Raw genomic sequence first — 115,343 nt, 5'->3', positions numbered from 1 at the left:
ACGGCCATGGACAACGGCAAGGTGGTAGCATCCGGCGGCCGGGTGCTTGGGGTGACATCCCTGGGCGATACGGTTGCAGACGCCATTAATACTGCATATGAAGCCTGTGCTAAAATTGATTTCAAGGACTGCTTCAAAAGAAAGGATATTGGGGCCAAGGCATTGAAACGCATGGCCATCCCGCCCCAGGTGGGTGTAATCATGGGCTCTGACTCTGATTTTTCGGTGATGAAAAGCGCCCTGGTCATGCTCAAAAGATTCGACATCCCCTACTATGTCACCGTGGCCTCGGCCCACAGGACCCCCGAAAAGGCAGTTCAGCTGGCGGCCCAGGCCCGGGAACAGGGGGTCAAGGTACTCATTTGCGGGGCAGGACATGCGGCACATTTAGCCGGTGTCATTGCCGCCCACACCACCCTGCCCGTTTTGGGTGTTCCCATTGATTCCAGTGCCCTTCAAGGCATGGATGCGCTTTTAGCAACGGTGCAGATGCCTCCCGGCATTCCGGTCTCCACCATGGCCATCGGCAAATCCGGGGCCCAGAACGCCGGCATCACAGCGGCCCAGATCATCGGGGTGGCTGATCAGTTGGTGGCTGAGAAACTGGCTGCATTTAAAAAGGAAATGGCAGACAAGGTGGCACGGAAGGCGGCTTCTTTTGCGTGATGTCGTTGTTGCCCGACGTGAAGCTCCATTTTAGTCCTGATTTTAAAAAAATCAAAACATGACCCAAAACAAAATCATCCGGGTGGATAAAACCAATCCGGATTTGGACATCATCATCCAGGCCGCCGGCATTCTTAAAACCGGCGGCCTGGTGATTTTTCCGGCGTCCTGTCTTTACGGGGTGGCTGCCAACGCCCTGTGCGCCGATGCCGTTGAAAAAGTATTCCAACTCAAACAACGCCCCCGCAACAACCCTATTCTGGTATTGATAAAAAACAGGGATCAGCTTAACGGACTTGTTACAAGAATTCCGGGCAAGGCCCGGGTCCTCATGGACAGGTTCTGGCCCGGCGGCGTGACCCTGGTATTTGATGCGGCAGGCAATGTTACCCCCCAGCTTACTGCAGGACGCCATAAACTCGGCATCCGCCTGCCCGGACACCCGGTGGCCCGGGCCCTGGTCAACAGTGTTGATTTCCCTGTCACCGGCACCAGCGCCAATCTGTCCGGCTGTCCCGGGTGTACCCGAATAGATATGTTGTGCCCTGAAATTGTTGAAAAAGCCGACTTGATCCTGGACGCAGGGCCGGTTCAAGGCGGTGCCGGTTCAACTGTTGTTGACGTAAGCGTAACACCACCCAAAATTTTGCGCCAGGGTGCGACCCCCGCAGCAGACATTTATGACTGCCTAAAAGAGTGATCCTTTGATTTGAAGTTGATCACATTCATTACCGACAGCCATATTTAAACGTATGGTATCTCATAATACCGCCATGAACTGTTAGCGTATAGAAACAAGCTCACCAATGATTGAACCGATAATCACTTTAGACTGGATGCGAACCGGGAGGCGCCTTTCATCCCTGGTAATCCAGAAACGCAACCTAGGCTTGTCGCTTTTTTCAAACACCCCGCCAAAATGGATAACCTCAGGCTCAATCACATAGGTATCATAGGTGGTGTTAAAACATGTTATGGTCTCTTGTCCCACAACCGTTGCTCTGCCCATAAAACATTTTTTCCCGTCAGTGATGGGAAATTTGATCTCCTTTTTGTCGCCTAAATCCATGCCGCGTATTTTATAAAATGCCGCAAGCGGGTCAAATGTGCCGGGAGGAATCGTTATCGGCTCTCTTGGGGCATTAAAATTTGAATATCTGGCTACACCTTGTTCCCAATCAAACTGCACGAGGATATCGCGTTGTTCGCTCCCTGTCTCTTTTTTGCTGTAACGAACTGAACGGTTGAGATCAAGGTTCGTATATGAATCAAATTGATCTCGAATTTGATAGAAGACATCCACCAGTGGAGAGGTTTCCACCTTCAATGAAAAGTGCCGGCAAGGTTGTTCGCCGACCTTTGTCACGGGCTGAACATTAAAGGAGGCAACGCCTGCCTCAATCGTCTCCCAGCGGATCTGATATACAAGCTGCTCTCCCGGGGAGAAGGGCAGTTGATTTTCTGACGCTTCTTTATCCGAGGCCTTTACCGATGACCCGCATAAAAAAGATAAAAACAGCAGCATTAAAAAAAAGAATCCGGTAATAACAAAATTGGGCAATGCCCGCTTCCACTTTAATTTGATCTTATTCATTCAATAAACCCGATTACCTGGCGGGGCCTGACACCGTCGGAAGGGGCGACAACCCCCTGTTTTTCCATAAGATCAATAATCCGCGCTGCCCGGTTGTAACCGATCCGTAACGCCCGCTGCACCCCGGATATGGAGGCCTGACGGGTGGACATGACAAGGTCGAGGGCCTGCTGATACTTTTCATCATACTCATCATCGTCAAACGCCATTGTATGCTGGGGCTCTTCTTTTTCCATGGTAACATCCATAATATATTGGGGTGTTCCCTGGGCCTTGACAAAGGATGTGATGGCGCTTAATTCCCGTTCGGACAAATATGTACCATGGACCCGCTTGAGCCGGGCCGTGCCCGGGGGGACAAAAAGCATGTCTCCCCTGCCCAGAAGCGTTTCCGCCCCATTGGCATCAATGATGGTCCTGGAGTCAGTCTTGGATGAGACCTGAAAGGAAATCCGGGTGGGGAAGTTGGCCTTGATAATACCGGTGAGAACATCCACGGAAGGCCGCTGGGTGGCCAGAATCAGGTGGATGCCTGCAGCCCTTGCCATCTGGGCAATGCGGGTCAAAGAAAATTCAATATCCTTGCTGGCGGTCATCATCAGATCGGCCAGTTCGTCAATGATTACGACAATATAGGGAAAGGGGGTAAATTCCTCGTCCATATCCGACAAATCCATCTGTGACAAATCAGTGGTCCGGACTTTTTTATTGTACTGCTCTATGTTTCGCACATGCAGCAGGGCCAGTTTCTCATACCGCTGCTCCATTTCCCTGACTACCCACTGAAGGGCAATATTGGCCTTTTTCATGTCTGTGATCACAGGGGTAATCAGATGAGGAATGTCGTTGAACAATGAAAGTTCAATACGCTTGGGATCAATCATAATGAATTTAACCTGGTCAGGGCTTGATTTATACAGAATGCTGCAGATCATCGCGTTGAGCGCGACGCTTTTACCGGTTCCTGTGGCCCCGGCAATAAGCAGATGAGGCATTCTTTCAAGTCCGACCACCACGGGTTTTCCGATGATATCCTTACCCAGGCAGATGGGCGCAGGGGATTTGGTTTCAGAAAAGGCTGAAGCGCCCACAACATCCCTGAAAGGCACAACACACATGGCGGGATTAGGAATCTCAATGCCAATGACATCCTTGCCCGGAATAGGGGCCACAATACGGATACTCAAGGCGCTTAAGGCCAGGGCCAGATCATCGGCCAGGCTGACGATCTTGCTGATCTTGATACCCGGGGCGGGCTTGTACTCAAAGGTGGTGATTACAGGACCCGGCAGTACTTCCATGATTTCGCCCTTGATGCCGAAGTATCCCAATTTTTGCTCCAGCAATTCAGCATCCCGTCTGATGGCCTCATGGTCCACCACGGTCTCCTCGCCCCCCTTTTCAAGAAAATCCAGGGAAGGCAGTCGGTACGCGCCATCACCACTGTTCTGAAGATTTTCCCGGCAGAAAGGCTTGTCTGCGGGCTTGGCTGAATCCAGCCGGACAGGATTCGTAATTTTTACCTCGTTTTCCGGTGTCTCCACGGGTTTTGACTGGCCCTCTCTGGCTTTTTTCAGGGTATCAAGAACCTGTGTCACCAAAAACCCGGGGGAGGCTGGTGTCTGCACGGTGTTTTTTTCGGGTTCCTTCAGGTCAGGCTCCGGCCGGGGGGTATCCCTTATTTCAGGAATGGGTAAAGGGAAGGCGCAGGGTTCGAACTCAAGGGTCAAACCCGAAATATCATCATCTTGACAGGCAGTCGGTTTTTCTTCATCCGTTTTTAAGGGTATTGACTCTAAAGAAGCCGGCACATCGACAACAGAATCACCGGGAGGTATTTTGAGCGACTCATGGGCTTTAAGCAGTTCATCATATCTGTTTCTAAGCCTGACATACCGGTCTGCCAGATTCAGATTGGCCAGCAGCAGTTTGACATATGGATTGGGCTTATTCTGTCCGTCAAAGGTCTTGTTCGCTTTTTCCATTTCAGCGATCATCACCGTTGCAATACGTTCGGCATCACCCTGCCCAATCTCCCCACCAATCTTAAATTGATACTCTCCGCATTCGGTTCTCAAACACAAAAGATTGTTATCTAAGCTATAATTCTTATTTTCCACGCTAAATAATACTTTCCTGGAATAGTACTTATGAACAACGGCCGACACGGTCATAATCGGTCAGCCCACATCAAATCCGTCAAAAATCCAAACCGTTGCCGTTAATCTTTCATTAAAAGATACCGAGCACAGCCGCATATTTTATATCATAACCTAGGCCGGGATTCCAGGCAGTTGAAATATTTCCGTTTTCGCTTTGACACAAATGCCCGCCGTAACGGGATTTAAGTCTTCCCATATCAATTATGTGTAAGGGAGGATAAGGAATCGGAAAAAAAGCTATTGCCGGTTTCCTGCCATTAACCCGCGGTTGGCAGGTAAACACCTGTTCCTTTAGGCAAATCCTTGAAATCCGGAATCCTGTTGCCTTGGACCGGACCCCGGCCCGGAATATGGTAAACGGTTCCGGGATCTTTAAACTTTGCACCGGCTATCCCATAGGCCGTTTTATCTTTTGTTATGATAAAAGGGCCTTTATACCCCACCACCAGACGGGTACCTGACGGCAGGTCATCCCAGTTCGAAATTGCACATCCCCTCAAAATCCGATCCGAGGGAAGAAAATAAATGGTAGAGGCCGCATGGTAAGCCTCTCCAGCATGGCACCTGGCGGTCATCGGTCCGGAAATGATTTTTATGATGTCTTTAGCCTCTTGCCGAACTTGTGCCGTCTGCTGGTTGAGCAATACCTTTGTGCCCACGGGCAAACGGTCCCAGCCCAAACTTGAGGCAACCCTGTCACCCGCCAGGGTGTTTCCGCCAGGCAGCACATAGACCGTGCTGGAGGCATTATAATCCTCACCGGCAATGGCCCAGGCAGAATTTTGTTTAGAAATAACATCGGATTTCAAAACTTGAAACGCCGTATTGCCTTTATGAACAACAGCCTTGGAAGTCGAATAAAACACCTGGGCCAGCATGGGATCCGGTGTAAGACGACCAGCCCTGACATCAGGATCAAAAGGCCAGGTTGGCCCGAGTCCTGCCCGGGTTCTGTCAAAATTTTTCGCACATCGCTTGCGCCCTCTGTGATTGTTGGAAAACCATGGATTAGGTCTGCCGTATGCAATCTGACTGTGGGTCAGAATATCTTTATCCTGAAGTCCATAGGCCCGTTTAAGTATCAACAGCAGCATCTCCGCAGACGTGTATTGACTGGTAGTCAAGGGGGCATCGTGGTAGCCGACAAATTCGATGCCCACTGAGATATCGCTGACATCAGATCTCCCGTCCCACATGGACAGGCCGGCATGGTCAGCCCGGTATTTTTTATCCAGAATCCGGTAAACCCTCCCGTTCCTGGCAATAACATAATTGGCATGCCCGCCGGGTGTGGTCCGGCCGTTTTTAAACCGCTTGCCTCTGGAAACCACTCTTAAAGTACTTTCCAGTTCCAGCTCGGAAGTATGCACGATGATCAGCCGGGTCCTGGTGCGCACCTTTTTTTTAAATCTCGGATTGATCCGTGAACGGTAATCTATAATGCGGCTCTGAAAACGGACAAGGCCTGGATGGGAATAGGAGGCTTGTGCAACCTGACACGAGGGCATTGTCAACAGTATCATAACCAACACCAGGACAATAACCGATACCAGGGCAGAACCCTTTGAAAAATAAAAATTGTCAGAAAGTTCGATATTCATGGGTCCAAATATATCAATACAGGTCCGAGATTGCAAAGGTACTTCATATAAAGAATCCAAAAAAGGAAAATTTTATATCCACCGGTATTAAGGAATGAGCACAAAATAAGGAGATCATTTTAAAAAAAGAAGGGTTTTGACTTTTTATCTAAAATAGCCAAAACCCTTCCTGGAAGCTGGTACCGGAGGTCGGACTTGAACCGACAAGGCCCGAAGGCCGGAGGATTTTGAGTCCTCTGCGTCTACCAATTCCACCACTCCGGCGTAGAGCCCTTTTTTTAATGGAATTGTGTCTGCTTGTCAATCCCCAAATTCACTGCCTTAATTTAATATATTTTTCCGATGCCGATTTTTAAATTTTTGTCAGGGTGTTTTTGATTCCAGGCTCTACAAAAAGAGTAACCTGGGGACGGCAGGCACGATATATGCTGACTTGAGTTCTGTTCATGTGAACAGGTTACCGGATTAGGCAAAAAAAATCAGCTGGGCACAATTTCAGGCACAGTGACCGCATCCAAAATAAAAAGGCTCCCAACTGAAACGCTGAAAGCCTTGATATGCTTGGTACCTGGGACGAGAATTGAACTCGTACAGTGCTAAGCACCGAGGGATTTTAAGTCCCTTGCGTCTACCAGTTCCGCCACCCAGGCATTTAATGATGTGAAAAATATATTATTGCGCATGGATTTGCAAGTCTAAATCCATAGTTCTTCCTTGACACGTCATCATTCTGTATGTTTTATGGAATTTGCTGTCGCGTTAAAAAGCCGATGGAAGCGAACAAAGGAGTTTTTATGCCGGAATTGTAACTTGAAAAACAAATATTTTTTCAAAAATGTGTTGAGTTTTATGCCCATTTGTGTCCGGGCGTACATTTGGGCTCCAGGCTGCCATGCCCGGTATGGATTTTCTTTCAGAGGCAAGGGCACTGGTAAATTTACATTAAGGCGGATTTTTTGATGTGGAAGGCCATTAATTCTATCTTTTTTGACCGGCGGGATTACAAACTCATTGAGATTGTAACCTCGGTGTATAACGAACCCAAAACGCTCGGGTACACAGGCAAACTGCTATATCCTTATTTTCACCCTTTAGGGATAAAAGAACTTGCAGAATCCAGAGGCCTTCGCGCTGCATATTCCATTGTCAACCTCATGGAATCCATTGAAAGCGGTGATATCACACGACGCCTTAAAGCCTTGGCAGGCCTTAAGGACGATCTTGTGGACACCGTTGGCGGTCCCATGCCCAAAAATACGTCCAGGGTATTGCTGCAGATTATGAAAGACCTGGTTCGGGCAAAGGGAGAACCTGAACATCAGCTTAAACTGGCCCACGATTTCAGAATTGCCGCATTTGGCAAACCCAGGGCTATCCGACATCTGCTTGACCACTACCATCTGCTTGAAATGCCCGAAGAGTGGAATCAGATCACCTTTGATGACCATGTCCATGATGCAAACACCTCGGGCAGAAAAAGTGCCACACACCTGATCATGGATGCCTGGATCAAAGGCATTCGAAGCCTGCGTGTGATATACTATCACTATATTGAACCCAAATGCGCATTGGAGCTGATTGAAGCGGCCAGGATCATGGAAATTGATTTGAGAATCGGTATTGAATTCTGGCCCCTTCACCGGGACAGATATATCTCTCTTATCTGGGTCTCCCGGGGGCTGCCTAACCTTGAATCCTTTTTGAGCTTTCTTGCCCGACCATCAGTGATTCAGTTCATGGAACAAGGGAAAGCCCTTGAAAAGTTCCAGGAAAAATATCTCTATCGCTTGTTGGACGAATTTAATGCGTCAGGACGTATGGAATTGTGCCGGGATCTTGATATCACCATGACGCCTGTTGTGGCTGAAGAATTTCTCGATTTTGTCGGACCTGGTCAGCCAAGCTTTCAATACCTTGGCGAATTCATCCACTCAAAAGTCATTAAGGCCATTCAAATAGAGATTTCCCGATTAAAAGAGAGAGAAACCACTCCGCAGGCCGAAACGCACCTTGACCGTCTGTCCAAAACAATGAATGATTTCATGGTCAGTGACATTCTTGAACAATACCTTGATGGCGCAAACTTTTTCAGCGGGCTTTACGATTATGTTAAAGAAAAAGGAGATTCTGCCCCCCCAAGGCTTTGTGTAAGCTTTTGCACACTTTTGGACCAAGTTGAAGAACTTCTTGACGATTTCCGAATTACCCTCAATCTTGACAGGCTTGGGCCTGAAGATGTGCTTGAACTTTTATATGAAAGCTACGGCAGGATCAATAGAATTGAAATTATCAATCTAAAAAAATACAATCCCCTGGACAATGAAGTCATGCTGCGCGTCAATGAACTGAAAGAAGCGGTCAATCAGGGGAGTATATTAAAATTAAAGCGCATTATTTCAAAAATTATTGCAGATGTCCAAAAACATGATCTCCATCAGAAGCAAGACCGGCTGAACAACCTGTCTATGATCCTCAACGACATTAACGAATTCAAGCATATGTTTGATGTCCGTCCCATCAAGTTAAGAATCGGGTCCGACTCTACAGGTAAGCCGGGGCATTACGGCATGGGGTTTGCGGTTCTTGATACCCTGCCCTTCAGGGTTCGGAAAAAAATCAGAAAAGAAAACGGCGGCAGACTGCGCCTTCCTGTTAATGTCAAAACCAACCTGTGCACCACCACATCCCCTCCTGAATCTCTTTCCGATACTATTGCCTGGATACCTGGTATACACAGGCTATTTTCCACGATAAAAAGGTCGTGGATACCCGAATTTTACCTGCTTGACGCCGGTTCCAAAGGTAATCTGGTGACCCTTGGACGATCAGCTTTGATGGGACAAAAAAATAATTTTGTTACAACATCCGATCAAAAATCAAAATCAAAAAAATCTTTTAAATACCTGAACACCCCGCTTAAAAATTTTTTCAAGGTCATTGTAGGATTTATTCCGGCCCAGCTTTGCTTCATGCTGACCAAAGAGTGGTGGCTTCTGGCCTATTTTGGTGCCTTGATGTGGTTCGGAATAACGGGCATAAGAAATGTGATACAGTCGGTACTCGGCGGAGGTGGTATTAGAAGGGCATCACGTTTAAAATGGAACGACTACGTCAGTTGGGACAGGCTTGCGGATTCCCTTCTATTTACAGGGTTCTCAGTCCCCCTTCTGGATTATCTTGTTAAAACACTCCTTTTGGACAAAACATTGGGCATTACGATAAATAGCGGCCCTGTGATGCTTTATAGCGTCATGGGTCTTGCCAACGGTATATATCTTTCCAGCCATAATTTTTTCAGGGGACTGCCCAAAGGAGCCGTGACCGGCAATTTTTTCAGGAGCATCCTTTCCATTCCGGTTGCCGTCGTGCTCAGTGCACTAACAGGAACTATTTTAGGGTCTTTCAATATTCCAAATGTTAACGGGATTCTTCAAAAATGGGCGGCTATCATTTCAAAAGGAGCATCTGATGTTGTGGCCGGATTTATTGAAGCTGCGGCAGACCGCTCTGTCTACACACGACTTAGGAAACAAAATATCCGGAAAAAAATTTCTGAACTTTTTCATATTTACTCCCAACTCATCATGCTGTTTCCTGAAACGGAAGAATTGAATATTTTAGAAAATTCAAGCATACTTTTGGATAACAAAAACTCGGAAGTCCGGGATCTGGCAACACTGATCATCATTAATGCCCTGGATCTGTTTTATTTCTGGATGTACCTGCCCAGGGCCCAGTCCTCATTAATACATGTGGTTTCAGACATGACGCCGGAAGAAAAGGCAATATTTTTCCAGGCCCAGAACATGCTGCGTCATGAGCATCATATCAGCAGATTGTTTGTGGACGGAATTCTAGGCAAAAATTTTTCCAGGCCTCTCACCTTTTATCTGACCTTATACCGGACCTATCTTGACAGCATTAAAAAGGTAAAGGCCTCTATCCTGCATGAAAAATCAGACGACAAACCATATTCATAAACAGACTTATTTTTATATGTTTTCCTGCTATAGCCTGAATTTTGCTTGATAATAACACCGAAGTTATCATATAATATTCATTTCATAATAATGGCTTATTTATTTTAAGGATAGTTCAATGGCAAAAATGTTTTACACCGGGAATAGGGAATCCAAGCTTCTTTCCAAAATTGAATCTTCAAAGGAGCGGGAAAGAATTAAAACCATCAGCGCTATCCGGGATAACATTGATTCATTCAGCAATAAAGTTTCCATGAAACTTATTGAAACCGGGCTCATTGAAACCGTAAGCAAATCCAGTGTGGAAAACCAGATTGTGCGTTGCTTGGACAACCTGTGCCGGGCCGAGGATTTTGATATTGACTATGCGGTGGCCCCATTCAGATCCCTGGTTTCAAACCCCAATATTGCCAGCCTTTATTTGACTGCATTTGTGGTTGAAAACTTGATCAACCATAAAGATGTCATTGATATATACGGCAGCGACGATGATATTTACTTTTGCATTCAAAAGGAATTAACGGCTCTGATGGAGGGTAGCAGCGGACGCTGATCAACCTGTCTACCGTCTCATTTCAAATTAATAAATGTCGCTTTTCCGGAATCATATCCGGAAAAGCGACCTGTTCTTTATTATTTCCTAATCCAGGCACCAGCCTCGTTCTGGTAATAGTGGCCTTCTGTGCCGTTCGAAAACAGGGTGGCTGCCCTTCTTTTCTGAACAAGCTGGATCGAGACATTCTGCTGTTTTGCAATCTGGATGTAAATGGTTTTGCGATCCTGGTTTTCGGCTGCCACCACGTCTTGTTTTTCTTTTTGGGCGGTGACAAATTCAAGATAACCGGTATTTGTTTCGCCAACAATGCCTCTATTTTTTAAATCGACAATCTGTGGGAGCCGTTGTGTCATGCGTTCTTTAATACTATCGGCAAACGCCATAGTGCCGAAGACAAAAGAGAGGGCAATGGTCATGGCAAGCAAAAATTTAATGGATTTCATTATTCAGTTCCTCCTGTTTTAGGCTGATTATTTTCAAGCTTTTCCTGGGCCGCATCAATATCACCGAAGAAATCATCCAAGGCCTTGTCAACCTTGACATTTACATCAATCGTAATATGGATGGGTTTAATTTCAACCGGTTTGACTTCAATTTCGTGACTGGTGCTGCAGCCGACCAATGCCGGAAAAATAATACTGACAACCACCAACCCACATCGTTTTAGCATGACAACCTCACTTTTTAAGGGTTCATAATCCGCTTCAAGTTACTGCCAAATTGAATAACCTGGTTAAATGGCAGGCTTAAATTAACATCGAGTTTGATTCCCTGAAAATTTGATCCAGGGCTTTGTCCATTACGGCGAACAAAGGAATTCAGGTTTCGATCATATTCAAAGGGTAAAACAGATAGAGGCTTTCCATCAAGCTCCATGTTTACGGCAAGTGTATCCTCATGGGTATTCAGTTTAAGCGTCACCCACTTGTACTCAAAATTTTTTAACGCTTCCCCTGCAAGATCAAGTTGAGAGAATTCAGGCGTATTCTTTGGAACTCCGGCAAGCATCCTGTCAAGATTTGTGATAAAAATCCGGCCTCCCTCCCCGGGTGTAGAAAAAAGAAAGCCGTTATCAAAACCGATTTCATTTTTTTTCATAACCACCGGAATACGCCCGCTTAAGGTACCACCCCCTTCTGCATCAAAGGCGCCAAGCTGATGAAATAGGTCTTCCATCTCAAGCCGGTCACAATATAAGGTTAAATGGATGGCGTTATCCTCTGACGGCAGTCTGAACGCTTCTGTTGAGACAATCCCATTGCACCAGTTAAATTTAAAATTTTCAATATTAATGGATTTTCCATCTTCAAGGCTGAATCTTATTTTTCCATTATTACCGTTAAAGCGGCCGGCATTAAATGTGTCAATATTTATATACTGGCCTGGAAGGGTTTCAGGGACCATAAGGTCATTAAAATGCATGCCGGCAGATATCCCGGAGACCGAAAAACCGGGTTCAAGAAAGTTTAATGTGCCGTTGGAGACCTGTATATCGGCAGATGAATTAATATTTTGATTTATATAGGAAAAATCTGCCTTGGCAGATATGTCAAATTTAAGATCACCCATCTGAGATATACCGGGAATAAAGGGAATCAGTGTATTTTCGGTAACGGAGAATTTATCAGTGGCAATTTGACATTTGGCAAAAGGACTCATAGCAGAATCAAGGCCGGCTGTGGCGGAAAAATCAATGGTCAGGCCCGAAAATCCGAGACGGGTCACCTTTCCTGTAATATCCATGCCAAAATCTGATGCCTGGACGACCTTTGCAGAAACAGCAGGGGCGATCTTATCATGCAGGACAATTTTTTTTGCCCCTGCCCGACCAAAAGTTTTTATATTTCTAAAAGGATAGGTCATGGGCAGTTCAAAATAAACACCTTGGGCCCGGATGCCTTTATCTTTGATGTTTTGTCGAAAGTCTATTTTGTCAATTAGGGCATCAAGCTTTACATGCTTTAAAGAGTCAGGTCGCCAGAAATTACCATCAAATTCGGTTTTTACCTGTACCCCGGAAATATTGAGAACATCCTTGTGTTTGGCTTTATTCTTTCTAAAGGACTTAATGCCTGTCCCCGAAAAAGTCAACTGACCGGCCTGGTGTTCAAAATCGCCTGAAACAAAGAGCCTGAAGTGGGGATCAAAAAGTTGAATTTGATCTGTAAAATCAATCGGATAAAAAGATAATGCCATGGATTTAGGTGTAAGGCCCCAGGTCTTGGTGACTTCATTTTGAAACGTCAAAGAGAATTGATCAATTGTACCGGATGCCATTTGGGAAAAAATTTCAAATCTGAACGGACCCAAATCAATTCCAGGACTTATGATCTGCACGGGCCCGTCTGCCTTGAGAGCCATTACTCTTTTATCATGAGACAAAACACCTGAAATTTTAGGAAAATTAAAGTTTAAACGAGGCGCCGCTTCAAGCCCAAGGTTATTGAGTTCAAAATGAAAGTTTGAAAAATCTTTTGTTTCAATTGAAAAATCCACAGGCCCGTGAAATTTGCTCAAGATCCGATCCCCATCCGGGACCATGGCCAAAAGCATCTCAGGATAAAGATGTTCTGCGAAAATTTTCATTTGCACGGGGCCGTGTAAAAATTTAGCTGTGGCCCAAAGCGTGATCTTTTGATTCATGGGAAGGATGGACATTTTCATCTCCCCAAGAAGCGTCTTGCGATCCAGTTGAATATCTGCCGTCACTGGTATGCAAAACCGATCTTTTCCAACCTTAATAATGAGGGTACTGTTTTTTAAAACAATGTCTTCGGGCAGATATGCAAAATATGATTCAAAGGCGCTGATATCAAAAACAGGGCGGCCTGTATTATCCACGTCCTTATCCCGGGGAAATGAAAATCCGTTGACCCGGATTCTATTTTTTTCATCCAGATGAAGCGTCACATTAAGCCCGGATATAACGATTTTTTGAACACGGATAATATTTTTTGTATCAATGTGGTAGGAAAACCGTATGGTATCCAGGTGCAAATCCTCACCAAAAGAGATATCACTGATCTGGGTATCATTGACCCCCAAACGGGATATTGTGAAATCAAGGGGCTGGTTCCCCGCCAAAGGGCCAAGGGCTGAATGGATAATATGCTTTGAAATAGTTGGCAAAAAAATAATAATAGACTGGACACACAACACAAGTAGCAGGCATGTCGGCAATAAAATTTTTAAAGTCTTTTTAAATGACATTTTTAATGTCTACACGCAGCAAAAGATCACCCGGGGGCATACCTGGTATGGTTTTGCCCATCCCCTTAAGCCGCAACAATGATCCGCGCCTGACACCTGCAGGCACCACCACCCGGTAAACGGATTTTTTAAAACCCCAGGGGATGGTGACAAGCTTTTTAGTCCCTGTGAGCGCTTCAAGGGAGGTCAGTACAATGGCACCGTAAAGATCTGTTCCGCCTGACGGGTCTGCACCAGGGGTGACAACATGAAGCCTTGGGCTGCGTTTTTTCCGGGTGAATCTGTCAACACTTTTGCTGAATCCGATCTTGGGCAGTTTGGTGTTCAGAGTAATAAGGGCCATACCCGAAAGAAAACCGCCGATGTGGGCCCACCAGGCAACGCCGGCACCGGCACCCTGCCCTGTGGCGTTAATGAATTGAATAAAAAACCAGATCCCCAGAAAAACAAATGCAGGGATGCTGACGAACAAAGGGAAAATAAACACAGGGATCAGGGTGAGGATTTTATTTCGCGGATGAAGAAGAAAATAGGCCCCCATAACCCCTGCAATCGCACCGCTTGCACCAATGGTCGGCACAGCAGATGAATGGTTGAGCAAAAAATGGAAAAACGCGGCAAGGAGTCCGCAAAGCAGATAAAAGGCAATAAACCGAAACGGACCTATCTCCTGCTCAATGTTGTTACCGAAAATATACAGAAACCACATATTCCCGACAAAATGCCAGAAACCGCCGTGCAAAAACATATAGGTAAAAGGTGATGACAGTTTGTTCATTAGGGAAAAATAAGCTGCCATCTGTGCCATGGTGTATTTTGCAGGGACAAAACCGAATGTATAGGCAACTGCCTGATCATTAATTCCTGTGATCATCTGCCAGACAAAAACCAGACTGGAAATGAAAATAATGGTACAGGTCGCCACTGCACAGGATGCTGTTTCCTGTTCGTCTCTTAACGGGATCATGAAGACACCACCCTGAGCTGAAAATTTTTGGACAATCTGGTTTTAAGTTTTTTTAAAAGATCCATCACCGCATCTTCAGGCGTATATTCTTTAAGGGTTCTTCCTTTGGCAAGATGCTTGAACAGACCTGAATTTTTCTCATCCAGGTCAAGGGACAACTGCACATATTCAAGAAGGGCAAAGTAAATGCCGACCATCTGATGTGCTTGGCTCCTGGCGATCAGGGTCTTGCCCCTAAGCGTCAAGCTTTGTTCAAGAGCCTGTGTGACCTGTTTTACACTATCGAAAGATGTCGGAAAATCAAACCTTGCATCAATCATTTGGTCCACCGGCCATGAGTCTTCTTCAGTCTCAAGGAAATCCAGATACAGTACCGCTGTCAAAATAACTTTAACATCGTAATAAATATCAGGATCATGGCCGGCCCTTGGGCCTGCGACATTAAGTACCCGGATGCCTTGGTCGATAATAAAATCGTAAAGAATCAATGCCGCCTCAAAAATGTCCTGTTCCAGCAGATTTATTCTGCAGACCCATTTGCATATTTTCTGTGCCAACGCATAAGTCAGGGCTGAACCGCCGGTTAAAGAGCCCCTGGCAATGATAACCGTGCCGTCGGAATCAAGTATATTTTGTCGGGTTCTGGCAGGGTAATCCCTGGTCGCCATCTCTTTTAGATTGTAAAAATCGGGCAACGGTCCGGATTCCGTTCTCCTGCCTTTGGCAATCCATCCGCCATGGGGAATATTGAATTTTATGGCGACATCCAAAGCCGCACGGTCCGCCCCTGTCTGTCCGCCTGACACAATTTTATTTAAAAGGCCCATGGCATCCTTGTGTTGCATGCTTTTCGTAAATTATGAATGTCTTATCATACCAATAAAAGCTATCGGAATAAAAGGAACTATAATAGATTGGAGTCCGTGTCTGCTAAAGAGAGGTTTCTACGGCACACTCAAATGAGCCCGACCTGAAATCCATGCTGAATTCATCAAGAAGCGCACGTATCCGGACAATATCGCTTTTCGCTTTTTTTATCATGGCAAGATGCTGGTTTTTTTCCTCCTGTTTAAGGCAGAAAATTGCATCCATATCCTTATTCAAGGTTTCATACATGGTAAAACGGTGAATAATTTTGTCTTTAAAATCCCGTGTTGCTGCGTCTATTAATGGGAAAAAATAATCCTGTTTCAAGCTGCGGTGGTAGGCTTTTAGCTGCCGCTGCATGATGGTAAGTGTTTTTTTCTTAATTTTTCCGGCAGCCTTGTCAAGTCCGGGTGTAAAGGAGAATCGAACATGTTTGTCCAGTAACGCGGATACAAATAAAACCAATGAATGAAGACTGAAATCGGTCACGATATTGGCCTGTACCGCCCTGGTATATTCAGGCGAAAAAATATGGTCCGGCAAATGCACCCCTAAAATTTTTTTTATGCTTTCAAGGTCAGCCGCCTTGGAATATTCTTCATCTTCTTTAATCATCTCAAGGGAAATGCGCTCGTTCTCGCGGTCCACCGGGGCACCGGTGACATAGTCAATGCGGTAGGAATCCAGAAGAGATTTAAAATAGGACTCTATACGTTCCTCCTGAATACGCACCAGTTGTTTAAGTTCCGGGGTTACCTGTTCAAGGATAAAAAGATCAAGCTCTCGCTTGAAGTCCTGGAACATCATGTACAGAATCTGTTTAAAACCGGTTTCCTTCAACGCTGTCTTGTAGGACTGGGGATCAATTTGGGCCTGCCGGATAAATTCTGTTACAAGTTTATTGATATTTTCACTGTCTTTGAGGAATGCATTTTTTAAGTTGGATTCAATTTCCCTGCGAAGCGCTGATACTGCGCCCATAACGGAGTTATCCACAATAACCCTTAAACGCCTGGCATTGCCTTCAAGATCGGCAAGACGCTTTCTGGCTTTTTCCTGATCTAAAAGCCCGGCAGAAAAGAGATCAAAAAGAATTTTTATTTTTTCGTCAAGAACATGGGTTACAATTTTAAGTCGCTCGATGTGATTGGCATAGAACAGATTGAACCGGGAGGTTTCAAACAGCAGATTAAATCCGGCAAGAAATCGGGTATACTCTTTGGTACAAAAAGCGATCATCTCCTTGTCCTCCTGCCAGAGCGCAAGGCGCTTCTTGTTTTTGGATGAAAGTCTGTTGCCAAGGGCATCAAAAAGCGTATACAGAGCTGAAAAAGAAAAAATCCTGACATCCGGAACCAAAAGCTTAAGTTCCTGGATTGTTTTATCCAGTGTTGTTTTCAGATTGCTTAAATTCTCATGTTCACTTAAATCACAGTTGAAAATGAAAAGAATGTTTTCCATCAGCCCAAGACGTTTTATCCTTTTTAAAAATAACATGTCAGACTGACGAAGCCCCGTACGTGACGAGATGCAGTAAACAATCAGATTGGCAGCCTCAAGATAGGAAAATATGTTTTCGAGGACGGCAGGGTCAGTGGAATCGGCACCCTGGCAATCGGCAATTTCAACGTTCGAATGAATGGTTTTCCCATACACTTCCAGGCACACGTCTTTAACATAAAAAGCCTTGGCCGGGTCCGCCGTGAACGGTTTGTGACCGTCAAAAGATTTGGCGTCAAAACTGATCATCTGTTCATCAGAACCTATGACGTCCAGACAATGTTTATATCCGTCAAGCGCATTGCGGATTAGCAATGCTTCAGGACGAACTCCTTGGGATGTAATCGGGAATGCAGATACAATGGTGTCAAAAATACGGCGCAACTGCTGCCGGTCTTGGGTCCGCCGGATATCAAAAGGCGGGGAATCGTCCTTGTCGGGAAACATTTCCAGACAGCTTTCAATTTCACTATTGATCTCATCCCATGATTTAAGATGGATAATTGCCCTGTTTTTTTTGCCCTTCCTGATACGGGTAGTAATGGATGTGACCACCCCTGCCCCGCGCTGAACCAACTCTCTGCCCGACATCGCGTTGATAAAGGTGCTTTTGCCTGATTTGATCACCCCGACCACGGCCACACGCAAAATATCTTCACTGATGTATGAAGGAATTTTACTGCAAAGTTGTCTGCTCTCAACAAGGCTTTTGTCGCAATTGTTTGAAACGGCAGCCAGACTGTCGATCACCGAGAGGGTATCAGAAACTAAATTTTCTATGGATTCTTGGGGGTGTAAAGTCATTGGCCGGCAAATCAGATCAGCATCATGGTTTTTTCATATTTCAGATCCGGTTTGGTATCAAACATGATTTCCCTGGACATATCACAGGTGAGCCAGGCTGAATCGGCAAGTTCATTGTCTAACTGCATGGGGCCCCACCCGGCGCAGCCCAGAAGTATGATAAAGGTGTCAGGTCCCTGCCCCATGGCAATGGCTTCCAGAATGTCCCGGGAATTGCTCAAAGCCAGCCAGTCTGTAATTTTAAGGGTTTCACTCCACTGAAACGGTCCGCAATGAAGTACAAATACGCCCGAAGGCTGGACGGGTCCCCCAAGAAAAATATCTATTTTATCAATACTCTCATTGCAGGGAATGCCTAAATCCTCAAAAAGCTCCCGGCCGGTAAGTAACGGGTGAACTTTATTGAGAATAAAGCCAAGGGCACCGGATTCATTGTGCTCACAAATACAGGTGACCGTCTGTGCAAAATTGGGATCCGGAAGGCCGGGAATGGCCATGATGAATTTTCCTTTCATATTTTCCGCAATCTGGTCGTTCATCAACTCCTCTCCATGCTGATCTCCAGCATGTTATGTACTTATTATCAATCTTAATATTACAAACAAACTTAATATTACAAACAAGGCGTTAATTTCAAATATTTTTATTTGATTTGCAATAATTTATTTATCATTCGGTCTTTTCTCACGACCATATACATCATCATACCTGACAATATCATCTTCCCCCAGGTATGGACCTGACTGCACCTCTATCAATTCCAGAGGAATCTTACCCGGATTTTCAAGCCGGTGCATGGTGCCAAGGGGAATGTAGACAGATTGGTCTTCCTTTAAAAGGATCTCTTCGGTATCTTTGGTGACAATCGCCGTCCCGGAGACAACGGTCCAGTGTTCAGCCCGATGATAGTGTTTCTGCAACGACAGTTTTGCACCGGGCTTTACGGTTATGCGTTTTACCTGGTATCTGTCCGCCATATCAATGGTTTCATAATCACCCCAGGGCCGGTAGACTTTAGCATGGGAAACCGCTTCCACTCTGTTTTGCGCTTTTAACTGGGTAACGATTTTTTTTACATCCTGAACCTGATCCCTGGGGGCCACCAGAACAGCGTCCTTGGTGTCCACAATCACAAATTTTTCAAGGCCTACGGCTGCCACAAGACGGTTGTCAGAATGGATGTACGTATCCGTGACATTATGTACCAGCACATCTCCGCTGGTCACATTATTGCAATCATCTTTGTCACCGGTCTGCCACAATGCGTCAAAGGATCCAAGGTCATTCCAGCCGGCATCAAGGGTAATGACAACGCCTTTTGCTGTTTTTTCCATAACTGCGTAGTCAATGGAATCCTCTGTAATAGATTCAAATGCCGTTTTGTCCACCCTGAAAAAATCCAAATCCATGTTTCCGTTTTCAATGGCTTTACGGCATTTTTCAAGCATATCCGGGGCAAATACCTCAAGTTCGGAAATAACGGCAGATGCCTTGAACATGAACATGCCTGAATTCCAGCAGAAATCGCCTGATTCAAGATAGGAGACAGCTGTATCATAATCCGGTTTTTCTACAAACCTGTCAATCATGAAGGCCGGATCTGAATTGTCAAGCCCGTTTCCTTTCTTGATATACCCATAGCCTGTTTCGGGCGATGAGGGAACTATGCCAAAGGTAACCAGTTTACCCTGCCGGGCCAGTTGCGCACCCGATTGAATGATTTCATGAAAGATTTCAATATTTTTAATTTCATGATCTGCAGGCAGAACCAGCATCACCGGCTCATCCTGAGGCTCAGGCTTAAGATTGTCATCAAGGATCAGAGCGGCCAGGGCAATGGCCGGGGCAGTATTTCTGGCAGCCGGTTCAAGAATAATCTTAAAATCATTGATATCAATCCGGCGGATCTGCTCTGCGGTCATGAATCTGTGGTTTTCATTGCATATAATTACCGGGTCGCCAAGATCGCTAAGGCCTGATAACCGCAAAAGGGTGTTCTGAAGCATGGTATGCGCGTTGTACAGACTAATGAGCTGTTTGGGGTACAAAGATCTGGACATGGGCCACAGCCTGGTTCCGGAACCGCCGGCCAATATAACAGGATAAATCATTATTTCTCCATTATTTCTGCGCAAGATAAAAGGTTAAGGTTAAGGTTTTTTCAACCGGATAAAATTCAGTATGCTTAAGATTGAAGCCGGTTCTATCAAGCCACCCTGAAATCTGCTGCTGGGTAAACCCCAGCCAGACCCCGCCAATGATATCTTTAATCTGTTCCTGGTCGTGTTTTAAAAAATCCACCAGAAGAAACAAGCCCCCGGGATTAAGGACCCGGTACACCTCGCGAATTGCTTTTTCAGGTTCAGACACATGGTACAATACCATGCTCATCAGCGCCGCATCGACCTCCTGTTCACGCATGGGAAGATGTTCCAACTCCCCTATACGAAGCTCTAAATTCTGGCCTTCCGGCAGCCGAAGCCTTGCCTGTTCAAGCATCTCGGGAGAGGCATCCACACCGATAAGGGTCTTTCCTCCCCTGCCAAGGAGGCCGGCAAGCATCTCACCGGTTCCGCAACCAAGATCGGCAATAGTCGACGCATCCTGAAGATAGCATTCAAGCAAGGGGTTTGGATTAAAATTGCCAAGAACCTTTTTTTTTAACCGGTCCCACCGCGGGGCAGCAGTTCTGAAAAAACCTCTGGATCTGTTTTTTCTCAAAATAATACATTGCTGTGTACGGGCAATATCTTCCTGCAATCCAGGCTCGTTTTCAAGCTGTTTGCAGGCAAGAACAACAAGTTCCCGGGTATATCCGGTTTTGTTCGTCGTATAATAAATGAAGCTGCCGTCCTTGCGTGAGACCAGAAGCCCTGCGTCAAGCAGAATTTTTAAATGCCGCGACACTCCGGACTGCACCATGTTGACCACGGAGACAATTTCATTCACGTTAAGTTCAAAATGCTCAAGGATAAACAAAAGCCGCAGCCGGGTAGGATCAGATAATGCTTTAAACTGTTTAAGTATTTCCATAAAATAAAATCAATAGGTAACCCAATTTAAAATCAAATACTGAGTGGGAAAAATATCTAAGTTTCATGACAGAGGCCCTTATGTAATTTTGATGAAACAAAAATAATGGGCAGCAATCGACGCATGCTGCCCAAAACAAAGGATGAAGTGACGCCTACCTTACGGTGATGACCGGGCAATCCGCCTCTAATATCACCGTTTGAGCTGTGGAACCAAACAATAGCTTGCCTACATTTGAACGGCTTTTCACGCCAATTATAATTTCATCCACCTTTTTTTCATTTGCAAACGCAACAATATCCTCTCCTGCCTCCATACCACGAATCAGAAGATGTTTTTCACAGGCTATTCCCTGCGCCGTGAAAAAAACCTGTGCCTGGTCCAGGTTGTTTTCAGCTTCCAGTATTTTTTTCTGGTCCTTTTCAGTCCCTTCCAACATTGAGGTAACAACCAGTACCGTGGCATTAAAGGCCTTTGCATGTTCAGCCCCAAGCTTGAGCAGATCCTGACCGATATTGATACCTTTATATCCAATGAGAATTTTCATATAGTCCTTCTTTTTTCATCATTTGCTTTTTATCAACCCGAATTTTATGAACAAACAAAAATAATTGAAAAAAGTAATAAACTAAAATACTGGAACAAGCCCTGTTTAACAAGACTAAAATGTTAATCCTTACGGATAAAGGAACCGATAATCAGCAGGATGGCACCCGAACCAATCAGAACCCCTGCAAGATGAATCTCATAAAAAAATGAGTATAATGCATTATAAACCGTATCATTGGAAATCCAATCAAGGATTTTATCGGTAATTCCTTCAAAAAAGGTGGAAATGGTCATGGTAGAAAGAAAAACGGCTGCGTCCATAAATTTGGAAATCAGGGCAAACAATCCAAGTACAACACCGGCAATGATTGAGAAAATTCCCAGCTTTGAGGTCATGATTATTCCTTGATTAATTTCGTTTTAATATTTTCAGGCCAGGCGTATTCTAACGTTTATTACTGTCATCTTTATACAATTCATTGTATATGCAGGCTGTGTTTCAGGTCAAACTATTTTCAGACCATCTTTATACTTAGGTATCTTCCATGATAAAATTTGCATCGGACTTCAAACTATGACACAAACCTCCACATTTAAAAAAATCGGTCTTGCCTCGTTTATCATGATGGCATCCGTATTTGCCAGCAGAATCATCGGTCTTGCGCGTGAAACGGCCATTGCCTGGATGGGGGGTGCAAGCGCAGACGTTGACGCGTATCAGGTGGCGTTTGTAATTCCTGAAATTTTAAACCATGTGGTGGCTTCAGGTTTTTTATCCATCACGTTTATCCCCATCTTTACCCGTTATCTTGTTGAAAATCAGGAACAGGAAGGATACCGGGTTTTTTCCGTTATTCTGAACTGCTTTGGTGCAGGTCTTTTTATTTTTATCTGCCTTTCCATGGTTTTTGCTCCGGAGCTGATTGCGCTCCTTGCCCCCGGGCTTAAAAACGGCCCGGCCTTTGACCTTGCCGTACGCATGACCCGGATCATTATCCCGGCCCAGTTTTTCTTTTTTGCCGGGGGGCTGTTCAATGCCGTACAATACTCAAAGGAACAGTTTCTTTTCCCGGCCTTAGCGCCATTGATTTACAATACCGGCATTATTGTGGGCGGCATACTTTTGTATCCGGCTCTGGGGATGGAAAGCTTTGCCTGGGGGGTTCTTGCCGGTGCGTTCTTCGGCAGTTTCCTGCTCCAGCTGTTTGGGGCGAAACAGGTGGGACTGATCTATATGCCAAATTTTAATTTCAAGCATCCTGATGTGATCAAATATGTATTGTTAACTTTACCCCTGATGCTTGGTCTGACCATGACTTTTTCCACGGAAATCCTGATGAAGTTCTTTGGCTCGTTTTTAAGCGAGGGGAGCATTTCAGCCATGAATTACGCCCTTCGCATCATGTTTATACTGGTGGGGCTTTTCGGCAATGCCGTTGGCGTGGCCTCCTATCCGTTCATGGCAAAAATTGCTGCCAAAAAAGATTTTTCCGGCTTAAACACCATTATTAACCAGACCCTTAAATATATTTTTATTGTGATGCCCTTTTCAGTGGTCTTTATGATTCTAAATAAAGAAGTTGTAGCCATTTTATTCCAGCGCGGAGCTTTTGACGCCCATGATGCGGCCCTGACATCCGGGGTGCTGCCGTATTTCATGGCAGGGGCATTTGCATTTTCAGCCCAGACCATTGTTTCCCGGGGGTTCTTTGCCGTTCAAAACACATTGTTCCCTGCTATTTTCTCTTCTGTATGCGTGGCGTTAAGCTTACCGCTGCTCTATTTTGCAATGACAGCCATGGGGATCAAAGGCGTGGCTTTGGGCCTGTCTTTGTCCGTAATCATTACCACAGGGGCTTTATTCGAAGTGTGGAGCAGAAAAACAAAAAACGCCGGACGATCGGATGTCTACATCTCCTTTGGTGTCATGTTACTGGTCAGTATCCTGGTCTGGCTGGTTTTAAAGGCTATATATGTTGGAATTATTCATCTGATTCCAATCACTGGTTTTTTTACCCATATATTCATTTGTATTATTGTCGGCATATTCTTTCTGATCCTTCTGGCAGGCATGGGGAAATTTTTTAAAATCAGAGAGGTCAGCACGCTCTATGCCAAGGTGCTGACAAAGACCGGTTTGCTTAGGAAGGTTTCCTAAGTAAAAACGTAACAATGCGGTGATGATCATGCCGGTCATTAATTTTGGAAATATAGGTTGGCATATAATAACGCCTTCAATATAATACCCTATGCGAACTTCCGGAGAGATGCGACAATCTCCGGAATAAGGAATAAACAAAGGAGGTCCCAAACATTATGAATCAGAATGAACGTATCTGCCATGAAAAAACGCCCAAAGGTATTCAAACGGCCCTTGACAGCCTGGCGATGCGCAAGCCCGGGTTATCCTCACTTGTCTCTTCATTTGGTCCGGTGCTGGTGGCAAAAGCAGAATTGACGGAACGTCTGTCTGAAAATGAGATAAACAAAACAGGTCTGCGCGAATTTGACTGGATCCGGTTTCATAGAGGGGTTCATTTGTTTGCCATTACAGGTCTTATGGACTTCCGCAAGGAGTTTAAACAGGCAGCCCAGATGATTCTGCCGCCCATGGCAGAGGCATTTGCAGGCATCCGGCCGGACATTGAAGCGATTAACAGCAACATTGAGGACAACAGCTTTGATGCAGACGACTGCGTCCAGGCGTTTGTGAAGAACGACACCCGAATCATAAACGCATTTGCTGCCCGCGCAGGTACCAGGCCTGACATATTCAGATTTACCCTGGCCCAGATTGCCGAACCGTTCAAACAGATTCAGGCCAGAGCCTTCTCCCCTATGATAGAGGAGCATGAGTGGCCGCATGGACATTGCCCGATGTGCGGATCATTCCCGGCTGTTGCCGGGCTCATCGGTGAAGGGGGCGAACGGCGCTGGCTGCAGTGTTCTGTGTGCGCCCATGAATGGCGGTTCAGGCGCCACACCTGCCCACGATGCGAGAATAATGACCAGAACCTTTTTGAATATTTTTCCGACCAGGACAGCCCGGCCAAGGATGCCGAAGGAGTGAGCGTCTGCAAGTTATGCAACACCTATCTGTTGACCATAGACCTGGGTCAAACTATTGATCCGGTGAACATGGATGTTGCGGCCATGGGTATGATCGGACTGGAGATCCAGGCCCGGGAAAAGGGGTATTCCCCACAGGCTGAAATGCTCTGGAATTTAACAATGAACGAGACTGATGTCACTGGGGAATAAAGTTGTTATGTGGCAGTTAAAAAAACTTCAGGAGGAATAATGACTCAACACGATCCGAATATACTGTACGTTGATGCAGACAATAAAATGAGTGCTGCAAGTGAGCAACCACGACCGAAAAATGCGTCAGCTTTCTTACAGATTCCATCAGCGTTGGAAGAAGAAGTGAATACTTATGTTAACAATTTAGCAAAAGAAAAGAATATAGAATGGGAAAATGAGCAGGACGGAGAAAAATCTGTTTTTCAATCACAAGGATGCTTTCTCGTTATATCTTTAGAAAAAATTGAAGCTGTAATGAAAGCAATCAATAACTGTTTTTCTCTGAATGAAGGTGATTTGGATGAAATCAAAAAAAATCTACGACAAGCCATGAACATTATAAATGGCATGTAATCTAAACTTGATGAAAGTTCGTCTATGACATTGACGCCATATTCTCTGGATACTGTTCAAACCCAAGGCGATTGTAGCGGTGGGCGCATCCACCAATCCCTTCAAGAACGGAGAGGCATAATGAAAACCAAGGTGAAAAGGGGTGCAATATTATTATTTTCCCTTTCCATCTTACTCGTCCCGGATCTTTATGCAGGCTCAGGGAATGGACCAAGGCTGAACAACGGCAAAAAATGGCGGGTCTCCTATTACGAAGGCGGACCTTATTCCGAATATACCGATACCATGAGAACCCTTGTTCAGGGTTTGATCAAAATAGGCTGGATAACAGCTAAAAACCTCCCCGATTTCCGACAAGAAATGCCCAAGCCTTATATCGACTGGCTCACAAAACACGATAGCCCCTACTTGTCGTTTAAACCGGAAGATTGTTATTCGGCAGACTGGGATGATCAAAAAAGAGTTGTGGTGCGAAGAGATTTAATGAAAAAACTAAAACGCGGCGACATTGATATTGTTCTTGCAATGGGCACCTGGGCCGGTTTGGATATGGCCAACAACGAGCATTCTGTTCCGGTGATGGTTTTATCCACATCCGAACCGATAAGTGCCGGCATCATCAACAGTGCAAAGGATTCCGGATTTGATCATGTGACCGCCAGGGTTGATCCCAATCGCTATGCAAGACAACTGCGGATGTTCCACAGAATCGTCGGATTTGACACCCTGGGCATTGCCCTTGAAGACACCGAAGATGGCCATAGTTATTCTGCCATCAATGAAGCACGGCAGATTGCCAAGGAAAGGGGCTTTGAGTTGATTACCTGCAATGTTCTCGATTCGATACCGGACAAAGGGGAATCTGATCGTTCCTGTTTTAACTGTTTCCATGAACTCTCGAAAAAAGCCGATGCCGTATATTTAACGGCGTTGCTATGTGCAGACACAAGGACCAAAGAACTCGCAGATATTTTTAAGAAGGCCCGTATCCCTTCGTTTTCAATGATCGGGTCAAAATGGGTGAAAGGCGGAATTTTAATGAGTATTTCCAGCGATTCAGGTTATGCCCGACTCGGCGGGTATAATGCCGATAAATTCGGCAAAATTTTAAACGGCACAAAACCAAGAAATTTAAACCAGATATTTGAGGATCCCCTGGAAATCGCAATCAACATGGCCACCGCAAAAGCCATCGGCTTTCCCATGCCGCAAAGCATGCTAAAAATAGCCGCCGAAGTTTATGAGGAATAAGCATTGAAGCGGCGAGTAGGATATATCATTACCGCAAGCATCTGCTTTTTCTATTGGACACTCGATAGTATCTGGGCATACATGTCTTTTGAATATAATTTAAAAGATTTAATTTTCAGAAAACCGAGTTCCTACGTGGACACCTTTTTGTTGAAACTGCCTCCCTATCAGGTTGTCTCCCGGCTCATGGTTGTGTTTTTATTTGTCATTCTCGGTGTTATTATCATCGAATTTATCAAGAAGCGGCAGGAGGATCAAAATAAACACCGAGAGGCCCACGACACCTTCCTGACGGTGCTCAACAGCATTGATGCGGCGATTTACGTCACAGATATAAAGACCTATGAAGTTTTATTCATGAACAAATATCTGGTGGACAAATTCGGAGAAAATTTTTCAGGAGAGACGTGTTACAAGGTATTTAAAAACGCAAATGAGGTGTGTGAGCACTGCCCGAATGAAAAACTGGTGGACAAAGACGGCAATTTAAAGGGCCTGGTCGTCGGGGAGTTTCAGCACCCTGTAACAAATGCATGGTATCTACATTATGACAGGGCAATTAAATGGATCGACGGTCGTATGGTTCATTTGCAGATTGCCACCGATATAACCCAGCTTAAAAAGCTTGAGGAAAATCAAAAAAAGGCGGACGAATATCTGCGTCAGGCCCAGAAAATGGAATCCATCGGAAATCTGGCCGGAGGTATTGCACACGACTTCAATAATCTTCTATTTCCGATCATTGGTATGTCAGAGCTGCTCCTGGAGGATCTCCCTGAAGAGAGCCTTGAGTACAAAAATATCGAGGTGATTCTGGAGGCTGGAAAAAGAGGCCGGGATCTTGTCCAGCAAATCCTGTCCTTCAGCCGCCGATCCGAAAAGAAAAAAAACCCTGTCCGCCTGCAACAAATTTTAAAGGAAGCTTTAAAATTAAGCCGCTCCACAATTCCGTCTTCCATACAAATCAATCACGATATTCAGGAAGATTGCGGCTGGGTGATGGCGGACTCCATACAACTTCACCAAATTGTGATCAACCTGATTACCAATGCATACCATGCCGTGGATCAGTCTGACGGCAAAATCAATGTCCAGTTAAAGGAACTATGCGTCACCACAAACGATCTATCTCCAAAACTCAATTCAGATGATAAATATGTGATGCTCAGAATTTCAGACAATGGCTGTGGTATTGAAGAGTCAATTAAAAATAAAATTTTCGATCCATATTTCACCACCAAAGACAAGCACAAAGGAACAGGTCTTGGTCTTGCTCTTGTTTACGGAATTGTTCAGGATCACGGGGGAGATATCTTGGTGGACAGTAAAGTAGGGGAAGGGACTGTTTTTTCAATATATCTGCCATTACTTGAGCAGCTGCCCGAAACCGAGGCAGAGGAGCGTACAATTTCATTTCAAACCGGATTGGAGCATATTCTTCTTGTTGACGATGAAAAACCGGTAGCCCAGATAGAAAAACAGATGCTCAATCGTCTGGGGTATAAGGTTACTATGCATACCAGCAGCCAGGAAGCGCTGGAATGCTTTCGTGCAAATCCGGAAGCATTTGACCTATTGTTGACTGATGTGACAATGCCGGGTATCTCTGGTGACAGGTTGGCACAGGAGGTCCTGACAATAAGGCCTGATATTCCGGTTCTTCTGTGTACGGGCTTCAGTGAAAATATTGACAAGCGGAAGGCAGAGCAACTAGGGATCAAAGGTTTTTTAATGAAACCGGTTGGCAAATCTGATATGGCCCGGACGGTGCGGCAGATTCTCGACAACCGCAGCAAGGGATGAATGTCCGGGATTTCGAACAATGTACCCTTCTATACAATTAGAGATTAAACGCCCCGTGTAGAAAATTACAACAGTCAATTTAAAAAGGAAAGTCATCACCCGTATCCTTCTCCATCTTTTTTTCCTTGGGTTTCCGCGCTGTTTTGTGCTCTATATTGCCGTCCACATAGATGGCCCTGAAGGGTTTTGTGGGACAGGCATGCTCGCATCCGCCGCATCCCACGCAGATATTCTCGTCCACTTCGGGGATAACCAGCTTACGGCCGGCGGCATTCAGGTAGGGTACCATGTGTACCGCTTTGGTGGGACAATGTTCCGAGCAGGCCCCGCAATTGGTGTTGTCCGTATAGACCACACAATTTTCTTTGATAAATTTTGCCACGCCGACCTGGGTCAGCCGCTTTTTTTCTACCGTCAGAGGCAGGATCGCCCCGCTGGGGCAGATATTCGAACAGACGGTACAGTCATAGTTGCAATGCCCGGCGTCAAAATCCATCTGCGGCTGCATCATCCCGGACAAGCCAAAGGAAAAGACTGAAGGCACAAGCACCCGGGAGGGACAGGCAGAGACACACAAATGACAGGCCGTGCAGATGGCGTTGTATCTGGCAATGCTGACCGAACCGGGAGGGGAAAGCGGGCTGGTTTTCTTTTCGGGGATGGTGGTGGGCCTGGCCTGTACCGGAAGCATTTCGGGTGCGGCATGGCCACGAGCCGCCGCCAAGCCAAAACTGCCGGCTGCCAGGGCAAGAACAAAGTTTCTGCGGGACCGGACCGACTCTTTCCTGTGGCGGATCTTTTGGCCCGATTGAGTATTAATCTGAAACCTTGGCTGAAAATCATACTGATACACCATGGCCTGGTCCGGACAGACAGAAAGGCAGTTAAAACAGGAAACACAGCGGTCGGTATCCACGGTTTTTGTTTTGACATCAATGCATCCGGCCTTGCAAAGATGCTCACACCGGCCGCAGGACCGGCAGGCTTCCTTATCAATACGGATTTTAACCAGGGAAAATTTTGAGATCAGCCCCAGCAGGGTTCCCACCGGACATAGCGTATTGCAATAAAGGCGGCCGTGCCGGGCACTCATCCATCCCACCGTACCCAGTGTAACCAGGGCAACGCCAAGGGAAACCGGGGCATAGACCGGCCACTGAACACGGTAAAAGGCATGAACGCCTATGGCCTCTGCCATAGGCGTCCCCAAATTGTTCAGGGTAATGACAAGAGGGCGAAAGAGATTAGAGAAAAATCTACCGAAACTGCTGAAAGGATCAAGCAGGTTAAGCAGCAGACCGGTTCCCGAAAAAAAGAACAAAAGGGTCGCAATCAGGACCGTATACCGCAGGAGGTTGCGGGGCGCAGAATATGTGTATCTGCCGGACCGCTTTTTTTCACCCCGGCTCTTTTCTCTGTTTGAAAAAAAACGGGAGATCAGATCCTGAAATATTCCCAGAGGGCAGATTGCTGAGCAGTAGACCCTGCCAAACATAAATGCGGTTATCAGCACAACGATAAACCCTGCAGCCCCGACTGCCGGCTGGTTCAAAAATTTAAGCGCAGAGGGCACAAATTGAAAAAACAACAGGTGGTCTGAAAAAGTTTTTGCCCCAATCTCCCATATATCCAGAAAGAGAAAAGCCGTCGGCACAAAAAAAACCATGGCAATACAGATCCGCAGAGGTTTGAGACGGCAAATGTTCATTTAAATCTTGATCCGATTAATGGACAGGTTTTCAAGGCGCATCTGCCCAAGGTTCATATCTGAAGCGATCCGGATATGGCGGATATCGCCAGGGTCTGTCCCAAAGAGCTTGGCCCCGGCCGCATCGGCCGCCACCGGATCTGTTGAGACGACCTGGGCCTTCATGGGGACCACATCGCTGAGGGACACACCCCTGGGGCCATTGCGCTTCATGACGGTATAGGCATCCACCACCGTGAGATCAGGTTTGCGGAAAGAGGAAAAATCTGCGATACATTGGTGAAGGTCGTTGCGATGCCAGTACCACCGATCCCAGACCACCCCCATAAGGTTCTTCATGCCGATGGTAACCATGGCGGAACTGTGGTGTTTGAGTACCGGCACATTGATGAATACATCCGCCTTCAGGAGTGCCTCGTGGACTTTGGCCGTCTTGAGCCGCCGGCCTTGGGGAACGGAAACGCTTTTGTAGTAGCCCTCGCTGTCTGCGGACACCATTTTCCCGCCAGCCGCCTCTACGGCGGCTTCAATGCCGCTGTTGGCATAACAGCGCCGCCAATTGTCGCAGGTATGGTCAAACACAGAAACGCCCCGGGCCCCTGCTGAAAGGCAGTGTTCTATAATACGCCCCACAAGGGCGGGATGGGTGTTGCCGCCCCGTTCAGGGGGGAGGTCCCAGCCGATATTCGGCTTGACCACAACCCGGCTGCCCCTGGGCACAAAGGTCTGCATACCGCCCAAAGAGGCAATGGCGAGATCAAACATCTGGTCCGGCTCCCCGCCCCGGACCGCCACCAGGTCGTAGGCAACCCTCTTTGGGGCTGCAAAAAGTTTTCCCACCTCCGGGAAGGCAAGGGTGGATCCTGCGGCGATACCGCAGCCGATGGTTTTTTTCAAAAAATCCCGTCGATCCATGTCATTTTTCCTTACAATTTGGTTCTATTCTATGGGCCGGCCTTGGAATTTCAAAGCCGGAGGTTGTGATAGGTCCGCTGCCCTGCCCTTTTTCCAGACAGGTGACAACCACAATGTACGAAGAAACCTTACGGATTAGAATGGTTTCGCCGTCCCGGCTGGACGACGAAAAAAAATTTTTCCCTTTCACAGCGTCACCGCCACAATACTGATGTCGGATAAGTCCTACTTGCCCATGCCGTGTTCATTCCAGCTACATGTCAATTTCTTCCAAGTTCCCAACACCTGCCGACCGCAATGGTTTACCAGGCATTGATATTGATATATTCCCTTTGCCTGCGCCCTTGCTTCAATGGCTGGGTGTGGCGCTAGTTTACAGGCACGATTTCAAGCCAGTATCCGTCGGGATCATTGATAAAATAGATACCCATATCCTTATTTTCATAGCAGATACACCCCATTTTCTCGTGCAGGTCGTGGGCCGCGTTAAAATCATCTGTTTTGAATGCAATGTGAAATTCTTCATCGCCGAGATCGTAGGGCGCATTCCTGTCCTTAAGCCAGGTCAATTCCAGTTTGTTGCCGGACTGATTATCCGTTAAAAATACAATAATATAGGAACCGTCTGTGGCCGTTTTTCTTCTCAATTCCGTAAGGCCGAGTGCTTTTTCATAAAACGCCAGACTTCCTTCCAGATTCAGTACATTGATACTAAAATGATCAATTGTAAATCCCATATTTATTTTTTTGCTCCCATTTAAAAATTTTTAAACTCCACGCTGAAAAAGTTTGGTGAACGCGTATAATTTTACAGCGATTAAAAAATGGTATCATACGCCCACCATAGGATGGTCTTTGCATAGGGTCAAGAAAAAAGAACATGTTATCACCAAGTATTGGATTGATTTTGTAAAAAAAATCAAAAAAATCAGGGATTCCCCGATTGATTTGTCCTGCCTGCCGTTGATATTATATCTCACATATGTGCGACAGAGGATGAAAACACAAGAAAACGATAAATTTCATCTGAACCACCAAACCCTTAAAGATTGACCCGGGGAGGAAGGTGAATGATTGAAACAACTAAAAAGTTCCTTTTTGGAGGCAATCGGTTTTTTTTGGTTTATATTTTTTCACACGGCCGTATTCAGTTTTTACTTTCGCATTTTCCCTAGACAAAACGGGTAAAATGTATTATTAATAAAATTATGAAAATAGGTCGCGCATATAAGTACCGTATCTACCTCTGTAAATTTTTTTCAAGGCTGTGCAGCCTATCCTACGTTTAAGAGCAAAAACAGTATAGCTTTATATCAAAAAATGTATCGGAGCCAATAGGACAATTGAACACACAAGACAAACTTTTCGCCCTGCGCAGAAAAATGGATGAGGCTGGAGTGAGTGCCGTGATCATTCCAAATGCAGATCCCCATCAAAGCGAATACCTGGCCGGGCACTGGCAGACCCTGAAATGGCTGACCGGATTTTCCGGTTCTGCGGGTACGGCTGTGGTGACAAAAACAAAGGCCGGGATGTGGACGGATTTCCGCTACTGGATCCAGGCCGCAACCCAACTGAATGGTTTTGACCTGTTCAAGCAGGGGGAGACAGGTGTGCCTTTCTTTGACAGATGGCTGGCCGATACGTTATCCCCCAATGACCGCATTGCCCTGGATGGAAAAATTGTATCTGCAGCCCAGGCCGACAGTCTGAAAAAACAATTTTCACAAAAAGATATTGTCCTGGAGACGACCATGGATCTGATTTCCGATCTGTGGCAAGAGAGGCCGACAAGGCCAGGGACCCCGGCCTTTGAGCTGGATATCGTCTATGCCGGTGAAACCCGGAAAGAAAAATTTTCTCGTATACGCAAAAAAATGGCAGATTACAATGCGGACTGCCATGTTCTGGCCGCCTTAGATGATATTGCCTGGACCTTTAATCTGAGGGGTGAGGATATTCATACCAATCCGGTGAATCTGGCATTTGCCCTGATGACTATGGATAAAATCCGTCTGTTCATTGATCCCGCCAAGGTCAGTCCGGAACTTGAGACAGCTCTTAGGACGGATGGCGTTTCATTATTTGACTACGACGCTTTTTATGAGACAGTTCATACGCTGAATAAAAAATCCAAGGTACTGCTTGACCCAGAAAAAGTTTCGGATTTTATTTACCAGGCCGTAAAGATGCGCTCGGATATTATTGAGGCGCCAAACCCTTCGACAAAGTTTAAATGCCTGAAAAATAAGATTGAAATATCCCATATCCGTGATACTGCGGTCAAAGACGGCCGGGCCGTGGTCAATTTCCTGCACTGGCTTGACACAAGCGATACACCCAAAACTGAAATGTCAACCGCAGAACAGCTCTTACACTTTCGCAAAGAACAGGACGCCTTTGTTCACCCCTCCTTTGACGCCATTATGGCGTTTAGGGAACATTCAGCCATCTGCCATTACAGTGCTGATCCTGATACGAATCTGCCCTTAAGTCCTGATGCCATGTTTCTGACTGATTCCGGGGGCAATTACCTGACCGGCACCACGGATATTACACGCACCGTGCATTTAGGAAGGCCGACAAATCAGGAAATTCAAGATTACACCCTGGTACTTAAAGCCCATATTGCCGTTGCAACGGCACGCTTTCCCGCCACTGCCAGAGGATACCAGATAGATGCGATGGCCCGTCGGCACTTATGGCAGCAGGGACTTGACTTCGGCCACGGCACAGGCCACGGGGTGGGATTTTTCCTGTGTGTGCACGAAGGTCCGGCACGATTAAGCACCCTTCCCGTGGATATCGCGCTTGCCCCCGGCATGCTGTTGACCAACGAACCGGGACTTTACCGGGAAGGCCGGTACGGAATCCGGCTTGAAAATATGGTGCTGGTAGTCAAGGACAGGGAGACGCCGTTCGGCAGTTTTTTAAAGTTTGAGAACATGACCTTCTGCCATTTTGAACGCAGCCTTATGGATAAAACCATGCTGAGTTCGGCGGAAACAAACTGGGTCAATGGGTATCACCAGATGGTTTATGACCGGCTGGCTCCGGGACTAGAAGCGCCGGTCCGGCAGTGGCTCAAGGAGAAAACGAAAAGCCTTTAAAAAGCCCAGAGCATTCATCGCGAATACTCTGGGCTTCTTGTTTTTTTGCAAACTATTTAATGATATCATCTTCGGACCGACAGTCAAGTTTTTATCCCAACACTTTATTTTACCATGAAGGACATGAAGAGCATGAAGAATATACTGGAAAATCAATCTTCATCTCCTTCATGCGCTTCATGGTTTTAAATAGAAAGAAAACAGGCTGCATGAAACACATACAGCCTGTCTTAGATTTTTATAAATTTAGGCTTGAAGCTCTAACCCATTTAACTGAATCGTTTTCTTCCAAAAGCACTGGCGCCCAGAAGGCCAAGGCCAAAGAGAACCAAGGTTTCGGGTTCAGGAGCATGGCTGGCGCCCGTCGATTCGCTGGTATATACCATCAGACTGATACCGCGATTGTAAAAGTGACAGTCCGGATCAAAACCAAGCTCAAATACACCGTCCCTGGCCCATTCAAACAAATCCTTAACCCCAGAGGATGAAACAGTAGTTGTCGTCGATGCCGCCTTATCTACGATGGTTACCGTACCGCTCGTATCGTTTACACCAGGTGTAAAAGTAACATCAATGTCATTTCTTTTGGTTTTTTGGGTTACGACATTCTCGATTACGTTCAGCTGGCTTACAGCTCCATTATTGAGATCATTTGTAAAATAATTAACATAACCGCTCCGGTTATCATGGTAGTAATCAACATCACCATTTCGGATAAACCTGTCTTCTTCATACGAACCTAGTCCATCCCAATCCTTAATCTTTCCGCCCTCTTCCCCTGCAGAAACCAGAACAGATAAATATATTTTATTATTATAATCGTTACTATTATCATAGATATCGTCAAAAGTCAGGACCATGCTTGTTATAACCTGATCCGGTTTGTAGCTCACCGCATTAGTGCTATCAACCGCACCAGTCATATTAATTTCCCAAGAATAAGCTGCGGAATGATCAAGATCGTCTAGATCATTATCCCAAGGCGTAAAGTTATATACATAGTCAGCTCCAAAACAAACGCCAGTCAAAACAAATACCAATGCTCCGTATAATAACAGCAGTGTAAGCAATTTTTTCATCATTCATTTCTCCAAATCGAATAAAAGCCTTTATGACCATTTTTTTTATCTATATTGATCGTAATTAAAAGCAATTTACATACCACAAATAATATTATTGTTTTTCAAAAAGCAAACGTGCCTATTTTATAGGGATTACACCATGAATCAAATATTTTTTTTAACCTTCCCCTAATTTTTACATCAAGCGCATAGGAAAAGAAAACATATATTGTGAAAAAAAAGTCTATGGTTTTGTGGAATTAATTACACAAAACCATAGAAAAAGTTCATTCTTACCAAGGCCCGGCAACAACAGGTAAAAAAAGAGCCATACATAACAGCATAGAAGTGTCAAAGAATAGCGTTTGCCTGGATATTGTATATATGGTAGAAATTTAATCTTTAATGTAGCGACCATGTTTGATTTTTATTATGCTGGGCATCTTAAATTTTTATCCAAAACGAATATTATACTACCTTATCCCGGCAAAGAACCACATATACAGGTATTTCCATGAAAACATCTTTGACCAATTACATTTCCCCATTTTTCTTTGGCCTTTGTTTTTTATTTTTTCTCTTTTCCTGCTCATCTCCCCAGGATGAGGCAGAAAGACACTATGAAGCTGCGAAGAATTACTTTGCCGCCCAGGAGTATGAAAAGGCAAAGATAGAATTTCAGAATGTGATTCAACTGGAACCGGAAAATGACAAGGCCCAGTGTGACCTGGGGGAAACCTATGTTCATCTCCAGGACCCGGTAAAGGCAGCCGCAGCCTTTCACCAGGCCGTTCTCCTGAACCCGGAGAATCTCCAGGCCAAGCTGCGGCTTGGTCAGATCCTGCTTCTGGCCAAGGAAACCAAAGAGGCCAGGAAAACCGCCGGTGAAATCCTGGAAAAACATCCTGAAAACATAGAGGCTATGCATTTGTTGGCCACCATCCAGATCCAGGAACGAAACATGGATCTGGCGTTAAAGACCTTGGAGAAGGCCATTGACATTGATGGGTCCAATCCCAAGACCCATCTTTTCCTGGCCCACCTTCTGTTCATTTCCAACCGTCTGGAAGAGGCTGAGCCCCACTATCTTAAAGCCATTGAACTGGATGAAACCCAGCGCAAACCCTATATGAAGCTGGCCGCCCTTTACCGGAAAAAAGGGGAGATTGAAAAAATCGAACCATTGATCAGCAGGTGGGTCAAGGTCCCGGGAGACCAGATGCAGAAAAGTGCGGATCTGGCCCGTTATCTGGAAAGTGAAGGCAAAATAGAAGAAGCGGAAAAAAAATTGATGGAAGCCACTCTGAATAATTCTGAAAATCTTGCGGCCCTGTCAAACCTGGGCAATTTTTATGCCCGGCAGAAAGAAAACACCAAGGCCCTGGAAATATTTAACAGGGCCCTTGCTCTGGATCCGGAAAATCTGGACATCATGTCCCAAACTGCCCTGCTTTCTTTTCTGGAAAAAGAGTATGAAAAAGCAGAATCCATTGTTGACGGTATCCTGGCAAAAAACAAGGATCATGTGCAGGCCAACTTCATTAAGGGCCGACTGCACTTTAACCGCAAGGAATTTTCCCAGGCCTTCAAATGTTTTGAGGCTGTAATAAAAAACAGCCCGAGGCATGCCATGGCAAGATATTTTAGGGCACGCTGCCTTCTGGACAAGGGAAAATCCGACCTGCCGGGTCAGGATCTATTCCGGGTGGCGGCCGGGCATAAAACCAGCGAATCATGGGAACGCAAACTGGCAACCGACGAGTTAAACGAAGTCCTGGAAATCGACCCGAACCACACAGCAGCAAGGCTTGTGCTGATTGACATCCTACTTGAGAACAAGGAAACATTGGAGGCCAAACGCCATATTATTTATATCCTTAAACGGGAACCCAAAAACATACAGGCCCTTGTTTTTGCAGGAAAACTTAAAATCCTGGAACAAGACCTTGACGGTGCTGAAAAAATCTATCAATTTGTTCTTGAACTGCAGCCCGACTTTGCCGCAGGTTACGTATCCCTTGGGCTGGCCCTGAACGAGATGGAAAAAACAGACCAGGCCCTTAAGGCCTTTGACCGGGCACTGGAAATAAACCCGGACCAGATGGACGCCCTGTACTACAAGGTCAGTGTCCACATGCAGAAAAAACAAGAGGACAAGGCCCTGGCGGCCTGCGACAATCATCGCAAAAACGTATCTCATGACAGCCCCACCCTTGCCATCATAGACCTGATCCAGGGCAGGATATACATGACCACCGGAAAAATCGACATGGCTGAAGACCGGTTTCACCAGGCTGTTAAAAGAAAGCCGGATCTTTCCGCGCCCTGGGAGCAGCTTGCCGTCATCCGTGAGTTGAAAAAAGATACGGACGGCGCAATACAATACTATGAAACACTTTTGGAATTGAATAAGGAATACCTGCCCACCTACCTTAATTTAAGCCGGATTTACAAAGCCCGCGGTGATCTTAAAAAAGCCAAAGCATATCTGGAACAGGCGCTTGCGATCAAAGACGACTATGCACCGGCTGCCAACAACCTGGCCTTTATCCTGGCTGAAACCAACTCCTCCATGTATGAGGCACTACGGCTGGCAAAGATAGCCCGGGACAAGGAACCCAACAACCCTGATTTTCTGGACACCCTGGGTTGGATCTATTATCTCCAGGGAAGCTATGACCTGGCCCTTCCGCTCCTGGAGGAGAGTGTAGAAATTAATCCCCAAAGCCCTATCGCCAATTACCATCTGGGCTGGGCCTATTATGACAAACATCAGTTTGAAAAAGCCAGGGCCTATCTGAAAAAGGCCTTGGAACTGAATCCGGATTTTAAGGGTGCAGAAAAGGCCAGGGATATTTTAGGAGAATAGTCATGATATTCTCTCTAACTTCGTGTTCTTCGTGAACTTCGTGGTTTTTCAATTTACCTTAACTTTTCATGAACAGATCCAGCAACCCCCTGGGGTCATCGTTGATAATAAGTTTTGCCGCTGTCTCTTTTCTGATGAACCCCTGGTTGACGCCATGCTGCATAAACGCACTCAGATGGTCATAATACCCGGCCACGTTGAGTAACGCACATGGTTTTTTGTGAATTCCGAGGTGGGACCAGGTCAGTATTTCGAAAAGTTCATCCATGGTGCCGATACCGCCGGGAAGTGCAATAAACCCGTCCGACAGATCAACCATCATGGATTTTCTTTCATGCATGGAATCTACAACCACAAGTTCTGTTAAGCCGGCATGGCTGATCTCCCTGTTTACCAGGGGTTCAGGTATGATCCCCGTGACCCGGCCACCACCTTGGAGAACAGTGTCAGCCAGCTTGCCCATGAGTCCGACACTGGCGCCGCCGTAAACAAGGTCAAGACTTTTTTCCAGCATGGCATGCCCGAGGGTTGCTGCGGCCCGTGAGTATTCAGGGCGGGCCCCGTCACTTGAGCCGCAGTAGACACATATTTTTTTCATTTCTTAATTCTAACGGGATCCCATAAACTGGATGCATCCGGTGGGGCACTTTTCAATGGCCTTCATTACTTCTTCATATTTTAGGGGTGAATAGCCATCATAATTGCATTTAGACAGGTTGTCCGAAATAGTGAAGAGGTCAGACTCCTTTGCACAGGCTTTGCACCCTATACATGCATTGTTGCACACGGCTTTGGCATCCTTTGCCTTGTCTTTATTGGAGCAGGCAACCACAGGTATTGCCTTTTGCCTGAATCCTTCAATGGAGATAATACCCCTGGGGCAGGCCTTGGTGCAGGCACCGCAACCAATACATTTTTCATAGTCCACCCGGGCAAGTCCGTCTAGAATATGGATGGCGTCGTAATTGCAGACCTCAACACAGTCACCATACCCAAGACATCCAAAGGTGCAGCCCTGAACGCCTGCCACCTGCTGGGCAGATGCGCACCGCTTTTCACCCATGTATCGGGTACGCCCTAAACGACTGGACAACGGCGCGTTGCAATGAACGATGGCATGCAAAGGCACCATATCGCCGACTTCAACACCCATGAGATCGGCAATCGCTTTGGCGCAGGCCTCCCCGCCGACCGTGCATTTATTCACAGGATCATTGTCCGCGACAATAGCCAGGGCATAGTCGGAACAGCCTAAGTATCCGCATCCCCCGCAGTTGGCTCCGGGAAGCGCCTGTGTCACCTCTTCAATTTTAGGATCCACGACAACTTTAAATTTTTTATTGGCCCATCCCAGGATATAGGAAAAAATAATAGCCATGACCAGCATACTTGCGCCGGCGATACCCAGTGAAACCATCATGGCACAATCTCCTGGCCGTTATGGCCCTTACAGGTTATATCAGCTAAATATTGAGTCAAGTTGTTGCGGCTTGCTTCAGAACTTTGTTCCTGGACGGCAGGCACAGGTTTCAGCACGTTCTTGATACCTGAATCCACCCCGGTGAATCCCATGAAGGCAATGGCCAGAATCCCACCGATGACCAGGGTAATGGCCGCCCCTTTAAAGGGCCTGGGGATATCGCAAAGTTCCAGTTCCTCCCGGATACCCGCCATAATTACGATGGCAATGGTGAATCCCAATCCGCCAAAAAGTGCCAGGGTCATGGCTTTGCCCAAGTCCCACACCTCTTTGGGATTATCAACGCCCGCCACATGGCTCATGATGGTCAGGCAGGCAAAGAGGATGGCGCAATTGGTGGTTATCAACGGCAGAAACACCCCGAAAGACCGGTAAAGGGGTGGGAAAAATTTTCTAACATACATCTCTACAAATTGAACCGAAGAAGCAATGGCAAAAATATAGACAATGTAACTGAGCACTGTCAGATCAATTTGCGCGGCCGCTTCAGGCGTTGTAAAGAACCCGGCAATAAAGGTTGATACGGGTGCGCCGGGAATAAGCACGAAAACAGTGATGCCCCAGGAAAGAAACGCGGCAATACTCATGACAAAGGTCACGGCGCATCCCATGCCAAAGGCCATATCCACTTTTCTGGACACGCCCACAAACGGGCAGATACCCACAAAGTAATAAAATATAAAGTTGTTAATTATCGATGCTGACAGGGCAATCAGCAGGATATCCACAAAATAGTCCATTAGACTCGCCTCAATTATTTAATAAATTTTCATCTAAGTTTATTTACGAGCTTCTTCTCGCTTAAAATCGATATAATTCACCAGCCCCAGCAGCAGACCCAGTGTAATAAATGCACCGGGGGGAAGTACCATGATGACCCAGTCCGGCCAAAAAGCCGGCAGGACCCTGAATCCCATGAGCATGCCGGTGCCTAAAATCTCACGGATAGCGGCAATACTGGCCAGCGCCAGGCCGAACCCGATGGACTGACCCAGGGCATCAGCCGCTGCAATAACCACATTCTGCTTGGATGCACACACCTCACACCGGCAAATGATCAGACAGTTAACAATAATCAAAGGGATATAGGGGCCAAGGGTTTTACTCATCTGGAACATGTATGCGGCCAGAACCCTGTCCGCCACCGTTACAAAGGTGGCAATGGTGAGGGTGAAGACCACGATCCGCAGATGGGGTTTCAACAGGTTTCGGATCAGGCTGATCACAACATTGGCACACACCAGAACAAAGGCCACACAAACACCCATGGTTAATGCGGGCTTCATGCCGTTGGTAACAGCCAGGGTGGCACACAGCCCAAGAAGCTGCCGGTAGACCGGATTCTCGGGCAGAATCCCCTGTACAAATCTCTCCATAGCTGTAGGTTGATCAGCCATCAGGAACGCTCCTTATTTTTACCGGGTTCCTCATTTTGAATCGCCGGACTTTTGTTATCATCAGGGCCGTCAGTGACCTGAAGCTGAGATGTCACATTGGCAATCGTCGTATTTACGATACCGGTCACACTCCTTGAAGAGATGGTGGCACCGGAAATTGCGTCGATCTGGTCTTCTTTGCCTCCGCCCCCCTTAACAACGGCAAGGGTATTTTCCGTGGATTTTTCTTTGAACTGACCCCGCCAGGCATCTTCCATAATCTTGGCGCCCAGACCGGGTGTCTCTTTCTGATCCAGAACAAAAAGCCCTGTAATGCTTTTGCCCTGGGCATCAAGACCCAGCAGCAATTCAATTTTATCCGCATAGCCCTGGCCGTCTGCTTTGACCACATGCCCCACCATTTTTCCGTCAGGCAGCCATACATCATACACTGTGTAGAATTTGGTGGTGCCGTTTTGCTTTATTTCAATCACCCGTGATTTGATGGTGAGCGTCTGGTTTTCGGCGGCAAGTTCGGCAGCCAGATCCTCTCCAAGCACCAGCACCGGTATTTTTGCCATGGTCTCTTTAATCTTGTTCGCCTCAATTACGGGCCCGAGCTTTGCCTGGATACCGGCAAGGGCGGTACCGAACAAGGTGGCAAGGAGAAGTACCAGCCAGGCCTGGGCCAGGTTACTTTTTTTCAATGACATGATATCAGGCCTCCCTTTGTCCCATGGGCTGGGGAATAGTCCAGCGGTTGATCAGCGGAGTCATGGCATTCATTATCAGTACGGCAAACATCACACCTTCGGGATAACCGGAAAACAGGCGAATCAGCATGATCAGGCACCCGGTAGCCACACCGAATATCACTTTCCCTTTAGGGGTTAAAGGAGAGGTCACGGGGTCCGTGGCAATGAAAAAGGCACCGAACATCAGTGCGCCTGCACACAGATGGTGCAGCAGGAACAGACCTTGATATCCCCCAGCCATGTCCGTAATCCCGGCGATCAGGGCAACGGTCACCAGAATGCTTGCAGGGATCTGCCAGGAAGCGGTTTTTCTGTAAATCAGATACAGCCCACCTAAAATGCAGGCAATGGCACTTACCTCACCGACAGACCCGTTGGTAACGCCCATAAACAATGGCACGATACCGGTTTGAACGCCATTGAACTTCAACGCACTCAAAGGGGTGGCCCCAGACACGGCATCCACCAGTCCTGTCACATTTTCATAGGCACCGGCGCCCATGAGCTGGGCAAAGGCAATCATGACAAACGCCCGTCCCACCATGGCAGGGTTGAATATGTTCATCCCGATCCCGCCGAATACGATTTTGCCGATCCCAATGCCGACTACGGAGGCCAAAGCCCCCACAAACCAGGGGGCTGCCCCCGGCATGGAAAGACCTAAAATGACGCCGGTAACCATGGCGGAGCAATCTTTTAACGTAAAATATTTCCCCCGCATGCGCACGAAGATATATTCCGCAGCAAGGCAGGCCACCACACAGACAAGAATCTGTTTAAGGGCATAGAACCGGAATAAATAAAGAGCGACGGCAATGGCCGGAGAGAGCCCAAGGATCACATCAATCATCATCCTGCGGGTGCCGGCCCTGCTGTCTGATATATGCGGAGACGGAGCCACGCTTATAAAGGGCGGCTTTCGGCCGGGCCTGTCTTCAAACGACAGGGCTGAATTTATCTGTCTATTTGTGTTTGACACGTTTTGTTCCTTGTATCAATTAATCTTTATTGTTTATATCAGCGACGTTCCCAGGCGTTCAGCTGGACCTTACCCTCACGAATCAACTGAACCAGGTTCAGCTTTGCCGGGCATACATAGGAACAGCTCCCGCATTCAACACAGGCACGAATATGGTATTGGGCAGCAAGCTCAGGAGCCTTATACCTGGCCGCCAACGCCAGCTTTGTGGGCACAAGGTTCATGGGACAGGCGTCCACACATCGCCCGCAGCGCACGCAATTTGTCTCATCCGTCTTGCGGACCTCGTCATGGGTAAGAATCGTCAGCCCGGACGTGCCTTTGGTTACGGGGGCAGACAGATCAGAGAATGCAAACCCCATCATGGGGCCGCCGGAAATAATCCGGGCCGCATCAGGCGTCAGGCCGCCGCAGAAGTCAACCACCTCGGCCAAAGAGACCCCGATGGGCACAAAAATATTTTTCGGATTGCAGATGCCACGGCCGGAAACAGTGATCACCCTGTGGGTAAGCGGCACGTCCTTGATAAGGCTGCGGGCCACGGTGGCCATGGTTTGCACGTTACTTACGGCAACGCCTGCGTCAGCCGGCAAACCGCCTAACGGAATATCAAGACCGACCACGGCCTTCACAAGCTGCTTTTCACTGCCCTGGGGATATTTTGTTTTCAGTACGACAACCTGCACCACTGTCTTCTGTGCCGCATGCTGAAGACGTCTTATGGCCTCGGGCTTATTGTCCTCCACACAGATGACAACCTCCCTGGCCGAGACAGCCCTTCCCGTCAGAAGCGAGCCGGTGACGATCACCTCAGGCGCCTCAACCATAAGTCTGTAATCACAGGTCAGATATGGCTCGCACTCACACCCGTTCACCACCATGGTATCAATCACCCGGGTATCATTGGGCATCACCTTGACATGGGTGGGGAACGCTGCCCCGCCTAACCCCACGATACCGGATTCCTGAATCTTTTTCACAATATCCATGGGGGCATAATCGGAAAAGCCCTCCTTTGGCCATTGTGTAAACTTCACCTCTTCCCAGATTCTTTCCGGGGGGATTTGCTCCCCCTCCGCCTGAATGGTGATGGCGTCAACACGCCTGCCGTTGGGCAGGGTCACTGTTACATTTTTTTTAACTTTTCCGGCAATGGGCGAATGGAGTGAGGCGGAAACAAAGGCCTCTCCTTTAGCAACCATCTGCCCGTAACTGACCGTTTCACCGGATTTAACAACCTGCTTGCTGGGCACCCCAAGATGCTGCAGCAAAGGCAGGGTCACCGTCCGGGGTGTTTCCATCACTTCGACAGGCCTGTTGGCGGACAACGCTTTATTATCCGGAGGGTGAATCCCATGGGGGAAACTGCCGGTTCCCGGAAACCCCTTTAATTTTAATAAGCCCATAAATTCCTGTACACCTTGTTTCTAATCCACATAGACGATATCTAAAAAAAGTCCATACAAAAAAATTATAGATTTCCAGACTTTTTAATTTTTATCAAGCCAAAAATTAAAAACCCGGCTAATTTTTCTTGGCCCCGTCATGATTTTATATTACTTTGTTATGAGTTTTGATTATACATTCCATATAATAATCAATCCAGGTCGTTAAGTTAAACAAAAAATTGAACAATTAAAATCTTATAAATTCAAATTCTAAAAAAATAAGGATAAAAAAATGGGAAGTATACTGATTGTTTATACATCCAGAGTTAATGAAACAAAGGGAATAGCTGAATTAATTGCAGAGGGTGTTCGTCAGGCAGGCCACCAGGTGCAGGTTAAAACTGCTCAACAAATAGAAACTGAAAAAGATTTAATAGGGTTTGATGCCTATGTCTTCGGTTCCCCCACCTATCACGGGGAAATGCTGCCCTCCATGAAACAGGTTTTATTCATGGCTGAGCGTGCACAGCTCAAGGACAAACCCGGGGGGGCCTTTGGTGCGTATGGATGGAGCGGAGAGGCCAATAAAAAAATATTTGATACAATGAACTATATTTTTAAGATGAAAATGGCTTCCGGCCCTTTGATGATCAAGGCGTCCTGGGTTGAGGACGGTGTTGAAACAGCACAAGCCTACGGAAAAGAGATTGCAGACATGATATAGTGCTTGGACGCAAATTCACTCATCTGCAGATATATAAGACCAGCATGCAATTGCGTGCTGCTCCACTATTGAAATGGAAAGCCTTTTATAGGGATGCAGAGAAATAACTACACCAAAATTTTAAAGCAAACAAAAAAGGTGCCATATGCCGTATCCTCAACGATCCATATTGTTCTGCGAAGATTTACCCACCCGTCCGGTGGCTGGAAAGGGACTCATTCTCGTTACCGGAGCCGGCGGTTATATCGGCGGGCGGCTTGTACCCGAGTTAATTGCCCGGGGGTACAGGGTACGTGTACTCGTCAGATCCCATGGCGAGTCTTATGGGCTGCGCTGGCCTGGGGCGGAAATTGTGGAAGGCGATGCGTTGAGTATCGAGGACTTAAAGCGGGCCATGGACCAGGTGAATACCGCTTATTATTTGATGCATTCATTGCTTCTGGGGCCCAAAAAATTTGAAAATCTCGAATTGACTGTAGCAAAAAATTTCAGACTGGCTGCCGGGGAAAAAGGGGTTGAACGCATCATTTACCTGGGCGGATTGGGGGATAAAAACGATTTTTTATCCGCACACCTGAAGAGTCGTCTTGAAGTTGCGCGAGAGTTAATGAAGGGACCGGTGCCGGTGACGGTCATCCGGGCGGCCGTGATTATCGGCTCGGGAAGCGCCTCCTTTGAAATCATCAAAAATCTGGTGGATCGCATACCGGTGATCTGTTTGCCGGTTTACGCCAAAACCCTGTGCCAGCCCATCGGCATCCGTGATGTAATCAAATATCTGGTGGGGTGCCTGGAACATGAAAATACCCGTGGTCGGGAATTCGATATCGGAGGAAATGAAATCCTTTCCTATGAAAATATGATGAAGGTGGTGGCCGATATTCTTGGCAAACGGCGCTGGTTTACCCGACTCCCATTGCCTTTGAATACCTTTTCATTCCTGGCCAGTTTTATCACGCCGGTGCCGGCCGCAATCACCCGTTCACTATTGGAAGGTCTTGGTAATGAAGTGGTGTGCAGAAATGAGGAGATCCAGGCTCTAATTCCCTTCGAGACCGTTCCCTTTCGTGAAGCAGTCAAACGCGCCATGAAAATCGAAGAAGAGGACACCATGCAAAGCCGATGGTCCTGTGCCTATCCGCCCAATTGGAATCTGGTTCCAAGGCTGCATGAATTGCCCCGGGTGCCCCATTATATCAGCCGGTACTGGATAGACTCACCCAAACTAGACAAATCCCTGTTCTATGCTTTTTGCCGGATCGGGGGCAAAGAAGGGTGGTTTCATAACAACTGGATGTGGTATCTGCGGGGTGAAATCGACCGCCTGTTTCTCGGTGTGGGTATGTCCCGGGGGCGGCGGAGCCAGTCCGAGTTATGGGAAAATGACGTGATCGATTTTTTTCGTGTGGAGAAAATCGAGCCCTACCGCCGGCTTCTATTAAGGGCCGAGATGAAACTGCCGGGCCTGGCCTGGCTGGAATTTACCGTCAAAGCTGAAAACCCTCACCTGAACCGCCTCATTGTAACCGCATACTTTGAACCTCACGGTATCTGGGGTGATATATACTGGTATTTTTTCCTTCCTTTTCATTACCTGATTTTTACCCGCCTGATCCAGGCCATAGAAAGACAGGGCCGCAGCAGGGACCGCGAACATTTAATGCCGCGCACGTAAGTGTGATGGCATTGGAACTGAGAATTAGGCACTTTTCAAGGTTGCTTTCATTTAAAATTTATAAAAAAACACACTCAATCCGACAGGATTGTACATTTTAGATTTTACACAAAAAGGGTTATTCTGCTAAAATAAATTTTATAAACAGGGCCTTTTTGACCCTCTAATTTTAAAAATCTGGAGGTATTGACATGAAATCCATCCAGGCGGAATATGATGAGGCCTCAAAGGCGATCACCATCAAAAAAGACTCGAAAATTGAAGACTGGGTTTCGGTATGCCGGCGGTTTAACGATGATGTTTCCAGGATCTGTGATGTTACAGATATAGAAGATTATACCGGACTGTTTGAATGTTTTGATGACCAAAACAACAAATACTGCTATCTGGTCAAAGAAGATAAGGCACTGCGCAGGATGAAACGCCGGCACTTTTACGACAACCTGGGACTTGATTAATGCTGCTCTAAACTCGAATTATTGTTGCATTTGTTTTGACTCTCCCCGGTAAGCGCTAATGGTATTACGGCCTTAAAGACAGGTTGAAACAATAAAATGCAAATGTATATCGGGTGGATTATCGTTGGGACGCTTGTTCTGTATCTTATAAGTATTCCCGTGCCCTCTATTCTGGCTCTACCGACACTGCTCGGCTGGCTTGTGCCGATTGTCATGTGGCCTACCCTGGGCAAGGGTCCACGCAACCAGGCATTGCTGCTCCTCGTAACCGGCTGCATCCTCGTTGCCTTTGCGGCTTTCCGGGGCGTGTTTCTTGGCTGGCAGAAAATTCTTGCCACCAACCTGCCGCTGCTGGCGATGTTTGTTTCCGTCTCTTTCCTTGCCTTGACAAATACCGGCATCGAAGGCCAGACGCTGCCCCAGGGAAAGCGGTCTGTTGCCGTTACAGCATTCGGCACCCACCTGCTCGGATCGATTATCAATCTGTCAGTGCTGTTTGTTTTCGGTGATCGTCTTCGTAAAAACGGCATCTTGACCAAAACTCAGACGATCGTTCTTGCCCGCTCGTTCTGTTCGGCGGCATGGTGGTCTCCCTTCTTTGTCGCTACGGGCGTTGCCCTCACGTACGCCCCCGGCATGTCATGGCGGCAAACCTTGATCCCCGGTGCGATGATGAGTCTTCTTGCCATTGGCTATTCAATTGTTGAAGTATGTTTTTTCAGAAAAGAACTCTTTTCCGGATATCCATTCAAAACAGCAACCATGATAGTGCCGACGTTTCTTGCTGCAGTTGTTCTCAGTGTTCATTATATTCAACCCGATATCAGCATTCTTACCATTATCTGTCTGATTTCACCTTTCGGGGCCCTTATTTTCATGAAATTCCGTCCGAGGATAACTGCGCTGCATGACTTTATTAAAACTAGCCTGCTATCGGTCGGCAGCCAGTTTACCCTGTTTCTTGCTGCAGGTGTTTTTTCGGCAGGTATAAAATCGACGACCCTTGTGTATCCTGAATTCTTCAGCCTTCAGGGATCAACCTTGACTCCGGGGCTGCTGTCGATGATATTGGCTGTGATGATCATCATCGGAATCGCCGGCGTTCATCCGGTTGTCAGCATTTCCATCGCCAGTCCCCTGCTTCTTCCGCTCAACCCGAATCCTTCTCAACTGGGCTTTCTGTTTCTCAGTTGCTGGGCCATAGCAACGGCCAGCAGTCCATTGTCCGGTGTCGGATTGGCGTTGGTCAGCCGGTACCAGGTGTCACCGAAACTGATCATCCAGAGCAATTGGCTCTACGCCGTCGTGATGTGGGCAACTGCCTCCACGGTATGCCACCTCTTTTTTCTTCACTGATCCGTATGTGAAGCTGAGGGTGTAGCAGTTTTATCTGTTGACAACCGATTATGCGGCATGATTATCTTCATCGCGCAGAGTGCGCAGCAACGCTTGCGGCAAGCCCGCTGCGGTGATACTGCGCTGATCACCGGAAAGATTTTGAGTCGGACGTAAAAGGGGAATAGGATGTGTCAAAAGATTCGCATGGAAAATGTCGCCATTGTGCTTCATGATACCCGGATTCCGGAAAATATTGGTGCCGCGGCCCGGGCTGCGGCAAACATGGGGGTGGGGCAGTTGATTGTGTCTGCGCCCAGGCACCTTGACATGGAACGTGTTCTGAAAGTGGCGACCCACTCCGCTTCCGGACTGGTAAAGGCCATGAAGGTCTGCAGCACGCTTCCTGAGGCCCTTGGGGGGTTCAACTGGATTGTCGGAACCACCGCAAGGCTTGGTGGCACACGCCGGGTGAATTCTTCTCCCGCCGATCTTGCCGCAAAACTGATCCCCATGTCTTCAGAAAACCGGGTAGCCGTTCTTTTCGGCCCCGAGGACCGGGGTTTGACCAATGAAGATTTGCAGCTATGCCACGAGCTTGTGAATATTCCCACAGCCGGATTTTCTTCCCTGAACCTGGCCCAGGCCGTCATGGTCATGTGTTATGAACTGTTCCAGGCCCGCACCCGGGCACCGGAATGTCATATCCCCCGGCTGGCCTGTCGGCATGAGCTGGAGAACATGTATGAAGAACTAAAAGAGACCTTTGCCCGAATCCATTACATCAATCATGAAAATCCGGAACACCGGCTTGACAAGGCCCGCAATTTTTTAAGCCGCTACCAGCTCAGAGCTCGGGAAGTCAGTATAATCCGGGGGCTGTGCCGTCAGGTGGTGCGGTATGGCAGCCAGTGCTACAAGGATGGCGCAGCTGCAGGTGCTGCAGGTAGCCCAAAAAACCAGGAGACCGGATAAAAAAGGCGGCACCTTAATTGCCACGGCCCTGCCTTCCTTACCGGCTTACCTTTACAAACCGTTGACCAGCAATTATATTAATCCCTAAATTTTAAAAAAACTGTCTAATACGGCACAAGGAGCTTTTAGGTGAAACAGATCTTAGTACTGGCCACGACCAATAAAGGCAAAACAAGGGAATTAAAGGAGAGGCTGCAAGGCTATCCGGTTGAGATAAAAAATCTGTCTGATTTCGGTCCGATTCCCGAGGTGATAGAAGACGGGGAAACCTTTGACGACAATGCATATAAAAAGGCGTCGTTTATTTCCAGAATTCTGGGGTATCCGGCTCTGGCAGATGACTCCGGACTTTGCGTAGAGGCGCTTGGCGGGGCTCCAGGCGTATATTCGGCCCGTTACGCGGGGGAAAATGCCACGGATCAGGACAATGTGGACAAACTTCTGGAAGCCATGAAAAACGAAGAAAACCGCAAAGCAGCCTTTGAATGTGTAATCTCCATTGCGGTCCCCACGGGTGCCGCTTTGACCTATGAAGGCCGCTGCGAAGGGGTGCTTACCCGGGAACCTGCAGGCAATAACGGGTTTGGTTACGATCCGCTGTTCTTTTTCCCGGAACTGAATAAAACCTTTGCCCAGTTATCCATGGAAGAAAAGGCAAAGGTCAGCCACAGGGGAAAGGCATTGCAGGAGATCACCCAGGAGATGGACAAAATTCTGGACTGGATCGACATACAAATGTCGCGAATTAGCACCGAACCGGGCGACTGTCTTTCACCCAAAGGAAAAAACAATGGATAATTTCAAAGAACTTGTAAAATCCAACCGGTCCTGCAGACGGTTTGACAACGCGTTTGCCCTGGATACACAAACCTTGACCGATCTTGTGGAACTCGCCCGGTATACGGCATCCGGGGCGAACAACCAACCCCTGAAATATATTATTTCCAGCAGCCGGGAACAAAACGATAAAATTTTTTCCTGCCTGACCTGGGCCGCTTATCTAAAAGAGTGGAAAGGCCCGGAACCTGCGGAACAACCCACGGGATACATTATCATCCTGGGGGATACCACCATTTCAAACAATTTCTGGTGCGACCACGGTATTGCCGCCCAGACCATCCTGCTGGGCGCCCGGGCAAGAGGACTGGCCGGATGCATGTTTGCCGCCATAAACATCAAAAAACTTAAAAGCCTGCTTGCCATTGACGATCATCTGGAAGTCAAGCTGGTCATCGCACTTGGCAAACCCGTGGAAAAAGCCTGCATTGATGATGTGGGTGACGACGGGGATATCCGGTACTTCCGGGATGAAAATCAGGTTCACCACGTGCCCAAGCGCAAACTTGAAGATCTGATTCTTAAAGCTTTTTAGTCGTGAAGGTTCTGTTTGTCAATCCATCCTGCCTGGATCCAAGGGTTACGGATCCGGATGCGCTTCAGATCCCCATCGGGCTCTATTCTCTGGCAACCATGCTTCTGGACCAAGGCTGGATATCAGGTATTTTGAATCTTGCACCGGCAGGCCCGGCCAATCCGTCGGCAAAGGGATCGCCAAAGAAGGCACTTAACCTGTTCACCCAATCCATCATGCAAGAAAAGCCTGATATTATCGGTTTTTCCGTAACCAGTCCCACCCGGATCAATGCCATGGCATGTGCAGACAAGGCCCGCCAGATCCTGCCGGACAGCCTCATTATTTTTGGGGGGCCCGGGGCCACCTTTATGGCGGATTTCCTGTTTGGGGCCTGCCCGGCCCTGGATGTGATTGTCAAAGGCGAAGGAGAATTCAGCACGGAAAAACTGGTCCATGCGGCAAAAAAAGCAAAAGACCGTTTTGGCACCATTCACCAGACCCAGGCCATCAGAAAAGAACTGGCACAGGATCTTGACCGGATTCCCGGCATTGTTTTCCGCAAGGGGCTAAACATTCATGACACCGGCCAAAGTCAACTGGTAAAGGATCTGGATACCCTGCCCCACCCGTCCCGGTATTTCACTTACCAGCACCTGTCCATGTCCAGGGGATGCCCGGGCCGATGTACGTTTTGCGGATCTCCGAAATTCTGGGGAACCTCCCTTGTCCGCCGTCACTCGCCCCAATGGCTCTTTGAAGAGATAAAGGCGCTTGTCCAAAAAGGTGTGACCCATTTTTTCATCAGTGACGACACCTTTACCATGGATAGTGATGCAGTCAGGCAATTATGCCAAAAAATTATTAACGCAGATCTTGGTATCACCTGGAATGCCATCTCCCGGGTGGATTATATTGACGAGAGCGTACTTGGACTGATGCGCCGGGCCGGATGCATCCAGATCAGCTTCGGCATTGAATCCGGGGCTGAGCCCATCAAAAAGATCCTTGGCAAACCCATTGACAACGACACCTGCGTGGCGGCGTTTGACAAGGTGCGAGCCGCTGGTATCCTGCCCCGGGCTTATTTTATCTATGGCTCGCCAGGGGAGACGGATGCCACCATCCAGGAGAGCATTGATCTTATGCGCCGTTTAGGCCCGTTGAGCACGGTGTTTTACATGCTGGTCACCTTTCCCGGAACAGCCTTGTATAACCGGGCATTACAGAAAGGATGGACCCATGATGGTGTCTGGCAAAAAAATATAGAAGATTTGCCCTGGTGGGAATTGGACCCGGATATGGATTTTGAACAGGTTAAGGGGTGGGGGGATCGGCTCAGGCAGGCTTTTTTCAGAAATCTTGAAGAGTTTGTGAACCGCATCACACGTCATCCGGATAAAACATCTGCCCCCTTGCATGCCGATTTCTTATCGAGGCTTGCCATGACCTTTTCCCATGGAGAATATGCCCGCGATAACCGGGTCCGAAATGCCGAACAGATAGCGGTAAATCTGTTTGAAAAGGCGCTGCAGTTTTATCCTTGTGCCAGAGCCTTCCAGGGCCTTGCCATGATCCAGCAGAAGCAAAAAAAATTTTCCAAGGCCATGGCCCTTCTCGACAAAGGGCTGTCGCATTTTCCAGAAAACAAAGAGCTGTACGTGTGCATGGGGGTGTGTCTGATGAATACCGGTGATTTTCACAACGCCTTAACATATTTCACCCCGTTTGCCCATGATCCCGCGTTGGGGCAGTACATCAAGATATGCAAACAAAAAACAAGGCTATCATAAATATATGAACAACGATTATCAACTGGCCAATAAAGCCAGAAAAGAACTGAAGTTACAGAAAATGCGCCGGGACATCCTTTTCAGTGAAGGCGCCCAAGCCCTTGACATGATCCTGGAAGCCCCCTCCCCTGCCACCTTGATCCAGTCCTTCCCGGATCAGGACCTGTACTACCTGATGCATAAAATCGGGGTCCATGATTTCATTCCGGTTCTGGCGCTGGCCGCATCCAGCCAGTGGGAGTATATCCTTGACGTGGAGGTCTGGGATGATGACCGGCTGAATACCCATATGATGACCCAGGTGTTTTCCCTTCTGTTCAAAGCCGATCCCCAACGGCTTCTGCGCTGGGCCATCAACGAAAAACCAGAGTTTGTGGAATATTATCTGTCACAAAAGATGCATGTTTTTATCCGGGAACACGATGAACTGCCGCCCGAGGATTTTGACGATTACATCACCCTGGATGATAAATTTTATTTCAGATTTCCTGATCAGCAATCGGGCCCAGAGGAAGATCCCGAAGGAGAACTTTTTCCCCAGAATACTCTCCGAGAGAATGGTTTGCCGGATGATGCGCCGGAATTAATCGAACAGATGTTAAAAAAACTTGCCGAAATGGACCTGTCGGTTCTCCACGGCCTGTTCCTTGAGACCTTAAGTATTCTGCCCGCTGAAGCAGAGGAAGAGCAGTTCCGGCAAAAAAACATCAGACTTGCGGAAAAAGGTTTTTTACCGGCTCACGAGGCCATTGGAATTTACCAGCCCATCGCCGGGAAAAACTTAAGACCCAGACCTGCAGTCGCCACCAGTGAAACCCAGGTACTTGATCCGGATATTCCCATGCCGCCTATGTTTTTCGCCCAGTTTTTAAAAGGCGACAACCTGTTTGTAAAAACCTTGGAACAAATCATTGCGCAAGGCGGGATTTTGGACCTTGACAGCGAGCTTGCCGCCCTGATCAACAAAGTCATCAGTGCCGACCGGATCAAAATCAGGAATCTGGAATCCATTGAAAAGCCCCTTGAAAAAACCATGTCGACCTTAAGTTTAGGTCTTGAGGTGCTTATGGACGGCTCCAAGTCCCGCGTGGAAACCGCCGTGGATTTGATCAAAAAATATTTTCTTGAAGATATTTTCAGAACCGGAAGCCGGGAAGGTGCAAGGCTTCAGGCCACGGCACGCAAATGGTATGAGACAAGCTTTATCGGAACCAAAAACCTGCCCTTAAGTTTTCTGGGGGAATCTTACCTGGGCATCATTGGGGGGCTCATGGTTCAGCGGCCCATGTTTTTTGCCAACTATGCCGACAAGGTCTTGTACCGGAACTTTGCCGGCCTTTCCGATATCAGGTCCACCCGGCGGCAACTGGATGAAATCATTAGTTTGGATGATTTTCTCAACCGCCTGGATGTGGACATTGCCACCTTCACCTTTGGGGTACTCACATACAAAAGCATGATCCTGACTCTGTGGGTCCGTGACCGTTTGGGGCTGAACAGGTCAAAAGCATTGAGTCTTGCGCCCATTGAAATTTCTGAATTTAAAGATTTCTTTTCCCAGCTTTTTAATCCGGATGGGACCATCGGCGATACCCAGGCAAAGGATCTGGGATTATGGGCAGCGCAGGCATCCGGCATGCATGAAGCAGATCTGCCCACAGCGCTCCAGGGCATTTTGTACAGACTTTTGCAGGAACTGGAGTCGGAATACGGCCATGTCCGGACACAAGACCTGGATCCCCGGTTTATGCCTATGTTCCTTCTGACAGGACAGGATTAAAGATTTTATTCCCCGGGTTCAAAAATATAACCTACGGATCTGCGGCTTTTAAAATAGACCGGGGACTTGGGCTTGGATTCAAAATATTTTCTGAATCTGACAATAAAGTTGTCCACGGTCCGGGTGGAGGTGTCCCTGGCATATCCCCATCCGGCTTTTAGAAGCATTTTCCGGGACAGGGGTTTTCCCTGATGGGCAATAAAAATCCGCAGCAAGGTGATCTCCTGCTCGGTCAGGACCACTTCACCGGCTGCACACCGGGCCGTTGATGTTACAAAATCAATGTGGTTTGTCCCAAAGGAATAGGCGGTGCCTTCAAATAAAGGACAGCCTGATTTTCTTCTCTCTTTTCCGGGCGGTTCATACCATTCCTTGCGTTTGACAAGACGCTCCACACGCAAAAGAAATTCTTCAAGATCAAAGGGCTTAGACAGGTAATCATCCACCCCGTATTTCAACCCCCGAACCTTATCCCGGGTGTCCCCCCGGGCCGATAAAATCAGCACAGGGATTTTTTCATCCTCCCGGCGGATGGTCTGGAGAATGGAAAACCCGTCAACCATGGGCAGCATAATGTCCAGAACAATAAGATCAGGGTCCCAGGCACGCCATTTTTCAAGGCCTTCAATCCCGTCTACAGCCACTTTGGCCGCATATCCCTGGAGGGTGAGGTTCAGCTTAATCCCCTCGGCAATATGGGATTCATCCTCTATGATCAAAACACGTTTTTTTTCAACCGTTTCCATAACTCTTTATCTCTGACGCTGGCAATGCTTGCCCGGGGGATGGTAATGGTAAATTTTGCGCCTTTTCCTTTACCTTCACTGGAAACCGAGGCCCGCCAACCATGAATTGCAGCAATACTTGATACAAGATACAACCCGAGACCCGACCCTGTATTGGTCTGGTTATTGTTCCTGTCCCCCTGGTAAAATTTTCGGAAAATTTTTTTTGCATCCTCTTTATTCACACCTATACCATTATCAATAAAATCTATGGTCACTTTCTGCAAGTAACTTTTAAACAAAATGGTCAGACAGGGTGTACGGCTTTCATTGTATCGGATGGCATTTGAAAAAATATTGGTCAGTAGAATATCCAATAAAAAGGCGTTTACAGGGTATTCAAATCTGCCCCCTGACGGATTTTTAATCCTTACATCAAGACCCCTGAAGAGAGACGCATTTTTCCGGCAAAACGTCTTTAAAAACACCACAAGGTTTTCCCGAGTCACTTTTGATCCAAAATTCTGGCTCTCTATGCGTGCCAGGTTAAGGATCCTGTCTATGTTTTCCGTAAGCCGGTCAATATCCTTGAGCATATCCGCACTGTATTTTTTTACATCTTCGGGATCCAGGGGGTGGCGGATAAAGGTTTCAAGATAAAGTCGGAGAGAAGTGACAGGCGTTTTCAGTTCATGGGTGAAATTATAGATAAAATTGTGCTGGAGCCGGAACAGGTTCACGGTTTTCTGATAATATATAAACGCTAAAAAAATGCCGGCCAGAACCACGAAAATCAAAAGGCTTAAGACAAGTATTGTCATCCCTGTTTTGGAAGGGAAAATAGCCTGGGGCTCAATGTTGAACTTGAGCATCACAATCTCGAGGGCAGAACGGATCTCCATGTAAAGGCTGACCGTCAGGACCAGAAATGTGGCAAGGGCAAAAATGGAACAGGCAAAAATAAACACCGGGTGAAGATACCACCGGGAAGGGTTCAGAATCTGCATGGATCGCTCTTCATTCAGTATGGGACGCGCCTTTTGTGCAGGACAAAAATAACATATAATTTCCCTAATTGAAAAAATGTCAAGATATCATTTGTTTTGCAAATATGCCCACTGCTAAAGGCCGAGATATGCTGTTTATTGCGCCCTGTCAAACACTAATTGATATTTACGGTATCATCGGGAACAATCAACGCTTTAGTAACGGCTGAAAGGCTTGCGCTATTTAAAATTTTCAACTCTTTATTGTACCGTGTACACAAATTCTTGACCTTTAAACAGGCATTATGACTGTTGCAGCTTACTGGGCATACAACAACATCACATCGTCTGACTTTAGCAGCAAGATCCTCACTGCTATTTTTAAGATAACCGTCATGATAGTCAAATTCTCCCCCGGCCTTTTCAACAATCTGCCGGTAGTAGGATTTCATTTTCGTAATTCCACCTATCATAAAGATCCGTCTGGCGCACAGGCGTCGCCTTGGACAATCCTCGCCGGGGCAGTCTCCTGTTACGGGACAATTTCCAGATTTTCGGCAGGTGTGTAAATTATCCGTCCCGGGGGCAAAGACCGAAGAGAGCTGTGCAAACTCTTTCTTGAGTATTGAGTTCTCATTTCTGGTACTGAATAATTGAATCTCAAGTTGTTTTTTCTCCCGTTCCGCCCGAAGCGTCTCATCCCTTTGGCTGATCAATTCCTGTTCAAGACGCTCAATATCGCGATTCAATTCAGGGCCTGACGGCTCATGCAAAACGATTTGGTGTTCAAGTGCCTCAAGTTTCTTTTTGAGCCAAACGTTTTCCCTTGCAAGAAAACTCTTTTCTTCACTTGCCTGCTTTAACTGACTGACCAGGTCCCGAATTTTTTTGCCTTTTTCATAACTTTTGTTCTTTTCTCGATCCAGGATCTGATCAACAGTTTCCAGCTTGCGCCGGATACTAAAAATTTCAGTCATATTGGCATGGGAAATCATATGAACTTCACCATGGATATCCTGAAGCAACTTAACATTCGTATCCCTATGGGAAACAATGGCATACATTACCGGCCCGATGATACCCCGGGCCGAATAGTCATACCATAAGGATCTTACGCCCTTTGCATCTTTTTTTTTGTAAAGGGCTGCAATCTGCTTCATATATTTTCCGGCCTGATGCCGGATATAGTTGTTTGTCTTGACGGACACCGCATTTTCATCTCCCATGGATCCCATAAGATAAGAGTGGTATTCATAGGGCTTGAGACCGCTGACATCCCATCCGCATTTCTTAAGAATATCTTTATGCTTGTCCACAGACAACATGGCTCCAATCACGGGACATTTAAAATTACGTTCAATTTCCCAAATATTTAAAAACCACTTCCCTGTATTCATCAAACAAATCTCCGATAAGAAACATAAGTTATTTATGGCTTATTTTTAATAATTTAAAAAACAAAATCTGAGATGTCAATTGTTTTTTTGAATATTTGAATATGGGAGGCACAAAAACAAAAATCCCGACAACTTTAGATTGTCGGGATAATCATCTTTTGGGTTGGCTCCCCAGCACGGACTTGAACCGCGGACTTAGTGGTTAACAGCCACTCGCTCTGCCAACTGAGCTACTGGGGAGCAGCGTCTCTCAATCAAGACTTGTGCGTTATATACCAACCAAATTTCTTTGTCAAGCAATTTTAATAAAAAAATTTGACATCCTCTACCCCTAAGATTATTGTTAACTTGAATAAAAAAACAAAGCAAAGAAAGGACGCCAATGGATATTAAAAGTATTCAGGGAATGAACGCCTATACAGCCAATACACTAACGGCAGACACGGCTGATATCCAGAACAATCTTAAGGAAAAACAAGATGTTAAAACAAATACGGAAAGCACCCAGACCACTCAGGAAGCCTTTCAGGTCAACATCACACAACAAGCGTTAGAACTGCAGGCTGAAAACACAGAAGAGCCGGTTAAACAAAACGAAGAACAGTTGTTTGCTCAGCAAACCTATCAGGCCCAACCGCTTCAGGGCCCACAGGGCAGCCGGATTGATATTTTTGGCTGACCTTATCATAATAAAGCAGCGAGCCTGGCAGACATGAATACAACACTACCTGAGTTCCCTAACAGCTTTAATTTGTCACCACTAACCCTATTACATAAGAGTACATCATGATTACCGAAGACGGCATTGTCACCCACGCCACACCCGAAACAGCCTGGATTAAAACCACCCGTTCAGCAGCCTGCGAAAGCTGTGCGTCAAAAGACTCCTGCGGCGTCAGCCATCACCCTTCCGAAGAAATGACCATTATCCTTCCAAACACCCTTGGCGTGGAAGAAGGAGATCACGTGATTGTGGGCATTCATTCAGCCCCCATGCTTTTTTTAAGTTTCTTTCTTTATGTATTCCCAATCATCCTGCTCATCATTGGTGCACTTATCGGGGATGCCCTTGCCCCTGTCTTGGAAATGAGTAGTTCTGCACTATCCATGGGGTTTGGTTTTTTACTGTTTGCAGTCGCTTTTCTCATCATCAGAAAAAAGCAAGCAGGCATGTCAAAAAAAGACAAATATAAACCGTTTCTGGTTAGAAAGAAAAATCCGATCCGCTCCTAAAAAATACACCTTTTGTAATAAATAAATTTCCGCCACTTTTTCCTTGTAAATCTAAAATCAATATACTATATACGCTTCCAGTTGTGGGTTCGTCGTTAAACTCTAACCCCTAAAAAATTGAGAGAAAAGTTATGACATCACAACGAGACCTGAAAATAGCTGTATGGATCATGATCGTTCTTTTGGTCACAGGGATTGTCTGTTACGCGTCCTTTTGCCCTCCTGTTCCGAAAAATCCAGTCAGACTGATGTTTCAGAACAAAGCCGGCAAAGTTTTATTCACACACCTCATGCACACAGATAACTATTCTTTAGATTGTCTGGACTGCCACCACAACATTGAAGATGACGAGACCTACAACTGCAGTGAGTGCCATGGGGAAACAGGTGATGAAAGCATGCCGTCCAGGGCTGACGCATTCCACGCCCAGTGCAAGGGGTGCCATGAAGATTATGGTGCGGGTCCGGTAGAATGTAATGCATGTCACGCACAATAATTTTTTTCAGGATGACGAATATCAACGACGGATATTCATCTGAACAAAATTAGGCTTGGCTTAAGATTTTTACAACACTTAAGGACTAATTATGATTAAACGATCTTTTTTCGCTCTATCCAAACCCAGGTTGACGTATGATATGCTTGATACGTCCCTGCAATCCGCCGAGGAACTTGCAGTGCCTGGCAGTCTTACCCTTCTTTTGTCCGAAGAAATCGACAGCGCAAAAAAGGCTTTGATCGGCCCGGGAGACGTTGTCAAAAAAGGGCAGAAATTAAAGCTTTACGAAGATAGTACACCTTATGTACTGTCTCCTGTTGCAGGTACGATCAAGGGATTTGATTCCTACTCCGATGACTTCGGCAACAAGGCAACCTATATATTGATCAAGCCCGATCCAGCAATCAAAGGCGATGATCAATGGGCCCAGACAAATCTGGAAGAAACCCTTGAGTTTGCAGCCGATTATCTTGGACAGATTCCCGGAGCATTGCCTGTTTCAACCCTGACGAACCCAAACTATGATATCCGGACCATTGTTGTGACAGGTGCAGACACAGATATATTGTGTGACACCTGTCAATTCGTCTGTACGGCATATGCGGGACTGATGGTCGCCGGAGCCAAGATTCTGAAAGCGATGACCCGTGCCGACCGGCTCTGCATTACAGTACCTGAAAATCTTTCAGCACAGATGGACCTTGATGGTTTTAATGTACTCAGAACATCAGATACATACCCGTCCACTCTGCCCGCCATGGTGATGAAAGATCATTTGGGTAAAGAACTTTCACCGGGTGCGATCCCTGAAGATGCTGGTGTCTATTTTGTCAGCCCAGAAGCTCTGGTTTCCCTTGCCCGGACTTACGAAACCGGGCACCCTGTGTTTGACAAAATCGTCACCCTGATCGACAAAGGCGGAAAAAAATACCGGGTCAAGGCAACCATAGGCACACCCATCAGTAAAATATTTTCCTGTTTTAATGTTCAGATCAATGAACGGGACCGGATCATCATCGGAGGACCCATGCGCGGATTTGCCACGTATACGGTTCATCATCCCGTGGTTCCGGATATGGATACCATCATTGTACAGGACAGAAATGTTATCCCCGAACTTTCGGACAATGCCTGTGTCAATTGCGGCGAGTGTGTCCGCATCTGCCCGGCCAATGTACCCGTGAACCTGCTGGTACGGTATCTTGAAGCAAACCTTTATGAAGAGGCTGCAGACAGGTTTGATCTGGAATCCTGTATAGAGTGCGGGCTTTGCGGCTATGTATGCAGGGCCAGAATTCCTTTATATCAGTATATCCGCTTGGGCAAGCATCAACTGTTGACCCTTCGTGAAAATGCTTGAAGATGGGAGAAAGCCAATGACAAACACTAAATTGATCGTTTCCCATGCCCCGTTCTGGCATACCGGAGACAGCCTGTTTCAACAGAATCTGAATTTTATTATCGCTCTTTTACCGGCCGCACTTTTCGGTGTTCTCAATTTTGGTGCGCCTGCCCTTGGGGTGTTGACACTTGCCACTTCATCAGCCATGCTCTGGGAAGTGATCATGTCAGTCATATCCAAGCAAAAAATTGCCATAGGCAATATGGAATCTGCGGTCATCGGCCTGCTATTGGGCATGATGGTTCCAGCCACAATGCCGTGGTGGGTTGTAATCACCGGGACATTTGTTGCGGTCGTCTTAGGTAAATATGCATTCGGCGGTACCGGCGGTAATCCTTTCCATCCGACGCTGGTGGGTATTGCCATTCTCATGATGTCTTGGCCCGCCCTCTTAGACTTCGACACAGCTTATGTATCATATCAGTTTGATTTCACCGCCCTTGCACCTTTGGCAGCGCTGAAATCCCAGGGCACATCCGCTCTGGCCTCATTCTCCAACTACGATCTGCTCATGGGCAAGGAAGTTGGCGGTATTGGCTCCACTTTCGGACTTGGCATCATTATCGGCGGAATTTATCTGATGTTAAGGGGTTATGCCAGATGGGAAATTGTTGTTTCGTTCATCGCAGGCATTCTGATTACCGCAACGATTTTCTATCTGCTTCATCCGGATACATATGCCCCGCCGATATTTCACTTGTTCGCAGGATATACCCTTATAGGCGCCTTCTTCCTGGCTGTTGAAAATTCATCCTCCCCGGTTCATCTCATTCCCATGCTGATTTACGGATTTTTAGGTGGGTTCATGATCATTCTGGTCCGCAATATAGGTATTTATCCGGACGGCACGATCCTGTCCATCCTGTTGATAAACCTTATCAATCCGCTGATTGATGTAATAAAACCCAAAGCCCTTGGAAAGGGGGTGCCCAATGCGTGAGATGCTAAGTATGATTGTGGTACTGACCGTTCTCACGGCAGTATCCGGCGGCCTTCTGGCAGCTGTTGAAAAAACAACCAAGCCCCAGATTGAAGAGCAGGTCTTAAAATTCCAGAAAGCACCCGCCATCAAAGAAATTTTCACGGATATCACCAATAATCCAATCCAGGAACGTGTTGACGTAACTGTTGATGATACCACACTTCAGGTATTCCCGGGTATTCTTGGCGACGGACAGAAAGCCGTTGCATTTGAAGCCAAAGGTACCGGATTTGGTGGGCCTGTCGGCCTGATGGTCGGTATCAACCTTGAAACCGATGAAATCATCGCGGTACGCGTTACAACCCACTCGGAAACCCCCGGCATCGGTTCCAGGGCAAAAGAGGACTTGTCCTTTGTCTCCCAGTTTGCCGGTATGTCCATGTCCGCCAATTTTGGACTTAAGAACGGCGGCGGAAGCATTGATGGCATGTCCGGTGCAACAGTCACGTCAGTCGGTGTTAGCCAGGCCGCAATAGCAGCCCAGGCACTATACAAGAAACTGAAACCTGAAATCGTTAAACAGATCGCTAACTAAGGTCGTTCAGGAGAGATAATTATGGCACAATCCCTGGTAAAAGAATTTACAAAAGGTCTGTGGGCGGAAATTCCCCCGTTCCGGCTGGTTCTTGGGCTTTGCCCCACGCTTGCCGTAACCAAGACCGTAGAAAATGGTATAGGCATGGGTATAGCCACCACCTTTGTTCTGGTCTTCTCAAATATTTTAGTCTCCATGCTTAGGAATATAATCCCCTCGAAGGTCAGAATTGCCTGCTATATCGTTATCATCGCCACCTTTGTTACCATTGTGGAATTTATGATGCAGGCGTATACCTATGAACTGTTCCTGAAACTCGGTATTTTCATACCCTTGATTGTTGTAAACTGTATTGTACTGGGCCGGGCAGAAGCCTTTGCCGGTAAAAATACAGTCATTCCGTCTGCGGCTGACGGCTTGGGCATGGGTATTGGTTTTACTATGTCCCTGGCAGCACTCGGGGCTGTACGTGAGCTCATTGGAGCCGGCACGCTGACAGTATGGGGTGGTTCTCCCATCTTTACAATAGGTCATGGCTATATTCCCTTTCAATTCATGGTTGAAGCTCCGGGTGCATTTATCGGCCTGGGCCTAATGCTCTGCCTGATGAACCTCATCGGGCAAAAATAAGGTAAGGAGATTTATAACATGGGTGATTTATTTATTCTAGCAATTAGCTGTATTTTCATCAACAATATTCTCCTTGCCCAATTCTTAGGTAACTGCCCTTTTCTAGGCACCTCCAAGAAAATGGAGACGGCCATGGGCATGGGAATGGCTGTTGTATTTGTTCTAGTCATGGCAGGCATGATAACCTGGATTTTAGACATGTACCTGCTTAAAGCGCTGAATGTTGAATTTCTGCGCACACTCTCTTTTATTCTGGTCATAGCCTCCTTGGTTCAATTCGTGGAAATGTTCTTAAAAAAGAGTATCCCTGGACTGTATGCAGGCCTGGGTATCTTTCTTCCATTGATTACAACCAACTGCGCGGTTATGGGTGTGTGTCTGATTAACATCAAGGAAGAGTACACCTTTATTGAGGCTCTGGTATCCTCCTTTGCCTATGCCGTAGGTTTTGGTCTTGCCCTGGTTCTGTTCGCAGGCGTCAGGGAAAGAATCATCCTTGCCCGGGTGCCTAAAGCTTTACAGGATACCTCAATCGGTCTTGTGACTGCGGGTCTGATCGCATTGATCTTTACCGTTTTCAGGGGCATGGTTTAGTTTAACACAAAAATAATATAATGTAAGGTGATTGTATGATTCCAGCTATACTGCTAATGCTGGGCATTGGCGCAACATGCGGCATCGTGCTCAGTCTTTCTTCAAAAATCTTTTATGTGTATGAAGATCCCAGAATCGCACAGGTAGAAAACAATCTTGCAGGTGCCAACTGTGGCGGTTGCGGGTACGCGGGCTGTTCTGCAGCTGCAGCAGCAATCGTATCTGGTAAAGAACCCCCGACCCTTTGTATTGTCAATTCAAAGGAAGGCGTTGAAGCGGTTTCCCGAATTATGGGCGTTGATGCGGGCGCGGCCGAAGCTCGGTTATCCTACAATATGTGTGAGGGCGGCAATCGGGCCGCTGATAAATACCACTATATGGGTGTTTCATCATGCAAAGCCATGGCTGCCATATTTGGCGGACACAGAGTTTGTACGGTTGGCTGCATCGGTCTTGGAGACTGTATCAAGGCCTGTCAGTTTGGTGCGCTTTACATGGGACCAAACGGATATCCTGTGGTTGATGACGCCAAATGCGTTGGTTGCGGTGCCTGCCAGAAGGCCTGCCCCAAAAATATTATTCAAGTCAAGACCCTGAGCGAAAAACTAATGGAATTCAACCAGGAACAAGGAGCTCTGGCACCGTGTTCCCAGACCTGCCCTGCTGAAATCAATATTCCGAAATATATCAGTGAAATAAAAGCCGGAAAATATGCCGAGGCGGTTCAGACCATACGCATGAGAAACCCCCTTCTCCTTTCCTGCGGAAGGGTATGTCCTCATCCCTGTGAAGATATGTGCAGAAGGGGTATTGAGGATGAACCGGTTTCCATTAACCAGCTCAAACGCTTTGTGGCTGACTATGAAATGAATTCCGGTTCCCGGATTCCCATTACTTGTGCCCCTGATACCGGTAAAAAGGTCGCTGTAATTGGCGGCGGGCCTGCCGGACTTTCCTGTGCATATTTTTTAAGGCGCCTCGGTCATCAGGTCGATATCTTTGACGCTATGCCAAAACTTGGCGGTATTATCAGATACGGCATCCCAGAATACAGACTTCCTAAAAAGGTTCTGGATTGGGAAATCCAGGGAATTCTCGATTTAGGAATAAAGGCCTTTACCCAAGTTAAATTCGGAGTAGACTTTGGACTAAGCTCTTTGGTAGCCTCCGGATACAACGCCATATTCATGGGAATTGGTGCCTGGAAGGATTATGCCCTTGGCATTGAAGGGGAAGATCTTGACGGATGTTATAAGGGAATTGAATGGCTTTCGAGATTTTCCAGCGGTCAGGAAATGAAGATAGGAAAAACCGCTGCTATCGTCGGTGGTGGGAACAGCGCCATTGACTGCGTCAGAACACTGAAGCGGCTGGGGCTTGAAAAAGTGTACATTGTTTACAGAAGAACCCGGAAGGAAATGCCTGCCAATGCAGTGGAAATTCATGCAGCCGAAGAGGAAGGGATTGATTTTGTATTCCTTGCAGCCCCCACACGGGTCATTGGAGATGAAAACGGCAAGGTTAAAGGCCTTGAATACCTGAAGATGGAACTGGGTGAACCGGATAAATCCGGTAGAAGACGGCCTGTACCGGTTGAAGGATCTGAAACGGTACTGGACGTTGATATGGTCATCTCTGCCATCAGTCAGGCACCGGATCCCTCTTTTAAGGATACTGATCCAACTCCGAAAATAAAAGATTTGGAATTGACCCGCTGGAATACCATTGACAACAATCCTGAAACCTTGCAAACTTCAATCCCATATATTTTCACCGGGGGTGATTCGGCAACCGGACCTTCCCTTGTTGTTACTGCCATTGGCGGCGGAAGGCGTGCCGCCCGCGCCATCGACCTGTTCCTGAAAGGGAAACCGGTTGAACCGGTCGAAAATTCCTTACTGGGAAAAAGAATCCCTGAATCTATTTTCAAAAAAGTTGATGGCATAACTCCCAGCAAACGGGCAAAAATGCCGGAAATCCCGGTTAGCCAAAGGCTGGATTCAATGATTGAAGTTGATCTGGTTCTGCCCGAAGAGCAGGCGCTTGCCGAGGCTAATCGCTGTCTGAACTGCTGTCGGATCTGCTACAATCCCGATACCGAGTTTCCTATTGCCAAATAAGTAAGCTACAAGGAAATAATTAAAACATACGGGTCTGACCGATTTACCGGCAGACCCGTTTTAATTTCAACACGTATAAATCACTGATTTGAATAATTCCCAAGAAATAATCTTCCCTCCGGAACAGGAACAACCCCCTGACAAAAAACCGGACAAACCATGTAAAGCAATAAAAAAGCCTGCCTTTATTTTCGCTATGATCTTTCTGTGCATTGCTCTAACAGCGGGCAGTTTAATTCTTTGGATGGTTTCTTTTATTAAAACCTCTGTGGGTATCACTCCTTACCAACCAGTCACCTTTACGATATCTCCCGGCGAGCACTTACCTACCATAGCCCAAAACCTTAAAGACCAGGATTTAATCTCAAACCTCATTGCGTTTAAACTTTATGCCCGGATAAAAAAGGCAACAACCCGGATAAAAGCAGGGGAATATGAGATGAACACCGGTATGAATCCAGAAGCCATTTTAAGCCTTCTGATCTCGGGTAAACACAAAGTATACCGATTCACCGTTCCAGAAGGACTGAACATGGAAGAAATTGCCTTGCTCGCCCAGGAAGCCGGTTTATGTTCCAGACAGCAATTTTTAGCTTTGTGCAATGAGCTTGAATGGATCAATCAATTTGAAATACCGGGCACGACCTTAGAAGGATATCTGTTTCCAAATACCTATTTTTTCTCCAAGGAAACAGACTGCAAAACATTGATCAAAAAGATGCTCTCGACCTTTAACAAAACATTCAATGAAAAGTGGAAAATCCGCGCAAAAGAGATCGGCTTAAGTGTCCATGAAATTGTCATCCTCGCCTCAATAATCGAAAAGGAGACCGGCAATAAAAAAGAACGGTCCATAATTTCATCGGTCTTCCATAACCGGCTAAAACGCCATATGCGACTTGAAAGTGACCCGACAGTGATTTACGGGGTTTCTGATTATTGTGGACGGATTCGATATAAACATCTAAGGCGTGTCACACCCTATAATACCTACCAGATAGACGGACTTCCGGTCGGTCCCATTGCCAACCCGGGCGCCCAATCTCTTAAGGCAGCGCTGTACCCTGCCCAGACAGACTACCTTTATTTTGTATCAAAAAACGACACCACGCATCAATTTTCTACCAACCTGGAAGACCACAACAAGGCCGTTAAAAAATATCAGCTTAATCAGTAAAACGCTTAAGATAAACCAGTAAAGCACCGAATTTTGATCTTTTTCCACCCTCCCATTTATATGATAGAACAATATCTTCCTTTTTCATCTCCTTTAACAGATCCTCCACCACATGGGGAAGCACGGGGCCGCTTTCTGAGTGAAGCCCCTTGCCCACAATAATGCGGAGGGTAAAAAAACCCTGAACATGGGCACCTGAAATAAAAGATCGCGTCTTAACCTGTGCTCCTATAGCTGTAAACCCATGGAGGTCAAGATCTGCTTCGGGTGGGGGATAGCGCTTGAGTCTTCGTTTCAAGGGCATAGGCTTAGGCGCATGACTGGAAAGAGGGTTCTGTTTCAGCCAGACTTCCAGTAGCGTTGAAAACGCGACTTCTTGTTCAGGCACTTCCGGTTCTATTTCTGCTGTATTCTCAGCAGATGGCGTATGAGGATCAATATTTTTATTCATCCAACTTTCATAATCATCCAGAAAGGGAAGGCCATGTTTATTTAAGTTCTTGGAGGATTCAACGGGTTTTTTGATCTTTTCCTGTTTTTCTTTTAATACCTCTTCGCCATGCGCTAAAAAAGCATCAATAAAATCTTTGTCGGATGCCAGCTTAGGCAGATCATTTTTACGCTTTAATTTTTGTTTATTTTTCCTGGTATTTTTCTTCGCCATAGTACCTATCTTACTTGAAAAACAAGGTCTTTTCAAGGTGCAGTCTTTGTTTGTCGCATTTGACTTTAATACACCTTCCTGTTATTGTCCCTTCATGAATATTGGCAACATTGTTGAATATATAGACCAGCAAAAAATTATATCTGCGGTTATTTTAAGTGAAGCAAAAGGAAAACTTCGGCTGCTTAATGAGAACAGCCGGGAAGTGAGCTTTTCCGAAAAACGGCTGGCACATATTTCCGAGACCGGGCTGGATACGGGACTTTCCAAAACAACCTTGGTCACGCACCTCAAAAAAATAACTGAAACCCGCAAAAAATTGTCAGAGTCTATAGATATAAGGGGGTTATGGGAAATTCTTCATGATGACCCCCAGGAAATTGATATTTCCACCATGACCTTATTCTGTTTTGATCCGCCGTTGACACCGGACCATGAAGCTGCAGTTATCCGGGCTTTTTTTAATGACCGCCTCTATTTCAAATTTAACAAAATAATTTTTTTGCCTTTCACGGAAGCCCAGATGGAAGCAAAGAAACGGCAGATCCGGGAAGAAGAACGAAGGAATTCCCTGATCACAAAAGGGTCAGCCTGGCTGGTTCGACTCCGGGACCAGGATCATGTCAGTGAAGAGCAAGACCCGATTCTCCTAAAAATTTTAAAAGATTATTATATTTTCGGTAATGAAGCTGAAAAATCCTTTTTAGCAAAGGAAATCATCAAAAAAGCAGGTTTAAGTTCCCCGGACCGGATATTTGAGCTTTTTGTAAAAGCCCGCATCTGGGATGCGGATGAAAACCTGGACCTTATATCTCTGCAAATTCCCACTACATTCTCACCCAAGGTGATGCAGACCGCAGATTATCTGTGCAAAACAGCCCCCTTGGTATTTGACGATCCCAAACGCAAGGATCTGACAAATCTGCCATTAATTACCATTGACGGCCAGTCCACCCAGGATTATGACGACGCCATCAGCCTTGAAACAACGGAAAACGGTTATCGGCTTGGCATTCATATTATTGATGTCGGGGCCTACATCCGCAATGGAGATACCATTGATATGGCCGCCCGGGAGCGAGCCTCGTCCATATACATGCCCGACGACAAACTGCCCATGATACCACCCAGCCTGTCCGAAGATCTGTGCAGTCTCAAGGAAGGCCAATTGCGACCAGGGGTTTCAACCCTTGTACATATGAACCGTTTTTTTGAAATCCAGGACTATCAAATCGTTCCATCGGTGATCAAAGTCCACCAGCAGATGAGCTATACCGAGGCCAATATTGTAAACGGTAAAAATGATCCCATTACCACACTTTACAAAATGGCAACCGTACTGCGTGATAAACGCCTCAAGGCCGGGGCTATCCAAATCACCTTGCCCGAGGTCAATGTATGGCTGGATGAAAACAAAAATATCAATTATACAAAAGTGGATCGGGAGAATCCATCACGGATGCTGGTCTCAGAGATGATGATTCTGGCCAATACCCTGATGGCTGAGTTTTTAAAAAATAATGACATGCCTGGGGTATTCCGGTCCCAGGCACAACCCAAACAGCGTATTTTCAAGGGTATTGAAACGCAGTTAATGCCCAATTTCCTCCAACGCAAGCAGTTAAGCCGGGCGGTTATCACCACCCATGCCGAGCCCCATGCAGGCCTTGGGGTGCCGGCTTATGTTACGGCCACCTCCCCCATCAGGCGCTACCATGACCTGCTTACCCAGCGCCAAATCAAGGCAATATTCGGTATAGGCACACCCTACTCATCCCGTGAGCTTGACGATATCCTTGCCGCCATTTCCGTGGCTGTATCCAATACAGGACGCATCCAGGCTGCCCGTAAACGCTATTGGCTGATCAAATACCTGCAGGATTTAAGGGGAGAAAGCTTTGAAGGACTGGTGCTGGATGCATACAGGGACCATTACAACGTCCTGCTCAAGGAGTTCATGCTTGAATCCAGGCTGCCGGCATCCGGGCTGAAACTCAAATCAGGGGATCAGATTCAGGTAACGATTCAGCATGCCGATGCACGGCGCGGTCAGTTGACCTTATTTGCTGTTTGAGGCTTCATTAGTTGTTTTCCCCACCCCAGAGGGCGTGAACAATATCTTAGACCGTGTTTGAAAAATCAGTAATGTCCGGTTAGGTTTTTGCAACATAACTCCGATAGCATTTTTTTATAAAAACGTCATTTTTTTGTTGACAAAAGCGTTGAAATATAACGCGCTCCTTGAAATCAGTTATTTTAATTTCAAGGAGTTATAATTTAACTCACGCATGCTTACCGAAAGGACACGTAATACCACACAAAATCTTGCTGTGATTTTTGTTCACATAAGACTCGTCCGGATATACTTCAGGGCGAACCGTCCCTGTTAAATGTCCATTTAAAAAAACGAGAATATGGAGAACCTGTTAGGCAGTCAGCTGTTCTTTTTGTCTGTCCAGTTTTGCCGCCTGCCAAACAGCGCCAGACCAGCTAAACCACACCCCATGAGCAATAAAGTCCCAGGTTCCGGGACAATGGTCAACTCGCTGGAAAGATAAATGCTGTACTCACTATCTGGATCCCTGTGAACAAGGTAGAAACCCGAAGTTGGTGCCGTATGATTCAAAACAAAATCAACCGTTGCGGTATAGCGTTCATTCCCCAGGGTTAAGTTCCAGCCCATGGCCATGGGTAGAGTAGAGCACTGATTCGGCCGGTTTCTTCAGCCCTTTTTATATTCGAGACGCCTTGCCGCACGCGGCTACTACGTGTTCCAAAGGCCTTGCATCCTCAATGCTCCCTCATCAAACCGTGCATACGGTTCTCCCGTACACGGCTTTCCGATGTTCTTCACTGTAAGGCTTGCGCCCTTTTCCACTTTGCGTAAGTTGGGATTCCAACTTTTGCACAAATTTGATTTCCCCTCCATCCTTCTCTATGGACTTAAAGCTGACACCATCTATTCCAGGTGCACCTTTGTTTGCCCGGGCAAGGCGATAGGCATGACCAAGGATGTCAGCCCGGTAGACCTTGTCATATAAAGAATAGAAACGAAAATCCGGTTCCTGCTTGGCCTTACAATAGAGCTTCCTCTGAAGCGTCCTGATCCTATCCGGAGTTAGTAGCATATTGCAATCTCCTGATCCTCCGCTCGTTAGTTACGTGAACAAAGTAGGGTCCCTTTCCTTGGCCGGGGTTATGTTGTCCCTCAGCCTCAATCGGTACTATGAACCCCTCCGACTCCCAATACAGCCCCATGGAATTTCGGATCTCCTTATATCCATCAGTTAACGGCCCTTCACCGTAACCGCATTGGGTCTCCCGCACTGCACTGCAATTCTTCCGATACATGCCATCCCTGCTACCCCGGAAGATCACCTGAAAGGATTTCCGTTTTCTACTCCCAGGCACTACGGCCTTCCCTTGATGTCCAAAAGGTCGGCATCTTCAATTAGTTGACGAGGCTACATATAGGTTCACTTTCGTTACGGCCTGCATCTTTGCCCATAAGAAACTTACAACCTCTGGTTACCCAGACGCTGCTTCCCGGTGCTAAGAAGGCGTACGGACAATTCCTCCTTCAGGACTTTAACCTGTTAGAACTACAGTTGTTACGGCATACAGACATCGTTCTCAATTGTAGCGCCACCAAATATTTGATTGTCCAACGTCCCGTTCAGTAGATTGTCGTAGATATCTCCCAAAAAATATCCCGGCTCGTCGATTTCCCAGGACTGTCGAGCCACCGGTGTACCTATCGCCTCTCCTGTTTCGTCTGAAACATTATAATTTTCTTCTTTTGTTATTTCATGGTCGAAAAAACCGCCTATGTAGTAGTCCCCGGCAGTTCCTGGAGAAAAATTAATACTCAAGGTTCCAAGTCCGCTCAAAGAGTCAAAGGCACTCTCGTCCATAGTAAAATTTGCAGGGAGGGAATCGGAATCTCCCAGGGCATATTTTGTCCCATCAAGATTAAAAACTGCATCAAAAAGCTCCAAAGTTGTCGCCCCCGCCGGAGCTGATGCAAAAAATAACAACAGACCTAAAAAAAATACCCTTGTGCTCTGCAACTTTGTTTTCATCTGCAATGTCCTTTTTCTTCAAAGTGGTTTCTCTCCGTTTGGCAACACCGGCATCAAACACCTCGTCAGGCGAAACGCTCTGTCCGGGGCCCTGCGGATGCCTGGAAGAAATTGTTGTTCAGGCGGCAGGAGGTCCGGTAAGCAGATGGTCATGGCCGGGGCAGTCGGATTGCTCATCGCTTTTTCTCCTTCATGCTGTCCGGCAGGGATTGATGTCTGCCGATATGGTCAATTGAGTTGTATGTACAAATCTATCGCCTGGAAAAATACATGTCAACGTTTATCCCAGGGCGATTGCATGAAATTTCGGTGATCAAGATCCAGGTGACGATCCAGCATGCGGATGCACGGCGCGGTGAATTGACGTTATTTGCCGTCTGATACTTAACGATTTTTGGTTTTAGCAGAGGGTACAGTGCGTTAAGATCTTAAATATGCTTTAATCTCTCCCATATTTTGCAAAATACCGGTTAAACCCATAGACCATAAAGATTTAATTCCAATAAGTATTAGGACACCGCCTAATAGGCGTTTAACACTTTGTGGCTTCATCTTTTTTTGCATCACTTTGGTACCAAGATACCCTCCAAACCAGCCAGCCAGCCCTGCAAAAATAAGTATTTTGCTGGACACCGATCCCATGGCAGCGTAGGTGATAAACGCAGAGAAAGATGAAAATGGTACTGAAAGGGCAGTCACCATGGCCACTTTTTTGGGGTTAAAGCCCTGGACCAGCATCAGGGGAGAAATGATTCCACCTCCGCCAACGCCAAGAAGCCCTGATACAATTCCGGCCAGTGTACCAACACAAAGGGGGCCTGCAAGGGGACGATCTTCCCGGTACTGATCTGCATATTTTGAGCCTTTAAAAAATATCATCATAGACCCGGAAAAGAACAAAAAAACGATAAAAGATAAAAGCAGGGTCTGGGTGGGTAGAAAGTGACCGGCCCAGGCTCCCACCGGGGCCATGACAATTGACGATGCAATAATTGGAAGACCTAATTTCACGTCAAGTTTTTTTTCCCTGAAATTAGACCACGTCGCCCCGAGCATACTCACACAATTGACAAAAAGCCCGGTGGGACGGGCAAGATTAAAGGGGACACCAACCCAGGACAGAGCGGGAATAAGAATAACGGCAGCTCCGACACCTCCCAGAGCAAAAATAAAACTCAATACAAATGAAAGCAGACTGATGATTAGAATATTAGATGCCATTTTTTTTGTGTCCGTATCATAAAAAATATACCGGCAGGCCCGGTTTTTTCGGTTGCCGGTACACCGGTTTCATTACATTACATCTTAGCCAGGGGGCCGGGTTTGAAGGTCGCAGCCATATCCTCTGAAGATGCTGTAAGCCCCTTTACTTCCTCATATCCATTGGCCCTCAGGTAAATATATACCAAAGCCCCTCGGAATACCGAAGAACAGAATGGAATAATGAATTTGTCTTTCGGTACCTCGCCAAGCCTGTCTGGAAGTTCATTCATTGGAATATGCAGGGCAAAGGGAAAAGAGAGATATTTCACCTCCTCATCTGTCCGGACATCAAGAAATACAAAATGATCGTTGCCAAGCACCTTACGCATTCCTTCGATAGTCATGCCGTGTTCGCCGGAACTTAAAAATTTAAAATCCATATCTTTTAATAACGAATTCAGATCACTCATCTTCTAAATCTCCTTGAATTAATTTTTTCCATTATTTTTAAAAAGGCTCATAAATACAAGATAAATGGCCGGTATCAGGAAGGACGCATCCCGGATCAGGGTGAGGCGATTCATTGAGCCTTCCTCTGGGTTTGTTGAAAAGCAACCGCAGCTGATATCCAGTCCCCGGGAAAGATTAAACAGGATTGCAGCCATAAAGAGTGTCAGCAGCGTTATTGAAATAACTGAAGTTCCGGGCATCCATCGGTTGAAAATCAGGCAGCAGCCCAAAATAAGCTCAAGCCATGGAAGTATGAGTGCCGTCAGGTTGATAAATGAATCTGGCAGGAGCTGATAGTTGAATACTGCCTGGGCAAAGGCCTGTGGATGGATAATTTTATCCAAACTCGCATAGATAAAAATAACGCCAAGTACCATTCTTGCTATATGATATAAATATCCATAGGTCTTTGGGCCTATTTTCGCCTTTGGCTGATCATTGGAACCGTTGTTCCCTTTATTTATGCTGATTCGGTTCTGCTGATCCACTTTTTTCCCCTTTGTTTTGGCAGCAAACGTCTCACACAGCAGTGTTCCGCCCCCGCAGAGTTCAGTCTCAAACTGCAGCACCGGATGATCAATGCCGAATTTGTGAAAAATCATGTGGCGGATACTTTTGGATAATTTCTCTATTTCCGTAAGCATCTGGTCCTTAACAACCAGGTGGCAGGAAAAGTAGATTCCCGATGAACTGACGGGCCAGGCATGAAGGTAATGGGCACTTTTAATTCCATCAATGCTGACAAGGGCTTCATGAACAGCCTCTAAGTCAATGTCGGACGGGGTGGCGTTCATCAAAATTTTTGTTGACGATTTAAAAATGTCCCAACAGTTCTTGAGAATGAAAACGGCGATAAATACAGATAACACCGGATCAAGCCAATACCAGGGTTTATAAAACATCACAATGCCACTGATCATCACAACGACAGAGGTTAAAAAATCTCCCAGCATGTGCAGAAAGGCACCTTTTACATTCAAATTGTGTTTTGCATCCCGGTGGAGAAGCCATGCGGAAAAACCATTTCCCACAATGCCGACCATTGCAGCCCATATGATTATTTTTCCTGACACGACTTCAGGAGATAAAAACCTTTGGATTGCGCCATATAAAATAAAGAGGCAGGCACCTACCAGGATGATGACATTCAGCAATGCCGCCATAATTTCAGCCCGGCGATACCCGAATGTGTTCTGCAGAGTTGGTCCTTTGCGGCCGATTCTATAAGCAATATAAGAGAGAAGGAGTGCTGTGAAATCGCTGAAATTGTGTGTGGCATCAGAAACCAGAGCCATACTGTGGGCAAACATTCCGGCAATAACCTGAATCACCGGGATGATTAGATTTAAACCTAAGGTAATCAGCAGCCTGGTCCCACTGGTTTCTTCAACATCAACATGGTGATGATGGCCTGAGCATTGTTCTGAATGGCCGGCCTCGTTGTGGGGAGCCGTTTTAAAAAACTCTTTTTCACTTACACTTATATGCTCACAGCCTTTGTCCTCTTTATGTATCATTGTGCTTATTCCTTTTTCTGTCACTCCCCCTCCTGGGTGGGAAGACCGTTTTCTATCCATAGTGTCCACCCGTTCACCAGCACGTTGACATGGGCAAATCCCATATCTTTCAGAAACAGGGCAAGATCGTGGCTTAAGTTGCAGGTCTCTCCGTCGCAATAGGTAATAATCGGTGTATCATGGGAAATATCCTGCATAACACTCATAAACAGGTCATCAACATTGTGCCATGGCAGGTTGCGCGCCCCCTGGATATGCCCCTCCCCATACTGGATAGAATCACGGGCATCAATAAATACAGCCGCCTTCTTTTCAAAAAGATGTTTAGCTGCCGAAAGTTCGATGGAGAGAGGTTCTCCCCTTTCGGTCGTCATACGTCCCTGGACAGACCAGTCAGCGACAAGCGGCAAGGAGGTCGGTCTGATTGCATTGGAAAGCAGGCTAAGTATAACGGCTGCCAGCAAAATCACCGGTCCTTGCCAAATCACCCGATAGAGTTGTTTTATATCAATACCGATTCTCACTTTTTGACTCCTTGCAGATCAGGTAAATCAATTAAAGTCATCGCCAATTTTGCCCACCCGGCTTTTTCAATATTACCCTTCCCAAGTATACCTTTTGTGGAGAGCCTTTCGATCTGATTAAAGGCTTCCCGCAGTCTCGTGCACAGATGTTCCAGTAAAAAAATAGCGATTTCCGGTTTTTGCTTCATGACAGTGTGTAGTTTTTCCCGTGTCATCACCAGCGCCTTAACATCATCCACCGCTTCTGCACTGGCCGGGTAAGAAGATCCGTGAATCAGCGGCATGAAACTAAAGGTATCTCCAGGCCCGAAAATGTAAATCGCAGCACTCTTCCCGTCTGCCAGCGGTCTGAATATTTTTACTTTTCCAGAGATGATTGAAATCATCCGCCCCGCAGTTTTACCTTCATTCCAGAGAACATACCCGACAATTAGCGGGATGGATGCCAGATGGCATGGGCTGAACAATACACTGATAACGCCCCATATAAAGCATCCGGGCGCCGCCAGGGCAAGGCCGCCGGTCATCCATTGATTCACGGTTAAAAATATAGAATCAAGCATAAATTTATTCCTTATTTCCAAACTCAGGTTGTTCTACCTCCATTTCTGTCAGGCGATCAACAATGGCTTTTTCGTCCAGAAATCCTTCGTGCCGCCAGACTTCTTCACCGTTTTCGTTAAAAAAGATCTGGGTGGGGATGGCCCTTATGCCGAACCTGGGGGGCCTGGTCCCGATTTTCCCATACATCTATGAAAACAATATGTGCTTTGCCTTCATACGCTTTTTCAAGTTTTTCCATAATCGGGGCCATCATTTTGCAAGTATAATCTAAATTGTTTAAATGTTCATATTTTTTAGATAGTTATTTGCCACCATGAGAAGTCATCTACCCGAAAAAGGCTCCGTACACCACCCCGGCTATGGTGGACAGGATCACGATGATGGTACAAAACGTGGCCGTCTTTTTTACGCCCATGATGCTGCCGATCACCAGCATGTTGGGTAACGACAGGGCCGGACCTGCCAGCAGAAGTGCCAGGGCAGGCCCCTTGCCCATGCCGGCGCCTAAAAGTCCCTGCAGGATGGGCACTTCGGTCAGGGTAGCGAAATACATCAAGGCTCCGGCCACGGAGGCCAGCAGATTGGCCCAGATGGAATTGCCGCCCAAAAGGGATGAAATCCATTGTTCCGGGATTAGCGCCGGATGACCCGGACGGCCCAGCAGAAAACCAGCCACGATAACCCCCCCGAAAAGCAGAGGGAAAATCTGTTTCATGAAGACCCAGGTCGATTCCAACCAGCTTTTGCACTCATCTTTGGTGAACCAGGCCTTGAGCATTAATCCGAGGATAATCAGCAGGGCAATGGTGATGTACCACTTGGCGGCAAAGATTGCGGGCCAAAGCCCGGTCGATCCGGAAGCCGGTTTGGCAAAGGCGGCAAAAACCAAAATCAACACCATCGTCAGAAGGTATAGACTGTCTTGCAAAAGGGTTCTTTCTTTGGCATCCTCGTCCGGCAGATAAATTTTACCGACCGTGCGTGAGGCATCGTCTTTATGAAAAATCAGGGCCATGAGCAGACCGGTCACCACGGCAAAAATCACTGCGCCAACAGCCCTGGCAAGGCCGAGCTGCCAGCCGAGGATCTTGGCGGTCAGAGTGATGGCGAGCACATTGATGGCAGGCCCGGAATATAGAAAGGCCGTGGCCGGTCCGATCCCCGCCCCTCGTGTGTAGATTCCCGCAAACAGCGGGAGTACCGTACAGGAACAGACAGCCAGGATGGTGCCGGATATCGAGGCTACAGAATAGGACAACAGCTTGCCGGCCTGAGCCCCGAAGTATTTGAGCACCGAGGCTTGGGAGACGAACACGGAAATGGCACCCGCAATGAAGAAAGCGGGAATCAAACAGGTAAGAACATGTTCCCGGGCATATTCCTGAAGCATCATAAAAGCTTCCAGACCGGACTGACGGATCACAGGATGGCTCCAGGGCACATAGTAGGCGGCCATAAAAACCCCTGCGATCAATAGCAGCTTGGTACGTTCTTTCATTGGATATCTCCTTTGAAACTATTTGGTAACCCAGGCTTTGATATCTTCTTTTTTGGGTACTTTTCCGGTACATTTTACCTCGCCGTCCACAATGACGGAAGGGGTTCCAAAGACGCCGTAAGAAGCGATCTGCATCATATCAGAGACTTTTTCAACGTGAGCGTCCACACCAGTTTCTTTCAGCACTTCCTGCACTAATTTTTCGGTTTTAATGCATTTGGCGCATCCAGGTCCCAATACTTTGATTTCCATGTTTAACTCCTTATCTTTTTACATAATAGGTACTTGCTTAATTTTTTGACTCTTTATCAACAATATCATACCGGTCTATATCCGGAAGAAGCTTAGTCAGTTCTTTAATCTGGCTATCACTATCAAGCCAGTGTTTCAGATTATCGATCATGCTGGCGGCAAATGGAGAGTCGCTGCCGTCCGATAAAGCGTAATTCACCCACAGTCCATCCTTGAAGCTTTTAACCAGGTCTGCATCCTCAAGAATTTTCAAATGTTTGCTCGTGGTAGACTGGGCAACCCCCAGTAACTGTTGTATTTCACAGACACACAAGGAACGATTCTGAAGCATTTTCATCATTTTGACCCTGTTGGGATCGGATAATGCTTTCATGACTTTAATAAATGTTTTCATAAATGTACCCCATCTATATATCGGGCTATGTTTTAAGCTCAGCTGCGGCCTTCAAGTATCCACTCTTCGTTTAATTTTGTTTCCGCTGGAACAGATCCGGTGGATTTCACTTTCCGATTGATGACCAGGGGCGACTATCCATTCCGCCATAACCGGCCTGCTCCAATAAATCGTTAAATTGGAATATATAAATTCATGCTCCAGTTGTCAAGCAATGGACAAAAAAATAAAACCCATGGTAGATAAAGCTCAGATCCCTGGTGCCAAAATTTCGGTGATGCAGATGAAGCTCAAAGGTATCCGGAATGTTGGAGACCAGGAGGTTGAAATCAAAATTAAAGGGGCACGTATTCATCCGATTTTCGAGTTCGCCCGGGAAACGGCTGCCAGGCTTAAAGAGACGCGCGGACTGGTCCAGGGAAGCGTGGCAACCCGGTATAGAGAATGGGGGTGATTACTACGATATCCGTGTGATGGTTCGGTCGGAATCTTTGAAGAGCAAATTTGAACTTGAAAACATGATTATCAAAAGCAATTCCGACCAACCGGTTTATGTCAAGGATGTTGCCCGGATTGAACGTTCCACCGGTCCCGTGGAAATCATCCGTGAAGACCAGGCCAAACAGATCATCGTCCCGGCAGACTCCCATGAAATCAGTGTCGGTGAGGCCGTGATCCCGGCCGAAATGGCTGTTACCCAAATCCAAAAGCCTGCCGGTGTATCCTTTGAGATGGGCGGTCAGGCTAAAATGATGGCTGACAATCGAAAAGTCATGGGAATCATCAACAAGTATGACATTGCATCTCTTCTAATGCTTAAAACTGCGCTGGCCTGTATATACCATGCTGGCCCTGTATTCATTGCAGGCTTCAATAGACTGGTAATCGTTCATTGAACCACCTGGCTGGATAACGGCTTTTACCCCCTGCCTTAACCCCACATCAATGCCGTCCCTGAACGGGAAAAAAGCATCTGAAATCATGGAAGAACCGATAAGCCCGCCCTTTTGTTCTGCTACATCCGCTTCAATCTCGGCTTTTTTATCTTCATCCGTCATGTCGGCAAAGGAGGTATTGTACCGTTCAAAGCAGTACCGGTCACACAATTTGCGATAGGCCTTGTCCACGGCGATTTCCGCAACCCCGACCCGGTCCTGTTCACCGGTGCCGATGCCCACGGTGCAATTATCCTTGACATATATTACGGAGTTGGACGTAATACCGGACTCCACCAGCCAGCCAAAAAGCATATCCTCGTATTCCTGGTCCGTAGGTACCCGGTCTACTTTATACGTTGTTCCCTTATATTCTGTCGAAGCAATGAAAAGATCTTCTTTTTTAAGTGTTTTGGGCACAAAGGACCACTGGGCAACAATGCCGCCGTCCATAAGACTTTTGAAATCCACCACCCGCTCACCGATAAAGGAGTGCAGTTTGTCCATGGCGTTGATCCGGATCACGCGCAGATTTTTTCGCCGTCCCAAAATCTCAATGACCCCGTCCTCAAACTCCGGGGCCACCACCACTTCAGCATATTGATCGGCAATGCCTTCGGCGGTTGCCTTGTCCACTGCCTTGTTCAGGGCAATGCAGCCGCCAAATGCCGCCACACGATCTGCCATATAGGCCTTGGCATAGGCCTGTTGCAGGCTGTTCGCCCGGGCAGCCCCGCAGGGGTTGTTGTGCTTGACAATGACGGCACAGGGGGTATCCGTAAAATATCTCAGGATATTCAGGGCGTTATCTGCATCGGTGAGATTGGTTTTGCCCGGGTGTTTGCCGGACTGCAGCAGTTCAATATCAGACACAAGATATTTGCCCGGCACGATGGTTTTGGCATCCCCAAGGGCCAGATTTCCATTAACCAGCCGGTATAATGCGGCTTCCTGGCCGGGGTTTTCCCCGTAACGAAGGCCCTTTTGCACCCCGTCAATAATCCAGGAAACCTTTTCATAAAACAGGGTCTGCCGGCTATCGCCATTCACAAAAGAAATTTCCATGGCCGGCGTAAAATGGTCATCCATTATGGTTTTGTACATCTTTTTAAGATCTGTGCTCATATCTACTCCCCTGTTTTATAACACGATTCGACGTCTTTTTTTGAAAGCCCGGCCAGATAATCAGCTATGGCCCGATCGTACTGGGCGGTATGCTCAAAGGCCTTTGATGCAAGTGAATACCGCTCTTTTAGCCCCAAAGCCCCGTCCTTTGTTTTAAGGGCTGCCAAAATACCCTCATAGGATTTGGGATCCACCACCGAAGCGACCCGGATGAAATTTTTAGCAGCGGCCCGGATCATGGTCGGCCCGCCAATATCAATATTGCCCCGGGCATTTTCAACGGAGACATTTTCCCTGGCAATGGTCTGGACAAATGGATAGAGATTGACCACAACCATATCAATGGGCAGAGCATGGGTTCTTCTCAAATCATCCTGGTGGTCAGAATTATATGTTTCAGTCAAAAGGCCCAAATAAATTTTAAAATCAAGTGTCTTAACCAGCCCTCCCTGGGTTTCGGCCTGGCCGGTATAATCAGAGACCTGTTTAAGGTTGCGGTCTGAATAAGGTCCGAGAATCTCTTTTATTCTGGAATAGGTTCCGCCGGTGGATAAAATGATGATATCCGGATTGATTTCAAGCAGACCGGGAATAAATGTCCCAAGCCCGCTTTTATCGGATACGCTGATCAGAATGGTCTTTATTTTTACCAGATCGTCAATTCTTTCTACCACGTTTTTCGTCATGGTTGTTCCTTATTATATAATTAAGTTGCTGCTGTATATTTTAAATGCAGGCATGCATTTAACCCATTCTGAAGGGCGACGTCAAGTTGAGGCGCTGTCATTTTCTCGAATGATTGCCCTCAGATTCTGTACAAGACCTTGGGTCCGGGCAAGATGTTCAGGCGGAATCATAAGCGCAGGGATCTTTAAATTCCGGGTCGTTCCGCAGATTTTGACTTTTCCTGGAGATCCTTTAGAATCCAAGACATTTTTTTCTGCATGTTCCAGCAGATCAAGAAAACTGCCGTATATGCCACCTGCATCCAGGTGTTCCACAAACTGCATAAAAACCGTTGTTATGGTTAATGCAAAAAAAGGCATATCAGCCTGACCTGTCTGACCGCAAGGGGTAGTGGAGATCATCACCCGACAGCCCAGGGGCCGGACAGGATAGATGGTGCAAATCCCATTTTCAAGCAAAGGGCAGGTTCCCCAGGACGGATCATTCTCCTCCTCATCTGCATCACGGCCCTCCATGCAGGCCAGGGCAAATTCATTGGTGGTCTGAAAAGGCCGAAACCGTCGGGGTTGCCCGGCACGGTTCAGCCGGACACGGATATCATCCAGCGCGTTGCTATCCAGCCGGTTTTGGATATAGGCAATTTCAAGACCTGTGGCGGTAACATTACAGGTACAGCAGTCTGCACACTGTTTTGCGCAGGCAACGGGGAACGCAGCCATAGCCCTGTCAAACAGGGCGTAAATACGCTCAAGCGTATTAAAACTGTTATTAAGTTTCGCAATACATGTCATTGTTTCAACCAACTAATTAAACTTAAACAAAATAGTTGTCCCTCCCATATCATTGGCGTATAGTCACGTCAACAAAGATGGTGGAAAATCGCACCAGGCAGATATTTTATTCGTGTCTGTCCAGAGGTTTTGCATTAAGGGAGGCTACATAATTAAGAGACTGCCGTTGCCCGAAAAATGGCATGCGATCCTTTTCACCGGCGCCGCCGTTACAGCCATTTCAGGCCCTGTCATGCCGGGATGGAATTATCTGGTTGTAGAGATGCCGCCTACAGCCCTTTCTTTACGCTTTTTCAATCTGCCGACACTGTCTTACTCTGGGTGAACAAACTGGAAAAGCTGCGAATGGATATCAACAAAAATCAATTACTCTCCAACCTTTTCAATGTCCAGGCCGATCATAAAATGATCTTTAAATCCGATTGGCGTACCGTCGAGAATATATTTGATGCGGGTAGGTTTACGAACTGCTGGAATGGTCTTGTCCTGGTAATGGAAAATCATGGGAACAAGATCTCCGCTTTTAAGGCTCTTCAACGCCCTTGATTCCTTTGTTACCAAGGCAAAAAATTGCTCTGATTCATTTTTTCTTAATTTGAACTGATAGAAAATCCCCGGGTTATCCAGTTGAAACTCCGCACTGAAATACATATTGTCGTCCTGTTCCATTTTCACTGATCAATCGCCTCCTTTTTCAGACTTTTCTTTGCAAAACACATGATTTCTATTTTCATATTTTCGAATTTAATTGTGCTTTAATCGAGATGTAAAGCAGCTTGTGTGCCAGCCCGTTCCCTTGTTAAGAGGAACAGAAACAGGCTAAATCCCCACGCCAAAGCAGCTATCCGGTTACCAAAAATTTATTGAAAGTTACGAAAACTGCGCCCGGCATCAACAACTGCCTTGAAACCCATTGTTGCAAAGAAGAATATTTGGTAACCATGCCGCCTTTATATTTTATTTATATGCTGTGGGGTCAATGTCGTACTTTCTGACCTTGTAATGGATGGCTCGTTTGCTGATGCCCAGAAGATCAGCCGCATCTTTTTGAACGCCCCTTGACTTTTTCAGGGCTCTTATGATGGTATCCTTTTCACTCTGTTCAATGGAAAACGCCTGGGAATCGAGCAGGTCAGAGGTCATCACCGCATTTTCCCGGATGGTTTCAATCTGAAGGTCCCATGGTTCAATAGTCTGATTTTGGCACAAAACAGCCCCTGCCTCAATGGTATTTTTCAATTCCCGGATATTGCCCGGCCAGGAATGTTCTTCCAACACTTTGATAGCGGCATCGGAAATACGCAAACGCTCAATACCTTGTGTCTGGGCATAGCGGTCAGCAAAAAAACTGGCCAAGGGATAAATATCTTCTTTTCGCTCCCGCAAAGGCGGAATTGTCAGGGTGATTCCTTTGAGCCGGTAGTACAGGTCCTGGCGGAAGTTTCCCTCTTCAATGGCCTGGGAAAGATCAGCGTTGGTTGCTGCAATCACCCGGCAGTCCACAGAGATCTCTTTTACCGCGCCCACCTGGCGAATTTTTTTATCCTCCAGGAATCTTAACAGACGGCACTGCATATCATGGGAAATATTGCCGATCTCATCCAGGAAAAGCGTACCGGAGTCCGCAGCCTGCATAAGCCCGATCTTATCCTTTACTGCATGGGTAAACGAGCCTTTCAGATGGCCGAACAATTCACTTTCAAGGATGCCTGCGGGCGTCGAGCCACAGTCCACAACCATGTAGGGCTGTGTTTGTCTGGGACTGTTTCTATGGATACATCCGGCAATACATTCCTTGCCCACCCCGCTTTCCCCGAGAATGAGCACGTTAACCTGGGTGACAGCCACCTTTTTCACCATGGTATAAAGATGCTTCATGGCAGCGGATTTTCCCCAGTAAAACCCGGATTCAACCAGGGGCATAGGTCCTGCGCCGACACCTGTACCGCGAAGGGCCATCATGGTATTGATTTTCTTAATCAGCTCCAGGCCGTCAAAAGGCTTGGAAATATAATCGGCTGCGCCCAGCTTCATAGCATCCACAGCATCCGGTATGGTGCCGTAAGCAGTCAAAAAAATCACAGGCAGATTCGGCAGGAACTTACGGATATCGGTAAACAACTCAATTCCGCTTTTTCCCGGCATTTTTATATCCGACACCAACAGATCTATGCCTTTGTGCTCCCTAAGTATTTGTTCGGCCCCTGCCGCATCCTTTGCCTTCAACACCTTAAAGTTGGATGCGGACAGCCTTGCGTCCAAAACCTCTAGAATACTGGGGTCATCATCAACAATGAGTATTTTATGTGCCGCCGTCATTGATTTTCCCTTTGTTCCTGCCGTTCCTTATCAATTTTCTCAAGCACGTTTATCTGGTGCAAAAGATCTCTAATCCGAGCCTCCTGGTGCCGGTTTTGTTTTTCCAAGACAGTTATTTTAAGTCCTGTAGAATCAATCTTTTTCTGCATGCTAAGACGCTCTTTTTTATAGACTTGCTCTCTGGAATAAAGGACATTAAGATTTTCCAGCATACCCGACCGTTCGGATTCAAGTAAAATCATGCCGTGGTCCAGGGCTTTCTCTATCATCTCGGGGGGTATTCTGCACCATGTATTGCACCGGGTTTCGCCGTCGTCGGGCTCCTGGCTTGGGTCTGTTAAACTCCGGTAAGGCAATTGTGACGGTAACCGTAGAAGCTGCTCCACAGCCGTTCTAAAGGCCGGGGCATTTTCTGCAAGAATCATGTCAAGACAAGCATTTCCATAAAGGCCGACCGCCTGAAGCTGTACATCATCCTTCCTTAAAGCAAGCTGTGAAAAAATCTGACGGGCAAGGGCATACTCTTCATTTAAATATGCCTCCTGGCCCTGTTTTACCATGGCATCCCGGCAGACGATATTGCAGACAGGTATTATGGTACACCCGTTGACAATTCCCCCTGTACACCCGTTGACAATTCCCCCTGTACACCCGATAAAAACCAGGACTCTGAAAAAAAGAACAAAACGCTTGAATTCCCCTCCCATGGGCAAATTCAAGCCATCATATATCCATGAAAACCGCATAAAATTCCTTAAAATTGATCTATTAAACTACCGGCAACGTAAAGGAAAAAGTACACCCTTTATCCGGTTTATTCTCCACAAAAATTTCTCCGCCATTTTCCTGGACGATCCGCCGGGCAATATTCAAACCCAGTCCTACCCCGTCCATGTGCTTGCGTACCTCCCTGGCCCGGTAATATTTTTTAAAAATCAAACTTTGTTTATCTTCGGGAATACCCGGTCCTTCATCACTGATATTGCATGTCAGAAAATGTTTTCCAGGCCCCCGGGTCAAACGGACATCCACCCGGCTGTTGTTCGGTGAAAATTTAAGCGCATTATCCAAAATATTTATTATCACCTGCATTATTTCCTTGTCATTGCCTTTAACCATGGGCGCCTGTTCAAGGGGCTTAAATTCCGTACGTATCCCCCGGGCCTTGGCCCCGGGCGTAATACTCAAAATAGCCGATTGCACAAGTTGGTTGGGATCAAAGGGCGCAACCTGTCTTTTATTAATCCCGGAAACCAGAATGGACGTATCCAGCAGGTGGTTTAAAAGGCTTGTAATCCTGGCAATTTCATTAGCGGCAATGGTTAAAAATTTTTTCTGTTTATCGTTTACCGGCCCAAGAACCTCTTCGGTCAGCATATTCACAGATTCACGGATGGAAGACAAGGGGCTTCTGATTTCATGGCTTAAGGTGGCAATGAAATCAGAACGGATCTCGTCATCTGCTTTAAGCTGACGGTTCATATCATTGAACGCAGCAGCCAGTTCCCCGAATTCGTCTTTGGAGGCAATATCCATCTCATAGGTGTAATTATCATCAGAAACCCGTTTAAGCCCGGATTTCAATTTATTCAAGGGAACAATGATGGACCTGGAAATAAACCAGACGCCCATAATGCCCACCAATATTGAAATACCGAACCCGATCATGCAATTTCTCATCACCTGGCGACTTAAACGGTTGATCAGGATCAGCGCCTGCTCAATTCTGTCTTCATTGTCCTTTCTGGCCGCTGCAATGCTGGTCATCCACTGGTCCATCACATCGTCAGCAATCCAGGTATAACCCTCATTCACGGATTGTCCCTTGGATACATCCGCATGAATATAGCCACCAAAGGTCCGGTCAATATTACACCAGTATCCTGCAGGTGTTCCCCGCCTTCTGTCCAGGTCAATGATCTCGACAAGCACCTTTTGATAATTGCCCCGGGCTGTTCCAAAATAGTCAAAATAAACATCTTTTTTCAACAGTTTCAACTTCTTGATATTTACGTCCATATCAAGAAGGCTGTTTTTAAGATCATTGGACAATACCGCAATCCGGTTGCTGATGCCGACAATCCGGGCAGAGGTATCGGACATTTCCCGAACTTTTATAAACAAGCCATATACTGTTCCATAAAATATAAATATGAAAAAAAAGAGGAAAATAAAAAGTTTTTTTGAGATAGCTGGTGTTATGGACATAGTGTTACCGTTTACATAGGTGAAAGTTTTTTATCATGCCGGAACAATCAAGTCAAATCCCGACTGGGACAAGTACGCTTAGAAAGCTTAAGCAAAACCGATACCAAAAGCAGTCAACACATTTACCTGTATTGAATTTCCATGACGGATGCTCTATTTTATAAAAACAGGGACTCGGAACAATGCAAAAAGGAAAGTTTAATGGGTGCTGATGTATTTTTCATGGACATGACCGCCACATCAAGGGAAAACCTGCCCGCCAAGCTGGAGCGCCTGGTAACCACGGCAGGACTTCACGCTGTCCTGGACAAAAACGATCTGACCGCCGTAAAGGTGCATTTCGGTGAACAGGGAAATACGGCCTACATCCGACCTGTTCTTATCCGGAAAATTATCCGGGCCATCAGAAAAACAAAGGCCACACCTTTTCTGACCGATGCCAATACCCTTTATGTGGGAACCCGGTCTGATGCGGTGTCCCATATCAAAACCGCTGTGGAAAACGGATTTTCCTATTCATCCATGGATGCCGCCCCCTTGATCATTGCCGACGGCCTGTTCGGAAAAAGCGAGACAGCGGTCCAGGTAGATCTCAAACACAACAGGGAAGTGTTTATCGGCTCTGAAATTATCAATGCCAACGCTATCGTGGCGCTGGCCCATTTCAAGGGACATGAGCTGGCCGGATTCGGAGGCACCCTTAAAAATCTGGGAATGGGGTGTGCATCCCGCCGGGGAAAACTGGACCAGCATTCTAATGTAAGTCCCAAAATCAAACGAAAAACCTGCATCGGCTGCGGCTTGTGTGCCCGGCACTGCCCGGGGCTGGCCATAACCATTGAAAACAAAAAGGCATATATGAATAAAGCGGCTTGTATCGGATGTGCAGAATGCATTGTGCGCTGCCCCACCCAGTCCATCAACATCAACTGGAACCAGGATATCCCCGTATTTCTAGAAAAAATGATGGAATATACCGCCGGTGTGCTTAAAAATAAAACTGACAAATGTCTGTTTGTGAACTTCATCACCAATATCTCCCCCAAATGTGACTGTCTGCCCTATGCCGAATCCCCCATCTGCAACGATATCGGTGTGGTGGCATCCCGGGATCCCGTAGCCATTGACCAGGCCAGTGCAGACCTTGTCAACCAGGCCCAGGGCCTTGCATCTTCGGTGTTGACCACCCACCTGGCCCCGGGGGAGGACAAGTTCAAAGGACTTTACCCACACGTGGACTGGGAGCACCAGCTTGCGTATGCCCAGGAGATCGGTCTTGGAACAAGACTTTACAACCTGATCAAACTGGAGACCCTGGCATATAAAAATCCAGGGGAACACGGTTAGCCATGTACCTTGCAAAAGTAAAAAAAGAGAGACAAACCACCTATATCCTGGCGGCAGCCACGACAGGTTTGTGGAATTGAGCAACGCTTACCAAACCCTTCTTGAAAAGCTGTCATCATAGATGAACCGCCCGGAATTGATTGACAATAAAGCGATTTAACATTAAATATCAGGTATATTTTGTTAAAGTTTCCTAATCCCCAACAAAGGATCCAGGTGTCACACGATTTCCAGAAAAAAATAATTCTGCTGCTGCTTCTTCCGTGTCTGTTATTTTTTTTACCGACCAGAGGCCCGGCAGCACAGGATCAGGATCTGACTGAATTTTCCATTGAAGAACTCATGGAGATCAAAGTTACTTCCGTGAATAAAAAAAAACAGCGACTGTCTGACAGTGCGGCCGCGGTTTTCGTAATCACCCGGGAGGATATCAGGCGTTCCGGTGTCACCAGTATTCCTGATGCCCTGCGCATGGCTCCCGGCGTGAATGTGGCACGCATTGACGCCAACAAATGGGCAATAAACTGCAGGGGATTTAACAGCCGGTTCTCCCCAAGTCTTCAAGTTCTTGTTGATGGGCGCAGTGTGTATACACCAAGCTTTTCAGGCGTTTATTGGGAAGTAACAGATGTGCTTCTTGAGGATGTGGACCGTATTGAGGTGATCCGCGGTCCCGGTGCCACCATCTGGGGATCCAATGCAGTCAATGGGGTGATCAATATTATCACCAGGCGGGCCAATGATACCCAGGGCGGTTTTGTACAAGCATCTGCCGGATCAGTTGAAAAAAACATGGTGGCAGCAAGATATGGCGGTACCATGGCTAAAGACAAATTCTGGCGGATTTATGCCAAACACAGGGCCAGGGATGAATTTGATCGTCTTTCCGGAGAAGATGCAGGTGACGACTGGCAGATCAATCAGGCCGGCTTCCGCATGGATGGCCAGCTCTCTCTGACCGACAATTTCACCCTCCAGGGGGATCTCTACGATGGCCATATCCACCAGGATCTTTATCTTTACAGTCAGACGTCACCATACATGGATGAATTTCCGGTAAAAAGCGATGTGTCCGGGGGCAACATCATGGGCCAATGGACAAAAATCCTTTCCGGAACATCGGAAATGTCTGCGAAGATGTATTACGATGCCATGCATCGTTCCGAGGATATCCTCAACGAAGACCGGCACAACGTTGATGTGGAGTTTCAGCACCGCTTCGGGCTGGGATTCGGGAACGATATCATCTGGGGACTTAGGCTGCGCCATTCATCTGATGATTATTCAGGCTCAAAGGTTGCATTTATGGATCCAGTCAGTACAACTGAGCTTCTGTACTCGACCTTTATCCAGGACGAAATATCTTTACTTGAGGACAAAATTAAACTCACCATTGGTTCAAAGTTTGAGCACAATGATTATACCGGCCTTGAAATTCAGCCATCCACAAGTCTGTTGTGGGCCCCCAGCGAACACCACAGGTTATGGGCCGCCATTTCCCGGGCCACCCGGATTCCCTCCCGGGTCGAGGCCGATGCCGTGATCTACCTCTCCGGAATGGATACCGCCTACGGCCCGTTGTATAGCAGATTCGTAAACAATGAGGATCAAACAGCCGAAATACTGTGGGCCTGGGAAGCGGGATACCGCTTTATTCCCCAACAAAGCCTCTCCATTGACCTGGCGCTTTTCTTCAACGATTATCAAAATTTAAGAATTTATACCCCACAAAATTCTCCCTACGTTGACGCCGAGAACCAAATACTTATCCAAGACATTGTGCTGAGCAACATGTCAAATACCCGCTCCTGGGGGACAGAAATTTCAGTGGATCTGGCGACAAGCAAGCAAATCAAATGGACCTTGGCTTATTCACTGACATACCATGATTATGACAATGATCAGGATTATGAAATCGACTTTGGATTTACAAAACATCAGGTATCCTTGAGAGGTCGGTTTGATTTGACGGAAAACCTGACCTTGGACGCCTGGTTTAGATATGTGGGCAAAACAAACGCAGTTTGCGCATTTTCTAATACTGCCATCTATGAAATTGACGATTATGCAACCCTGGACCTTCGCCTGGGATGGAAGATCCGGCCGGATCTGGAATTTTTCCTGACCGGGCAGAATCTGCTCCGGGAGAGCCACCTTGAATTTGTCCAGGAAGCATTCAGTTATCCTGTGGAAGTCCCCCGCAGCGCCTATGCCGGACTGACCTATAAATTCTAAAGATATGCACTATTCCCCATGGCAATAAAAACAAGACAGATGCAACGTTTAAAAAATACCGGGATAAAAATATTTATCCCGGTCTGTATCTGCCAGTTTTTGCTATGTAGTATTGCCATAGGGACACTCCAGTCACAAAATCTTGAAGAATATAAGGTCAAAGCAGCCTTTGTTTACAATTTCACCAAACTTATTCAATGGCCCAAAACTGCATTTGACAGTGAAATGGAACCCTTTAAAATATCGGTGTTCGGCAATGAAGATCTTCTTAAAGAGAGCTTCCAGACCATTGACGGAAAAATCAGTACCGGGCGCGTCATATCCATCCGGTATCCTGACCCCAAAGGCAACGATTATAAAAAAATGCTGGCAGACAGTCAGGTTGTCTTTATCAGCAGGCATACCCCTTTGGAGCAGACCCTGCAAATTTTAAACAGTATTGGAGACAGACCGGTTCTCACTATTGGTGAAGTTAAAAATTTCAGCCGGACCGGCGGAATCATTCAATTCTTCACCAGAGATGATTATCTCCATTTTGAAGTTAACATTAAAAAGGCCGAGGCACACCAGCTCAAATTCAGCTCCAGGCTGCTTAAACTGGCTGTCATCGTAGATGAAAAATAATGCGCCCACCAAAAAAATCAAACCATAGCGTCATTTCCATCAGGATAAAACTGATCATGACCCTTGGATTTACGTCATTGCTGGCCCTTTTTATGATGGCCGGTTCCATGGTGGCCTATGAAACCTATAATGCCAAAAACAATCTGGTTGATGAACTTGTATCCATGTCGGATCTTATAGCGTTAAACGCTTCGGTCGCCATGATGTTCAATGACCGGAATGCCGCATTGGAGGATCTCAGGGCGCTGTCTGCAAAACAGGGCATTATCGGCGCAGTCATTTACGACATCCATGGCGCAATTTACGCTGATTTCTCAAGGGATGCCATTTCCATTGACACGCTGATCCATGAAGTCAGACAGATATGCAAACCAGGCATCTTCCCCATTGAAATGATTGCTGCCCAGAAAATGTTCCGCAGGTTTACAAACGGCCATGCCCATGTGATCCTGCCGGTCAATTTTAAAGACAATTTTTTAGGCGCCATTCATCTGATTGATGATATGCAGCAACAAAAAAGAAGGTTGTCTGCTTATTATCTTATTGTGGCAGGCATTGTCATCATCTCTTTGGCAGTGGTCCTGATTCTCTCTTCCAAAATGCAGGCCATCTTTACCCGGCCATTATTTGATGTCATTGATTCCATGGGACAGGTGACCCGGAAAAAAGATTATCAGGTCAGGGTAAAAAAATGCACTAATGATGAGTTTGGTGTCCTTGTGGAACAGTTTAACCAGATGATTGAAGAGATCCAGGCCAGGGACGATGCACTCAAGTCATACAGTGCAAGCCTTGAATCCAGGGTCGAACAAAGAACTCTGGACCTGACCCAGGCCAAGGAAAAACTTGAATCCACGGTCATGAACCTGGAAAAGGCCCAAAAAAAAGCAGAAAAAGCCAGTCTGGTAAAATCCCAGTTTCTTGCCAACATGAGCCATGAAATCAGAACGCCCATGAACGGTATTCTCGGTATGACGGAAATTCTGCTTTCGTCCAAACTTTCCGGTGAACAGGAAAGATTTGCAATCAATATTCAGAAATCAGCCCAGACCCTGCTTTCAATCATCAACGACATTTTAGATTTCTCCAAAATCGAAGCCGGCAAGCTTGAAATTGAATCCATTGCTTTTAATCTCAACAACCTGTTAACGGACATTGAAACACTTCTGATGTTTGTCGCCAAAGATAAAAACCTATATCTAAACGTTGATATTCAGAAGGGCACACACCTTTTTTTGGTCGGAGATCCCACAAGGATCCGGCAGATATTGATCAATCTTGTGGGCAATGCCATAAAATTTACAGAAAAAGGCGGCGTAACCCTCACGGTCTCGACATCCCCGCTAAAGGAGAATGAATTTCAAGATTTTGGCGACCATCTATCCCGGGTTGATTTAAGCCTCTGCATCAAAGACACCGGTATCGGCATCGCACCTGAAAAACAAAAATATTTATTTACACCCTTTTCCCAGGCTGACGCCTCTTTTACGCGCAAATACGGAGGCACCGGACTTGGCCTTGCCATTTCATCGGACTTGGTATCACTTATGGGAGGCACCATCAGTTGCACCAGCAAACCGGGCCAGGGAAGCACATTTTCCCTTGTTCTTCCTTTGAAAAAAGCAGAACAACGCGTTAAGGAAGTCTCTTTGGCCGACCATGCGACCCGGCCGCAAAAAACGGATAAGATTAATCTTCATGTGCTGGTGGCCGAAGACAATATCACCAACCAGGATGTTTTTTCAGCCATGCTTGAAACCTTTGGATGCAAGGTGAGTATAGCAGCTACGGGTATTGATGCCAGGGATAAGTTCATTTCTTTAAAACCGGACATCGTCCTCATGGATTGCCAGATGCCGAAAATGGACGGGTACCAGGCTACCCGGGAGATCAGGAAATATGAAGAGAGCCTTGGCATCCATACCCCAATCATTGCCATCACCGCCCATGCCATGACGGATGACCAGGACAAATGCCGGGACGCAGGTATGGATGATTTTTTAACCAAACCTTTCATGATGGAAGATCTTTTGGCAACACTAAAAAAATGGACCCCTCATCTGAATCCATCCTGAACCGAGTATGCAGATATTGCCGGCAACATCACCCGCTATTCAAAAAGCGTGATATCCCCCGGCTTAGCCAGCTGTTCCTTAATCCGATTCCGTTTTATCTGCTCTGCGACCACCAGAGATTTCATGGATGGCACCCGCTTTAAAAAAACTTCACCCGTGCCAATATGAAAAAAAATTTTACGTGAATCATGACCGCCAAAATCACGAGCCAGAATCTTAATTTTTTCCGCCCGAAGAAAATTAACCACAAATTCTACATTCCTTGTCCCCACAGCAGTTTCCTGGGAGACCCCCATCAACAGATTCGCCCCGCCAAAGGTCTTGGCAACTATTTTTTTACGGTTTCCGCCCAACCGCATAATGGCATTGATCAACAACTCCATGGCATTGATGCCGTAGCGGGCAGAGGCATCGTACTTATTAATATCCGGATTGGACGGCATGAGGATGTGGTTCATGCCGCCGATTTTTTTCTCCGGATCATACAGACACACCGCGACACATGAACCGAGTACGGTATGGATGACGACATCCTGGCTGGTGACAAAATATTCTCCAATGCCAATGGAAACCCGATTTAGCATCTGTTTAAAGGGACCGACACTTTTTAAGTAAGGCGTCTGCAATTTTATCCAGTGGAAGAATGCTGTGTACGGCATCCAGTTTTATGGCTTCCCTGGGCATACCAAAGACCACACAGGAGGCCTTATCCTGGGCAATATTATAGGCCCCCGCCTGTTTCATTTCCAACATCCCTTTAGCCCCGTCATCACCCATCCCGGTCAAGATGACGCCCAGAGCGTTTCTTCCGGCATATCGGGCAGTAGAACGAAAAAGAACATCCACAGAGGGACGGTGACGGGAGACCAGCGGGCCTTCCCGGATCTCAACATAATACCTGGTTGCGCTTCTTTTGAGCAACATGTGATAATTGCCGGGGGCGATAAGCACCTGGCCCCGTAAAACAGTGTCGTTATTTTTCGCCTCCCTGACAGACACCAGGCAGGTTTCATCCAGACGATCGGCAAAGGCCTTGGTAAAATTGGCAGGCATATGCTGGACCACAACCATACCCGGCGAATCCCGGGGCAAACTTTCAAAAAGGACCCTTAACGCTTCTGTTCCACCGGTTGAAGCACCCACGGCAATGACGGTTTCCGTGGTTTTATCCATGGCCTTGATAGACGGGCCAGGTAAAATGGCATCTGCGGTCAATTTTGGAGAAACTTTTATGGGTTTCACATATTTGCACATCTTAATTTTGACCATGGCCGCTGCCTTGACCGTGTCACAGATTCTGATTTTCGATTCTTCAAAAAAAATTCTTGTGCCCAGGCTGGGTTTTTCCATCACCTCCACAGCCCCACTTTCCAACGCGGATAATGCGATCTGTCCCCCCTGGACAGCAAGGGTCGAACAAATGATAACAGGAATGGGATGCTGGGACATAATTTTTTTCAAAAAGGTAATCCCGTTCATGCGTGGCATTTCAACATCCAAAATAATGACATCCGGAACTTCATTGCGGATCTTTAAGGCTGCAGCAATTGGATCCCGGGCCATTGCCATGATCTCAATTTCCGGATCAGAGGTGAGTACCTCCGACAGAGCGCTTCGAACCAGCGCGGAATCATCCACGACCAGCACCCTAATTTTTTTTCCCATTCTCACCTTCTTCTTTTATCACTCTTTAGCATTACCCACTTTTTGATAGATCGTCGATTGAATTGATTTTAAAGGAAATTGCGCATACTGGATAACTTCTGAATGCCCCATGAAAAGATATCCCCCGAGCTTTAAATGATTTAACAGCTTATACATAATCTGATTCTGGGTTTCCCTTTCAAAATAAATCATTACATTTCTGCAGAAAATAATATCCATCTGCTCAATGGCGGTATAATGTTTATTCATCAGATTCAACCGAAGCAACCTGACCTTGGAACGAAGTTGCGGCACAATCCGGACCATATTTTTACTCCGGTCCTTGCTTCGCAAAAGATATTTTTTTCTCAGCATCATGGGTACCGGTTCAATCTCCTCGTGGGCGTACACCGCTTTTTGTGCAACTTTCAAAACCCCTGTGGAAATGTCAGTACCAAGAATACTGAAGTCTAAATTTTTATGTTGTGCCGCATATTCAGACAATACCATGGCCAGGGTATAGGGCTCATGCCCCCGGGAACAGGCAGCACTCCATACAGATAGTTTTTTGGTGCCGCCTGTAGGCACGGAAGAAAGCAGTTCAGGCAATACCTTTTTCTCAAGAAAAACAAATTGTGTACCTTCCCTGAAAAAATCGGTTTTATTGGTTGTGATCTGATTAATAAAAAAAGAAAGTTCATCTTTTTGTCCCCGGGGACTGAACAGGTAAGCACAATATTCGTCATAAGAAGGTATATTCAGGGCAATTAAGCGTTTACGCAAACGGGATTCAACCATACCCCGCTTGGCAGCAGGCATCTTGATGCCAAATTCAGCATGGATATAGTCGCCTAACTTTCTGAAATCCGTCATGTCAAGAGAAGGCAGGGTCTGAAAATTCATAATCCACGCCCCCGGGGTGCCCACAACAAGCCATTGCGTCTAATCATCGTTTTCATTCTCAACATTTGTCCCCCCGGGTGTTTCAGGCATAAGGATATCATCAGTCGTCTGGACAACGGCAAGCTCCTCGGCAGAAAAAACTTTGACCGTTTCAAGAATGATAATAAATTCTTTATCTTTTTTCCCCATACCTTTTATAAATTGAGTCTTAAGACGGATACCGATCCTTGGTGGGGGATCAATCTGTTCGGGTTCAAGGGTTATGACTTCCTGAACCGAATCCACCAAAATACCAAGGACGGTCTCTTCGTCATCAAGAACGATCTCAATAATAACAATGCATGCTTCCCTTACGGACGCTGCCTTTTCCAGACCGAATTTAAGTCTGAGATCCACAACCGGCACGACGCTCCCCCTCAGATTGATAACTCCACACATGAAGTCCGGCATCTGGGGCACTTTGGTGATTTGAGTAATATCAAGTACCTCACGGACCGTTGTGATGTCCATGGCATAAATTTCATTGTCCAGTTTAAATGTCAGGTATTGGCTTGTTTGGGTGATGCCCTGTACACTCATTGACCTCCCTCCTATATGAGTAATCTGTCATGCGCTTTCCAGAAGAACATTGGTGTCTAAAATCAAGGCTACGGTGCCATCCCCTAAGATGGTAGCTCCGGATATCTCCTTATTATATCTGAAAGCCGGACCCAAAGGTTTTATCACTGTCTGATGTCCCCCGATCACATGGTCCACAACAAAACCGATACGACTGTCATTGACATTCGTAATAACGATATGTTCCACCTCCGGACGACGCCCCGCTATGTGAAAACGGTCCCGAAGCCGGATATAGGGCACCATATTCCCGCGAACATTTAGAATGTTCCTGCCGTTGATCGTTTCGATTTCCTTGCTTTTAATCTCAACACATTCTTCAACGGACATCAAAGGCAGTACAAAAAAATCATCTTCGATGTTTACAAGCAGACCATTGATAATAGCAAGGGTTAAAGGAAGAATAAGCGTAATTTTGGTCCCTTCACCAGGTACGCTGTCAATGTCAATGCGCCCCCTTAGGGATTCAATGGTTCTTTTTACCACATCCAGACCCACACCCCGGCCGGATACACTTGTCACTTCACTGGTGGTTGAAAATCCGGGGGCAAGAATCTGGGTAAATATTTTTTTATCGGGTATTTCTGCATTTTCAGGAATCACCCCGGTTTCCACAGCTTTTTTCCGGATGGTCTCTATATCGAGCCCCTTACCATCATCCTGGATGGTAATGACGACATTGGTTCCCCTGTGACCGGCGGACAGGATAATGGTCCCTTTTTTAGGTTTTCCGGTCCGCTCTCTAACATCAGGGGGTTCCACACCATGATCAATACTGTTGCGGATCAGATGCACCAGGGGATCATCAAGACGTTCCAGAACGGTTTTATCAAGTTCTGTTTCCGCACCCTTGGTAATAAGCTCAATCTCTTTGTTGAGCTGGGAGGACAAATCCCTCACCAGTCGCCGAAATTTGTTGAATGTTATGCCGATAGGCATCATCCTGATATTGAGTACACTGTCGCGAAGTTCACCGGTCAGGCGCTCAATCTCCTCCACGGACTCGCCTAAGTCTGTATTATCGATGTTTGAGGCCACCTGGGTCAGTCGGGCCTGGGTAATAACCAGTTCGCCCACCAGGTTGATCAGCTTGTCAAGCCTGTCTGATGGAACACGCATAGTTGATGCGACAGCGGATTTATGCGTTTGGGTAACAACCTTTTGCTCTTTTTGTGCAGGCTTGAGCCTTTCCTTGAAAAGTGTATCGGATTCCTGGTCTATGACTTTTTTGTGGGTATCACCACACTCGGCAAGAATGTCCCCCGACCTGGGCACCGTCGACGCCTCCAATGCAGCTGCCTTTTCTTCAACGGTTTCAATGACGATTTCGCAAGTATCCTCCACAAATATGAAAACATCTTTGACTGCATTGACGCTCTTGGTCGTGGTTAAAAGGATGTCCCAGAAAAGATAGCATGATTCCGGGGAAATATTTTCCAGATCCGGTACTTTTTCAGTATGGACCATGACACAGCACTCCCCCATATCTGCAAGATCATAGAGGAGCATGACCGGATCCATGCCCATGGCAAAGATATCCGGATCAGGTGAAATCCGGATACGATACACCGCTTCGTTCTGAGGTGCAGGTGCATCCGGCACACAGGCTTTTTCCGGCTCATCTTTTGGGAATTCGTCAACGGGTGCTTCCGCGACATCGGAATGAAGCAGACCCTTAAGGGAGGCAATGATTTGCTCCCCTTCCCGGGGATCTACCGGTGGACCTGCACCGTTGGCTTCGGCAAGCATGGCCGTGATGCGATCCCGTGACACCAGGATCAAATCGATAAGCGTCTTGCTCACAGGAAGCGTTCCGTTTCGAACTTTATCCAGTGCTGTTTCAACATGATGTGCAAACTCGGAAATGGCATCGAATCCGAACATGGACCCGGATCCCTTGATGGTATGCATGGCGCGAAAGAGCCGGTTTACCGCTTCCTGGTCCCCGGGATTTTCTTCAATATCCAAAACCGCGTCTTCAACACCAGAGAGAAGTTCTTCGGCTTCGTTGTAGAACTCTGCAATGAATCTGTTGGATTCATTCATGGGATATGTCCTCTAATATACATGTTCAAGCCAAGAATTCTCCTTTTCCGAGTCCCTTGGCACGATTGGATTAACGAAGAACTTTCTTTACTACGGCAATCAGTTGCTCGGGTTTAAACGGTTTCACAATCCACCCCGTGGCTCCGGCAGCTTTGCCTTTTTGTTTCATCTCCGTATCGGACTCGGTTGTCAGCATAATAATGGGAATAAACTTAAATTTTGGCATGGACCGAACCCATTCAATCAGCTCTAGGCCATTCTTGTTGGGCATATTCAAATCGGTCAACAGCATATCAATGTGGAGACCGGCAAGTTTATCGGTCGCCTCCTGCCCATCCACAGCTTCAACGACTTCATAACCAGCCTGGTTTAATGTAAAATTGAGCATCTCTCTTATGCTGGTTGAATCATCCACCGTCATAATGACCCTTGCCATTCCTTAAGCCTCCTTCGAGAAACAGAGGAAATCTTCCGCTTTCAGTCCCACCCCGGTTACCGCATCCTGAATCGACTGGGAGTAACCTGTGATATGAAATGTTTTATTTAACTTGTCAGCTGTTTTTTTGGCCGATAAAAGGAGCTGAACCCCCAGAGTATCACAGTCGGTTACGCCATTAATATCAAAAACAATCCCTTGATAATTTGTCAGCCCCGTCAACAAACGATTTTTGAGCTCTCCCACGTCATACGCAGATAAAGACCCTTCAATTTTCATCACCAGGTTGCCGTCCTTATCTTGATTTTTGGAAACCATGCATACTCCTTATCTGAATTCATCGCTATTTTTTTAAAATATACGCCAATCAAAATTTTGTGTCAAAAAAGTTCAATATTATCATCCAGATCGCCTATTTTTTCGCCTAAATCCGAAGCGATGAGATTTTCTTTGAATATTCGGTTATGGATTCAACAAGCGCCACCATATCTTGAATCCAAGCAAATGAAGGGATTGATGTTGACAACGCAAGCCTCGTAAAGATATTACCATAGTGATATAGTTAACTGCCGATGCAATCTGTAGCAAAGGGGGGATGGGATGCGTTTTAAAAACTTAAAAATCAAAACAAAAATTATCGTAATCGTTATCCTGACAATTATCATTTCAATAAGCATCGTGGGGAGCTACTCTCTTTACAGCACAATCCACCAGGCCCGTGAAAATATTGCTGCCTTTGAAAACGAGCTGATGGATGAAGGCAGACAAAAACTCATAGACTTAGTGGACACGGTCTATACCATGGTCGTAAAGGTTCACAGCCAGGCTGTTAGGATTGAAGATATAAAAAAGAGATATGGTGCAGAATTAAAAAATCTTGTGGACCTCCCTTATTCCATGATCAACAGGGCGTATACACAAGCCATGGAACCGTCCGCCCATATTGACGGCATGGAAGATCAAAAAATGGAAACCGTCCAAAAAAAAATTGGGGCCCAAATTGAAGCGTTGCGCTATGAGAACAATAACTATTTCTGGATCAATGACACATACCCCAAAATGGTTCAGCATCCTACGGTACCGTCGTTGAATGGAAAAGATATTTCCCGGTATACCAAAAACGGGAAAATCATTATGGCCGAAGGAACCGATATCCCCATGTTTGTGGAGATGGCCCGTCTATGCAAGGAAACGGGAGAAGGATATGTCGGCTATATTTGGCCCTCCCCTAATGACAGCAAAAAATGGCTGAAAAAACTCTCCTATGTCCGTTACTTCAAACCGTGGGACTGGATCATCGGTACAGGCATATACGTTGACAAAGCTGAAAAAGACGCACAACAAGTAGCCATAAACAGTGTCTCTGATATGAACTATGGGGACAATGCCTATTTTTACATCATGGATACCCAAGCCAATATTATAGCCCATTTAAATCAGGAAACTATTGGCAAAAATTTTATGGACAAAAAAGACGCCTCCGGAAGATTTGTATTCAGGGAAATTATTGAGATGGTCAAGTCTGACGGTCAGGGCCACATAAATTATACCTGGCCCAAATTAGGATCTGAAAAAAATGAACCGAAAATCGGATATTTCAAATACTTCAAACCCTGGGACTGGATTGTTGTCACAGGCGTATATACTGACGGGGTGCAAAATAAAATAGTGGAGAAAAGAAAACAACTCCATAATATGGTCCGGGACCAAATCCTTTTTACGACTGCAACCATTGCCATACTCATACTCGGGGCCTTCTTCTGGGTTCGATTCATGACCAAAAAATACATTGAGCTGCCCCTTTCCCAGGGTGTTGATGCGGCCAACAAGCTTGCCCAGGGTAACCTGAACGTAAATATTGAATCCAGCAGTGAGGATGAGATTGGAGATCTTCAAAAGGCCATGAAGCATATGGTAACATCGCTTACGGAGATTGTCGATGAGGTCCAGCATGCCGTAAGCAATGTTGCTGCTGGCAGCGAAGAGCTCAGCGCCACGGCACAACAGATGTCCCAGGGCGCTACGGAACAGGCTTCCTCTGCGGAACAGGCTTCGGCGGCCATGGAGGAAATGTCCGGCAATATCAAACAGAACGCAGATAATGCCCAGCAGACTGAACGGTTAGCTGTTCAGGCAACTGAAGATGCCGAACAGGGAGGCCGGGCTGTGGCCCAAACCGTTGTGGCCATGAGGAAAATTGCAGACAAAATTTTAATTATCGAAGAGATTGCAAGACAGACCAACATGCTGGCCTTAAATGCCGCCATTGAGGCAGCCCGGGCCGGGGAGCACGGCAAGGGGTTTGCCGTGGTGGCAGATGCGGTCAGAAAGCTTGCCGAACGCAGCCAGGCTGCAGCCAGTGAAATCAGCAATTTGTCAACGTCCAGTGTTGAAATCGCTGAAAATGCCGGTAAAATGCTCAACAAAATCGTTCCGGATATCCGCAAGACATCAGAGCTGGTTCAGGAGATCAATGCGGCTTCTGCGGAACAAAACACAGGTGCAGACCAGATAAACCTGGCCCTGCAGCAACTGGATCAAATTATCCAGCAGAACGCCAGTTCTGCTGAAGAGATGTCCTCAACCGCCGAAGAGCTATCGGCCCAGGCAGGACAACTCCAACAGGCAATCTCCCACTTCAGGATTGAAAAAATGAAAATCCGGGAGCAGAACCCGCAACAGGAAAACCCCATATCTAAAAAAGACCGAACAACTGACAGCCGTGAGAAGCGTGATTCAACTACGAAGGTCATTACCAACAGACCGGAGACTCTGGGCCAAATCCAGGGCGTTGTGCTGGACATGGGGGAGGATTCACTGGATGATGATTTTGAAAAATATTAGAGTCAGGCCTCCATCTAATTGCTTGACTCTTTTGGAAAACCGATTAATATAATCCAAGTCCATCCAATCTAAACTAAAGAAAAGGCTGAAATTTTGACTTGTACCAAATCCACACTCATCGAAAAAATTTCAAATATATTTGACCAAAACCCATCTCAGTCCAAAGAAGTACTTGAAACCCTGATTGAAATCATGAAATCTACCCTGGCTTCGGGTGAAGATATTATGGTTTCCGGATTCGGAAAATTCCAGGTAATCGAAAAATCACCGAGAAAAGGAAGGAACCCGGCCACAGGAGATGCCATGATCCTTGAAAAAAGACGGGTTGTCACGTTCAAATGTGCGGGAAAACTTAAGAACAAAATAAATGAAGAACTTCAATAAAAACAAGCCGCATCGGCTATACGTTTACCTCTTTTGAGAGCAACGCCTGAAGCGCGGTCTGGCGGCGGCTGATATCCTGGTTTCCTACGGCCATGCCTAAAGCTCTTCGGGTCCCTACAAACACAGCCAGTTTTCTGGCACGGGTGATTCCCGTGTAAATCAAATTGCGGAAGAGCATTTTAAAATGCTGGGTCAATACCGGAATGATGACCACTTCAAATTCACTTCCCTGGGATTTATGGATGGTAATGGCATAAGCCAGGTCAAGTTCCATGATATCTGTCTGCTGGTAGTCCACCAGCCGGTTATCCGGTAGAAACCGGACCGTACAGCTAATATCCATGGTGTTGATCCGGTCAATGATGCCGATGTCTCCGTTAAATACCCCCAAATCATAGTTGTTCTTTCTATGGATCACCCGATCCCCGGTTCTGAATACCCGCCGGCCCACGGTGAGTTGGGCCTTACCCGCTCCCATGGGATTATGGATATCCTGGATTTCACGATTTAGAGAAAGGGTGCCGAGACTGCCCCGGGTCATGGGGGAAAGGATCTGGATTTCCGTATTTTTTCCCAGGTATTTGGGAATCCACTCCAGATATAATTTTTTCACCGCATCCAAAGCAGAAAGACCATAATGCAAAGAGGACCATGGGTGGACCTTTCCCACCACTTCCATAAGCTCTTCAACGCGATTTTCAGTGCCTGCCAGACGGACCAAATCCACATGGGCAAACTTCTTAGGTATGGCAATTTCAGTCTCCCAGGGTGAACACGACTCGGCAACCCTGAATTCATACAAATCGCCATGATCATTGTCCCGGGCATCACCCGGGGCCAAACCCTCTTGAACGCCACCGCTGTTTGATGTTTCCGGATCAACATCATTCATATACAAACGTTTAACCCTGCTGACAAAGGCAATCTGTTCTTTGGTGGCTTCATCGGAATCAATGAACAGGCAATCGGTGCCGTCCTGCCATATGGAGGGATACTTAAATGGGCTTTTTATCCATGGCATCCGGCCCCTGTTAATTTGGTGTGCAAATTTAATAATCATCGAAGACTGGGCCTGGCGAAACACCTGGGTAAGCCGGAAACAGGGCACTGCCTGTGAAGCAATAATATCCTTAAGCACATTTCCCGCCCCCACCGAAGGCAACTGGTCGCAGTCGCCGATAAATACCACCTGACTCAGCTTTGGCACGGCTTTGAGCAAGGAGGCGGTCAGATTGATATCCAGCATGGAGCACTCGTCCACCACCAGAAAGTCTGTCTTTATAGGGGAGCTTTCATTTCGTTTAAATCCCCCGGCTTTCCAGCCCAAAAGCCGGTGAATGGTTTTTGCCGGTTTTCCTATCACCTCGCTCATACGGTGGGCAGCCCGGCCCGTGGGCGCGGCCAGCATCACCTTCAGACCCATGGCCTCCAGCAGGCGGACCATCACCCGTGTGGCAGTGGTCTTACCGCATCCGGGCCCACCGGTGAAAACGGAAAACTGCTGCTGTACCACCCCCTTGACCGCTGCGGTCTGCTCAACCGAAAGCTGCATCTGACAGCGTTGACAGTACAGCGTCACCCACCGGTCGATCCGGGCCTGGTCAAAGGTCCGCCCAGCCCCTGGATCTGAAAGACGCTTTGCCACATACGCCTCGTCAAAATAAAGAGACCGGGCATAGTAACAGGCCACAGGCTGCCCGTTGCCATCAAGCAGATCCCTGCGCATCAGAAGCCGCTGGGCTTCCATCCCTGCCAGAAGGGTTTCAAGCTGCTGTGACAGATCAAGCTCTAGCAACTCTTTTACCTGTTCCTTAATCTGGGGAAACGTAAGATAACAGTGCCCGAACTCTCTGGCTGCGGAGAGTACGTGACGGATACCGGCGGTGATTCTTGGGGGACTGTCCGTTCCAAGGCCAATGCTTAAGGCCACCTTATCCGCAGTAAAAAAACCAATGCCGAAAAAATCAGACGCCAGGCGATAAGGGTCCTGGGTGATCCAGGCAATGGCATCCTGACCATATTCCTTATAAATACGAACGGAAAACAACGTGGAAATCCCGTGGGACTGCAGAAACATCATCACATCCCGTATGGCCCGGTGCTCCGCCCAGGCCGTTGAAATCATTTCAAGCTTTTTGTGGGCAATTCCAGGCACTTCCACAAGGCGATCAATATCGGATTCAAAGACATCCAGGGTCTGGTCCTTGAAATATCCCACGATTTTTTTTGCGGTTTTGGGCCCCACCCCCTTGATCAATCCGGAACCAAGATATTTTTCCAGGGCCGATGCCGTAGCAGGTTTTTGCTCGCTGGCATGCACGGCCTTGAACTGCCGGCCGAATTTCGGGTGTACCGTCCATTCTCCCTCAAATTCCATGGTTGCACCGGCAAATACTTTAGTCTGATGCACCACAACGGTTTCCCTGGTGCCCGGACGATCAAAGGGCAATACCTTGAGAATGGACCAGCCATTGTCCGGATTATGGAATGTGACCCGGTCCACGACACCCTTTAAGACCTCATTGATGTGACCGGTATCGGGTAAGGTATAAGTGATCTGGTTCATACCGGCTCACCATACAGGACGCGGCTGACCAAAACAACTTATTTTGATCATGAGCCTTTTATGAACGTCGGATCTGAAACAAAAAAGGTGAACAATCCGGATAAATGTGGTATTTGAAATTTTTGATTTAAACATAATAATGATTCTAAGGAGAAGGAAAATGAAAAAAACATCACTTCAGTTGCTCTTATGCCTGCTGCTGACATGCATGCTTGCATTTGCCGGCTGTTCAGGAGAATCGGAAAAACAAAAACCCAGCCCGGACGAAGCGCTTCAGATGCTGAAAGATGGAAATCAACGCTTTGTCAGTGAAAAATCCGAACATCCGCATCTGACCAAACAACGGATGATTCAGGCCGGCATGGAAGATCAGGCGGACCATGCGTATGCCACAATCCTCACTTGTTCTGATTCCCAGGTGCCTGTAGAAGCGATTTTTGATGCCGGGGTAATGGATATTTTTGTGATCCGTGTGGCCGGCAATGTATGTGATACGGATGAAGTCGGATCCATAGAATATGGCCTGGCGCATGTTCGCACACCGGTTATGGTCGTACTGGGCCATACACAATGCGGCGCAGTGACCGCCGTCACCCGGGCGATCAATGGACACGACCATGCTGTAGAAAAAAATATTCCGCCGCTGGTCGATAATATTGAACCTGCTGTCAGACAAACCATAGAAAAGTATCCCCAGGCAAAAGGTGATCAAATAATTCCCCTTGCCATTGAAGAAAATGTCTGGATCAGTATTCGGGACCTGTTCATGCAAAGTGCTGCCACACGCGAACTTGTCAAGGCCGGTAAAGCCAAAGTGGTGGGTGCCATCTATGATGTCAGCGACGGCAAGGTCTACTGGCTTGAGGATACTACAGTAGACAACATTTTAAATGAAGTGGAAGCTGACCCTGACCGCGCCATGGAAGCTATGGCAGAGAGCATTCTTACCCCGGATCTCCCAGCAATATCCCATGACGCAGCGCCTGAATCCCAGGAAGTTGCTCCTGAATCTGATGAGAAAGCGCCTGAAACTCAGGAGGTTGCACCTGAGTCCCATGACGCAGCACCTGAATCCCAGAAGGTTGCTCCTGAATCTGATGAGAAAGCGCCTGAAACTCAGGAGGTTGCACCTGAGTCCCATGACGCAACGCCTGAATCCCAGGGGGTTGCCCCTTAATCTGATGACGCAGCGCCTGAAACTCATGAAGTTGCACCTGAATCTCATGACGCAGCCCCTGAAACTCACGACAGCGAGCATGCCTAAATAACGACCATGTCCTGACGGACACAACAAACAATGAAAGATGTGCGTTGTGAGGAAAATAGCTTATATAGATCTCACTACTAACCACTCAAAACTCACATCTTTCATATAAAAAGTGTATTCCATGACCACGGCAACTGACAATTCTACCCGATCAGCAAAAAACATCTCACCGGCGGATGTACAAAAACAGAATCTGATTTCCCAATGGGCCTTTGACACCCGCCCCATATTAGGCCGATTTCATTTATGGCTGGAAGATGTGCGCATTCACTGGTACAGCGACACGTCCCAAAGAAAAATTAAACGCCGCCATATGGATACGGTCTCCTTCACTGACGGACGTACCGAAAAAATGCTGGCGATCACCGCTGCTGTCACGGCCCTGGGCACCCGACTGTTCGGCCGGTACGGGGAAGGAAAGGGGCTGCCCAAAACAGAGTTGAACCTGGTAAAAAAAGATGCCGATGCCATTTCCGCTTACGCCATGAGCGAAAGTCTGTGGTATCTGTCCCGCACCTTGCCGGAAAATCATGCCATCATGGTCTGTTTAGGCGAAGGGCTGATGCCCAAAGCCGGAGAAACAGCAGAGATGGGCGCCAATCCCCTGTTGGGATTCGGAAGGATCTATGCCCGGCCCCAGGTGGCCAAATTTCTTGAAGACCGGGTACTGCGGCTGATCAACGATCCTGAATATGCCTGGGAGAAATTTTCCCGGGATATCCAGAAGCGGGACATCACGGTGTGGGGTGCGGCCATTGACACCCTGGAAAACACCTCAAGGTTTGCCAAGGGAGAACCCACAGGCCCCATGAGTGTCTTTCACCTCTTTGACCAGCCTTTGATCATCAGTGACCAGTATGAGGGATATATGGGGTGCCTTGTACTCCCGGAACAGGTTGTGGAGAATGCAGCCTACAAATCCGTCCTGGTTAATTATTTTACCCCGCGTTATATGGTCATGGATGCCATTCAGGAGACCTTTAACGGCATTAAGGCCGAAAATGTTCATGTCTGGACCCTTACCGGAAACACCCGCCGGGAAAGAATTGAAAAAATCTGGGATCAGTGGCGGGATATCGGTGCACATCTTATTGATGAAAACTGGATTCTGCCCACAGGGATAGCGCCGTTCACCGATTCAGGTACCTATGCGCCGACCTTTGCGGTCAAGCCCTGGACCGATGACAAGGGTGACATTCACCTGCTGGTGGTGGACGGATATGCCGCTTCGGCCGAAGCCATGCAGGCGGCCAGTCTGTCCGGCATTCTGGGCCTGGATGTATCCCTTGCCGTACTCTCCTCAAAATTCAAGCTGCCCTATGACAAGGATGCAGCGGCCATGAAGCTTGATCCCCAAGACAACAATTTTGCCACAATACTTGAACAGGATCTGTTTGGAACCGATGTGCCCCCGGAAATGATTGAAATTTACCGAAACAGTATCGTGGAAGCTAAAAACGCCGGCATCCCATTAAAACCGCGCACCATCAATGCAAGCGATCTGATTGCCGCAAAAAAATGGCAGACCCTGGCCGTGTCGGGATATATGCTGCCGGATCCTTACAGCGGTGCCCAAGGCGTAAAACAGATCAGCGAGGACACCTGGGAAGTCACGGTTCGGGTCACTTCAGAGTTCGGGGACAAGGCCATCACCTTTGCCCTTCGCCTGTTAGAGCCCATACAGCAGAGCAAGCTGATTTTCTCGCCGCTGCTCAACCGGTTTTTCAAGGGAGAGGATTTCAGAACCCGGGCCGTTAAAATTTCAGACTCCGGCAGGATTCGCAACGAGCTTCAGACACTTTGCACCGAAGCCCTTGAATATTTTGGAGATAAGATGGTGCTACGCTTTGACAAAATTACGCCGACGACCATTTCCGCTGCCGAGCAGGAGATGCTCAAACAGATTCTGGCCTGGTACAAAGAAAACTATCCCATCTGGTTTGAGTGGCTTGAACTATCAGTATAGCTTGAACTATCAGTATAAAGGAAAGCCCAAACCAAATTTACTCCCCCTCTGATCAACATACAGGAGTAACGGCAAAATGCTGCGTGCTTTACAACAGATAACCCACTACAGTTTACATTTGGTTTTTCCAGGAGTGATTGCCTGGTTTTTTTTTAGAGAAGATTGGAAAAAGGCATGGTTAATAATGCTTGCAACGATGCTGGTAGATTTAGACCATTTAACGGCTGACCCGATATTCGATCCGGCAAGATGCAGTATAGGCTTCCATCCGTTACATTCTTACTATGCAATTTCTGTTTATTTTTTGCTCTTTTTCTTTTCCAGGGCAAAAACGATCAAAATATTGTCGTTTGGGTTACTTTTCCATATGCTCACGGATTATCAAGATTGTCTTTGGATGAGCTTAACAATGTAACTGCTTAGAGCCGGCAACATGAATAAAAATTTCATTGAACTGACATCATGGTTCATCCAAAATAAAATCGGTGATATATATATTAGTCTTCATCTCCTGTTCTAGGGTCGACCACCAAGGATCGCCGTTACGGTGGTGACCCGGAAAGATCAGTGTTTTTTTGTCAAGGGGCAGTATTTTAATCCTGATGGAATCAATCAGGCAAGGAAGATCTCCGCCGGGCAAATCGGTTCGTCCCGCCTCTCCCACAAAGATGGCATCCCCCGTAAAAAGATGGTCCTCGCACAGCAGACAGACCGAACCGGGAGTATGCCCGGGGGTATGGATAACGGCCAGTTCACAACAACCAAAGACAAGGGTATCGCCATCATTCATCCTGATATCTGCCGGATGGGGCGGCGGCAACCCAACCGACTGTTTTGTTTTGATCCTTACTTCGGGATCCTTAAAGAAATCATCATCCGCCCGGTGCAGGCAATAAGGTATCCTGGCCATTTCCTTGAATGCATCCATTGAAAAGAACTGATCCGCATGACCATGGGTCAACACGATTTTATCAGGGATGAGATTGTTTTTCCGGATAAAATCCGCAATTTCCTCAACCGTTCCGCCCGGATCAATAATGACCGCCTTCCTGGTTTTTTTGCAGACCAGAAAATAGGTATTAAGGTTATAGGGCCCAGTGATCCGTCGGATCATCTCTGTATGGCGCACTCTCTTCCGCTGTCCTTTGTGTTATTTTAGCGTGACATATATTCCTTAAACAGACGTTTATTTTCCTCCAGCACCCTGCCTGCCAGAAGGTCATCCAATGCATTGAAAAAATGATGGGGTTCGGTATAAGGGATCAGTTTTCTTCCGGCAATGGTACCCAAAAGAGCCATATTCTGCATCCGTGAATCCTTCAGACGGCCAATATCGACTTTTATCGGTATGACGCCGGTGGTTTGACATGCATCAAGGATATCTTCAAAGGAAATCTCTTGATTTTGACCGAGTCGCACCGGCAGCGGCTGCCAGGAGACATCCAGAAATACAAGTGTCCCCCCCTCTTTGCCGGCGGTTACCACTCCCCGCATGGCTTCATGAATCTCCATTCCCAGAACCAGGTCCGCACTCTTCTTCATGATCAAAGGAGAGTGAACCGCTTCCCCGCATCGGATCCGCGAGACCACCACCCCGCCTCTCTGTGCAAGCCCGTGAGTATCCACTGCAATGGCTTTAACACCGGCATAATCAATCGCGCGCAGCAACGTCTGACTGAGCAATCCGATTCCCTGGCCACCAACCCCGGTCATATAGATGTTAAAGGTTTTCATTTCTCCTCCTTGTCAAATCCGACCGCCTGTTCAGGACAGGAGGGACGGCAGGACCCATCCCCGATACACAGATCAAGATTAATGTCTATACGGCCGTCTTTATTCCGTATAAAGGTGGGGCAGCCGAACTGCCCGACACAATAATGGGTTCGGGTGCAGGCAGCCTGATCAATGGAAATGTGCTTCTGGACATACCCTGGTTTCTTCCTCTGGGCACGGGTCAATTTCAACATGCATGGATGACGGGCAATGACAACACTCAGGCCTTTGTGTGCCATGGATTGCCTGACCAGATCCGTGAGTCTTTCCTGGTTATATGTATCACACGACAGAACCTGTTCGATGCCGAGCCCGTTTAAAAGGGCCTCAATCGAAATTGATTTGCCGGCGTGATCCTGGTGTCCCGTCATGGCAGTTGTTTCGTTTTCCATTATGATCAGCGTCACATCATGCCGGTTGAACACGGCATTGATAATTCCGGGAAGTCCGGCGTGGAAAAAAGTGGAATCACCCAGAAACGCCACCACCCGTTTGCCGTTCTCCAGAGAGAGTCCTGATGCAATGCCAGTAGACGCCCCCATACACATTAAAATTTCGCCGATGTTATACGGCGGCATAAACCCCAGCGTGTGACACCCGATATCCGCCACAGTAATATCTGATGCAGACAACGCTTTCTTAATGGCAAAAAAAGCACTCCGGTGGCCGCAACCCGGACACATTTGCGCCGGCCTTGCCGGCACGTCAAACACCTCAGCATCTTCATATATCGGATCTAAAACCAAATCCGGCCAGACCGTCCCCAACTTTTTCAAGGTTTTATCCGGGGTGTATTCACCAATAAAATCGTCATCATCAACTTTACCGATGATGGAAGTACTTATCCCCTTGTCAAATGCCAGGGATTTGATCTGAAGCTCCAGTATATTGTCCAGTTCCTCAAGCACCAGCACCTGCTTGTGTGATGACAGAAAATCAATAAGAATCTCTTCGTCCAGGGGATTGATCATGCCCAGTTTTAAGATGTCCGGGCGCACTTGGGTTGTTTCAAGGACATCCAGAACAGACAGGTAGGTCAAGCCGGATGTGATGATTCCCAGGCCCTGGTTTCCATCGGAAGATAGAATGGTATTCAGGTTTTTGGTTCTCGCAAAACGTCGAGCCTGCTTTAATTTCTGGATCGCCGTAGCTTTCATCTCCAGTGCCGCGGATGTCAGGGGAATATACGGACCGTTGTCCGGATTGAAATCATTACGAAACAAAGGCGGCGGGTCGAATCTGTCGAATCCGACTTTTTCCCTGGCATGACACACATGGGTGGTCAGTCGCAGTACAGCGGCGGTATGTTCTTTTTTTACAAACTCGGCCGCATATTTATAACCTGGATTCCCGGCATAAAATTTGCTTAGCCAACCCTTGCGCTCTGATACATAAAAATCTGCTGAGGCTTGGCCTCTGCAAACCCTGACCCAAGATCATATTTGATGACTTATTGGCCAGCAATCTTAGCTAATCCATTTTTTTACTGAACTATACTTGATTACCCATGGTCAAATCACGCCAGATAGGCACAGTTCACCATTAGCGCTCTGCGCATAACTTCTCCATCCCGATTTTTTACCCAATAATGTGCTTATCCTGGAGAACAACGTAACCGGTACAATACGTTCTCAGCCAATTGGGCAAACGGGTTGATCTTACCAAATGAAATGCTCCACCGCCGACCACTATATATTAAACGGCCAGCCATATACATTAAATCCTGCATAACTGTTCTTAACCTCCTTCGTGAGACTTTTTTTCTACGGTTGATCGGAAGATTGTTCTCATCCTGCTCCTCAAGGCTAATTTGGCCTATGATTCTAAGAATGTTATACGCCAAAAGAGCAAGATGGAGAATCAGGCTGTTGCTGCTAAAACGGCAACTGGGGAAGCGTTCTAACCCAAGATCACTTTTGATTTCTGAATGAAATTGTTCACTGGTTCCATGATCATGGTATAAATTGATGACCTCTTGGGGGCTCAGCCCGGCGATGGTAACCCAATAGGTCTCGACTTCAATTGTGGGAAAAAGCAGGGGCTCCCCTTTTTCTTCATATCGTTCAGTCACTTTGAAGACAATCGGACGTGGCAATGCCCGCCCTTTTGGGTCAACAGTTGTTTGCCCGACCCACACACTTTTGTGTCCACAGCGAATCAATCTAACGCTTTCAGTATTCTGGGCCAGGATAAGCCAACCATCCAAAGATTCTTTACGTAAATTGCGCTTAACCAAGACATCAACACCTTCGCATGTTTTTATTACTTCAAAATTATCCTGACTGTCATTTCCTGAATCAAGACGGATAAGAAGAGGTTCCTGGGTAATCTGCCTGGTTAATTTTAATATTTCTTGAATGAATTCCGGGGTGTTTTTTTGACAATGCTGGCTGCCTTCTCTAAGCTCTACATTGATTAAGTATCCTTCAGTTCCTAAATATCCGAACATTGGTGCATAGCCATCACAGCCTTTGTATGTCCTGGAAACTCCCTCTTTTTCGTTTTTGAATTGTCAAAAGGGCTAACGTCCAGATCTAAGGGAATATAATTGCCGACACTCGTCTGAACCGGTGAAATGGCGGGTGCTTTGCCTCGAATCATTTCAACTGAAGCCTCCTTGATAAGTTCATTGGCAGATTCCCCGATCAGGTCAATGCGTTCACGCAATGTTGATTGAGAAGGACAATTGCTGATTCCCAGAGATTGTGTAAAGAAAAATGGATCCTGCCTGAAAATTTCAATAGCGATATAGTCTGGCTTACCAACACAAATAAGTCCCAACATGGACGAAAGGATCTCTCCATGAGAAATATTAGGATCAACACAATGTACATCCGGTAAATTTTTGAACCGCTGGGCAAAATTAATCGACTTAAGCAATGCACCTACAGGGAGCAATCCGCTTTGACTGACAAGGTTTTCATTTCCATGTTTTACATTGATAGTGGTCGGCATCGGTCTTCACCTCCGAAGTGAATGTTTTTTTAATGCCATTGTATTAATTTTATATTAAAATTTCAATATGTTATAATTAAAAAAGCAATCTTTATGCCGCTAACTCAGGTATAATATAAATAGGCCTCTTTCGGCGATGCCGGCTCAAAGACAGTCAGCCGGGCCATATGATAAACATTCCGGTTGTCCTGTTCATTTTGGGATGAATTCGCACCGGGATCATCGCCCACAACAATCACTAAACCGCCAATAATATTCATCAAACTGAACTGAACAACAGTGTCCAATGCGACATTCAACCCCACGCTTTTAAAAAAAACGCAACTTAAATTGCCGTTAACTGCCGCGCCGAAGGCCACTTCACTGGCCACCTTTTCATTGACGGAAAACTCAAAGTAAAATGGCCGTTTTTCTTCAGGGATACTGTTGATGGCCGCTGCGATCTCAGGTGTCGGCGATCCCGGATAGGAGGTCGCCACTTTTGTTCCGGTTTCCACCATCGCTCTGACGATCGCTTCATTGCCCATAAGAATTTCTTCAAACGGCTCATTGCCCATCAGGATGTCACCTAATTTTTTCATATCGCACTTCCTGTAGGAAAAAAGATTGAAGTTTAACCTAAAAGCTGCAACGCCGTTTTTAGAAACGTTTAAATTCAATTGATAATAAATTTAAACAAATACAATCAGTTGTCATCTGGCTTGCGCATTTCAGGTTCAGCGTAACCATATCATGGATCCGCTTAACCAGCAACAAGCTGTTGCTCCTGCGCGGTAATCGTATGAAAAATCATTGATTAAAAAATACCGGCAACTTCATTTGCCCTTGTGTACGGAACGATTCGAGACGGCGTTCTCTTTTGACCTTTCCCATAACTACCGGATTCCCTTTTCAGCCTTCACTTTTCTTCTCATCATAGCCGGCTTTTTGTGCTTGGTCGCAAAACCTCCCATGAGCAAGCCTGTTGAAATAGGATTGCCAGACTAAAAAAACGGGCCTCTCAATCGCTTTGGAAATAGCTCGGATTGAAAGGCCCGGGTTAAGTTTCCGCTATAAAAATTAAACGATATGAATAAATATATGCAGCTAAGCCTGTATATCCGTTTCGATACGGGCACCGATTTTGTGTCCGCATATCGGACAAAATTTCTGCTGATCCACGTTGATGGGACTTTTGCAGTTCGGGCAGGTATCCGATGCGGGTGAAAGTTCCACAAGGAGTTCACCGTTGACAACCGGGACCATCTTTTTGGTTTCCTGATAATTGGCTCTTTTCAGAACCCGTTTGACAATACCGTCAACCGGAGAGAGAACAGCTTTCTCCTGTTTCATGATCGAAATGTTGAAAATTTCTTGGCCTTTCTGGATAAAGTCTCCTTCATTGGCATACATCACCCACAGATCGCCGTTGCTCGGCGCCGCAATATGATAGATATTGCGGACATCGGCCATTTCAACGGATTCTGTTCCTCTGCCGGAGGCTTCACTGACTTTCACTTTATATATAAAAACTTCCGAATCGAAAAGGTAACGGACCACACAGTGTCCGGTCTCTTTCGGAGGGGAAATATCCAGAATGGTGATCTGATGGGGTTTGCCGCTGCTGTCCGTAAATTCCATTTCAGCACCGATTTCCATACCTTCAAACCAGACATCCACGGGAAGATTGTTCGGGTCGCTGAATTTTGCCGTAAACTCGAAGGTTTTCAGTGCATCCCCTGGATGGTTCAGATACAGAACAAATTCTTCATCCGTGGGTTCCCGGTGGATCAGATCCCTGAGCTTGTCACGTTCCACATCAAGATCAATATCTTCAAGCGTATTCAGCGGTGATTCCTCTGTCCGGCCGGCGATGGCCTCCTGATAATTCTCGCCGAATGCACTTTCATAAACCCAATCCGGCGGGAAACCGAGCGGCAGTTTACCGAAATTGCCCCGCAGCAGAGCCCGGAAAGCGTCATTGCTGTCGCGGTACAGTTCCAACCGTGCCGCCTTGCTCTCCCTGGACAGATCCTTTTCAGGGATGGTATTGACGGCTTTTAGGGTATCTATCAAACGCTGGACCGCTTCTTCACCGCCGCGCTGATAAGCTCCGGTAACTGCCAGGAATGCGGTATTCCATGTAATCTGAGAGCCCGGCGTCACATCATGATAACGGGTGACCTTGCGTGTTCCTTTCAGGAATTCCAGCATATGCGGCAGAAGATGGATATATCCCTGTTTCATGGCGCCTTCCTGGGAAGAAGAGGTCGCGCCGCCCGGCATGCCGTGTTCGACGACATCATAATCGATGCCTTTGAAATAGGGTGAACAGTAGCGGTCGTAGTAGGGCATGATCTGTTTGAGCATGAAGCCGCAGGAACGGATCATGTCTTTGTTCAGGTTGGTTTTCAGGCCGAGTTCATCTTCAATGTAGGCTGCTGTCGAAAGCACTTCACCCTGGCCATACCAGCGGACGGATGCACCGATTCCGGTGTCCACGATGTTGGCGCCGGCTTGGGCCGCCGCACCCACGGCCGGAACAAACAATCCGTCGGTATAATGACGATGATAATGAATGATAAGTTCAGGATATTTTTTGCGAATCGCGGCCACCAGCTCACGGATGAATCTGGGGGGGCAGACACCGGCCATGTCCTTGAGACACAGTATAATTGTACGGAGCGCTTTATTCATTGTCAGGCCGGAAACGCCCACGATCATCGACACGATTTCATCCGTCACCGACAGATAATGCTTTACGTCGAAGCCCTGTGCAAAGGAAAGAGAAATGGCCGGCTCAAAGATATTGGTTTGGGAAGCCATGGCCACTTCAGCAAAGGGACGCATATTTTCAATGTGATTTAAAAAATCAAAGCAACGAATCACATCATAATGTTCGCAGATCATTTCACCGGTCTTACGCATCAGATTACGAGGCTGCGGTTTGTATCCCAGTACATTGGTTGAGCGGATCAGAATCTGCTTGAGCGTCTGAGGAGCAAATTGATTCCACTCTGCGGCTTCGGTAAACGGGTAGGTCATGTTGGCCAGCATGGCGACATGGAAATGGGCACCGCCGCCGTTTTCCAAAGAGAAGAAACCGCATCTATCCAGATACGGACCGACCAGTCTGTCCTCGGCCAGACGGAAGCGATTTCCACTGTTGGACTGGGTCACATCACGGGTCGTTGTATCCGTAAAATGAATATAACCGCTGTCCCGAACAAAATCCAGAATAGCCTGGCGGTCTCCACGGGGATACGGGTAGACAAAATTGTTGTTCACTTCAGGGGGTGGGACCGGTTTGAAAGGTCCGACCCGTTTGTCATCCCGTCCACGATATTCGCCTAGCTGGACAAACTCATTATATCCCTTGGCCGAAATTTCAGCCACCAGACGTGAAAGCCTTACGGTCTCGGGTGCCTGATAAACATATTTCATCAGTTCCGGTGTTTTTTCAATGAATTTGGTATCATAAACGCCTGAATTGAAAACCGGGTCTTCGAGAACCTGAAGATGAAACGGGATGGTCGTCTTCACGCCGCCGATATGATACTCACGCAAAGCGCGCCGCATTACCTTGACGCATTTGTTCCAGCTGCGGCCGAAAGAGATCAGCAGGGTCGCGGCCGAGTCATACTGGGATGGAAATTCGTATCCTGAACTGATACAGGTATTGAGCCGGACACCCGTACCGCCCGGTGGTGCGTGCCGCGTTATCAGACCCGCATTGGGTGAAAAATTATTCTGGGGATCTTCACAGTTGATTCTGACCTGCATGGCATGCTGGTACGGTTTGGTATCCTCTTCGTTGAAACTGAGCGTCGAACCAAAGGCAATAGCGATCTGTTCAGCCACAAGATCCACACCGTAACGGCATTCCGTAATCCCGTGTTCAACCTGAAGCCGGGTGTTAACCTCAATGAGATAGGGTGTTCCATCCATATCCACCAGGAATTCGACCGTTGCCAGAGAATGATAATTCACATGCTTGACCAGCTTGACCGCATACTCTTTGAGTTTGGAGCGAAGTTCATCGGTCATGCCCGGCCAGGGGGAAGGGGTAATTTCGACCAGTTTCTGATGATTTCTCTGAATCGTGCAGTCCCTTTCATCAAAAGCAAAAACATTGCCGTGCTGATCGGCGGCAACTTGAATTTCAATATGACGCACGTTGATCAGCAGTCTTTCC

Annotated in this window: 106 protein-coding genes, 3 tRNA genes and 1 pseudogene (2 of these 110 only partly in view); 42 read left to right on the top strand and 68 right to left on the bottom strand. The window is 46.8% G+C overall.

The window, feature by feature from the left end:
- Together purD and DESPODRAFT_RS10175 are read left to right on the top strand one after the other, a co-directional pair.
- Positions 1–666 carry the final stretch of a phosphoribosylamine--glycine ligase gene (gene purD, locus DESPODRAFT_RS10180; protein ID WP_004073335.1) on the top strand. The gene continues 1,098 nt to the left of window position 1, outside the view, so the window shows 666 of its 1,764 coding nt (coding positions 1,099–1,764); its start codon lies beyond the left edge, outside the window; it ends in the stop codon at positions 664–666.
- Between the two features lie 58 nt (positions 667–724).
- A complete protein-coding gene (locus DESPODRAFT_RS10175) occupies positions 725–1,366 on the top strand; it encodes an L-threonylcarbamoyladenylate synthase (protein WP_004073334.1) in 642 nt (213 codons plus the stop codon).
- Positions 1,367–1,447: 81 nt separating this feature from the next.
- Here the strand turns inward: DESPODRAFT_RS10175 and DESPODRAFT_RS10170 are convergent, their stop codons facing one another.
- The 5 genes from DESPODRAFT_RS10170 to DESPODRAFT_RS10145 form a co-directional block, all read right to left on the bottom strand.
- The gene (locus DESPODRAFT_RS10170) at positions 1,448–2,260 is read right to left on the bottom strand and encodes a DUF3108 domain-containing protein (RefSeq protein WP_004073333.1); all 813 of its coding nucleotides are present in this window, start codon (positions 2,258–2,260) and stop codon (positions 1,448–1,450) included.
- Positions 2,257–4,434 carry a DNA translocase FtsK gene (locus DESPODRAFT_RS10165; protein ID WP_004073332.1) on the bottom strand — a complete coding sequence of 726 codons (2,178 nt, stop codon included), beginning with the start codon at positions 4,432–4,434 and terminating at the stop codon, positions 2,257–2,259. The genes DESPODRAFT_RS10170 and DESPODRAFT_RS10165 overlap by 4 nt, the downstream gene beginning before the upstream one ends.
- A 245-nt stretch (positions 4,435–4,679) precedes the next feature.
- On the bottom strand, positions 4,680–6,023 hold the full coding sequence (locus DESPODRAFT_RS10155) for an N-acetylmuramoyl-L-alanine amidase (protein WP_004073331.1): 1,344 nt from the start codon (positions 6,021–6,023) through the stop codon (positions 4,680–4,682).
- Positions 6,024–6,200: 177 nt separating this feature from the next.
- A tRNA-Leu gene (locus DESPODRAFT_RS10150) sits at positions 6,201–6,287 on the bottom strand.
- 298 nt (positions 6,288–6,585) lie between these two features.
- A tRNA-Leu gene (locus tag DESPODRAFT_RS10145) sits at positions 6,586–6,673 on the bottom strand.
- 309 nt (positions 6,674–6,982) lie between these two features.
- On the opposite strand from DESPODRAFT_RS10145, the gene DESPODRAFT_RS10140 reads away from it, so the two are divergent.
- The gene (locus DESPODRAFT_RS10140) at positions 6,983–10,003 is read left to right on the top strand and encodes a hypothetical protein (RefSeq protein ID WP_004073330.1); all 3,021 of its coding nucleotides are present in this window, start codon (positions 6,983–6,985) and stop codon (positions 10,001–10,003) included.
- A gap of 118 nt (positions 10,004–10,121) precedes the next feature.
- Positions 10,122–10,556: a hypothetical protein gene (locus tag DESPODRAFT_RS10135; protein ID WP_004073329.1), complete on the top strand. Its 435-nt coding sequence runs from the start codon at positions 10,122–10,124 to the stop codon at positions 10,554–10,556.
- Between the two features lie 80 nt (positions 10,557–10,636).
- Here the strand turns inward: DESPODRAFT_RS10135 and DESPODRAFT_RS10130 are convergent, their stop codons facing one another.
- From DESPODRAFT_RS10130 to DESPODRAFT_RS10080, 11 genes are all read right to left on the bottom strand, one after another.
- The gene (locus DESPODRAFT_RS10130; protein ID WP_004073328.1) at positions 10,637–11,002 is read right to left on the bottom strand and encodes a YdbL family probable chaperone protein; all 366 of its coding nucleotides are present in this window, start codon (positions 11,000–11,002) and stop codon (positions 10,637–10,639) included.
- Positions 11,002–11,229, bottom strand: coding sequence for a YnbE family lipoprotein (locus tag DESPODRAFT_RS10125; RefSeq protein WP_004073327.1), 228 nt, complete (start codon positions 11,227–11,229; stop codon positions 11,002–11,004). The genes DESPODRAFT_RS10130 and DESPODRAFT_RS10125 overlap by 1 nt, the downstream gene beginning before the upstream one ends.
- Positions 11,230–11,243: 14 nt before the next feature.
- Complete coding sequence (locus DESPODRAFT_RS10120; RefSeq protein WP_004073326.1) at positions 11,244–13,769, bottom strand: intermembrane phospholipid transport protein YdbH family protein; 2,526 nt, start codon at positions 13,767–13,769, stop codon at positions 11,244–11,246.
- Positions 13,759–14,736 carry a rhomboid family intramembrane serine protease gene (locus DESPODRAFT_RS10115; RefSeq protein WP_004073325.1) on the bottom strand — a complete coding sequence of 326 codons (978 nt, stop codon included), beginning with the start codon at positions 14,734–14,736 and terminating at the stop codon, positions 13,759–13,761. Before DESPODRAFT_RS10115 ends, DESPODRAFT_RS10120 begins: the two co-directional genes overlap by 11 nt.
- Positions 14,733–15,563, bottom strand: a complete 831-nt coding sequence (locus tag DESPODRAFT_RS10110; RefSeq protein WP_004073324.1) for a putative molybdenum carrier protein — start codon at positions 15,561–15,563, stop codon at positions 14,733–14,735. The genes DESPODRAFT_RS10115 and DESPODRAFT_RS10110 overlap by 4 nt, the downstream gene beginning before the upstream one ends.
- A gap of 103 nt (positions 15,564–15,666) precedes the next feature.
- Complete coding sequence (locus DESPODRAFT_RS10105) at positions 15,667–17,907, bottom strand: dynamin family protein (RefSeq protein WP_004073323.1); 2,241 nt, start codon at positions 17,905–17,907, stop codon at positions 15,667–15,669.
- 11 nt (positions 17,908–17,918) lie between these two features.
- Entirely contained in the window at positions 17,919–18,446 is a 528-nt protein-coding gene (locus DESPODRAFT_RS10100; RefSeq protein ID WP_004073322.1) for a YqgE/AlgH family protein, read from the bottom strand.
- A 123-nt stretch (positions 18,447–18,569) separates the two neighbouring features.
- Positions 18,570–20,018 carry a mannose-1-phosphate guanylyltransferase/mannose-6-phosphate isomerase gene (locus DESPODRAFT_RS10095; protein ID WP_004073321.1) on the bottom strand — a complete coding sequence of 483 codons (1,449 nt, stop codon included), beginning with the start codon at positions 20,016–20,018 and terminating at the stop codon, positions 18,570–18,572.
- A gap of 10 nt (positions 20,019–20,028) precedes the next feature.
- Positions 20,029–20,940: an ArsR/SmtB family transcription factor gene (locus tag DESPODRAFT_RS10090; protein WP_004073320.1), complete on the bottom strand. Its 912-nt coding sequence runs from the start codon at positions 20,938–20,940 to the stop codon at positions 20,029–20,031.
- A 154-nt stretch (positions 20,941–21,094) separates the two neighbouring features.
- Positions 21,095–21,487, bottom strand: coding sequence for a universal stress protein (locus tag DESPODRAFT_RS10085; protein WP_004073319.1), 393 nt, complete (start codon positions 21,485–21,487; stop codon positions 21,095–21,097).
- A gap of 122 nt (positions 21,488–21,609) precedes the next feature.
- Entirely contained in the window at positions 21,610–21,885 is a 276-nt protein-coding gene (locus tag DESPODRAFT_RS10080) for a hypothetical protein (RefSeq protein ID WP_004073318.1), read from the bottom strand.
- Positions 21,886–22,063: 178 nt separating this feature from the next.
- On the opposite strand from DESPODRAFT_RS10080, the gene murJ reads away from it, so the two are divergent.
- From murJ to DESPODRAFT_RS10055, 5 genes are all read left to right on the top strand, one after another.
- Complete coding sequence (gene murJ, locus DESPODRAFT_RS10075) at positions 22,064–23,647, top strand: murein biosynthesis integral membrane protein MurJ (RefSeq protein WP_004073317.1); 1,584 nt, start codon at positions 22,064–22,066, stop codon at positions 23,645–23,647.
- A 158-nt stretch (positions 23,648–23,805) separates the two neighbouring features.
- Positions 23,806–24,750, top strand: coding sequence for a formate dehydrogenase accessory protein FdhE (locus DESPODRAFT_RS10070; RefSeq protein WP_004073316.1), 945 nt, complete (start codon positions 23,806–23,808; stop codon positions 24,748–24,750).
- Between the two features lie 39 nt (positions 24,751–24,789).
- A complete protein-coding gene (locus tag DESPODRAFT_RS10065; RefSeq protein WP_004073315.1) occupies positions 24,790–25,146 on the top strand; it encodes a hypothetical protein in 357 nt (118 codons plus the stop codon).
- 120 nt (positions 25,147–25,266) lie between these two features.
- Positions 25,267–26,397 (top strand): ABC transporter substrate-binding protein, encoded by a 1,131-nt coding sequence (locus tag DESPODRAFT_RS10060; protein WP_004073314.1) that lies wholly within the window; start codon positions 25,267–25,269, stop codon positions 26,395–26,397.
- A 3-nt stretch (positions 26,398–26,400) separates the two neighbouring features.
- Positions 26,401–28,200 (top strand): hybrid sensor histidine kinase/response regulator, encoded by a 1,800-nt coding sequence (locus tag DESPODRAFT_RS10055; protein ID WP_004073313.1) that lies wholly within the window; start codon positions 26,401–26,403, stop codon positions 28,198–28,200.
- A 79-nt stretch (positions 28,201–28,279) separates the two neighbouring features.
- Here the strand turns inward: DESPODRAFT_RS10055 and DESPODRAFT_RS10050 are convergent, their stop codons facing one another.
- The 3 genes from DESPODRAFT_RS10050 to DESPODRAFT_RS10035 all read right to left on the bottom strand — a co-directional run bounded on the left by DESPODRAFT_RS10050 (position 28,280) and on the right by DESPODRAFT_RS10035 (position 31,560).
- On the bottom strand, positions 28,280–29,908 hold the full coding sequence (locus DESPODRAFT_RS10050) for a 4Fe-4S binding protein (RefSeq protein WP_004073311.1): 1,629 nt from the start codon (positions 29,906–29,908) through the stop codon (positions 28,280–28,282).
- A complete protein-coding gene (locus tag DESPODRAFT_RS10045) occupies positions 29,909–30,823 on the bottom strand; it encodes a DUF362 domain-containing protein (protein WP_004073310.1) in 915 nt (304 codons plus the stop codon).
- A 368-nt stretch (positions 30,824–31,191) separates the two neighbouring features.
- Positions 31,192–31,560, bottom strand: coding sequence for a VOC family protein (locus DESPODRAFT_RS10035; protein WP_004073309.1), 369 nt, complete (start codon positions 31,558–31,560; stop codon positions 31,192–31,194).
- 606 nt (positions 31,561–32,166) lie between these two features.
- Here DESPODRAFT_RS10035 and DESPODRAFT_RS10025 point away from each other — a divergent pair.
- Entirely contained in the window at positions 32,167–33,933 is a 1,767-nt protein-coding gene (locus DESPODRAFT_RS10025) for an aminopeptidase P family protein (RefSeq protein ID WP_004073308.1), read from the top strand.
- A 269-nt stretch (positions 33,934–34,202) separates the two neighbouring features.
- Here DESPODRAFT_RS10025 and DESPODRAFT_RS10020 read toward each other — a convergent pair whose 3' ends face one another.
- The gene (locus DESPODRAFT_RS10020; RefSeq protein ID WP_004073307.1) at positions 34,203–35,015 is read right to left on the bottom strand and encodes a PEP-CTERM sorting domain-containing protein; all 813 of its coding nucleotides are present in this window, start codon (positions 35,013–35,015) and stop codon (positions 34,203–34,205) included.
- A 493-nt stretch (positions 35,016–35,508) separates the two neighbouring features.
- On the opposite strand from DESPODRAFT_RS10020, the gene DESPODRAFT_RS10015 reads away from it, so the two are divergent.
- Positions 35,509–37,863, top strand: coding sequence for a tetratricopeptide repeat protein (locus DESPODRAFT_RS10015; RefSeq protein WP_004073306.1), 2,355 nt, complete (start codon positions 35,509–35,511; stop codon positions 37,861–37,863).
- Between the two features lie 58 nt (positions 37,864–37,921).
- Here the strand turns inward: DESPODRAFT_RS10015 and DESPODRAFT_RS10010 are convergent, their stop codons facing one another.
- From DESPODRAFT_RS10010 to rsxC, 7 genes are read right to left on the bottom strand one after another with little or no spacing between them, the layout of a single operon-like run.
- Positions 37,922–38,461, bottom strand: coding sequence for an LOG family protein (locus tag DESPODRAFT_RS10010; protein WP_004073305.1), 540 nt, complete (start codon positions 38,459–38,461; stop codon positions 37,922–37,924).
- A gap of 9 nt (positions 38,462–38,470) precedes the next feature.
- Positions 38,471–39,283 (bottom strand): RnfABCDGE type electron transport complex subunit B, encoded by an 813-nt coding sequence (locus DESPODRAFT_RS10005; RefSeq protein ID WP_004073304.1) that lies wholly within the window; start codon positions 39,281–39,283, stop codon positions 38,471–38,473.
- Positions 39,280–40,083: an electron transport complex protein RnfA gene (locus DESPODRAFT_RS10000; RefSeq protein ID WP_004073303.1), complete on the bottom strand. Its 804-nt coding sequence runs from the start codon at positions 40,081–40,083 to the stop codon at positions 39,280–39,282. Before DESPODRAFT_RS10000 ends, DESPODRAFT_RS10005 begins: the two co-directional genes overlap by 4 nt.
- Positions 40,084–40,122: 39 nt before the next feature.
- On the bottom strand, positions 40,123–40,740 hold the full coding sequence (gene rsxE / locus DESPODRAFT_RS09995) for an electron transport complex subunit RsxE (RefSeq protein WP_004073302.1): 618 nt from the start codon (positions 40,738–40,740) through the stop codon (positions 40,123–40,125).
- Positions 40,740–41,432 (bottom strand): RnfABCDGE type electron transport complex subunit G, encoded by a 693-nt coding sequence (locus DESPODRAFT_RS09990; protein WP_004073301.1) that lies wholly within the window; start codon positions 41,430–41,432, stop codon positions 40,740–40,742. Before DESPODRAFT_RS09990 ends, rsxE (DESPODRAFT_RS09995) begins: the two co-directional genes overlap by 1 nt.
- A gap of 4 nt (positions 41,433–41,436) precedes the next feature.
- Positions 41,437–42,453 carry an RnfABCDGE type electron transport complex subunit D gene (locus DESPODRAFT_RS09985; RefSeq protein WP_004073300.1) on the bottom strand — a complete coding sequence of 339 codons (1,017 nt, stop codon included), beginning with the start codon at positions 42,451–42,453 and terminating at the stop codon, positions 41,437–41,439.
- A 38-nt stretch (positions 42,454–42,491) separates the two neighbouring features.
- Positions 42,492–43,859: an electron transport complex subunit RsxC gene (rsxC, locus tag DESPODRAFT_RS09980; RefSeq protein WP_004073299.1), complete on the bottom strand. Its 1,368-nt coding sequence runs from the start codon at positions 43,857–43,859 to the stop codon at positions 42,492–42,494.
- Between the two features lie 274 nt (positions 43,860–44,133).
- On the opposite strand from rsxC, the gene DESPODRAFT_RS09975 reads away from it, so the two are divergent.
- From DESPODRAFT_RS09975 to DESPODRAFT_RS09935, 9 genes are all read left to right on the top strand, one after another.
- A complete protein-coding gene (locus tag DESPODRAFT_RS09975; RefSeq protein WP_004073298.1) occupies positions 44,134–44,565 on the top strand; it encodes a flavodoxin domain-containing protein in 432 nt (143 codons plus the stop codon).
- A 145-nt stretch (positions 44,566–44,710) separates the two neighbouring features.
- Positions 44,711–46,240 (top strand): SDR family oxidoreductase, encoded by a 1,530-nt coding sequence (locus tag DESPODRAFT_RS09970; RefSeq protein WP_004073297.1) that lies wholly within the window; start codon positions 44,711–44,713, stop codon positions 46,238–46,240.
- A 191-nt stretch (positions 46,241–46,431) separates the two neighbouring features.
- On the top strand, positions 46,432–46,698 hold the full coding sequence (locus DESPODRAFT_RS09965) for a hypothetical protein (RefSeq protein ID WP_004073296.1): 267 nt from the start codon (positions 46,432–46,434) through the stop codon (positions 46,696–46,698).
- Between the two features lie 96 nt (positions 46,699–46,794).
- Positions 46,795–48,054 carry a hypothetical protein gene (locus DESPODRAFT_RS09960; protein WP_004073295.1) on the top strand — a complete coding sequence of 420 codons (1,260 nt, stop codon included), beginning with the start codon at positions 46,795–46,797 and terminating at the stop codon, positions 48,052–48,054.
- 168 nt (positions 48,055–48,222) lie between these two features.
- The gene (locus DESPODRAFT_RS09955; RefSeq protein ID WP_004073294.1) at positions 48,223–49,008 is read left to right on the top strand and encodes an RNA methyltransferase; all 786 of its coding nucleotides are present in this window, start codon (positions 48,223–48,225) and stop codon (positions 49,006–49,008) included.
- A gap of 129 nt (positions 49,009–49,137) precedes the next feature.
- Positions 49,138–49,806, top strand: coding sequence for an XTP/dITP diphosphatase (locus DESPODRAFT_RS09950; protein ID WP_004073293.1), 669 nt, complete (start codon positions 49,138–49,140; stop codon positions 49,804–49,806).
- Positions 49,799–50,380 (top strand): nitroreductase family protein, encoded by a 582-nt coding sequence (locus DESPODRAFT_RS09945; RefSeq protein ID WP_004073292.1) that lies wholly within the window; start codon positions 49,799–49,801, stop codon positions 50,378–50,380. Before DESPODRAFT_RS09950 ends, DESPODRAFT_RS09945 begins: the two co-directional genes overlap by 8 nt.
- 2 nt (positions 50,381–50,382) lie before the next feature.
- The gene (locus DESPODRAFT_RS09940; protein ID WP_004073291.1) at positions 50,383–52,152 is read left to right on the top strand and encodes a B12-binding domain-containing radical SAM protein; all 1,770 of its coding nucleotides are present in this window, start codon (positions 50,383–50,385) and stop codon (positions 52,150–52,152) included.
- A gap of 4 nt (positions 52,153–52,156) precedes the next feature.
- Positions 52,157–53,932 carry a DUF6178 family protein gene (locus DESPODRAFT_RS09935; RefSeq protein WP_004073290.1) on the top strand — a complete coding sequence of 592 codons (1,776 nt, stop codon included), beginning with the start codon at positions 52,157–52,159 and terminating at the stop codon, positions 53,930–53,932.
- 5 nt (positions 53,933–53,937) lie between these two features.
- On the opposite strand, the gene DESPODRAFT_RS09930 is transcribed toward DESPODRAFT_RS09935, so the two are convergent.
- The 4 genes from DESPODRAFT_RS09930 to DESPODRAFT_RS09915 all read right to left on the bottom strand — a co-directional run bounded on the left by DESPODRAFT_RS09930 (position 53,938) and on the right by DESPODRAFT_RS09915 (position 57,280).
- On the bottom strand, positions 53,938–54,678 hold the full coding sequence (locus DESPODRAFT_RS09930; RefSeq protein ID WP_004073289.1) for a response regulator transcription factor: 741 nt from the start codon (positions 54,676–54,678) through the stop codon (positions 53,938–53,940).
- Positions 54,648–55,664, bottom strand: a complete 1,017-nt coding sequence (locus DESPODRAFT_RS09925; RefSeq protein WP_004073288.1) for a sensor histidine kinase — start codon at positions 55,662–55,664, stop codon at positions 54,648–54,650. Before DESPODRAFT_RS09925 ends, DESPODRAFT_RS09930 begins: the two co-directional genes overlap by 31 nt.
- Before the next feature lie 155 nt (positions 55,665–55,819).
- The gene (locus DESPODRAFT_RS09920) at positions 55,820–57,040 is read right to left on the bottom strand and encodes a DUF2325 domain-containing protein (RefSeq protein ID WP_004073287.1); all 1,221 of its coding nucleotides are present in this window, start codon (positions 57,038–57,040) and stop codon (positions 55,820–55,822) included.
- Between the two features lie 164 nt (positions 57,041–57,204).
- A tRNA-Asn gene (locus DESPODRAFT_RS09915) sits at positions 57,205–57,280 on the bottom strand.
- Between the two features lie 142 nt (positions 57,281–57,422).
- Here DESPODRAFT_RS09915 and DESPODRAFT_RS09910 point away from each other — a divergent pair.
- From DESPODRAFT_RS09910 to mltG, 10 genes are all read left to right on the top strand, one after another.
- Positions 57,423–57,719, top strand: a complete 297-nt coding sequence (locus tag DESPODRAFT_RS09910; protein WP_004073286.1) for a hypothetical protein — start codon at positions 57,423–57,425, stop codon at positions 57,717–57,719.
- 107 nt (positions 57,720–57,826) lie between these two features.
- Positions 57,827–58,273 (top strand): SoxR reducing system RseC family protein, encoded by a 447-nt coding sequence (locus DESPODRAFT_RS09905; RefSeq protein ID WP_004073285.1) that lies wholly within the window; start codon positions 57,827–57,829, stop codon positions 58,271–58,273.
- Positions 58,274–58,404: 131 nt separating this feature from the next.
- Entirely contained in the window at positions 58,405–58,770 is a 366-nt protein-coding gene (locus tag DESPODRAFT_RS09900; RefSeq protein WP_004073284.1) for a cytochrome c3 family protein, read from the top strand.
- Positions 58,771–58,861: 91 nt separating this feature from the next.
- Positions 58,862–60,133, top strand: a complete 1,272-nt coding sequence (locus tag DESPODRAFT_RS09895; protein WP_004073283.1) for a 4Fe-4S dicluster domain-containing protein — start codon at positions 58,862–58,864, stop codon at positions 60,131–60,133.
- 16 nt (positions 60,134–60,149) lie between these two features.
- Positions 60,150–61,115, top strand: coding sequence for an RnfABCDGE type electron transport complex subunit D (locus tag DESPODRAFT_RS09890; RefSeq protein ID WP_004073282.1), 966 nt, complete (start codon positions 60,150–60,152; stop codon positions 61,113–61,115).
- The gene (gene rnfG, locus DESPODRAFT_RS09885) at positions 61,108–61,692 is read left to right on the top strand and encodes an RnfABCDGE type electron transport complex subunit G (RefSeq protein WP_004073281.1); all 585 of its coding nucleotides are present in this window, start codon (positions 61,108–61,110) and stop codon (positions 61,690–61,692) included. The genes DESPODRAFT_RS09890 and rnfG overlap by 8 nt, the downstream gene beginning before the upstream one ends.
- Before the next feature lie 21 nt (positions 61,693–61,713).
- Positions 61,714–62,322 (top strand): electron transport complex subunit RsxE, encoded by a 609-nt coding sequence (gene rsxE, locus DESPODRAFT_RS09880; RefSeq protein WP_004073280.1) that lies wholly within the window; start codon positions 61,714–61,716, stop codon positions 62,320–62,322.
- An 18-nt stretch (positions 62,323–62,340) separates the two neighbouring features.
- Complete coding sequence (locus DESPODRAFT_RS09875) at positions 62,341–62,916, top strand: electron transport complex protein RnfA (RefSeq protein WP_004073279.1); 576 nt, start codon at positions 62,341–62,343, stop codon at positions 62,914–62,916.
- A gap of 35 nt (positions 62,917–62,951) precedes the next feature.
- Positions 62,952–65,036 (top strand): FAD-dependent oxidoreductase, encoded by a 2,085-nt coding sequence (locus tag DESPODRAFT_RS09870; protein WP_004073278.1) that lies wholly within the window; start codon positions 62,952–62,954, stop codon positions 65,034–65,036.
- A 196-nt stretch (positions 65,037–65,232) separates the two neighbouring features.
- On the top strand, positions 65,233–66,213 hold the full coding sequence (gene mltG / locus DESPODRAFT_RS09865; protein ID WP_004073277.1) for an endolytic transglycosylase MltG: 981 nt from the start codon (positions 65,233–65,235) through the stop codon (positions 66,211–66,213).
- On the opposite strand, the gene DESPODRAFT_RS09860 is transcribed toward mltG, so the two are convergent.
- Positions 66,203–66,877 (bottom strand): Smr/MutS family protein, encoded by a 675-nt coding sequence (locus DESPODRAFT_RS09860; protein ID WP_004073276.1) that lies wholly within the window; start codon positions 66,875–66,877, stop codon positions 66,203–66,205. The two genes, mltG and DESPODRAFT_RS09860, sit on opposite strands and share 11 nt — an antisense overlap.
- A 37-nt stretch (positions 66,878–66,914) precedes the next feature.
- Between DESPODRAFT_RS09860 and DESPODRAFT_RS09855 the strand changes: the two genes are divergently transcribed.
- On the top strand, positions 66,915–68,951 hold the full coding sequence (locus DESPODRAFT_RS09855) for a ribonuclease catalytic domain-containing protein (RefSeq protein ID WP_004073275.1): 2,037 nt from the start codon (positions 66,915–66,917) through the stop codon (positions 68,949–68,951).
- A 360-nt stretch (positions 68,952–69,311) separates the two neighbouring features.
- Here DESPODRAFT_RS09855 and DESPODRAFT_RS09850 read toward each other — a convergent pair whose 3' ends face one another.
- From DESPODRAFT_RS09850 to DESPODRAFT_RS09795, 14 genes and pseudogenes are all read right to left on the bottom strand, one after another.
- Positions 69,312–69,560, bottom strand: coding sequence for a PEP-CTERM sorting domain-containing protein (locus tag DESPODRAFT_RS09850; RefSeq protein ID WP_216593996.1), 249 nt, complete (start codon positions 69,558–69,560; stop codon positions 69,312–69,314).
- Between the two features lie 121 nt (positions 69,561–69,681).
- Positions 69,682–70,005: a hypothetical protein gene (locus DESPODRAFT_RS20605; protein ID WP_040015765.1), complete on the bottom strand. Its 324-nt coding sequence runs from the start codon at positions 70,003–70,005 to the stop codon at positions 69,682–69,684.
- 483 nt (positions 70,006–70,488) lie between these two features.
- The gene (locus tag DESPODRAFT_RS09840) at positions 70,489–70,959 is read right to left on the bottom strand and encodes a hypothetical protein (protein ID WP_004073273.1); all 471 of its coding nucleotides are present in this window, start codon (positions 70,957–70,959) and stop codon (positions 70,489–70,491) included.
- Between the two features lie 18 nt (positions 70,960–70,977).
- Positions 70,978–71,136: a hypothetical protein gene (locus DESPODRAFT_RS20005; RefSeq protein ID WP_157488465.1), complete on the bottom strand. Its 159-nt coding sequence runs from the start codon at positions 71,134–71,136 to the stop codon at positions 70,978–70,980.
- A 243-nt stretch (positions 71,137–71,379) separates the two neighbouring features.
- On the bottom strand, positions 71,380–72,180 hold the full coding sequence (locus DESPODRAFT_RS09835) for a sulfite exporter TauE/SafE family protein (protein ID WP_004073272.1): 801 nt from the start codon (positions 72,178–72,180) through the stop codon (positions 71,380–71,382).
- 77 nt (positions 72,181–72,257) lie between these two features.
- Positions 72,258–72,632: a rhodanese-like domain-containing protein gene (locus DESPODRAFT_RS09830; protein ID WP_004073270.1), complete on the bottom strand. Its 375-nt coding sequence runs from the start codon at positions 72,630–72,632 to the stop codon at positions 72,258–72,260.
- An 18-nt stretch (positions 72,633–72,650) separates the two neighbouring features.
- Positions 72,651–74,189, bottom strand: a complete 1,539-nt coding sequence (locus DESPODRAFT_RS18670; protein WP_004073268.1) for a cation diffusion facilitator family transporter — start codon at positions 74,187–74,189, stop codon at positions 72,651–72,653.
- Positions 74,190–74,209: 20 nt separating this feature from the next.
- Positions 74,210–74,713 carry a rhodanese-like domain-containing protein gene (locus DESPODRAFT_RS09820; RefSeq protein WP_004073266.1) on the bottom strand — a complete coding sequence of 168 codons (504 nt, stop codon included), beginning with the start codon at positions 74,711–74,713 and terminating at the stop codon, positions 74,210–74,212.
- Positions 74,710–75,276, bottom strand: a complete 567-nt coding sequence (locus DESPODRAFT_RS20335) for a Crp/Fnr family transcriptional regulator (RefSeq protein ID WP_004073264.1) — start codon at positions 75,274–75,276, stop codon at positions 74,710–74,712. The genes DESPODRAFT_RS09820 and DESPODRAFT_RS20335 overlap by 4 nt, the downstream gene beginning before the upstream one ends.
- Positions 75,277–75,280: 4 nt before the next feature.
- A complete protein-coding gene (locus tag DESPODRAFT_RS09810) occupies positions 75,281–75,463 on the bottom strand; it encodes a thioredoxin family protein (RefSeq protein ID WP_052314688.1) in 183 nt (60 codons plus the stop codon).
- A gap of 4 nt (positions 75,464–75,467) precedes the next feature.
- Positions 75,468–75,515: pseudogene (locus tag DESPODRAFT_RS21060) on the bottom strand (hypothetical protein); the annotation flags it as partial.
- A gap of 87 nt (positions 75,516–75,602) precedes the next feature.
- Positions 75,603–76,775 (bottom strand): permease, encoded by a 1,173-nt coding sequence (locus tag DESPODRAFT_RS09805; RefSeq protein ID WP_004073261.1) that lies wholly within the window; start codon positions 76,773–76,775, stop codon positions 75,603–75,605.
- 18 nt (positions 76,776–76,793) lie between these two features.
- Positions 76,794–77,027, bottom strand: a complete 234-nt coding sequence (locus DESPODRAFT_RS09800; RefSeq protein WP_004073260.1) for a thioredoxin family protein — start codon at positions 77,025–77,027, stop codon at positions 76,794–76,796.
- 37 nt (positions 77,028–77,064) lie between these two features.
- A complete protein-coding gene (locus DESPODRAFT_RS09795; RefSeq protein WP_004073259.1) occupies positions 77,065–77,421 on the bottom strand; it encodes an ArsR/SmtB family transcription factor in 357 nt (118 codons plus the stop codon).
- Between the two features lie 235 nt (positions 77,422–77,656).
- Between DESPODRAFT_RS09795 and DESPODRAFT_RS20330 the strand changes: the two genes are divergently transcribed.
- Together DESPODRAFT_RS20330 and DESPODRAFT_RS20000 are read left to right on the top strand one after the other, a co-directional pair.
- Positions 77,657–77,875, top strand: coding sequence for a hypothetical protein (locus DESPODRAFT_RS20330; RefSeq protein WP_172635725.1), 219 nt, complete (start codon positions 77,657–77,659; stop codon positions 77,873–77,875).
- 37 nt (positions 77,876–77,912) lie between these two features.
- Positions 77,913–78,317: an efflux RND transporter permease subunit gene (locus tag DESPODRAFT_RS20000; RefSeq protein WP_245531886.1), complete on the top strand. Its 405-nt coding sequence runs from the start codon at positions 77,913–77,915 to the stop codon at positions 78,315–78,317.
- On the opposite strand, the gene DESPODRAFT_RS09785 is transcribed toward DESPODRAFT_RS20000, so the two are convergent.
- From DESPODRAFT_RS09785 to DESPODRAFT_RS09755, 7 genes are all read right to left on the bottom strand, one after another.
- Positions 78,231–79,481: an AICAR transformylase/IMP cyclohydrolase PurH gene (locus tag DESPODRAFT_RS09785; protein ID WP_004073257.1), complete on the bottom strand. Its 1,251-nt coding sequence runs from the start codon at positions 79,479–79,481 to the stop codon at positions 78,231–78,233. The genes DESPODRAFT_RS20000 and DESPODRAFT_RS09785 overlap by 87 nt on opposite strands.
- 2 nt (positions 79,482–79,483) lie before the next feature.
- The gene (locus DESPODRAFT_RS09780) at positions 79,484–80,167 is read right to left on the bottom strand and encodes an AICAR transformylase/IMP cyclohydrolase PurH (protein WP_004073255.1); all 684 of its coding nucleotides are present in this window, start codon (positions 80,165–80,167) and stop codon (positions 79,484–79,486) included.
- Between the two features lie 81 nt (positions 80,168–80,248).
- Positions 80,249–80,959 carry a YkgJ family cysteine cluster protein gene (locus DESPODRAFT_RS09775; RefSeq protein WP_004073254.1) on the bottom strand — a complete coding sequence of 237 codons (711 nt, stop codon included), beginning with the start codon at positions 80,957–80,959 and terminating at the stop codon, positions 80,249–80,251.
- A 366-nt stretch (positions 80,960–81,325) separates the two neighbouring features.
- Positions 81,326–81,628, bottom strand: a complete 303-nt coding sequence (locus DESPODRAFT_RS09770; RefSeq protein ID WP_040016300.1) for a hypothetical protein — start codon at positions 81,626–81,628, stop codon at positions 81,326–81,328.
- A 288-nt stretch (positions 81,629–81,916) separates the two neighbouring features.
- On the bottom strand, positions 81,917–83,278 hold the full coding sequence (locus DESPODRAFT_RS09765) for a sigma-54-dependent transcriptional regulator (protein ID WP_004073251.1): 1,362 nt from the start codon (positions 83,276–83,278) through the stop codon (positions 81,917–81,919).
- Positions 83,275–84,024 carry a hypothetical protein gene (locus DESPODRAFT_RS09760; protein WP_004073249.1) on the bottom strand — a complete coding sequence of 250 codons (750 nt, stop codon included), beginning with the start codon at positions 84,022–84,024 and terminating at the stop codon, positions 83,275–83,277. Before DESPODRAFT_RS09760 ends, DESPODRAFT_RS09765 begins: the two co-directional genes overlap by 4 nt.
- A 22-nt stretch (positions 84,025–84,046) precedes the next feature.
- The gene (locus tag DESPODRAFT_RS09755) at positions 84,047–85,402 is read right to left on the bottom strand and encodes a HAMP domain-containing sensor histidine kinase (protein ID WP_004073247.1); all 1,356 of its coding nucleotides are present in this window, start codon (positions 85,400–85,402) and stop codon (positions 84,047–84,049) included.
- 285 nt (positions 85,403–85,687) lie between these two features.
- Here DESPODRAFT_RS09755 and DESPODRAFT_RS09750 point away from each other — a divergent pair, with 285 nt between their 5' ends.
- The 4 genes from DESPODRAFT_RS09750 to DESPODRAFT_RS09735 all read left to right on the top strand — a co-directional run bounded on the left by DESPODRAFT_RS09750 (position 85,688) and on the right by DESPODRAFT_RS09735 (position 91,767).
- Positions 85,688–86,833: a DUF362 domain-containing protein gene (locus DESPODRAFT_RS09750; RefSeq protein ID WP_004073244.1), complete on the top strand. Its 1,146-nt coding sequence runs from the start codon at positions 85,688–85,690 to the stop codon at positions 86,831–86,833.
- 216 nt (positions 86,834–87,049) lie between these two features.
- The gene (locus tag DESPODRAFT_RS09745) at positions 87,050–89,068 is read left to right on the top strand and encodes a TonB-dependent receptor plug domain-containing protein (RefSeq protein ID WP_004073242.1); all 2,019 of its coding nucleotides are present in this window, start codon (positions 87,050–87,052) and stop codon (positions 89,066–89,068) included.
- 18 nt (positions 89,069–89,086) lie between these two features.
- Positions 89,087–89,692 carry a YfiR family protein gene (locus DESPODRAFT_RS09740; protein WP_004073241.1) on the top strand — a complete coding sequence of 202 codons (606 nt, stop codon included), beginning with the start codon at positions 89,087–89,089 and terminating at the stop codon, positions 89,690–89,692.
- The gene (locus DESPODRAFT_RS09735; protein WP_040015928.1) at positions 89,692–91,767 is read left to right on the top strand and encodes an ATP-binding protein; all 2,076 of its coding nucleotides are present in this window, start codon (positions 89,692–89,694) and stop codon (positions 91,765–91,767) included. Before DESPODRAFT_RS09740 ends, DESPODRAFT_RS09735 begins: the two co-directional genes overlap by 1 nt.
- Before the next feature lie 35 nt (positions 91,768–91,802).
- Here DESPODRAFT_RS09735 and DESPODRAFT_RS09730 read toward each other — a convergent pair whose 3' ends face one another.
- From DESPODRAFT_RS09730 to DESPODRAFT_RS09700, 7 genes are all read right to left on the bottom strand, one after another.
- Positions 91,803–92,351: a chemotaxis protein CheD gene (locus tag DESPODRAFT_RS09730; protein WP_245531885.1), complete on the bottom strand. Its 549-nt coding sequence runs from the start codon at positions 92,349–92,351 to the stop codon at positions 91,803–91,805.
- A gap of 4 nt (positions 92,352–92,355) precedes the next feature.
- The gene (locus DESPODRAFT_RS09725; protein ID WP_004073236.1) at positions 92,356–93,432 is read right to left on the bottom strand and encodes a protein-glutamate methylesterase/protein-glutamine glutaminase; all 1,077 of its coding nucleotides are present in this window, start codon (positions 93,430–93,432) and stop codon (positions 92,356–92,358) included.
- Between the two features lie 18 nt (positions 93,433–93,450).
- Positions 93,451–94,314 (bottom strand): CheR family methyltransferase, encoded by an 864-nt coding sequence (locus DESPODRAFT_RS09720; protein WP_004073233.1) that lies wholly within the window; start codon positions 94,312–94,314, stop codon positions 93,451–93,453.
- Positions 94,315–94,353: 39 nt separating this feature from the next.
- A complete protein-coding gene (locus DESPODRAFT_RS09715; RefSeq protein ID WP_004073231.1) occupies positions 94,354–94,893 on the bottom strand; it encodes a chemotaxis protein CheW in 540 nt (179 codons plus the stop codon).
- 27 nt (positions 94,894–94,920) lie between these two features.
- Positions 94,921–96,978 (bottom strand): chemotaxis protein CheA, encoded by a 2,058-nt coding sequence (locus tag DESPODRAFT_RS09710; RefSeq protein WP_004073229.1) that lies wholly within the window; start codon positions 96,976–96,978, stop codon positions 94,921–94,923.
- Positions 96,979–97,048: 70 nt separating this feature from the next.
- Entirely contained in the window at positions 97,049–97,414 is a 366-nt protein-coding gene (locus tag DESPODRAFT_RS09705; RefSeq protein WP_004073227.1) for a response regulator, read from the bottom strand.
- Positions 97,415–97,417: 3 nt separating this feature from the next.
- The gene (locus tag DESPODRAFT_RS09700) at positions 97,418–97,732 is read right to left on the bottom strand and encodes an STAS domain-containing protein (protein WP_004073225.1); all 315 of its coding nucleotides are present in this window, start codon (positions 97,730–97,732) and stop codon (positions 97,418–97,420) included.
- Positions 97,733–98,014: 282 nt separating this feature from the next.
- Between DESPODRAFT_RS09700 and DESPODRAFT_RS09695 the strand changes: the two genes are divergently transcribed.
- Positions 98,015–100,258, top strand: coding sequence for a methyl-accepting chemotaxis protein (locus DESPODRAFT_RS09695; RefSeq protein WP_004073223.1), 2,244 nt, complete (start codon positions 98,015–98,017; stop codon positions 100,256–100,258).
- Between the two features lie 93 nt (positions 100,259–100,351).
- On the top strand, positions 100,352–100,642 hold the full coding sequence (locus DESPODRAFT_RS09690; RefSeq protein ID WP_004073220.1) for an integration host factor subunit alpha: 291 nt from the start codon (positions 100,352–100,354) through the stop codon (positions 100,640–100,642).
- 16 nt (positions 100,643–100,658) lie between these two features.
- On the opposite strand, the gene recD2 is transcribed toward DESPODRAFT_RS09690, so the two are convergent.
- Positions 100,659–103,208: an SF1B family DNA helicase RecD2 gene (gene recD2, locus DESPODRAFT_RS09685; protein WP_004073218.1), complete on the bottom strand. Its 2,550-nt coding sequence runs from the start codon at positions 103,206–103,208 to the stop codon at positions 100,659–100,661.
- Positions 103,209–103,368: 160 nt separating this feature from the next.
- On the opposite strand from recD2, the gene DESPODRAFT_RS09680 reads away from it, so the two are divergent.
- The 3 genes from DESPODRAFT_RS09680 to DESPODRAFT_RS09670 all read left to right on the top strand — a co-directional run bounded on the left by DESPODRAFT_RS09680 (position 103,369) and on the right by DESPODRAFT_RS09670 (position 106,856).
- Complete coding sequence (locus DESPODRAFT_RS09680; protein ID WP_004073216.1) at positions 103,369–104,385, top strand: carbonic anhydrase; 1,017 nt, start codon at positions 103,369–103,371, stop codon at positions 104,383–104,385.
- 211 nt (positions 104,386–104,596) lie between these two features.
- Entirely contained in the window at positions 104,597–106,441 is a 1,845-nt protein-coding gene (locus DESPODRAFT_RS09675) for a hypothetical protein (RefSeq protein ID WP_004073213.1), read from the top strand.
- A gap of 76 nt (positions 106,442–106,517) precedes the next feature.
- A complete protein-coding gene (locus DESPODRAFT_RS09670; protein ID WP_004073211.1) occupies positions 106,518–106,856 on the top strand; it encodes a DUF6122 family protein in 339 nt (112 codons plus the stop codon).
- A 45-nt stretch (positions 106,857–106,901) separates the two neighbouring features.
- Here the strand turns inward: DESPODRAFT_RS09670 and DESPODRAFT_RS09665 are convergent, their stop codons facing one another.
- The 7 genes from DESPODRAFT_RS09665 to DESPODRAFT_RS09640 all read right to left on the bottom strand — a co-directional run.
- Complete coding sequence (locus tag DESPODRAFT_RS09665) at positions 106,902–107,570, bottom strand: MBL fold metallo-hydrolase (protein ID WP_245531884.1); 669 nt, start codon at positions 107,568–107,570, stop codon at positions 106,902–106,904.
- A gap of 26 nt (positions 107,571–107,596) precedes the next feature.
- Positions 107,597–108,175 (bottom strand): 2-oxoacid:acceptor oxidoreductase family protein, encoded by a 579-nt coding sequence (locus tag DESPODRAFT_RS09660; RefSeq protein WP_004073207.1) that lies wholly within the window; start codon positions 108,173–108,175, stop codon positions 107,597–107,599.
- On the bottom strand, positions 108,172–109,488 hold the full coding sequence (locus tag DESPODRAFT_RS09655) for a thiamine pyrophosphate-dependent enzyme (protein ID WP_052314687.1): 1,317 nt from the start codon (positions 109,486–109,488) through the stop codon (positions 108,172–108,174). Before DESPODRAFT_RS09655 ends, DESPODRAFT_RS09660 begins: the two co-directional genes overlap by 4 nt.
- A 320-nt stretch (positions 109,489–109,808) precedes the next feature.
- Positions 109,809–110,663, bottom strand: coding sequence for an IS1380 family transposase (locus tag DESPODRAFT_RS21055; protein WP_052314677.1), 855 nt, complete (start codon positions 110,661–110,663; stop codon positions 109,809–109,811).
- Positions 110,648–111,169 (bottom strand): hypothetical protein, encoded by a 522-nt coding sequence (locus DESPODRAFT_RS21050; RefSeq protein WP_052314674.1) that lies wholly within the window; start codon positions 111,167–111,169, stop codon positions 110,648–110,650. Before DESPODRAFT_RS21050 ends, DESPODRAFT_RS21055 begins: the two co-directional genes overlap by 16 nt.
- 104 nt (positions 111,170–111,273) lie before the next feature.
- Positions 111,274–111,750 (bottom strand): hypothetical protein, encoded by a 477-nt coding sequence (locus tag DESPODRAFT_RS09645; RefSeq protein ID WP_040015927.1) that lies wholly within the window; start codon positions 111,748–111,750, stop codon positions 111,274–111,276.
- Between the two features lie 505 nt (positions 111,751–112,255).
- Positions 112,256–115,343 carry the 3' portion of a pyruvate carboxylase gene (locus tag DESPODRAFT_RS09640; RefSeq protein WP_004073205.1) on the bottom strand. The gene runs 626 nt beyond the window's last position, so the window shows 3,088 of its 3,714 coding nt (coding positions 627–3,714); its start codon lies beyond the right edge, outside the window; the stop codon is at positions 112,256–112,258.

It is taken from the genome of Desulfobacter postgatei 2ac9, from assembly GCF_000233695.2.
GTDB lineage: Bacteria > Desulfobacterota > Desulfobacteria > Desulfobacterales > Desulfobacteraceae > Desulfobacter > Desulfobacter postgatei.
This window is presented reverse-complemented; position numbering and strand designations above follow the sequence as displayed.

Bases quoted from the DNA above. Each gene is read 5' to 3' on its own strand.
- DESPODRAFT_RS21050 (WP_052314674.1), bottom strand. From the start codon at position 111,169: ATGCCGACCACTATCAATGTAAAACATGGAAATGAAAACCTTGTCAGT.
- DESPODRAFT_RS09715 (WP_004073231.1), bottom strand. From the start codon at position 94,893: ATGAGTGTACAGGGCATCACCCAAACAAGCCAATACCTGACATTTAAA.
- murJ (WP_004073317.1), top strand. From the start codon at position 22,064: ATGACACAAACCTCCACATTTAAAAAAATCGGTCTTGCCTCGTTTATC.
- DESPODRAFT_RS09810 (WP_052314688.1), bottom strand. From the start codon at position 75,463: ATGTATGGGAAAATCGGGACCAGGCCCCCCAGGTTCGGCATAAGGGCC.
- mltG (WP_004073277.1), top strand. From the start codon at position 65,233: ATGATCTTTCTGTGCATTGCTCTAACAGCGGGCAGTTTAATTCTTTGG.
- DESPODRAFT_RS09780 (WP_004073255.1), bottom strand. From the start codon at position 80,167: ATGACGAAAAACGTGGTAGAAAGAATTGACGATCTGGTAAAAATAAAG.
- DESPODRAFT_RS09955 (WP_004073294.1), top strand. From the start codon at position 48,223: ATGTGTCAAAAGATTCGCATGGAAAATGTCGCCATTGTGCTTCATGAT.
- DESPODRAFT_RS21055 (WP_052314677.1), bottom strand. From the start codon at position 110,663: ATGTTCGGATATTTAGGAACTGAAGGATACTTAATCAATGTAGAGCTT.
- DESPODRAFT_RS10050 (WP_004073311.1), bottom strand. From the start codon at position 29,908: ATGAACATTTGCCGTCTCAAACCTCTGCGGATCTGTATTGCCATGGTT.
- DESPODRAFT_RS09740 (WP_004073241.1), top strand. From the start codon at position 89,087: ATGGCAATAAAAACAAGACAGATGCAACGTTTAAAAAATACCGGGATA.
- DESPODRAFT_RS09910 (WP_004073286.1), top strand. From the start codon at position 57,423: ATGGATATTAAAAGTATTCAGGGAATGAACGCCTATACAGCCAATACA.
- DESPODRAFT_RS09835 (WP_004073272.1), bottom strand. From the start codon at position 72,180: ATGGCATCTAATATTCTAATCATCAGTCTGCTTTCATTTGTATTGAGT.
- DESPODRAFT_RS09960 (WP_004073295.1), top strand. From the start codon at position 46,795: ATGCAAATGTATATCGGGTGGATTATCGTTGGGACGCTTGTTCTGTAT.
- DESPODRAFT_RS10005 (WP_004073304.1), bottom strand. From the start codon at position 39,283: ATGATGGTTTCACTGGGTATCGCCGGCGCAAGTATGCTGGTCATGGCT.
- DESPODRAFT_RS09695 (WP_004073223.1), top strand. From the start codon at position 98,015: ATGCGTTTTAAAAACTTAAAAATCAAAACAAAAATTATCGTAATCGTT.
- DESPODRAFT_RS10015 (WP_004073306.1), top strand. From the start codon at position 35,509: ATGAAAACATCTTTGACCAATTACATTTCCCCATTTTTCTTTGGCCTT.
- DESPODRAFT_RS09720 (WP_004073233.1), bottom strand. From the start codon at position 94,314: ATGAATTTTCAGACCCTGCCTTCTCTTGACATGACGGATTTCAGAAAG.
- DESPODRAFT_RS10165 (WP_004073332.1), bottom strand. From the start codon at position 4,434: ATGACCGTGTCGGCCGTTGTTCATAAGTACTATTCCAGGAAAGTATTA.
- DESPODRAFT_RS09700 (WP_004073225.1), bottom strand. From the start codon at position 97,732: ATGGTTTCCAAAAATCAAGATAAGGACGGCAACCTGGTGATGAAAATT.
- DESPODRAFT_RS10000 (WP_004073303.1), bottom strand. From the start codon at position 40,083: ATGGACTATTTTGTGGATATCCTGCTGATTGCCCTGTCAGCATCGATA.
- DESPODRAFT_RS20005 (WP_157488465.1), bottom strand. From the start codon at position 71,136: ATGAGCAATCCGACTGCCCCGGCCATGACCATCTGCTTACCGGACCTC.
- DESPODRAFT_RS20605 (WP_040015765.1), bottom strand. From the start codon at position 70,005: ATGCTACTAACTCCGGATAGGATCAGGACGCTTCAGAGGAAGCTCTAT.
- DESPODRAFT_RS10070 (WP_004073316.1), top strand. From the start codon at position 23,806: ATGAATCAGAATGAACGTATCTGCCATGAAAAAACGCCCAAAGGTATT.
- DESPODRAFT_RS09805 (WP_004073261.1), bottom strand. From the start codon at position 76,775: ATGAAAGAACGTACCAAGCTGCTATTGATCGCAGGGGTTTTTATGGCC.
- DESPODRAFT_RS09710 (WP_004073229.1), bottom strand. From the start codon at position 96,978: ATGAATGAATCCAACAGATTCATTGCAGAGTTCTACAACGAAGCCGAA.
- DESPODRAFT_RS09860 (WP_004073276.1), bottom strand. From the start codon at position 66,877: ATGGCGAAGAAAAATACCAGGAAAAATAAACAAAAATTAAAGCGTAAA.
- DESPODRAFT_RS09925 (WP_004073288.1), bottom strand. From the start codon at position 55,664: ATGCAGATTCTGAACCCTTCCCGGTGGTATCTTCACCCGGTGTTTATT.
- DESPODRAFT_RS10105 (WP_004073323.1), bottom strand. From the start codon at position 17,907: ATGACTTTACACCCCCAAGAATCCATAGAAAATTTAGTTTCTGATACC.
- DESPODRAFT_RS09930 (WP_004073289.1), bottom strand. From the start codon at position 54,678: ATGGAAACGGTTGAAAAAAAACGTGTTTTGATCATAGAGGATGAATCC.
- DESPODRAFT_RS09765 (WP_004073251.1), bottom strand. From the start codon at position 83,278: ATGACGGCGGCACATAAAATACTCATTGTTGATGATGACCCCAGTATT.
- DESPODRAFT_RS09850 (WP_216593996.1), bottom strand. From the start codon at position 69,560: ATGGGCTGGAACTTAACCCTGGGGAATGAACGCTATACCGCAACGGTT.
- DESPODRAFT_RS10110 (WP_004073324.1), bottom strand. From the start codon at position 15,563: ATGGGCCTTTTAAATAAAATTGTGTCAGGCGGACAGACAGGGGCGGAC.
- DESPODRAFT_RS10115 (WP_004073325.1), bottom strand. From the start codon at position 14,736: ATGATCCCGTTAAGAGACGAACAGGAAACAGCATCCTGTGCAGTGGCG.
- DESPODRAFT_RS09830 (WP_004073270.1), bottom strand. From the start codon at position 72,632: ATGAGTGATCTGAATTCGTTATTAAAAGATATGGATTTTAAATTTTTA.
- DESPODRAFT_RS09660 (WP_004073207.1), bottom strand. From the start codon at position 108,175: ATGAAAACCTTTAACATCTATATGACCGGGGTTGGTGGCCAGGGAATC.
- DESPODRAFT_RS10010 (WP_004073305.1), bottom strand. From the start codon at position 38,461: ATGAAAAAAATATGTGTCTACTGCGGCTCAAGTGACGGGGCCCGCCCT.
- DESPODRAFT_RS09705 (WP_004073227.1), bottom strand. From the start codon at position 97,414: ATGGCAAGGGTCATTATGACGGTGGATGATTCAACCAGCATAAGAGAG.
- DESPODRAFT_RS09750 (WP_004073244.1), top strand. From the start codon at position 85,688: ATGGGTGCTGATGTATTTTTCATGGACATGACCGCCACATCAAGGGAA.
- DESPODRAFT_RS10065 (WP_004073315.1), top strand. From the start codon at position 24,790: ATGACTCAACACGATCCGAATATACTGTACGTTGATGCAGACAATAAA.
- DESPODRAFT_RS10085 (WP_004073319.1), bottom strand. From the start codon at position 21,487: ATGAAAATTCTCATTGGATATAAAGGTATCAATATCGGTCAGGATCTG.
- rsxC (WP_004073299.1), bottom strand. From the start codon at position 43,859: ATGGGCTTATTAAAATTAAAGGGGTTTCCGGGAACCGGCAGTTTCCCC.
- DESPODRAFT_RS09730 (WP_245531885.1), bottom strand. From the start codon at position 92,351: ATGCTAAATCGGGTTTCCATTGGCATTGGAGAATATTTTGTCACCAGC.
- DESPODRAFT_RS10020 (WP_004073307.1), bottom strand. From the start codon at position 35,015: ATGATGAAAAAATTGCTTACACTGCTGTTATTATACGGAGCATTGGTA.
- DESPODRAFT_RS09645 (WP_040015927.1), bottom strand. From the start codon at position 111,750: ATGAAAAAATTAGGTGACATCCTGATGGGCAATGAGCCGTTTGAAGAA.
- DESPODRAFT_RS10035 (WP_004073309.1), bottom strand. From the start codon at position 31,560: ATGGGATTTACAATTGATCATTTTAGTATCAATGTACTGAATCTGGAA.
- DESPODRAFT_RS10090 (WP_004073320.1), bottom strand. From the start codon at position 20,940: ATGGAAATACTTAAACAGTTTAAAGCATTATCTGATCCTACCCGGCTG.
- DESPODRAFT_RS09775 (WP_004073254.1), bottom strand. From the start codon at position 80,959: ATGACATGTATTGCGAAACTTAATAACAGTTTTAATACGCTTGAGCGT.
- DESPODRAFT_RS09970 (WP_004073297.1), top strand. From the start codon at position 44,711: ATGCCGTATCCTCAACGATCCATATTGTTCTGCGAAGATTTACCCACC.
- DESPODRAFT_RS20335 (WP_004073264.1), bottom strand. From the start codon at position 75,276: ATGCTTGATTCTATATTTTTAACCGTGAATCAATGGATGACCGGCGGC.
- DESPODRAFT_RS10080 (WP_004073318.1), bottom strand. From the start codon at position 21,885: ATGACCTCAAAGCTGGGAATTTTCTCAATCATTGCCGGTGTTGTACTT.
- DESPODRAFT_RS09875 (WP_004073279.1), top strand. From the start codon at position 62,341: ATGGGTGATTTATTTATTCTAGCAATTAGCTGTATTTTCATCAACAAT.
- DESPODRAFT_RS09900 (WP_004073284.1), top strand. From the start codon at position 58,405: ATGACATCACAACGAGACCTGAAAATAGCTGTATGGATCATGATCGTT.
- DESPODRAFT_RS09920 (WP_004073287.1), bottom strand. From the start codon at position 57,040: ATGAATACAGGGAAGTGGTTTTTAAATATTTGGGAAATTGAACGTAAT.
- recD2 (WP_004073218.1), bottom strand. From the start codon at position 103,208: ATGAACCAGATCACTTATACCTTACCCGATACCGGTCACATCAATGAG.
- DESPODRAFT_RS09680 (WP_004073216.1), top strand. From the start codon at position 103,369: ATGAAAAAAACATCACTTCAGTTGCTCTTATGCCTGCTGCTGACATGC.
- DESPODRAFT_RS10175 (WP_004073334.1), top strand. From the start codon at position 725: ATGACCCAAAACAAAATCATCCGGGTGGATAAAACCAATCCGGATTTG.
- DESPODRAFT_RS09990 (WP_004073301.1), bottom strand. From the start codon at position 41,432: ATGTCATTGAAAAAAAGTAACCTGGCCCAGGCCTGGCTGGTACTTCTC.
- DESPODRAFT_RS09670 (WP_004073211.1), top strand. From the start codon at position 106,518: ATGCTGCGTGCTTTACAACAGATAACCCACTACAGTTTACATTTGGTT.
- DESPODRAFT_RS18670 (WP_004073268.1), bottom strand. From the start codon at position 74,189: ATGATACATAAAGAGGACAAAGGCTGTGAGCATATAAGTGTAAGTGAA.
- DESPODRAFT_RS09760 (WP_004073249.1), bottom strand. From the start codon at position 84,024: ATGCGGTTTTCATGGATATATGATGGCTTGAATTTGCCCATGGGAGGG.
- DESPODRAFT_RS10100 (WP_004073322.1), bottom strand. From the start codon at position 18,446: ATGAACGACCAGATTGCGGAAAATATGAAAGGAAAATTCATCATGGCC.
- DESPODRAFT_RS10130 (WP_004073328.1), bottom strand. From the start codon at position 11,002: ATGAAATCCATTAAATTTTTGCTTGCCATGACCATTGCCCTCTCTTTT.
- DESPODRAFT_RS10060 (WP_004073314.1), top strand. From the start codon at position 25,267: ATGAAAACCAAGGTGAAAAGGGGTGCAATATTATTATTTTCCCTTTCC.
- DESPODRAFT_RS09735 (WP_040015928.1), top strand. From the start codon at position 89,692: ATGCGCCCACCAAAAAAATCAAACCATAGCGTCATTTCCATCAGGATA.
- DESPODRAFT_RS09905 (WP_004073285.1), top strand. From the start codon at position 57,827: ATGATTACCGAAGACGGCATTGTCACCCACGCCACACCCGAAACAGCC.
- DESPODRAFT_RS09795 (WP_004073259.1), bottom strand. From the start codon at position 77,421: ATGAAAACATTTATTAAAGTCATGAAAGCATTATCCGATCCCAACAGG.
- DESPODRAFT_RS09890 (WP_004073282.1), top strand. From the start codon at position 60,150: ATGACAAACACTAAATTGATCGTTTCCCATGCCCCGTTCTGGCATACC.
- DESPODRAFT_RS09675 (WP_004073213.1), top strand. From the start codon at position 104,597: ATGACCACGGCAACTGACAATTCTACCCGATCAGCAAAAAACATCTCA.
- DESPODRAFT_RS10125 (WP_004073327.1), bottom strand. From the start codon at position 11,229: ATGCTAAAACGATGTGGGTTGGTGGTTGTCAGTATTATTTTTCCGGCA.
- DESPODRAFT_RS10155 (WP_004073331.1), bottom strand. From the start codon at position 6,023: ATGAATATCGAACTTTCTGACAATTTTTATTTTTCAAAGGGTTCTGCC.
- DESPODRAFT_RS09895 (WP_004073283.1), top strand. From the start codon at position 58,862: ATGATTAAACGATCTTTTTTCGCTCTATCCAAACCCAGGTTGACGTAT.
- DESPODRAFT_RS09975 (WP_004073298.1), top strand. From the start codon at position 44,134: ATGGGAAGTATACTGATTGTTTATACATCCAGAGTTAATGAAACAAAG.
- DESPODRAFT_RS09935 (WP_004073290.1), top strand. From the start codon at position 52,157: ATGAACAACGATTATCAACTGGCCAATAAAGCCAGAAAAGAACTGAAG.
- DESPODRAFT_RS09840 (WP_004073273.1), bottom strand. From the start codon at position 70,959: ATGAAAACAAAGTTGCAGAGCACAAGGGTATTTTTTTTAGGTCTGTTG.
- DESPODRAFT_RS09725 (WP_004073236.1), bottom strand. From the start codon at position 93,432: ATGGGAAAAAAAATTAGGGTGCTGGTCGTGGATGATTCCGCGCTGGTT.
- rsxE (WP_004073280.1), top strand. From the start codon at position 61,714: ATGGCACAATCCCTGGTAAAAGAATTTACAAAAGGTCTGTGGGCGGAA.
- DESPODRAFT_RS09945 (WP_004073292.1), top strand. From the start codon at position 49,799: ATGGATAATTTCAAAGAACTTGTAAAATCCAACCGGTCCTGCAGACGG.
- DESPODRAFT_RS09770 (WP_040016300.1), bottom strand. From the start codon at position 81,628: ATGGAACAGGACGACAATATGTATTTCAGTGCGGAGTTTCAACTGGAT.
- DESPODRAFT_RS10045 (WP_004073310.1), bottom strand. From the start codon at position 30,823: ATGGATCGACGGGATTTTTTGAAAAAAACCATCGGCTGCGGTATCGCC.
- DESPODRAFT_RS20330 (WP_172635725.1), top strand. From the start codon at position 77,657: ATGGTAGATAAAGCTCAGATCCCTGGTGCCAAAATTTCGGTGATGCAG.
- DESPODRAFT_RS10140 (WP_004073330.1), top strand. From the start codon at position 6,983: ATGTGGAAGGCCATTAATTCTATCTTTTTTGACCGGCGGGATTACAAA.
- rsxE (WP_004073302.1), bottom strand. From the start codon at position 40,740: ATGGCTGATCAACCTACAGCTATGGAGAGATTTGTACAGGGGATTCTG.
- DESPODRAFT_RS09785 (WP_004073257.1), bottom strand. From the start codon at position 79,481: ATGAGCACAGATCTTAAAAAGATGTACAAAACCATAATGGATGACCAT.
- DESPODRAFT_RS09965 (WP_004073296.1), top strand. From the start codon at position 46,432: ATGAAATCCATCCAGGCGGAATATGATGAGGCCTCAAAGGCGATCACC.
- DESPODRAFT_RS10170 (WP_004073333.1), bottom strand. From the start codon at position 2,260: ATGAATAAGATCAAATTAAAGTGGAAGCGGGCATTGCCCAATTTTGTT.
- DESPODRAFT_RS09800 (WP_004073260.1), bottom strand. From the start codon at position 77,027: ATGGAAATCAAAGTATTGGGACCTGGATGCGCCAAATGCATTAAAACC.
- DESPODRAFT_RS10120 (WP_004073326.1), bottom strand. From the start codon at position 13,769: ATGTCATTTAAAAAGACTTTAAAAATTTTATTGCCGACATGCCTGCTA.
- rnfG (WP_004073281.1), top strand. From the start codon at position 61,108: ATGCGTGAGATGCTAAGTATGATTGTGGTACTGACCGTTCTCACGGCA.
- DESPODRAFT_RS10095 (WP_004073321.1), bottom strand. From the start codon at position 20,018: ATGATTTATCCTGTTATATTGGCCGGCGGTTCCGGAACCAGGCTGTGG.
- DESPODRAFT_RS09870 (WP_004073278.1), top strand. From the start codon at position 62,952: ATGATTCCAGCTATACTGCTAATGCTGGGCATTGGCGCAACATGCGGC.
- DESPODRAFT_RS10135 (WP_004073329.1), top strand. From the start codon at position 10,122: ATGGCAAAAATGTTTTACACCGGGAATAGGGAATCCAAGCTTCTTTCC.